Origin of the sequence: Streptomyces sp. NPDC101151, assembly GCF_044768335.1 — a bacterium.
In the GTDB taxonomy this organism is placed as follows: domain Bacteria; phylum Actinomycetota; class Actinomycetes; order Streptomycetales; family Streptomycetaceae; genus Streptomyces.
In genome coordinates, this window is record NZ_JBIWPP010000004.1 from 1 (window position 1) to 115,343 (window position 115,343).

Annotated in this window: 99 protein-coding genes, 4 pseudogenes and 1 riboswitch; of the genes and pseudogenes, 66 read left to right on the plus strand and 37 right to left on the minus strand. The window is 70.5% G+C overall.

All coding sequences use genetic code 11. From position 1 onward, the window contains the following. Positions 1–186 precede the first annotated feature (186 nt). Positions 187–975, plus strand: a complete 789-nt coding sequence (locus tag ACIRU3_RS08430; RefSeq protein WP_404053228.1) for a DUF2785 domain-containing protein — start codon at positions 187–189, stop codon at positions 973–975. Between the two features lie 3 nt (positions 976–978). Here ACIRU3_RS08430 and ACIRU3_RS08435 read toward each other — a convergent pair whose 3' ends face one another. Then, a complete protein-coding gene (locus ACIRU3_RS08435; RefSeq protein ID WP_404053231.1) occupies positions 979–1,512 on the minus strand; it encodes a TerD family protein in 534 nt (177 codons plus the stop codon). Positions 1,513–1,663: 151 nt separating this feature from the next. On the opposite strand from ACIRU3_RS08435, the gene ACIRU3_RS08440 reads away from it, so the two are divergent. From ACIRU3_RS08440 to ACIRU3_RS08450, 3 genes are all read left to right on the plus strand, one after another. Next, on the plus strand, positions 1,664–2,269 hold the full coding sequence (locus ACIRU3_RS08440) for a YdbC family protein (protein WP_404053234.1): 606 nt from the start codon (positions 1,664–1,666) through the stop codon (positions 2,267–2,269). Between the two features lie 160 nt (positions 2,270–2,429). Next, entirely contained in the window at positions 2,430–3,089 is a 660-nt protein-coding gene (locus tag ACIRU3_RS08445) for a histidine phosphatase family protein (RefSeq protein ID WP_404053237.1), read from the plus strand. A gap of 12 nt (positions 3,090–3,101) precedes the next feature. Continuing rightward, a complete protein-coding gene (locus tag ACIRU3_RS08450; RefSeq protein ID WP_404053240.1) occupies positions 3,102–4,007 on the plus strand; it encodes an ADP-ribosylglycohydrolase family protein in 906 nt (301 codons plus the stop codon). A gap of 527 nt (positions 4,008–4,534) precedes the next feature. On the opposite strand, the gene ACIRU3_RS08455 is transcribed toward ACIRU3_RS08450, so the two are convergent. Further along, positions 4,535–6,082 (minus strand): MFS transporter, encoded by a 1,548-nt coding sequence (locus tag ACIRU3_RS08455; protein WP_404053243.1) that lies wholly within the window; start codon positions 6,080–6,082, stop codon positions 4,535–4,537. 185 nt (positions 6,083–6,267) lie between these two features. On the opposite strand from ACIRU3_RS08455, the gene ACIRU3_RS08460 reads away from it, so the two are divergent. The 3 genes from ACIRU3_RS08460 (at position 6,268) to ACIRU3_RS08470 (ending at position 8,374) form a co-directional block, all read left to right on the plus strand. Then, positions 6,268–6,891 carry a TetR/AcrR family transcriptional regulator gene (locus tag ACIRU3_RS08460; RefSeq protein WP_404053246.1) on the plus strand — a complete coding sequence of 208 codons (624 nt, stop codon included), beginning with the start codon at positions 6,268–6,270 and terminating at the stop codon, positions 6,889–6,891. An 80-nt stretch (positions 6,892–6,971) separates the two neighbouring features. After that, a complete protein-coding gene (locus ACIRU3_RS08465) occupies positions 6,972–7,673 on the plus strand; it encodes a ribonuclease HII (RefSeq protein ID WP_404053248.1) in 702 nt (233 codons plus the stop codon). Between the two features lie 68 nt (positions 7,674–7,741). After that, the gene (locus ACIRU3_RS08470; protein ID WP_404053251.1) at positions 7,742–8,374 is read left to right on the plus strand and encodes a hypothetical protein; all 633 of its coding nucleotides are present in this window, start codon (positions 7,742–7,744) and stop codon (positions 8,372–8,374) included. A gap of 337 nt (positions 8,375–8,711) precedes the next feature. Here ACIRU3_RS08470 and ACIRU3_RS08475 read toward each other — a convergent pair whose 3' ends face one another. Next, positions 8,712–9,332: a hypothetical protein gene (locus ACIRU3_RS08475; RefSeq protein WP_404053254.1), complete on the minus strand. Its 621-nt coding sequence runs from the start codon at positions 9,330–9,332 to the stop codon at positions 8,712–8,714. 282 nt (positions 9,333–9,614) lie between these two features. Continuing rightward, the gene (locus ACIRU3_RS08480; protein ID WP_404053257.1) at positions 9,615–11,780 is read right to left on the minus strand and encodes a RecQ family ATP-dependent DNA helicase; all 2,166 of its coding nucleotides are present in this window, start codon (positions 11,778–11,780) and stop codon (positions 9,615–9,617) included. Positions 11,781–11,955: 175 nt separating this feature from the next. Between ACIRU3_RS08480 and ACIRU3_RS08485 the strand changes: the two genes are divergently transcribed. The 7 genes from ACIRU3_RS08485 (at position 11,956) to ACIRU3_RS08515 (ending at position 23,636) form a co-directional block, all read left to right on the plus strand. Continuing rightward, positions 11,956–13,512: a DUF4192 domain-containing protein gene (locus ACIRU3_RS08485; protein ID WP_404053260.1), complete on the plus strand. Its 1,557-nt coding sequence runs from the start codon at positions 11,956–11,958 to the stop codon at positions 13,510–13,512. A gap of 454 nt (positions 13,513–13,966) precedes the next feature. Next, entirely contained in the window at positions 13,967–16,192 is a 2,226-nt protein-coding gene (locus ACIRU3_RS08490; RefSeq protein WP_404053263.1) for a glycogen debranching N-terminal domain-containing protein, read from the plus strand. A 130-nt stretch (positions 16,193–16,322) separates the two neighbouring features. Next, positions 16,323–17,081 (plus strand): NUDIX domain-containing protein, encoded by a 759-nt coding sequence (locus ACIRU3_RS08495; RefSeq protein ID WP_404053266.1) that lies wholly within the window; start codon positions 16,323–16,325, stop codon positions 17,079–17,081. A gap of 164 nt (positions 17,082–17,245) precedes the next feature. Further along, positions 17,246–19,621: an ATP-binding cassette domain-containing protein gene (locus ACIRU3_RS08500; RefSeq protein WP_404053269.1), complete on the plus strand. Its 2,376-nt coding sequence runs from the start codon at positions 17,246–17,248 to the stop codon at positions 19,619–19,621. A gap of 162 nt (positions 19,622–19,783) precedes the next feature. Next, positions 19,784–20,671 carry a FadR/GntR family transcriptional regulator gene (locus ACIRU3_RS08505; protein WP_404053272.1) on the plus strand — a complete coding sequence of 296 codons (888 nt, stop codon included), beginning with the start codon at positions 19,784–19,786 and terminating at the stop codon, positions 20,669–20,671. Positions 20,672–21,105: 434 nt separating this feature from the next. Beyond that, a complete protein-coding gene (locus ACIRU3_RS08510; RefSeq protein ID WP_404053275.1) occupies positions 21,106–22,653 on the plus strand; it encodes an RNA polymerase sigma factor in 1,548 nt (515 codons plus the stop codon). Between the two features lie 122 nt (positions 22,654–22,775). Then, positions 22,776–23,636, plus strand: a complete 861-nt coding sequence (locus tag ACIRU3_RS08515) for a serine protease (protein WP_404053278.1) — start codon at positions 22,776–22,778, stop codon at positions 23,634–23,636. Between the two features lie 99 nt (positions 23,637–23,735). On the opposite strand, the gene ACIRU3_RS08520 is transcribed toward ACIRU3_RS08515, so the two are convergent. Next, on the minus strand, positions 23,736–23,966 hold the full coding sequence (locus ACIRU3_RS08520; protein WP_404053281.1) for a hypothetical protein: 231 nt from the start codon (positions 23,964–23,966) through the stop codon (positions 23,736–23,738). Positions 23,967–24,407: 441 nt separating this feature from the next. Here ACIRU3_RS08520 and ACIRU3_RS08525 point away from each other — a divergent pair, with 441 nt between their 5' ends. The 6 genes from ACIRU3_RS08525 (at position 24,408) to ACIRU3_RS08550 (ending at position 31,986) form a co-directional block, all read left to right on the plus strand. Then, positions 24,408–26,531 carry a type IIA DNA topoisomerase subunit B gene (locus ACIRU3_RS08525; protein ID WP_404053284.1) on the plus strand — a complete coding sequence of 708 codons (2,124 nt, stop codon included), beginning with the start codon at positions 24,408–24,410 and terminating at the stop codon, positions 26,529–26,531. A gap of 892 nt (positions 26,532–27,423) precedes the next feature. Continuing rightward, complete coding sequence (locus tag ACIRU3_RS08530; protein WP_404053287.1) at positions 27,424–27,945, plus strand: DUF1453 domain-containing protein; 522 nt, start codon at positions 27,424–27,426, stop codon at positions 27,943–27,945. Beyond that, a complete protein-coding gene (locus tag ACIRU3_RS08535; protein WP_404053290.1) occupies positions 27,942–29,093 on the plus strand; it encodes a sensor histidine kinase in 1,152 nt (383 codons plus the stop codon). Before ACIRU3_RS08530 ends, ACIRU3_RS08535 begins: the two co-directional genes overlap by 4 nt. Further along, the gene (locus ACIRU3_RS08540; protein WP_404053292.1) at positions 29,090–29,779 is read left to right on the plus strand and encodes a response regulator; all 690 of its coding nucleotides are present in this window, start codon (positions 29,090–29,092) and stop codon (positions 29,777–29,779) included. Before ACIRU3_RS08535 ends, ACIRU3_RS08540 begins: the two co-directional genes overlap by 4 nt. A gap of 69 nt (positions 29,780–29,848) precedes the next feature. Continuing rightward, positions 29,849–30,397, plus strand: coding sequence for a DUF485 domain-containing protein (locus ACIRU3_RS08545; RefSeq protein ID WP_404053295.1), 549 nt, complete (start codon positions 29,849–29,851; stop codon positions 30,395–30,397). After that, complete coding sequence (locus tag ACIRU3_RS08550; protein WP_404053298.1) at positions 30,394–31,986, plus strand: cation acetate symporter; 1,593 nt, start codon at positions 30,394–30,396, stop codon at positions 31,984–31,986. Before ACIRU3_RS08545 ends, ACIRU3_RS08550 begins: the two co-directional genes overlap by 4 nt. A gap of 63 nt (positions 31,987–32,049) precedes the next feature. On the opposite strand, the gene ACIRU3_RS08555 is transcribed toward ACIRU3_RS08550, so the two are convergent. After that, entirely contained in the window at positions 32,050–32,742 is a 693-nt protein-coding gene (locus ACIRU3_RS08555; RefSeq protein ID WP_404053301.1) for a response regulator, read from the minus strand. Between the two features lie 159 nt (positions 32,743–32,901). Here ACIRU3_RS08555 and ACIRU3_RS08560 point away from each other — a divergent pair, with 159 nt between their 5' ends. Genes ACIRU3_RS08560 through ACIRU3_RS08570 form a run of 3 tightly spaced genes read left to right on the plus strand, consistent with a single transcriptional unit; the run spans position 32,902 to position 35,704 of the window. After that, positions 32,902–33,717: an ABC transporter ATP-binding protein gene (locus tag ACIRU3_RS08560; protein WP_404053304.1), complete on the plus strand. Its 816-nt coding sequence runs from the start codon at positions 32,902–32,904 to the stop codon at positions 33,715–33,717. After that, positions 33,707–34,585 (plus strand): ABC transporter permease, encoded by an 879-nt coding sequence (locus tag ACIRU3_RS08565; protein WP_404053307.1) that lies wholly within the window; start codon positions 33,707–33,709, stop codon positions 34,583–34,585. The genes ACIRU3_RS08560 and ACIRU3_RS08565 overlap by 11 nt, the downstream gene beginning before the upstream one ends. Positions 34,586–34,642: 57 nt before the next feature. After that, positions 34,643–35,704: an ABC transporter substrate-binding protein gene (locus ACIRU3_RS08570; RefSeq protein WP_404053311.1), complete on the plus strand. Its 1,062-nt coding sequence runs from the start codon at positions 34,643–34,645 to the stop codon at positions 35,702–35,704. Between the two features lie 18 nt (positions 35,705–35,722). On the opposite strand, the gene ACIRU3_RS08575 is transcribed toward ACIRU3_RS08570, so the two are convergent. The 4 genes from ACIRU3_RS08575 to ACIRU3_RS08590 form a co-directional block, all read right to left on the minus strand. After that, entirely contained in the window at positions 35,723–36,403 is a 681-nt protein-coding gene (locus ACIRU3_RS08575; RefSeq protein ID WP_404053314.1) for a response regulator, read from the minus strand. Continuing rightward, entirely contained in the window at positions 36,400–38,112 is a 1,713-nt protein-coding gene (locus ACIRU3_RS08580; RefSeq protein ID WP_404053317.1) for an ATP-binding protein, read from the minus strand. The genes ACIRU3_RS08575 and ACIRU3_RS08580 overlap by 4 nt, the downstream gene beginning before the upstream one ends. Positions 38,113–38,209: 97 nt before the next feature. Then, entirely contained in the window at positions 38,210–39,151 is a 942-nt protein-coding gene (locus ACIRU3_RS08585; protein ID WP_404053319.1) for a sucrase ferredoxin, read from the minus strand. Between the two features lie 54 nt (positions 39,152–39,205). Then, on the minus strand, positions 39,206–40,462 hold the full coding sequence (locus tag ACIRU3_RS08590) for a citrate/2-methylcitrate synthase (RefSeq protein ID WP_404053322.1): 1,257 nt from the start codon (positions 40,460–40,462) through the stop codon (positions 39,206–39,208). A 113-nt stretch (positions 40,463–40,575) separates the two neighbouring features. Between ACIRU3_RS08590 and ACIRU3_RS08595 the strand changes: the two genes are divergently transcribed. Further along, positions 40,576–41,739 carry a citrate synthase/methylcitrate synthase gene (locus tag ACIRU3_RS08595; protein WP_404053325.1) on the plus strand — a complete coding sequence of 388 codons (1,164 nt, stop codon included), beginning with the start codon at positions 40,576–40,578 and terminating at the stop codon, positions 41,737–41,739. A 291-nt stretch (positions 41,740–42,030) separates the two neighbouring features. Here the strand turns inward: ACIRU3_RS08595 and ACIRU3_RS08600 are convergent, their stop codons facing one another. Both ACIRU3_RS08600 and ACIRU3_RS08605 read right to left on the minus strand, forming a co-directional pair. Then, entirely contained in the window at positions 42,031–42,267 is a 237-nt protein-coding gene (locus ACIRU3_RS08600) for a hypothetical protein (RefSeq protein WP_404053328.1), read from the minus strand. A 231-nt stretch (positions 42,268–42,498) separates the two neighbouring features. Then, positions 42,499–43,080: a DUF6082 family protein gene (locus ACIRU3_RS08605; protein ID WP_404053331.1), complete on the minus strand. Its 582-nt coding sequence runs from the start codon at positions 43,078–43,080 to the stop codon at positions 42,499–42,501. A 317-nt stretch (positions 43,081–43,397) separates the two neighbouring features. On the opposite strand from ACIRU3_RS08605, the gene ACIRU3_RS08610 reads away from it, so the two are divergent. After that, positions 43,398–44,471, plus strand: a complete 1,074-nt coding sequence (locus tag ACIRU3_RS08610) for a CobW family GTP-binding protein (RefSeq protein WP_404053334.1) — start codon at positions 43,398–43,400, stop codon at positions 44,469–44,471. Positions 44,472–44,545: 74 nt separating this feature from the next. Here ACIRU3_RS08610 and ACIRU3_RS08615 read toward each other — a convergent pair whose 3' ends face one another. Further along, positions 44,546–47,005, minus strand: a complete 2,460-nt coding sequence (locus ACIRU3_RS08615; RefSeq protein WP_404053337.1) for a DNA topoisomerase (ATP-hydrolyzing) subunit A — start codon at positions 47,003–47,005, stop codon at positions 44,546–44,548. A gap of 270 nt (positions 47,006–47,275) precedes the next feature. On the opposite strand from ACIRU3_RS08615, the gene ACIRU3_RS08620 reads away from it, so the two are divergent. The 4 genes from ACIRU3_RS08620 to ACIRU3_RS08635 all read left to right on the plus strand — a co-directional run bounded on the left by ACIRU3_RS08620 (position 47,276) and on the right by ACIRU3_RS08635 (position 52,115). Then, positions 47,276–48,679: a M16 family metallopeptidase gene (locus ACIRU3_RS08620; RefSeq protein ID WP_404053340.1), complete on the plus strand. Its 1,404-nt coding sequence runs from the start codon at positions 47,276–47,278 to the stop codon at positions 48,677–48,679. After that, a complete protein-coding gene (locus ACIRU3_RS08625; protein ID WP_404053343.1) occupies positions 48,676–50,064 on the plus strand; it encodes a M16 family metallopeptidase in 1,389 nt (462 codons plus the stop codon). The genes ACIRU3_RS08620 and ACIRU3_RS08625 overlap by 4 nt, the downstream gene beginning before the upstream one ends. A 225-nt stretch (positions 50,065–50,289) precedes the next feature. After that, a riboswitch (cyclic di-AMP (ydaO/yuaA leader) is annotated at positions 50,290–50,453 on the plus strand. A 12-nt stretch (positions 50,454–50,465) separates the two neighbouring features. Beyond that, positions 50,466–51,221, plus strand: a complete 756-nt coding sequence (locus ACIRU3_RS08630; protein WP_404053346.1) for a M23 family metallopeptidase — start codon at positions 50,466–50,468, stop codon at positions 51,219–51,221. 198 nt (positions 51,222–51,419) lie between these two features. Then, positions 51,420–52,115, plus strand: coding sequence for a GntR family transcriptional regulator (locus ACIRU3_RS08635; RefSeq protein WP_404053349.1), 696 nt, complete (start codon positions 51,420–51,422; stop codon positions 52,113–52,115). A gap of 186 nt (positions 52,116–52,301) precedes the next feature. Here the strand turns inward: ACIRU3_RS08635 and ACIRU3_RS08640 are convergent, their stop codons facing one another. Beyond that, positions 52,302–52,583: an HPr family phosphocarrier protein gene (locus ACIRU3_RS08640; protein ID WP_365334783.1), complete on the minus strand. Its 282-nt coding sequence runs from the start codon at positions 52,581–52,583 to the stop codon at positions 52,302–52,304. 179 nt (positions 52,584–52,762) lie between these two features. Between ACIRU3_RS08640 and ACIRU3_RS08645 the strand changes: the two genes are divergently transcribed. Genes ACIRU3_RS08645 through ACIRU3_RS08665 form a run of 5 tightly spaced genes read left to right on the plus strand, consistent with a single transcriptional unit; the run spans position 52,763 to position 58,565 of the window. Continuing rightward, complete coding sequence (locus ACIRU3_RS08645; RefSeq protein WP_404053352.1) at positions 52,763–55,645, plus strand: GNAT family N-acetyltransferase; 2,883 nt, start codon at positions 52,763–52,765, stop codon at positions 55,643–55,645. Between the two features lie 18 nt (positions 55,646–55,663). Then, positions 55,664–56,077 (plus strand): hypothetical protein, encoded by a 414-nt coding sequence (locus tag ACIRU3_RS08650; protein WP_404053355.1) that lies wholly within the window; start codon positions 55,664–55,666, stop codon positions 56,075–56,077. Position 56,078: 1 nt separating this feature from the next. After that, positions 56,079–56,675: a DUF5998 family protein gene (locus tag ACIRU3_RS08655; protein ID WP_404053358.1), complete on the plus strand. Its 597-nt coding sequence runs from the start codon at positions 56,079–56,081 to the stop codon at positions 56,673–56,675. Then, positions 56,675–57,871, plus strand: a complete 1,197-nt coding sequence (locus ACIRU3_RS08660; RefSeq protein WP_404053361.1) for an alkaline phosphatase family protein — start codon at positions 56,675–56,677, stop codon at positions 57,869–57,871. Before ACIRU3_RS08655 ends, ACIRU3_RS08660 begins: the two co-directional genes overlap by 1 nt. Positions 57,872–57,914: 43 nt before the next feature. After that, the gene (locus ACIRU3_RS08665; RefSeq protein WP_404053364.1) at positions 57,915–58,565 is read left to right on the plus strand and encodes a thymidine kinase; all 651 of its coding nucleotides are present in this window, start codon (positions 57,915–57,917) and stop codon (positions 58,563–58,565) included. Between the two features lie 119 nt (positions 58,566–58,684). On the opposite strand, the gene ACIRU3_RS08670 is transcribed toward ACIRU3_RS08665, so the two are convergent. After that, entirely contained in the window at positions 58,685–59,476 is a 792-nt protein-coding gene (locus tag ACIRU3_RS08670; RefSeq protein ID WP_404053367.1) for a VOC family protein, read from the minus strand. Positions 59,477–59,796: 320 nt separating this feature from the next. Here ACIRU3_RS08670 and ACIRU3_RS08675 point away from each other — a divergent pair, with 320 nt between their 5' ends. Then, entirely contained in the window at positions 59,797–60,648 is an 852-nt protein-coding gene (locus tag ACIRU3_RS08675) for a sulfurtransferase (protein WP_404053370.1), read from the plus strand. 77 nt (positions 60,649–60,725) lie between these two features. On the opposite strand, the gene sepH is transcribed toward ACIRU3_RS08675, so the two are convergent. Next, positions 60,726–61,766 carry a septation protein SepH gene (gene sepH / locus ACIRU3_RS08680; protein WP_404053373.1) on the minus strand — a complete coding sequence of 347 codons (1,041 nt, stop codon included), beginning with the start codon at positions 61,764–61,766 and terminating at the stop codon, positions 60,726–60,728. A 480-nt stretch (positions 61,767–62,246) separates the two neighbouring features. Here sepH and ACIRU3_RS08685 point away from each other — a divergent pair, with 480 nt between their 5' ends. After that, a complete protein-coding gene (locus ACIRU3_RS08685; protein ID WP_404053376.1) occupies positions 62,247–62,993 on the plus strand; it encodes a hypothetical protein in 747 nt (248 codons plus the stop codon). Here the strand turns inward: ACIRU3_RS08685 and ACIRU3_RS08690 are convergent. Both ACIRU3_RS08690 and ACIRU3_RS08695 read right to left on the minus strand, forming a co-directional pair. Beyond that, the gene (locus tag ACIRU3_RS08690) at positions 62,917–64,236 is read right to left on the minus strand and encodes a D-arabinono-1,4-lactone oxidase (protein WP_404053379.1); all 1,320 of its coding nucleotides are present in this window, start codon (positions 64,234–64,236) and stop codon (positions 62,917–62,919) included. The two genes, ACIRU3_RS08685 and ACIRU3_RS08690, sit on opposite strands and share 77 nt — an antisense overlap. Next, positions 64,196–65,434, minus strand: a complete 1,239-nt coding sequence (locus ACIRU3_RS08695) for an MFS transporter (RefSeq protein WP_404053382.1) — start codon at positions 65,432–65,434, stop codon at positions 64,196–64,198. The genes ACIRU3_RS08690 and ACIRU3_RS08695 overlap by 41 nt, the downstream gene beginning before the upstream one ends. Before the next feature lie 173 nt (positions 65,435–65,607). On the opposite strand from ACIRU3_RS08695, the gene ACIRU3_RS08700 reads away from it, so the two are divergent. Beyond that, a complete protein-coding gene (locus tag ACIRU3_RS08700; RefSeq protein ID WP_404053385.1) occupies positions 65,608–66,735 on the plus strand; it encodes a ferrochelatase in 1,128 nt (375 codons plus the stop codon). Between the two features lie 8 nt (positions 66,736–66,743). Then, on the plus strand, positions 66,744–67,559 hold the full coding sequence (locus ACIRU3_RS08705) for an inositol monophosphatase family protein (protein ID WP_404053388.1): 816 nt from the start codon (positions 66,744–66,746) through the stop codon (positions 67,557–67,559). Between the two features lie 124 nt (positions 67,560–67,683). Here the strand turns inward: ACIRU3_RS08705 and ACIRU3_RS08710 are convergent, their stop codons facing one another. Continuing rightward, on the minus strand, positions 67,684–67,857 hold the full coding sequence (locus ACIRU3_RS08710; RefSeq protein ID WP_023546087.1) for a hypothetical protein: 174 nt from the start codon (positions 67,855–67,857) through the stop codon (positions 67,684–67,686). Positions 67,858–68,269: 412 nt separating this feature from the next. On the opposite strand from ACIRU3_RS08710, the gene ACIRU3_RS08715 reads away from it, so the two are divergent. From ACIRU3_RS08715 to ACIRU3_RS08730, 4 genes are all read left to right on the plus strand, one after another. Next, positions 68,270–68,923, plus strand: coding sequence for a response regulator transcription factor (locus ACIRU3_RS08715; protein WP_003993508.1), 654 nt, complete (start codon positions 68,270–68,272; stop codon positions 68,921–68,923). A 6-nt stretch (positions 68,924–68,929) separates the two neighbouring features. Next, the gene (locus ACIRU3_RS08720) at positions 68,930–70,252 is read left to right on the plus strand and encodes a sensor histidine kinase (RefSeq protein WP_404053391.1); all 1,323 of its coding nucleotides are present in this window, start codon (positions 68,930–68,932) and stop codon (positions 70,250–70,252) included. A 393-nt stretch (positions 70,253–70,645) separates the two neighbouring features. Then, positions 70,646–70,942 (plus strand): DUF4193 domain-containing protein, encoded by a 297-nt coding sequence (locus ACIRU3_RS08725; RefSeq protein WP_005481602.1) that lies wholly within the window; start codon positions 70,646–70,648, stop codon positions 70,940–70,942. A gap of 13 nt (positions 70,943–70,955) precedes the next feature. Beyond that, on the plus strand, positions 70,956–71,876 hold the full coding sequence (locus ACIRU3_RS08730; RefSeq protein ID WP_404053393.1) for a hypothetical protein: 921 nt from the start codon (positions 70,956–70,958) through the stop codon (positions 71,874–71,876). 5 nt (positions 71,877–71,881) lie between these two features. Here ACIRU3_RS08730 and ACIRU3_RS08735 read toward each other — a convergent pair whose 3' ends face one another. After that, positions 71,882–72,346: a DUF3093 domain-containing protein gene (locus ACIRU3_RS08735; RefSeq protein WP_404053396.1), complete on the minus strand. Its 465-nt coding sequence runs from the start codon at positions 72,344–72,346 to the stop codon at positions 71,882–71,884. A gap of 113 nt (positions 72,347–72,459) precedes the next feature. Between ACIRU3_RS08735 and ACIRU3_RS08740 the strand changes: the two genes are divergently transcribed. From ACIRU3_RS08740 to ACIRU3_RS08780, 9 genes are all read left to right on the plus strand, one after another. Further along, positions 72,460–73,044, plus strand: coding sequence for a PaaI family thioesterase (locus tag ACIRU3_RS08740; RefSeq protein WP_404053399.1), 585 nt, complete (start codon positions 72,460–72,462; stop codon positions 73,042–73,044). Between the two features lie 23 nt (positions 73,045–73,067). Further along, on the plus strand, positions 73,068–73,619 hold the full coding sequence (dut, locus tag ACIRU3_RS08745) for a dUTP diphosphatase (protein WP_404054410.1): 552 nt from the start codon (positions 73,068–73,070) through the stop codon (positions 73,617–73,619). 1 nt (position 73,620) lies between these two features. Beyond that, entirely contained in the window at positions 73,621–74,382 is a 762-nt protein-coding gene (locus ACIRU3_RS08750) for a DUF3710 domain-containing protein (protein ID WP_404053402.1), read from the plus strand. Positions 74,383–74,546: 164 nt separating this feature from the next. Then, positions 74,547–75,716 (plus strand): alginate lyase family protein, encoded by a 1,170-nt coding sequence (locus tag ACIRU3_RS08755; RefSeq protein WP_404053405.1) that lies wholly within the window; start codon positions 74,547–74,549, stop codon positions 75,714–75,716. Positions 75,717–75,791: 75 nt separating this feature from the next. Next, positions 75,792–76,484, plus strand: coding sequence for an ABC transporter ATP-binding protein (locus tag ACIRU3_RS08760; protein WP_404053408.1), 693 nt, complete (start codon positions 75,792–75,794; stop codon positions 76,482–76,484). A gap of 126 nt (positions 76,485–76,610) precedes the next feature. Further along, positions 76,611–79,166 carry an ATP-binding protein gene (locus tag ACIRU3_RS08765; RefSeq protein ID WP_404053410.1) on the plus strand — a complete coding sequence of 852 codons (2,556 nt, stop codon included), beginning with the start codon at positions 76,611–76,613 and terminating at the stop codon, positions 79,164–79,166. Continuing rightward, positions 79,163–79,849, plus strand: a complete 687-nt coding sequence (locus tag ACIRU3_RS08770) for a response regulator (protein ID WP_404053413.1) — start codon at positions 79,163–79,165, stop codon at positions 79,847–79,849. Before ACIRU3_RS08765 ends, ACIRU3_RS08770 begins: the two co-directional genes overlap by 4 nt. Positions 79,850–79,977: 128 nt before the next feature. After that, positions 79,978–80,376 carry an OB-fold nucleic acid binding domain-containing protein gene (locus ACIRU3_RS08775; protein ID WP_190017864.1) on the plus strand — a complete coding sequence of 133 codons (399 nt, stop codon included), beginning with the start codon at positions 79,978–79,980 and terminating at the stop codon, positions 80,374–80,376. Between the two features lie 3 nt (positions 80,377–80,379). Further along, complete coding sequence (locus tag ACIRU3_RS08780) at positions 80,380–81,165, plus strand: DUF3159 domain-containing protein (protein WP_404053416.1); 786 nt, start codon at positions 80,380–80,382, stop codon at positions 81,163–81,165. A gap of 76 nt (positions 81,166–81,241) precedes the next feature. Here the strand turns inward: ACIRU3_RS08780 and ACIRU3_RS08785 are convergent, their stop codons facing one another. The 3 genes from ACIRU3_RS08785 to ACIRU3_RS08795 form a co-directional block, all read right to left on the minus strand. Beyond that, complete coding sequence (locus ACIRU3_RS08785; protein WP_404053419.1) at positions 81,242–81,910, minus strand: potassium channel family protein; 669 nt, start codon at positions 81,908–81,910, stop codon at positions 81,242–81,244. Continuing rightward, positions 81,910–82,581, minus strand: coding sequence for an NAD-binding protein (locus tag ACIRU3_RS08790; RefSeq protein ID WP_404053422.1), 672 nt, complete (start codon positions 82,579–82,581; stop codon positions 81,910–81,912). Before ACIRU3_RS08790 ends, ACIRU3_RS08785 begins: the two co-directional genes overlap by 1 nt. Before the next feature lie 114 nt (positions 82,582–82,695). Beyond that, positions 82,696–82,842: a hypothetical protein gene (locus ACIRU3_RS08795; protein ID WP_404053424.1), complete on the minus strand. Its 147-nt coding sequence runs from the start codon at positions 82,840–82,842 to the stop codon at positions 82,696–82,698. 161 nt (positions 82,843–83,003) lie between these two features. Here ACIRU3_RS08795 and ACIRU3_RS08800 point away from each other — a divergent pair, with 161 nt between their 5' ends. The 3 genes and pseudogenes from ACIRU3_RS08800 to ACIRU3_RS08810 form a co-directional block, all read left to right on the plus strand. Continuing rightward, the gene (locus ACIRU3_RS08800; protein WP_404053427.1) at positions 83,004–85,052 is read left to right on the plus strand and encodes an APC family permease; all 2,049 of its coding nucleotides are present in this window, start codon (positions 83,004–83,006) and stop codon (positions 85,050–85,052) included. Between the two features lie 174 nt (positions 85,053–85,226). Continuing rightward, a complete protein-coding gene (locus tag ACIRU3_RS08805) occupies positions 85,227–86,555 on the plus strand; it encodes a class I SAM-dependent RNA methyltransferase (RefSeq protein ID WP_404053430.1) in 1,329 nt (442 codons plus the stop codon). Positions 86,556–86,980: 425 nt separating this feature from the next. Continuing rightward, positions 86,981–87,163, plus strand: a pseudogene (locus ACIRU3_RS08810) (nitroreductase family protein); the annotation flags it as partial. A gap of 941 nt (positions 87,164–88,104) precedes the next feature. On the opposite strand, the gene ACIRU3_RS08815 reads toward ACIRU3_RS08810, so the two are convergent. From ACIRU3_RS08815 to ACIRU3_RS08830, 4 genes are all read right to left on the minus strand, one after another. After that, entirely contained in the window at positions 88,105–89,064 is a 960-nt protein-coding gene (locus ACIRU3_RS08815) for a hypothetical protein (RefSeq protein ID WP_404053433.1), read from the minus strand. 125 nt (positions 89,065–89,189) lie between these two features. Further along, positions 89,190–91,484: a hypothetical protein gene (locus tag ACIRU3_RS08820; protein WP_404053436.1), complete on the minus strand. Its 2,295-nt coding sequence runs from the start codon at positions 91,482–91,484 to the stop codon at positions 89,190–89,192. Between the two features lie 55 nt (positions 91,485–91,539). Further along, positions 91,540–91,968, minus strand: coding sequence for a hypothetical protein (locus ACIRU3_RS08825; RefSeq protein ID WP_404053439.1), 429 nt, complete (start codon positions 91,966–91,968; stop codon positions 91,540–91,542). Positions 91,969–92,354: 386 nt separating this feature from the next. Further along, positions 92,355–92,654, minus strand: a complete 300-nt coding sequence (locus ACIRU3_RS08830; protein ID WP_404053442.1) for a hypothetical protein — start codon at positions 92,652–92,654, stop codon at positions 92,355–92,357. A 42-nt stretch (positions 92,655–92,696) separates the two neighbouring features. Here ACIRU3_RS08830 and ACIRU3_RS08835 point away from each other — a divergent pair, with 42 nt between their 5' ends. Continuing rightward, complete coding sequence (locus ACIRU3_RS08835) at positions 92,697–93,122, plus strand: DUF2399 domain-containing protein (protein ID WP_404053445.1); 426 nt, start codon at positions 92,697–92,699, stop codon at positions 93,120–93,122. A gap of 408 nt (positions 93,123–93,530) precedes the next feature. Here the strand turns inward: ACIRU3_RS08835 and ACIRU3_RS08840 are convergent, their stop codons facing one another. Next, positions 93,531–93,851, minus strand: a complete 321-nt coding sequence (locus ACIRU3_RS08840; protein ID WP_404053448.1) for a hypothetical protein — start codon at positions 93,849–93,851, stop codon at positions 93,531–93,533. 1,003 nt (positions 93,852–94,854) lie between these two features. Between ACIRU3_RS08840 and ACIRU3_RS08845 the strand changes: the two genes are divergently transcribed. The 4 genes and pseudogenes from ACIRU3_RS08845 (at position 94,855) to ACIRU3_RS08860 (ending at position 99,248) form a co-directional block, all read left to right on the plus strand. Beyond that, positions 94,855–95,130, plus strand: a complete 276-nt coding sequence (locus ACIRU3_RS08845) for a hypothetical protein (protein WP_404053450.1) — start codon at positions 94,855–94,857, stop codon at positions 95,128–95,130. Between the two features lie 1,431 nt (positions 95,131–96,561). Beyond that, positions 96,562–98,034 carry a sialidase family protein gene (locus ACIRU3_RS08850; RefSeq protein ID WP_404053453.1) on the plus strand — a complete coding sequence of 491 codons (1,473 nt, stop codon included), beginning with the start codon at positions 96,562–96,564 and terminating at the stop codon, positions 98,032–98,034. A 366-nt stretch (positions 98,035–98,400) separates the two neighbouring features. Further along, positions 98,401–98,823: pseudogene (locus ACIRU3_RS08855) on the plus strand (FAD-dependent oxidoreductase); the annotation flags it as partial. Between the two features lie 26 nt (positions 98,824–98,849). Then, positions 98,850–99,248: an NUDIX hydrolase gene (locus ACIRU3_RS08860; protein ID WP_404053455.1), complete on the plus strand. Its 399-nt coding sequence runs from the start codon at positions 98,850–98,852 to the stop codon at positions 99,246–99,248. Positions 99,249–99,374: 126 nt separating this feature from the next. Here ACIRU3_RS08860 and ACIRU3_RS08865 read toward each other — a convergent pair. From ACIRU3_RS08865 to ACIRU3_RS08885, 5 genes and pseudogenes are all read right to left on the minus strand, one after another. After that, positions 99,375–99,655: pseudogene (locus ACIRU3_RS08865) on the minus strand (nucleotidyltransferase domain-containing protein); the annotation flags it as partial. Positions 99,656–100,049: 394 nt separating this feature from the next. Then, entirely contained in the window at positions 100,050–100,646 is a 597-nt protein-coding gene (gene leuD / locus ACIRU3_RS08870) for a 3-isopropylmalate dehydratase small subunit (protein WP_404053458.1), read from the minus strand. Between the two features lie 11 nt (positions 100,647–100,657). Further along, on the minus strand, positions 100,658–102,049 hold the full coding sequence (gene leuC / locus ACIRU3_RS08875) for a 3-isopropylmalate dehydratase large subunit (RefSeq protein ID WP_404053461.1): 1,392 nt from the start codon (positions 102,047–102,049) through the stop codon (positions 100,658–100,660). Positions 102,050–102,088: 39 nt separating this feature from the next. Then, positions 102,089–103,564 carry a class I adenylate-forming enzyme family protein gene (locus ACIRU3_RS08880; protein WP_404053464.1) on the minus strand — a complete coding sequence of 492 codons (1,476 nt, stop codon included), beginning with the start codon at positions 103,562–103,564 and terminating at the stop codon, positions 102,089–102,091. Next, positions 103,564–104,250: a class I SAM-dependent methyltransferase gene (locus ACIRU3_RS08885; protein ID WP_404053467.1), complete on the minus strand. Its 687-nt coding sequence runs from the start codon at positions 104,248–104,250 to the stop codon at positions 103,564–103,566. Before ACIRU3_RS08885 ends, ACIRU3_RS08880 begins: the two co-directional genes overlap by 1 nt. Positions 104,251–104,446: 196 nt before the next feature. Here ACIRU3_RS08885 and ACIRU3_RS08890 point away from each other — a divergent pair, with 196 nt between their 5' ends. The 6 genes from ACIRU3_RS08890 (at position 104,447) to ACIRU3_RS08915 (ending at position 111,890) form a co-directional block, all read left to right on the plus strand. After that, on the plus strand, positions 104,447–106,138 hold the full coding sequence (locus ACIRU3_RS08890) for a 2-isopropylmalate synthase (protein WP_404053469.1): 1,692 nt from the start codon (positions 104,447–104,449) through the stop codon (positions 106,136–106,138). 276 nt (positions 106,139–106,414) lie between these two features. Further along, positions 106,415–107,467: an iron-containing redox enzyme family protein gene (locus ACIRU3_RS08895; RefSeq protein ID WP_404053472.1), complete on the plus strand. Its 1,053-nt coding sequence runs from the start codon at positions 106,415–106,417 to the stop codon at positions 107,465–107,467. A gap of 36 nt (positions 107,468–107,503) precedes the next feature. Then, positions 107,504–108,193 carry a 2OG-Fe dioxygenase family protein gene (locus ACIRU3_RS08900; RefSeq protein WP_404053475.1) on the plus strand — a complete coding sequence of 230 codons (690 nt, stop codon included), beginning with the start codon at positions 107,504–107,506 and terminating at the stop codon, positions 108,191–108,193. Beyond that, positions 108,190–109,068, plus strand: coding sequence for a diaminopimelate epimerase (gene dapF, locus ACIRU3_RS08905; protein WP_404053478.1), 879 nt, complete (start codon positions 108,190–108,192; stop codon positions 109,066–109,068). Before ACIRU3_RS08900 ends, dapF begins: the two co-directional genes overlap by 4 nt. Further along, positions 109,065–111,191, plus strand: coding sequence for a molybdopterin-dependent oxidoreductase (locus tag ACIRU3_RS08910; RefSeq protein WP_404053481.1), 2,127 nt, complete (start codon positions 109,065–109,067; stop codon positions 111,189–111,191). Before dapF ends, ACIRU3_RS08910 begins: the two co-directional genes overlap by 4 nt. A gap of 3 nt (positions 111,192–111,194) precedes the next feature. Beyond that, positions 111,195–111,890 carry a M24 family metallopeptidase gene (locus ACIRU3_RS08915; RefSeq protein WP_404053484.1) on the plus strand — a complete coding sequence of 232 codons (696 nt, stop codon included), beginning with the start codon at positions 111,195–111,197 and terminating at the stop codon, positions 111,888–111,890. A 119-nt stretch (positions 111,891–112,009) separates the two neighbouring features. On the opposite strand, the gene ACIRU3_RS08920 is transcribed toward ACIRU3_RS08915, so the two are convergent. The 3 genes and pseudogenes from ACIRU3_RS08920 to ACIRU3_RS08930 form a co-directional block, all read right to left on the minus strand. Then, a complete protein-coding gene (locus ACIRU3_RS08920) occupies positions 112,010–112,651 on the minus strand; it encodes a LysR substrate-binding domain-containing protein (protein WP_404054412.1) in 642 nt (213 codons plus the stop codon). A 60-nt stretch (positions 112,652–112,711) separates the two neighbouring features. Then, positions 112,712–112,918, minus strand: a pseudogene (locus ACIRU3_RS08925) (LysR family transcriptional regulator); the annotation flags it as partial. A 118-nt stretch (positions 112,919–113,036) separates the two neighbouring features. Further along, a complete protein-coding gene (locus tag ACIRU3_RS08930; protein WP_404053486.1) occupies positions 113,037–113,267 on the minus strand; it encodes a LuxR C-terminal-related transcriptional regulator in 231 nt (76 codons plus the stop codon). Positions 113,268–113,392: 125 nt separating this feature from the next. Between ACIRU3_RS08930 and ACIRU3_RS08935 the strand changes: the two genes are divergently transcribed. Continuing rightward, positions 113,393–113,845, plus strand: coding sequence for a hypothetical protein (locus ACIRU3_RS08935; protein WP_404053489.1), 453 nt, complete (start codon positions 113,393–113,395; stop codon positions 113,843–113,845). An 8-nt stretch (positions 113,846–113,853) separates the two neighbouring features. On the opposite strand, the gene ACIRU3_RS08940 is transcribed toward ACIRU3_RS08935, so the two are convergent. After that, complete coding sequence (locus ACIRU3_RS08940; RefSeq protein ID WP_404053492.1) at positions 113,854–114,729, minus strand: helix-turn-helix transcriptional regulator; 876 nt, start codon at positions 114,727–114,729, stop codon at positions 113,854–113,856. Positions 114,730–115,343 lie beyond the last annotated feature (614 nt).

The following is a 115,343-nucleotide window of genomic DNA, read 5'->3' on the forward strand; positions in this document are numbered from 1 at the left end:
GCGGGGCCCGGACAACTGGGGGGGGGGGGGGGGCCCCCCCCGGGGGGCCCGGTGTTCCCCGGGGGTGCGGGGGGGGGGGGCCCCCCCCCGGGGCGGCCCCCCCTCACCTTTCTGCCGGGCGGCCGCTTCCCGCAGGCATCCGCGGAATCGGCTCCTCGGGTCGCGTCGGCACCGTAACCTCCGCTCATGACCGGGACGCAGAGCTACGACGCCGACATCCGCGACCTTCCGGAGGCGGACCGGGCCGTGGCCCTCGACACCCTGGTCGAGGACCTTCGTTCACCCGATTCCGCGGTGCGCGACGACGGCGCCTACCGCGCGGCCGTCCGCTGGATCCCGGTGCTCGGCCCCGGCGAGCGTGTCCGGCTCGGTGACCGCATCACCGTTCATCTGAAGGCCCCGGCCGTGCAGGCGCGCAGTTTCGCGCCGCTGATCCTCGCCCGGATCGCGGAGGCCGGCGACTGGCAGCCGCGGTGGTGGCGCGCCTTCGCCGACTGGTACCCCGCGGAGACGGATCTGCGCGGCCATGACCCGGAGCTGGGCTGGGTACACGCCGCAGCCCACGGAGCGGACCTCCTGGCGGTGCTCGCCCGGCAGCCCGGCCGGCAGGCCCTGCCGCTCGCCGAGTTGGCCGTGGCCCGGTTGCTGGCGCCCACGGATCACCTCTTCGACGCGCAGGAGGACGACCGCATCGCCCACGCGCTCGCGCAGATCCTCGGCCATCCCGGCCTCACCGAGGCCGACTCGGTGCGCTGGCTGGCCCCGATCGCGGATGCCTTCCGGGCCGGCGAGCCCGGCCCGGTGCCCGCCTGGGCCTCCAACACCATGCGCACCCTGCGGATGCTCTATGTCCTGGCCGACCGGGGGCTGAGCGGGCGGAGCACGGACGAACCGCGGCGCTCGCCCACCCACCGTGGGGCCCTCCTGGAGGAGTTGGCCCGGACGCTCGCGATCGTGGCCCCCTACACGGCCTGATCGTCAGGGCTGTTCCGCCCGGCCCATGACCCTGGTGAACGTCGCCGGATCCTCGTCGAAGCCGTGGACACCGGCGTGGAAGGTCCACCCGCCGGACGCGTCCCGTACGAACTCGGCGATCGTGGCCGCCGTCGCCCCGGGGACGGAGCCGAAGTCGTCCTCGGCGAGCACGGTGTATCCCTCGCGAATCCGCATGGCCGGACTGAGCACGTCGACGAACGCCCTGTGCCCGGTCTGCTGCTGGATGACGACACCGACCACCACGCGCGTGTACCCGCTGTTGAGGCGGTCGAGTTCGAGCGTCATGACCTCGTCCCAGCCGAAGCCCTTGCCATCCGTGCTGTCCCGGTTGAGGAAGATCGTGCCGTCCGGCGAGCGGCTGTCGAAGTGCACCAGATAGGCCGGGGCCCCGTACGGGTCGCCGGACTCGAAGGCCGCGGCCACGATGTCGAGATCGGTGGGCGGCAGACCCGCTGGACTGGGGTCCCATTTGAGAGCCACCTCGACCTTGCGGATTGCTTTGCTGAAGCCGGACACCGGGCTTCCCCTTCCCCCTGAAGATCCTCTTTCCCAACTCCCCCGGAGTTGGCGGTCCTTGTTCATCGTGCCACGTGCGCGGGAGCGCATGCGCGGGTGATCTCCGCCGTACAGTGACCGACGCCACGCCCGGTGGCCTTACGATGGCGCGGTGCTGGTCAAGTGGATTCGCTGCACCGTGGTGGACCGCCGCGGCTTCGAACGGGGGCAGCGAAAATGGGCGGGGCTTCTGGGAGAGCCGGGTTTTCGGGGGCAGGGCGGAGGCTGGAGCCGACAGCGGCCCGGTGTGGCGAACATCTTCGCCTTCTGGGAGAGCCGCGCCTTCTACGACTCCTTCATGGCCCGGTCCCATGACCGCCTGGCGACCGCCCAGTCCGGCACGTTCAAGGACATCCAGGTCAAGCTGTTCGAGTACCGCTTCGACGTGAAGACCGGCTTCGAGCCCCGGTTCACCGACACGGACCTGATCCGCGTGGCCCTCTGCCGGGTGCACGAGGAACGGGTCGAGCACTTCACGCTCATGCAGGAGAAGGTCTGGAACCCCGCCATGGCCGGCTCCCCGGGCATGATCCGGGGCATGTTCGCCGAGACACCCGAGCACGAGTTCCTTGTTCTGTCCATGTGGCGGTCGGCCGCCGAGCACGGCAAGTACCGCACCGAGCGGGTGGAACGCCTCGCCCTGCGCGCCCAGACGGAGACGGACATCGCGGCCCTCTCCGGTGACATCGTGGAGCTGGAGCCGTCCTGGACGGTCTGACCCGGTCGCTCGGTGCGGACCGACTGCCGGTGACAGTTGGAAATTCCAACGCTCGATTTTCCGGTCCGAAAGCGCTTCAACGTGCGGGATCCGTGTGACCTACGCCGTATGGTGCCCGTACGAGTGCTCGACCGCCGCCCGATCCATCTAGGGTTTTGGCATGGCACGACCACGGCGCATCGTCCTTGTCCGGCACGGCGAGTCAACGGGCAATGTTGATGACTCCGTGTACGAGCGTGAGCCCGACCATGCTCTCGCCCTGACCGAACGCGGCTGGAGGCAGGCCGAGGAGACCGGCAAGACGATCCGGGACGTCTTCGGGCGGGAACGCGTGAGCGTGTACGTCTCCCCGTACCGCCGTACGCACGAGACGCTGCGCGCCTTCCATCTCGACACCGACCTCATACGGGTGCGTGAGGAACCCAGACTGCGCGAGCAGGACTGGGGCAATTGGCAGGACCGCGACGACGTGCGCCTGCAGAAGGCGTACCGGGACGCGTACGGCCACTTCTTCTTCCGCTTCCCGCAGGGGGAGTCCGGAGCAGATGTGTACGACCGGGTCGGCGGCTTCCTGGAGAGCCTCTTCCGCAGCTTCGAGGACCCCGACCATCCGCCCAACGTGCTCCTGGTGACGCACGGACTCGCCATGCGGCTGTTCTGCATGCGCTGGTTCCACTGGACGGTCGCGGAATTCGAGTCGCTGTCGAACCCCGGGAACGCCGAGATGCGGATGCTCGTTCTCGGGCAGGACGGCAGGTACACCCTCGACCGGCCCTTCGAGCGCTGGCGGGACCCGCTGCCGTACTGGGTCACCGGATAGAGTGGCAGGGCGATGACCGCTGATTCCTCTTCCCTCGGGCGCCTGGACCGCGCCCTGGCCAGCCTGCGCGGACTGGCGGTGGGCGACGCGCTGGGCTCCCAGTTCTTCGTTCCGGTGAACTACCCCTTGCTCAAGGACCGCGAGCTGCCAGGGGGGACCTGGCAGTGGACGGACGACACGGAGATGGCCTGCTCGGTGGTGGCCGTCATGGCCGCCCACCAGCGCCTCGACCAGGACGCCCTGGCCCGCTCCTTCGCCGAGCACCACGACTTCGACCGCGGCTACGGCCCCGCCGTCAACCGGCTGCTCCGCCTCGTCCGGGAGGGTGAGGACTGGCGCGAGCTGGCAGCCGGTCTCTTCAACGGACGGGGTTCCTGGGGCAACGGCGCGGCGATGCGCATCGCGCCGCTCGGCGCCTGGTACGCGGACGATCCGGAGCAGGCGACCCACCAGGCGGAGATCTCGGCCTACCCCACGCACCAGCACCGTGAGGCCGTGGTGGGTGCGATGGCCGTCGCCGCGGCCGCCGCACTGGCCGCGTCCCCGGACGGTCCCCCCAGCCCCGAGGCTTTGCTGGACGGTGTCGTCGCGCTCGTCCCGAAGAGCGCGGTCGGCGCCGGCCTGCGCCGTGCCAGGGACATGCTCGACTACGGCGACGCGGGGACGGTCGCGGCCGTCCTGGGGTGCGGACGCCGTACGAGCGCCCATGACACCGTCCCCTTCGCCCTCTGGTCCGCCGCACGCTCACTGGGCGACTTCGAGACGGCCTTCTGGACGACCGCCCAGGTGGGCGGCGACGTCGACACGACCTGCGCGATCGTGGGTGGTGTGCTCGCGTCGAGCAAGGCGGGTGCGCCGCCCGCACAGTGGGCGGAGCGGACCGAGGAACTGCCGGACTGGGTGCCCACCGGGCCCTGAGACCGTTTGGGCGCGAGCGGACCGTATGGCTCAGGTGCCGCGGTGATGCCGGCGCTGCCGCGGCCTGGCGGGTGCAGTCCTGGGCTCTGGTGCGCGCCGGCATCGGGACTGTGTATCACTCGGCCCCGCGGACTCTCCGTGTCTGCCGGGAACTCTGCGTAACTGTTGCCCGTTTTCCCGGTGTCCGTCGCCGGTGTCCGTCGCCGGTGTCCGTCGCCGGTGTCCGTCGCCGGTGTCCGTCGCCGGTGTCCGTCGCCGGTGTCCGCCGTCGGTGTCCGCCGTCGGTGTCGAGTCGAGCGTGGGCTCGGCTCGGGCGGTCGGGCGGGCGGCCGGGCGACACGGGTGCAGGGAGGGGGCGGACGATGCCGGTCGTTGTCGTGGTGCTGGTTCTACTGGTTCTGCTGGTCCTGTCGTCGGTCCCCACGGTCTCGGCTGGAGAGGTGGTGCGGCCGGCCGCACCACCGCGTGTGCCGTCTTTCCCCCGACAGCGGTCCGGCCGGCCGCGGCTCTACGCCGCCTCGGGCCGGTCAGCCCATTCCCGGACCCGCTGTGCCGGCGAGGGCGGCGAGGTCGCTCTTGCTGACCTTGATCACCAGCCACGCGGTGACGAGCGCGAGTACGGCCATCGCCACGGCCGGGAGGAAGGCGATCGAGATGCCGTGGGCGAGTACGTCGTGCCCCCAGGGGGCGGGCAGCTGGTGCGTCTTGGCGAACTGCGCCTTCTGCTCCGGTGTGCCGTCGGCGAGGAACTTCGGCAGCTGCTTCTTCGCCTCGTCCGTGCTCGCGGAGCCGAAGACGGTGGTCAGGATGGACAGGCCCAGCGAGCCGCCGACCTGCTGGGTGGCGTTGAGCAGCCCGGAAGCCGCACCCGCCTCGTGCGGAGCGACACCGGAGACAGCCGTGACGGTGGCCGTCACGAAGTTCAGGCCCATGCCGAAGCCGAACACCAGCATCGGGCCCAGTACCCCACTGAGGTAGGAGCTGTCGGGGCTGATGAAGGTCTGCCAGAACAGCCCGACGGCCACGAGGGCCGAGCCGGCCACCATGAACGGCTTGGGGCCGAGCGTGGGCAGGAACCGTTGCGACAGACCCGCGCCGACGGCAATCGCGACCGTCACCGGCAGGAAGGCCAGACCGGCCTCGATCGCGCTGTAGCCGAGCACGTTCTGGACGAACAGCACGATGTAGAAGAACATCCCGAACATGGCCGCTGCCAGGCTCAGCATGATCACGTACGTGCCCGAGCGGTTGCGGTCGCGGAACATCTTGAGCGGAGTGATCGGTTCCTTCGCCCGCAGTTCCGTGAAGACGAAGGCCAACAGGAGCACCACCGCCGCGCCGAACGAGCCGAGGGTGAGTCCGTCCCGCCAGCCGTCCTCAGAGGCGCGGATGAACCCGTAGACCAGCGAGGCCATGCCCGCGGTCGACGTCAGCGCACCCGCGATGTCGAACCGCCCCGGGTGCCGCTGCGACTCGCTGATGTACAACGGCGTCAGTGCGGCGATCAGGAGACCGATGGGCACGTTGACGAAGAGCACCCACCGCCAGTCGAGCCAGTCGGTCAGCATGCCGCCCGCGAGCAGACCGATGGCACCGCCACCCGCCGACACGGCCGCGAACACACCGAACGCCCGGTTGCGCTCGGGGCCCTCGGGGAACGTGGTGGTGATCAACGCGAGCGATGTGGGCGACGCGATCGCGCCTCCCACGCCCTGCAGAGCGCGTGCGGCCAGCAGCTGCCAGGGTTCCTGGGCGAGACCGCCCAGCAGCGAGGCGAAGGTGAACAGGAGGATGCCGGTCATGAACACCCGGCGCCGACCGAGGATGTCACCGGCCCGCGCGCCGAGGAGCAGCAGACCGCCGAAGGTGAGTGTGTAGGCGCTGACCACCCAAGTGAGGTCGGTGGTGCTGAACTTGAGCGCGTCTTGAATGTGCGGGAGCGCGATGTTCACAATCGTCGCGTCGAGCACCACCATGAGTTGGCATGCCGCGATGACCGTGAGCGCGATGCCGGGATGCCCCTCCCGGCGGGCCGCACCCGGTTTGTGTTCCTGAAGGAGTTGAGAGGTTGTCACTATGGGTCCCCCACAGAGGTGTTAGTGAACGCTCGCGTTCACTGTCGCGTCAACGGTAGTGAGTCCCCAAGAGTGAACGCAAGCGTTCACTTAATTCTGTGTCGCGCGGCGCGTCCCCCCATTGCCGCCGCGCGACGCAGCCCCGCCCCGGAATCCCCGCCCCCTTTGCCTGCTGGAGAACACAGATGGTTACCTCGCGCTGGACGGCCGCCCCTGCTCAGGCGGCTTCCCCTCGTCGGCGCGGTGCGGTGCTCGAGCGCGCCATCCTGGACGCGGCTCTGGAGCAGCTCAGCACGGTCGGCTGGAACGGTCTGACGATGGAGGGTGTCGCCGCCGGCGCCCAGACCGGCAAGGCCGCGGTCTACCGTCGCTGGCCCTCCAAGGAGGACCTGGTCGCCGACGCGCTGCAGGCCGGGCTGCCCCGCTTCGAGGGTGTGCCCGACCTCGGCAGTGTGCGCGCCGACCTGTTGGTCCTGTGTCGTCGCGCACGGGACGCCATGTACTCGCGCCCCGGTTACGCCCTGCGTGCCGTGATTCACGAATGCGATCCAGCCCAGGCCGAGCGCTTCCATGGGTTGATCTTCGACGGTGTGGTGGAGCCGACCATCAAACTGCTGGGAGAGGTCATCACCCGTGGAATAGGGCGAGGAGAGGTGCGGTCCGACGCTGCCAACGGCTATGTCTTCGACGCTATCCCGGCCATGATGATGTATCGCTCGAAGATGTGCGCCAGCGAATGGAGTGATCGCGATCTCGAGGAGATGATCGACCAGCTGATGCTTCCGCTGCTGCGGCCGCACGGCGCCTGAACCCGGCCTTCGGCGACACCGGTGCCGACGGGGTACCTGGGTGTCGCAGGACGATCCCGGCGGCGTACCCTGAGGGCGCCATGCCGTACGAACCACCGACTCACACTGTCGAGCGCTCCCTGCGCGCCACGACCGGAGCGAAGGTCATTGCCGGTGTCGACGAGGTGGGGCGGGGGGCCTGGGCCGGACCCGTCACCGTCTGCGCGGCGATCACCGGGCTCCGCCGACCGCCCGAGGGCCTGACCGACTCCAAGCTGCTGACCGTCAAGCGGCGTACGGAATTGGCCGAGATACTGCGGTCGTGGGTGACGGCCTATGCCCTGGGGCATGCTTCCCCCGAGGAGATCGACGAGCTGGGGATGACCGCCGCGCTGCGGCTCGCAGCCGTCCGTGCCCTGGACATCCTGCCGGTCCGCCCCGACGCCGTGATCCTCGACGGGAAGCACGACTATCTCGGTGCCCCGTGGAAGGTGCGCACGGTCATCAAGGGTGACCGGTCGTGCGTGGCCGTTGCGGCGGCTTCGGTGATCGCCAAGGTTCAGCGCGACAAAATGATGGCCGAACTGGGTATCGACCATGCAGACTTCGGATTTGCGGACAACGCCGGGTATCCGTCACCCGTGCACAAGGCCGCACTGGAGGAGCGGGGACCCACCCCGTACCACCGCTTGTCGTGGGCGTATCTTGATGCGCTGCCCCAGTGGCGGCACCTCAAGAAGGTCCGCAGCTGGGCGGACGGAAGCGTTCCGGAAATCGCGGGTCAGCTCGGCTTCGATTTCTGACCGTTCCGCTCGCACTGATGTGCCACCCGGTCATCCGTGCCGCACCAACGTTTGATAAATATCAGCTCATGCCTCTCATTCCCGAGGAGCCTCAGATTCACGAGAGTGCCCAGGGTCCCCGCGCCACGCCGGCCAACGGCCGTACCGCGCCGACCCCCCGCCCCGTACCCGGCCCCCGTCCCGCGGCTCCGTCCCGCCCCGGTCGTCCCGGCCCCCAGCGGCCCACGCCGCCGGTGCAGCGGACTCAGCGTGACGTGGCTCCGGCCAAGCCAGGCCCGTCGGGCCCGGCCGCTCCCGCCGCCACGGCGGCGACCCCGCAGATCCAGCTCGTTCCGGCCTCGGCCGAGGGTGCCCTCGACGCCGCCGAGGAGGCGCTGGACCTGCTCCTGGACTCGGGCCGTGCCCCCGGAGAGGTGCTGGTGATCACCACCGGTGCCCAGCACCCGTGGGCCGAGCACGAGCTGTCCTTCGGTGAAGCCTCCTACTGGGCGCAGCACGACACCGGTGACGACGTCTTCTATACGGACGCCGCCGTCGCCTCCCGTGCGGCGTCCCGCCCCGTGGTCGTCGTGGCCGTCAACGGCGGTCCCGCCGCCGCTGCCGCCACCGCCCTCCCGCTGGCCCACTCCCGGGCCGGTACCCTGCTGATCGTCTGCGGCGACCCGCAGCAGATCAACTCGGTGCTGGGCGCGGGCGTCTGAGTCACCTCGGCCCCTCCGGGCGCCGAGGTGACGAAGGGCTCCGAGGGCATCCGCGCGGTGCGCCCTTCGGCATGCCCGGATGACTGGCAGTGGCCGTCCCTCGTCGTGGGACGGCCGCCTGGCAGGCGCCGGAAGCGGAGCGGAGGGCGTCGAGCCGCGCGGGGCATGGGCCGTCGCAGGACCTGTGTCTGTGACCGGCCTGTGAGCCGCAAGCGCCGCATCGCCGGTCGTGCCGACGACTCTGTGTCTCGGTGTCGCGGAGGCCGTTCCGCACCGGGCACGAGCCGCGGTGCCGCTCGACCCGTGCGCGGCGGGGCCCCGAGCCCTGAGCCGATCTTCAGCGAGCAGCCGCGCGGCGCAGGACCTCGGAGACCGGGCCGCCGGTGCGGGGTGCCAGGGGCGGGGCCTCCGACATGGAGAAGGGCTCCGGCTCCGAGTTGGCGCTCGGTCGGCGTCCGCCGCGCCCTTCGCCGAGCACCTGCCAGCCGTCCGCGGTCAGCGTGATGTACGCCCCGCAGCGCAGTCCGTGCAGAGTGCAGGCGTCGCGCAGCCCCCACATCCAGGCGCCGTCCTCCTCGGTCCACCGCGCGTCGCCCTCGCGGCAGTAGAGCAGCACGGCGGTGCGCACCGGGGTGCGGCGGCGCAGGTCGTGCGGAATCACCCGGCGCAGCTGGGCGAGCAGCGCGTTGCGGAACATCCAGCCGTCGGCCGGCGCCGGACGGCGTATGAACGAGGCGCTGGCGCACAGCCGTTCGTCGATGTCCAGGACCGCCACTATCGCCATGGACGGCCTGGGGCGGTGGCGGGCGTGCAGCCCACTGACGATCTCACGAGGGTTGCGCAGGAGGGGGATTCCGGCGGCTGCCCACTCCGCGGGCTCGAGCAGGCGACTGGCGGAAGCGGCGGACGCGGACGTCGAGAACGACGCCGCCGAGGACGAGGCGAATCCGAAGGTCACGTTCCTCCCTTCGGCTACGCGCCCACACTGCGGGCGAGGTCGGATTCGGGGGAGCGCGCACCGCAGCAAAGCCCAACCGGATCACGGACGAACCGTGCGGGGAGCGGACTTCGATTCTTCCTGTCGAACTTGGATGCGGCAACGAGCAAATGGGGCCACCGACTGTTATCTGGTGGTGCGTGGCTTATATCCCTACCCACAGAGACCCTCGATGACCCCTCGGCCCTTCGACAACGGCACGTTTGCGGGCCGTGGCCGCCGACGCACCACCTGGGCGTCCGGTCAGCCCTGAACGGCCAGTACCAGGGGCAACACCCCGTCGGCCCCAGACCTTCTGAGCAGGCGCGCTGCGACCGCGAGGGTCCAGCCGGTCTCCGTGAAGTCGTCCACCAGCAGGACCGGACCGCCGGCGGCGGCCAGCGCGGAGGCGAGGTCGGGCGGCACCGTCAGCGAGCCGTCCAGAGCCTTCAGACGCTGGGCGCTGTTGCTGCGCGGCAGCCGTGGCGCCTCACCGGCGTACTCCACGGAGCCGAGCAGGGGCAATCGGCCGATCTCGGCGATGCGGGTGCCCAGGGAATGGATCAGTGTCGGCCGGGTGCGTGAGGCGATGGTGACCACACCCACCGGCCGGTGCTGCGCGCCGTCCGCACCGGGGGCCCAGCCGCCGGGGCCCTTCGCCCAGTCGGCCAGCACTTCCACCACGGCGCGCGCCACGTCGTCCGGGACGGGCGCGTCGGCGGCCTGGGGCGAGAACAGGGGCCGCAGCCGGTTTCCCCAGCCGATGTCCGACAACCGACCCAGAGCCCGCCCGGACGAGGCCTGTTCACCGACCGGAATACGTCCCTTGAGGTCGATGCCGATTGCCGGGAGGCCGGTCGGCCACATGCGGCGGGGCTCCACTTCGACCCCGGCACGGCCCAGGTCGACACGCGCGGCGTCCAGGGCCGCCGTGGACGTGTCGGCGGTGAAGCGCGGCCCCGCGCAGTTGTCGCAGCGGCCGCAGGGCTTGGCGCCCTCGTCGTCCAGCTGGCGCTGGAGGAACTCCATCCGGCAGTCCGTGGCCGAGGCGTACTCGCGCATCGCCTGTTGCTCGGCCTTACGCTGCCTGGCCACCCAGGCGTACCGCTCGGAGTCGTACGACCACGGCTGTCCGGTCGCGGTCCAGCCGCCCTTGACGCGTCGCACCGCCCCGTCCACATCGAGGACCTTCAGCATGGTCTCCAGCCGGGAGCGGCGCAGTTCCACCAGCGGTTCCAGCGCCGGCAGCGACACGGGGCCGTCCGCCCGGGCGAGCACGTCCAGGGTGCGGCGCACGAGGTCCTCGGAGGGGAAGGCGAGCGAAGCGAAGTACTCCCAGATCGCCTCGTCCTCCCTGCCGGGCAGCAGCAGCACCTCGGCGTGCTCGACGCCACGGCCCGCGCGGCCGACCTGCTGGTAGTAGGCGATGGGGGAGGACGGCGAGCCGAGGTGCACGACGAACCCGAGATCCGGCTTGTCGAAGCCCATGCCGAGCGCGGAGGTGGCGATCAGGGCCTTGACCCGGTTGGCGAGCAGATCGTCCTCGGCCTGCTGGCGGTCGGCGTTCTCCGTCCTGCCCGTGTACGAGGCGACGGCGTGTCCGCGCTGCCGCAGGAAGGCGGTGACCTCCTCGGCGGCGGCCACGGTGAGGGTGTAGACGATGCCCGAGCCCGGCAGGTCGTCGAGGTGGTCCGCGAGCCAGGCCATCCGGTGCGCGGCGTCGGGCAGCCGCACCACGCCGAGGCTCAGGCTCGCCCGGTCCAGCGGCCCGCGGAGCACCAGGGCGTCCGAGGTGCCGCCGGTGCCGAGCTGTTCAGCGACGTCGGCGGTCACGCGCGCGTTGGCCGTGGCGGTGGTGGCCAGTACCGGGACACCGGGTGGGAGGTCGCTGAGCATGGTGCGCAGCCGGCGGTAGTCCGGGCGGAAGTCGTGGCCCCAGTCGGAGATGCAATGGGCCTCGTCCACGACGAGCAGCCCGGTCGCCGCGGAGAGCTTGGGCAGGACCTGGTCGCGGAAGTCGGGGTTGTTCAGGCGCTCCGGGCTGACGAGCAGCACATCGACCTCGCCGGCCTCGATCTCGGTCTGGACGGAATCCCACTCCTCGGTGTTGGAGGAGTTGATGGTCCGGGCGTGGATACCGGCACGGGCCGCCGCCTCGACCTGGTTGCGCATGAGCGCGAGCAGCGGGGAGACGATCACGGTCGGGCCGCTGCCTCTGGCCCGCAGGAGCGAGGTCGCCACGAAGTACACCGCGGACTTGCCCCACCCCGTTCGCTGCACGACCAGGGCCCGGCGCCGGTCGGCGACCAGGGCCTCGATCGCCCGCCACTGGTCCTCGCGCAGCCGGGCCGCGCCCGTGGCGTCCCCGACGAGCCGGGCGAGGACGGTGTCGGCCTGCGCCCGGAGGTCCGCGTTGCTCGTGTGCTCCATGCGTCCCATACAACAGGACGCGACTGACAATCGGGCGGGCGGCGGCCGGAAGCGGGCGATCACGGCGGCCCCGCTGTGGACGAAGCACCGACGACGTCTGCGGCCTTGTCGTGTTCCTGATTCGAGTTATCCACAGGCAAAACCGGAATCTCGAGATCCGCGAGATCGTCTGCGCATGACGAATCACAGCGAAACGACCGGACCCTTCGAAAACGGCGACATCGCGGGACGAGAGCCGCTGAACGAGGGGTCCGCGCACGACACGCAAGTCACTCTGCGCACGCCGTCCGAGCTGGCCGACGCCCTGCCCTACCTGCTCGGCTACCGTCCCGAGGACAGCATCGTGCTGGTCGCCCTGCACGACAGGGGAGGCCGGGGCAGGTTCGGCGGCCGCGCCCGGCTGGGCATCCCCGTCGGCAACGAGGACTGGGAGGCGGCCGCACGGCAGCTGGCCCGGGGGCTCGTGACCGGCAGCGAGCGACGCGGCACCCGGCCCGAGCAGGTGGTCGCCTACGTCTGCCAGGAGCCGGGCCAGGGCGAGGGGGGCCGGGACGTCATGCTCCGCCTCGGGCCGCTCGTGGAGTTGTTGCGCAGCGAGTGCAGCGATCTCGACGTGCCGGTGATCGAGGCACTGTGCATCTCGGACGGCCGTTTCTGGTCGTACAGCTGCCCGATCGAGGGATGCTGCCCCGACGACGGGACGCCGATGGGCCTGCCCGGCACCTCGGTGCTGGCCGCCGCGGCCACGTACGCGGGAATCCAGGTGCGCGGCACGCTCCGCGAGTTGCGGGCCAGGCTGCTGCCCTGGGAGACCAGTGCGGCCCTGGATCAGGAGAGCGCCCTGGACGCGGCCGGGATGGCCCTGGTGCCCCGCATCCTCGACGACGCAGCACGCGTGAGTGTGGCGGAGGAGACCCTCGATCTGGCGGAGCGGATCATTGGCAGGTTCGCCGCGGCATCTCCGGTGTCCGGCACACACCCGGCGGACCTCCGCGACGACGAACTGCTCGCCCACGACGAGGCGGCGACGCTGATCCTCGGGCTGCAGGACCGCACGACCCGCGACCGTGCGGCCGCGTGGATGGAGGGCGACGCGGCCGGTCCGGCCCTGCGGCTCTGGCGCGCACTGGCCCGCCGTTGCGTCGGGCCCTACAGCGAGCACGCCGCCGCCCCGCTGACCCTGGCGGGCTGGGTCGCCTGGTCGACCGGCGACGAGCTGGAGGCCCGGGAGGCCCTGGCGATGGCGTTGGGCGCGGATCCCGACTACCTCTTCGCCCGCCTCCTGCACCAGGCCTGCAACGAGGGGCTCGACCCCGAGTCGATCCGCCGCTGTCTGCGCGCGGAACGGGCGGTGCGTACTCAGACGGAGGACACGGAGCAAGCAGGCTCGGCAGTGCAAGCAGCCCCGGACACGCCTTCTGAAGACGGCGCCGAAGGCCTTGTGGCAGGTGGCGGCACGGACGGTCGCAGTGCCGAGCGCGCCTCGCGGACGGGTGGTTCGCGGCGCCGTCGCCGAACGCGGGCCGCGGAGGGCGGCGACGGCACCCTTCGCCCGCCGCGAGGGAAGGACGCACGGCGGCGGACGGCCGGCTCCCACCCCCAAGCACCGGCCGCCGCACCTTCCCGTCCGGGTGGCGCGAAGCCGGGCGGCAGGCGCACGCGTGCCGGCGACGGCACCGGCCGTGGCACCGCGGCGGCGGGCGGTCAGCGGGAGACCGAGGGGGAGGGGTGAGCGCCGAGTCGGGCAGCGGAGCCCGGCGCCAGGACGGGCGGGCGGCTGTCCAGCATGCGGGAGAGCACGTCCCGAGCGGACGCGATAGGACGTGGGCATGGGTGTCGCGTCGCTGGATGACGAGCCGCTTCCGGTGCACGTGGCGCCGCAGCGCAGGGGTCTTTCCAGGCTGCCTGCGCCGCTTCGGCGACTTCGGCCGCATGCGCCGTCCGAAGTCGCCGTCCGACCGGCCCGGCCCCGCCGGAACACCCCCTCGGCCCGGTCCGTCCTCCCGTCACGCCGCCATTCGGTCGGCTTTCCCCCTGCGGGGCGTGACCCCGACGAGTCCCCGTCCGTTCACCTGAGTGGCGGAACGCCTGGACGGGCCGTGCCGCCGAACGCCCCTTGCCCCTCCGGGCGCCCCTCCTTGCGTCCAGCACGTTCGAGGCGCACCGAGCGCAGAAGAAGCCACCCCATGCATCAGCAGCCGACTCAGCCCTCAACCGCCGCCGACGACCACCGCCCGCCCCGTGCCGAAAGGATGCCCTTCCCGCGGGCCGGTGCCAATATCACCGCAACGGACGTCATCGGTGTCCCCGAGCGCCCGCCGCCCGCGCCTACGACTCCGAATCCCCCGGCACCCGCCGGCCGGCCCCGAGCCTCGGCACGACCCACGAGCCGGCCGTACTCCTCCACCACTTCGCAGCCTCCCGGCGTCTCTTCGCGTACGTCGTACCCGACGCCCCGGCCCGCGCTCGACCTGCCACCCACGCACACCGCCCTCATCTGCGTCGCCCTGCCGGGCCTCGCCGTCTCCGGTGAGCACGGGCAACTGTCCGGCCGGGGGCTGGAGGGGGTCTACCGGGGCGGCCGGCGCCTGTTGTCGCGTTGTCAGGTCCGTATCGCCGGGCGCGAACCGCTCGCGGTGCAGGCCAGGTTGACCGGGGCCGACCGGGTCCGGTTCGTCGGAACGCTGCGCGCCTCCCCGGGGGCGGGTCCGGACCCCGACGTCGTCGTCGAGCGAACCCGTAGCGCAGACGGAACGGAGCGCATCACCCTCCACAACACCACCCCGCGGCCGCTCCGCCTCCCGGTCGAGGTCGCCCTCGGCACGGACCTGGCCGACCTCGGCGCCATCGCATCCGGCAGGGCCGGCCCCGAACTCCCGGCCAGCGTCCACGACTCGGGCCTGCGCTGGTCCTCGGCGGGCGGCGGCGCCTGTGTCACCGCGCACCCGCCACCCGCCGACGCGCTGGCCTCCGCCGGACTGCTGCGCTGGGAGATGGAAGTGCCCCCGGGCGGGACGGCAGGTGTGGAGCTGCGGGTACGCCCGGACGGGGCAGGACCGCTGCGCGCCGTGGGCCAGGCCGCGACCAGCCCCCTGGCGCCGGCCCGGGCCGAGGGCGACGACCCGCGGGTCGCCCCCCTGCTGCAGGCTGCCGTCGACGACCTCCAAGCCCTGCTCTTGCGCGATCCCGCACACCCCTCGGACATCTACCTCGCGGCGGGAGTGCCCTGGCGCTGCGGAATGGCACCGGCCGAGGCGCTTGCCGCCGCCCGGATGGCGCTGCCCCTCGGTACCCGGCTCGCCGCCGGCACGCTGCGCGCCCTCGCCCGTACCCAGCTTCCCGGCCCGGGCCCGCAGACCGGCCTCATCCCCGGTCCTCGACGCGACGCCGGCGCGCTTCTGCCAGCGGCGTGCACGGGCACGGAGGCGACGCTTCTCTTCCCCGCCCTGCTCGCCGAGGCCCGCCGCTGGGGGCTCCCCGAACAGGAGACACAGGAACTCCTGCCCGCTGCCGAGCGCTGTCTCATCTGGCTGCGGACCACCGTCGGCGACGGCACCTACCTCCCCGACCCGCAGCCGGGAGGCCCGGTTCGCTGCGAGACGCAGGCCCACGCCCACCGCGCTGCCGTCCTCGGCGCCGATCTCCTCGATACCTACGGCCGGCCGGGGGCCACGGAGCTGAGGCACTGGGCCCAGGCTGCGGCGGACGCGTTCCGAGCGGACTTCTGGGTCGAGGACCGCGGTGGCGGACGCCCGGCCGCGGCCCTGGCGCCGGACGGCCGCCCTTTCCCGCACCTCGGCTCCACCGCCGTGCATCTGCTCGACACCGGTCTGCTCGGCGCCGGCCTGTTCGCCCCCGGCCTGCTCGACAAGGTGCAGACCGAACAACTCGCCCGGCTGCTCGGCGGCCCGGCGATGGATGCGGGCTGGGGGCTGCGCAGCCTCGGCGCCAAGGAGCCGGGACACAATCCGTTCGGCCACCGCACCGGAGCCGTGCGGGTGCAGGAGACCGCGCTCGCCGTCGCCGGCCTGGCCGTCGCCGGTTACGAGAAGGAGGCGTGCGGTCTGCTCAGAGGGCTGCTGCAAGCGGCGGAGCACTTCGGCCACCGGCTCCCGGAGATGTTCGCGGGGGAGCAGCGCTCTGCCGGGAGCGCTCCCCTGCCGCACCCGGCGGCTTGCCGCCCGGCAGCCACCGCCGCGGCCTCCGCGGTCCTGATTCTCACCGCGCTCGCGGGCATCCGCCCCGACGCCCCCGCTCGCACCGTCACCCTGCGTCCGGTGCGGAGCGCTCCCCTCGGAGAGATCGGCCTGAGCGGGCTGCACGTCGCGGGCGCTCCCTTCGCCGTGCGGGTCAGCCGACTGGGACTCGCCATGGTCGAGGAGGCGGCGGACGGCCTGCAATTGGGAGTGTGACCTCGCACGACGCGTCCGGCACGACGAACCGGAGCCGACCCTGTTCCCCATACCGGAGCGAAGCGGATCCGCCGCCGGTGCGGCTGACGAAGGGAGTGTTTATCGTCAGGCAGACGACTATGATCGCCGCATGCCCTACGACCCGTCAGCCTTTCCGCCCTTCGCCGTCACCGTGGACCTGGTCGTGCTGACCGTACGCCGCCATGCCCTGTGTGCGTTGGCGGTGCGCAGGGGCGAGTCGCCGTTCCAGGGGCGATGGGCGCTGCCGGGCGGCTTTGTACGGGCCGACGAGGACCTGTCCCAGGCGGCAGCGCGTGAGCTGGCCGAGGAGACCGGGCTGCGCGCCCACGATCCCTCGGTTCCGGCCCAGGACAACGGCGCCCACCTGGAACAGCTCGCCACCTACGGCGACCCGAAGCGGGATCCCCGGATGCGGGTCGTCAGCGTCGCGCACCTCGCCCTCGCCCCTGACCTGCCCGCGCCCCGGGCCGGCGGCGACGCGAGCAATGCGCGCTGGGCGCCGGTCGAGGAGCTGCTCCAGCAGGGCGGATACGGCCGTGACGGCGAACCGGTGGCGCCGCTCGCCTTCGACCATGCCCAGATCCTGGCCGACGGGGTCGAGCGGGCCCGCTCCAAGATCGAGTACTCGTCGCTGGCCACCGCATTCTGCACACCCGAATTCACCGTTGGAGAGCTGCGCCGGGTCTACGAGGCGGTGTGGGGCGTGGCTCTCGACCCGCGCAACTTCCACCGCAAGGTCACCGGAACGCCGGGATTCCTGGTGCCGACGGGCGGTACGACCACGCGTCAGGGCGGGCGGCCGGCACAGCTCTTCCGGGCGGGCGGTGCCACCTTGCTCAACCCTCCGATGCTCCGTCCGGAGGTCTGACCCCCGCGGCGCCCGGTTGTCGGAGCGACAGGTCCTGTATGGGGGGGTACGCCCAGGTCCGATCCGTCAAATGGCGGACAAAAGCCCCCTTCGAGTTGCGCGCCACTGAAGAACAGATCAGGCGATACCAGAAAAACCGGACATCGCGCGCTATCTTACTGCAGGTGATCCAGGCCTTCGGACTGACCAGCAATCCCCGCAAGGCGCACCCGCCCGCCGTCGACGACGTCTCCTTCGAGGCGCCCGCCGGCCATGTCACCGTGCTCCTCGGGGCCGCGGGCGCGGGCAAGACGACGGCTCTCAAGCTGATGCTCGAACTCCAACAGGGCCGTGGAATGACCTACTTCAAGGGCCGGCCCCTGCATAAGATCCCCCACCCTTCGCGGGAAGTCGGCGTACTCCTCGGAGACGTACCGGGACATCCGGCCCGCTCGATCCGCGGGCATCTGCGCATGCTGTGCGCGGCGGCCGGAGTTCCCGCCCGGCGTGCGGACGAGGTCCTCGAAGTGGTCGGCCTCGTCGGCCTCCGCGAGGAACGCCTCGGCACCCTCTCGCGCGGCATGGATCGCCGACTCGGACTGTCCTGCGCCCTCCTGGCCGACCCGCACACGCTCGTGCTGGACAACCCGACCGAGGGACTCTCCGCCCGCGAGGCGCGCTGGCTGCACGGCATGCTGCGGGCCCATGCGGCCCAGGGCGGCACGGTGCTGTTCACGACATCCGACTCCAAGGAGGCCGCCCGCGAGGCCGACCGGGTCGTCACCCTCGACGGCGGCAGACTCGTCGCCGACCAGGAGGCCAGGGAGTTCGCGCGCACGCGGCTGCGCCCGCGCGTGGCCGTCCGCAGCCCCTACGCCGCCCGCCTCGCGTCCCTGCTCACCAAGGAGGCCCGTACCGCCCGGCGCTCCGTCGAGGTCGTACGGGAGGACGGCAACCGCCTGTCCGTGTACGGCAGTACCACCGCCGATGTCGGCGAGACCGCGTTCCGGCACGGCATCCTCGTCCACCAACTCGCTGACGAGGTGGGGGACATGGGGCCGAGTGCGGAAGCGGGAGCCGTGGACGAGGTGGGCGCCGTCGATGCGGTGACGGCCGAGCGGGAACAGGCCGCGCAGGACCACGCTGCGCGGGGACGGCCGCACGACGCGTCCGGCTCATCGCCGGAGGCGCGGGCCGCTCCCCGCGTGCGGACAGCGTCCGCTCTTCCCTCCGAGGAGCGGCAGGCGACCGCGGCCGGCCTGTCGGCGCCGGAGGCGGAGCCGGGGGAGGGTGTCGGCGACGAGTTGCCACCGGTCGGGCGGATGCATGGCCACGGCTCCCCGACGGGCCACACGAGCGCCGCCGGCGGTGCTCCCCCCGCGGGGGCAGCGCAGATCGACACCTCTGCCGGAACCGGCCGCTCGGCCCGGGGCGCTGCCTCCGGAGGCGACCGTACGACCTCTGGTGCCGCCTCCGGCGCCGCGGACGGAGCGGGCAGCGGTGCACAGGCCGCTCCGTCCGGCGCGCGCTCTGTCGGGACCGCAGCGGAGGCCGACCTCTCGGAGGCCTCCACAGACCCGCAAGCGGGAGCCGACGCCAGGAACACCGCCGCCGTCAGCACGCTGGCCCCCGGCGCGACCGTCCCCGGCGCACGGCATGCCGGCGCGCGAAAGCCCGGCAGCCGTCAACTTCGCGCCGGGCAGACCGACCACCCGTCACGCTCACGCGCCGACGCGGCTCGGGACGTCGACGCTCTGTCCACCCTCCCGCCCCCCATCTGCGTCCTCCCTGCTCGCAGCCCCCTCCGTCCCCTGCGCTACGAACTGCGGCGCGCCACCGGAATCGGCACCGGCTTCCTCACCTGCGGGGGCGTCCTGCTGGTGTCCGCGCTCACCGCGGTACTCCTGGCGCGAGGGGGGCACACCCCGCAGGCGCGGCTGTTCGCGGCATGGCCGAAAGGGCTGCCGCTGCCGCCCACGGCGCTCGCCGCCGGGCTGCTCGGCGCGCTGGCCTTCGGAGACGAGTTCCGCCACCCCGCACTGGCGGCCGACCGCGGCACCGTGCCCCGCCGGCTGGGGCTGCTCACCGCGAAACTCCTTGTCTCCGGCGCCACCGCCCTGATGCTGGCCTTTCTCACCGTGGGCTGCGACGCCGAGATGCTCTATCTCGTCTACGGACGGGAGCTCACACAAGTTCCCGCGGACTGGCTGTCGCTGAGCGCGAGTTGGTTCGGGCTGGTGATCGGCTGCGCATGGGCCGGCGTCCTGGCGGCCGGCGTCTTCAGATCCACCACGGCGGGCCTCGCCGCCGTCCTGGCCGTACCCGTCCTCGTCGTCCCTCTCGTGCACAAGGTGCTGCAGGGTCCCGCCGTGCCGCTGGCGGCCGGTCTCCCGGCGCGGATGCGGGAGGTCCTCCTGCTGCAGTGGCCCTTCGGAGGGGAGCGATACCTGCTCGCCACGGTCCGGGTCATCGCCCAACCCGTCGGCGGTGCACTGACGTTGTCGCTCACCGCGCTGCTCTGCGCGTATCTCGTCACCACACTCCGCGCCAGGGCCGGATGATGACTGTCCGTGTGCTTCCGGTCCTGCTGTGCGCACAACTTCCCGGAGAAAGCCCGTTTCTTTCCGATAAGGCGTCAATTGCGACGCCGTGAGCGATCACCCTTTCGTGTGCTTTTCACCAAAGACCTCAAGGGAGTTGGAGGCGACGCCGACAAAGGATCCGTGAGTACCCTTGCGCACACCATGATGACCGCCGCCCGCTCCTCAGACTCTGGTCTGACCGGTCCGGGCGAACTCGACCACTACCCCTACGCCGAGGCCCCGGTGCCCGACCGCGTCGGAGTGCCCGCCTGGGACGGGGCGGAGCCCGAGCTGGGCCGCGTGGGCCGGCGAGCCGCGGGCAGCCGCGGACGCGGGCTGCACGGCCAACTCGTCCAGCAGCTTGGTCAGATGATCGTCTCCGGCGACCTGGGGGCGGACCGCCCGCTGGTGCCCGAGGAGATCGGCCAGCGCTTCGAGGTCTCCCGTACCGTCGTCCGCGAGTCCCTCCGTGTCCTGGAGGCCAAGGGCCTCGTCAGCGCCCGCCCGAACGTCGGCACGCGCGTGCGTCCCGTCAGCGACTGGAACCTCCTGGATCCGGACATCATCGAATGGCGGGCCTTCGGGCCGCAGCGCGACGACCAGCGCCGTGAGCTGAGCGAGCTACGCTGGACGATCGAGCCTCTCGCCGCCCGCCTCGCAGCCGGACACGGACGCGAGGAGGTGCAGCAGCGCCTGTCCGACATGGTCGAGATCATGAGTCACGCCATGGCTCAGGGCGACGCGCTGACGTTCTCGCGCGCCGACACGGAGTTCCACGGGCTGCTCATCCAGATCGCGGGCAACCGCATGCTGGAGCACCTCTCCGGAATCGTCTCGGCAGCCCTCCAGGTCTCCGGCGGACCGGTCACGGGCTGTGACCGGCCGAACGAGGCCTCCCTCGCGCTGCACGCGCGGATCGTCGACGCGCTCGGCGCCGGCGACGGCACGGCGGCGGAGTCGGCCATGCGTCAACTGCTCACCGTCCACCCTGAGGTGGAGCGCGTGGTTCCCGCGCCGCGCGAGCACTGACCCGCATCGAAGGCGGTGCGGTCGCCAGTGTGCCGCGTTCTCGTGGTTCTCGGGGCGGCGCCGGGCTTGGGAACCGGCCGTCGCCGGACCTCGTCGGATCTTTGGGAATCCGGCGGGGCCCGGCGGCGCTGCGGGCCGCCGCGGCCGACAGAACGGTCAGGGTCGACACATTGGCGATCTCATCTGCCTGTGTCTGACCGTTTTTGTCCGCTTACGGGGTGTGACTCGGGCCACGCAGATTGGGCGTAACGCTCGCGGGAGCAGCGCGATGACCTAAGAGGTGACAGCCGCGGAGGGAATACGGGCGCCATGACAGGCGCTGTGTATCTTCCCGGCCCCGCCCGCTCCGTCGGCCCATCCCCAGGCCGGTGGTCGGCTCCTGTCCGCTGTGGACGGGGCCGGAAGCCGTTTTCCAACGTTCCGAGAGGTTGTTCGTGTCGGCCAGCACATCCCGTACGCTCCCGCCGGAGATCGCCGAGTCCGTCTCTGTCATGGCGCTCATTGAGCGGGGAAAGGCTGAGGGGCAGATCGCCGGCGACGATGTGCGTCGGGCCTTCGAAGCTGACCAGATTCCGGCCACTCAGTGGAAGAACGTACTGCGCAGCCTCAACCAGATCCTTGAGGAAGAGGGTGTGACGCTGATGGTCAGTGCAGCAGAGCCCAAGCGCACCCGAAAGAGCGTCGCAGCGAAGAGCCCGGCGAAGCGCACCGCGACCAAGACGGTCGCGGCGAAGACGGTGACCACCCGGAAGGCCACCGCCACCACGGCCGCCCCGGCTGTGCCCGCCGCCCCGGCCGCGGACGATCCCGCCGAGGAAGCCACGCCCGCCAAGAAGGCAGCAGCAGCCAAGAAGACGACCGCCAAGAAGGCGGCCGCGAAGAAGACCGTCGCCAAGAAGACGGCCGCCAAGAAGACCACGGGCAAGAAGGACGACGCCGAGCTGGTCGAGGAAGAGGTCCTCGAGGAGGCCAAGGCAGGCGCCGAGGAGCCCGAGGGCACGGAGAGCGCGGGCTTCGTCCTGTCCGACGAGGACGAGGACGACGCGCCCGCCCAGCAGGTCGCCGCGGCCGGCGCCACCGCCGACCCGGTGAAGGACTACCTCAAGCAGATCGGCAAGGTCCCCCTGCTCAACGCCGAGCAGGAGGTCGAGCTCGCCAAGCGCATCGAGGCCGGCCTGTTCGCCGAGGACAAGCTGGCCAACGCCGACAAGCTCGCCCCCAAGCTGAAGCGCGAGCTGGAGATCATCGCCGAGGACGGCCGCCGCGCCAAGAATCACCTCCTGGAGGCCAACCTCCGTCTGGTGGTCTCCCTGGCCAAGCGCTACACCGGCCGAGGCATGCTCTTCCTGGACCTCATCCAGGAGGGCAACCTCGGTCTGATCCGCGCGGTGGAGAAGTTCGACTACACCAAGGGCTACAAGTTCTCCACGTACGCCACCTGGTGGATCCGTCAGGCGATCACCCGCGCCATGGCCGACCAGGCCCGCACCATCCGTATCCCGGTGCACATGGTCGAGGTCATCAACAAGCTCGCGCGCGTGCAGCGCCAGATGCTCCAGGACCTGGGCCGCGAGCCCACCCCGGAGGAGCTGGCCAAGGAACTCGACATGACCCCGGAGAAGGTCATCGAGGTCCAGAAGTACGGCCGCGAGCCCATCTCGCTCCACACCCCGCTGGGTGAGGACGGCGACAGCGAGTTCGGTGACCTCATCGAGGACTCCGAGGCCGTCGTCCCCGCCGACGCCGTCAGCTTCACGCTTCTGCAGGAGCAGCTGCACTCCGTTCTGGACACCCTGTCCGAGCGCGAGGCCGGCGTCGTCTCCATGCGCTTCGGCCTCACCGACGGTCAGCCGAAGACGCTCGACGAGATCGGCAAGGTGTACGGCGTGACGCGTGAGCGCATCCGTCAGATCGAGTCCAAGACCATGTCGAAGCTGCGCCACCCGTCGCGTTCGCAGGTGCTGCGCGACTACCTCGACTAAGTCCCGATCGTACGACGGCGAAGGCCCGGTCCCCCTCGTGGGAGCCGGGCCTTCGTGCTGCGCACACCTGTGCCGTGGATGACTCTGGGTGTCCCAGCACCACCCCAGAGTGAGGAGCATGCATGCGCCGTTCCATTGCCCGGGCACTGATCCGGCCGCTGATCCTGGCGGCCACCATGTCCGTCATACCCCTGACAGGAGCGGCTCCGGTGGCCGCCGACAGTGTGGTCGTCGGGGGCTTTCCGATCGATGTCTCCCAGGCCCCGTGGACCGTGGCGCTGTCCAGCCGTGACCGGTTCGGGGGTACGCGCGCGGGGCAGTTCTGCGGCGGGGTGGCGGTCACGCGCACCACCGTGCTCACCGCGGCCCACTGCATGGCCGAGGACGTCCTGGGGGCGCCTCCGGACCGAGTGGGCGACCTCAAGGTCATCGCAAGTCGTACGGATCTGCTCTCGAACGAGGGCGAGGAGATCGCGGTAAAGGACATACGGGTCAATCCGCGCTACGACTCCGTGACCAACTCCGGCGACTTCGCCGTGCTCACCCTCGCCGCGTCGCTGCCGCAGGGCGCCGTCGTACCCATGGCACCGGCCGGTGACTCCGCGTACGCGGAAGGGACGGAGGCCCTGGTCTCCGGATGGGGTGACACGACCGGCGGCGGCGCCTATGCGCGTCGGCTGCACGCCGCACGCGTACGCGTGCTGGGCGACGATCTCTGCGTCCGGGCCTATCCGGGGGACGCTGACGGCGCGTATCGGGCCGACTCCATGCTCTGTGCCGGCGAGGCCGCGGGCGGCCCGGACGCCTGTCAGGGCGACAGTGGGGGCCCGCTGGTGGCCTCAGGACGGCTGATCGGGCTCGTGTCCTGGGGGAACGGCTGTGGGCGGCCTGGCAGCCCCGGTGTCTACACGCGCGTCTCCGACGTCCTGCGGGCGCTCCCGAAGGCCGCTGCGGGCCCGCAGAAGCCCGACAGGGGCTCCTGAGGGGCTGCATGGGGGCATGAGCGCGGGCGGCCGCTCCTGGCGAGGAGCGGCCGCCCGTTCACTGGCCTGTGCCAGGGCTGGCTCGTCGTGGTGCGAGATTCAGCGCTCTTCTTCGGAAGTGGTGTTCGGAACGGACGTCAGCCGCTCCGTCTCGTCCTGTATCTCAGCGGCGATCTTCTTGAGTTCCGGCTCGAACTTGCGACCGTGGTGGGCGCAGAAGAGCAGTTCTCCGCCGCTCAGCAGGACGACGCGCAGGTATGCCTGGGCGCCGCAGCGGTCGCAGCGATCGGCGGCCGTCAGTGGGCTCGCGGGGGTCAGAACAGTAGTCACGTCGCCTCTTCTCTAGCTCGACGAGCTGTCGTACCAGGGTCAACATCCAACCAGCCCGAAAACGTTCCCGCTCGTGGCTCTTCCTCGAAAAAATCTTTTCGGGGCGGCTGTTTGCTGCCGGGTTGGCGGCGAATGTGCCGTAGTGCGTGTCTTATGTGCTTACGGTTTCGCGCGGTCTTGGGTTCACGTCCTCCCGGCTGGGTTGCCGGTTGTTCATGAGGACGTGCCCGGAGCCTAAATGGTTCATGCCTCCAAGGGAACGTGATATGTACTTCACTCCATCGAGGGATCGAACACGCATACGAGCCTCGACTAAGCTGACTTCCTGACGAGGGTGGCGTTACAACGGCTCTACCAGGCCTCGGTACCCTCTGAGCGGCAACCGAAGCCACCCCCTTACCCAGAAGGGGGTCACCTGAAATTCAGCGAGGAGCGAACCGCGTGACCGCCGATACGTCCGTGCCGTCCACAGCGCTGCTGGCAGGAGCAGACCGGGACGGTTCCAACTACACCGCGCGGCACCTGCTCGTCCTCGAGGGTCTCGAGGCCGTGCGCAAGCGCCCGGGCATGTACATCGGCTCGACCGACAGCCGCGGTCTGATGCACTGCCTGTGGGAGATCATCGACAACTCCGTGGACGAGGCCCTCGGGGGCTACTGCGACCACATCGAGGTGATCCTCCACGACGACGGCTCCGTGGAGGTGCGGGACAACGGCCGCGGCATCCCCGTGGACGTGGAGCCCAAGACCGGCCTGTCCGGCGTCGAGGTCGTCATGACCAAGCTCCACGCCGGCGGCAAGTTCGGCGGCGGTTCCTACGCCGCCTCCGGTGGTCTGCACGGCGTCGGAGCCTCCGTGGTCAACGCGCTCTCGGCCCGCCTCGACGTCGAGGTGGACCGAGGTGGCCATGCTCACGCCATCAGCTTCCGGCGTGGCGCCCCGGGCGCCTTCGCGGGGTACGGCCCGGACGCCAAGTTCGAGGCCAAGAGCGGTATGCGCAAGATCAAGAAGGTCCCCAAGACCCGCAGTGGCACGCGCGTGCGCTACTGGGCGGACCGGCAGATCTTCCTCAAGGACGCCAAGCTCTCCCTGGAGACGCTGCACCAGCGTGCCCGCCAGACCGCGTTCCTGGTGCCGGGGCTGACGATCGTCGTCCGGGACGAGGTGGGTCTCGGCGACGGCGGCAGCAAGGGTGAGGAGTCCTTCCGTTTCGACGGCGGCATCAGCGAGTTCTGCGAGTACCTGGCGAGCGACAAGCCGGTCTGCGACGTGCTCCGTTTCTCCGGTCAGGGCACCTTCAAGGAGACGGTCCCGGTCCTGGACGAGCACGGCCAGATGACGCCCAGGGAGGTCACTCGTGAGCTGGGCGTCGACATCGCGCTGCGCTGGGGGACCGGCTACGACACGACCCTGAGGTCATTCGTCAACATCATCGCCACCCCCAAGGGCGGCACCCATGCGGCCGGTTTCGAGCAGGCCATCACTCAGACCCTGAACGACGTGCTGCGTGTCAAGAAGCTGCTGCGCGTCGCCGAGGACAACATCGTCAAGGACGACGCACTGGAGGGCCTCACGGCCGTCGTCACCGTGCGTCTGGCCGAGCCGCAGTTCGAGGGGCAGACCAAGGAGGTCCTCGGCACCTCGGCAGCCCGGCGGATCGTGAACACCGTCGTCACCAAGGAGCTGAAGGCGTTCCTGACCTCCAGCAAGCGGGACGCAGCCGCCCAGGCCCGTGTCGTCATGGAGAAGGTGGTCGCCGCCGCCCGCACGCGCGTGGCTGCCCGCCAGCACAAGGATGCCCAGCGCCGCAAGACCGCCCTGGAGTCCTCGTCCCTGCCGGCCAAGCTCGCCGACTGCCGCAGCGACGACGTCGACCGCAGCGAGCTGTTCATCGTCGAGGGCGACTCCGCGCTCGGTACGGCGAAGCTCGCCCGGAACTCCGAGTTCCAGGCGCTGCTGCCGATCCGGGGCAAGATCCTCAACGTGCAGCGGTCGTCGGTGACCGACATGCTCAAGAACGCCGAGTGTGGCGCGATCATCCAGGTCATAGGAGCCGGGTCGGGCCGTACCTTCGACATCGACGCGGCCCGCTACGGCAAGATCATCATGATGACCGACGCCGATGTGGACGGCTCCCACATCCGTTGCTTGCTGCTCACGCTGTTCCAGCGCTACATGCGGCCCATGGTCGAGGCCGGCCGGGTGTTCGCGGCGGTGCCGCCGCTGCACCGGCTCGAGATCATCCAGCCGAAGAAGGGCCAGGACAAGTACGTCTACACGTACTCGGACCGTGAGCTGCGCGACAAGCTCATGGAGTTCCAGAGCAAGGGCATCCGGTACAAGGACTCCATCCAGCGGTACAAGGGTCTGGGTGAGATGGACGCTGACCAGCTGGCCGAAACCACGATGGACCCGCGCCACCGCACCCTGCGCCGGATCAACCTCTCCGACCTGGAGGCCGCGGAACAGGTCTTCGACCTGCTCATGGGCAATGACGTGGCGCCGCGCAAGGAGTTCATCTCCAGCTCGGCGGCGACACTGGACCGGTCGCGGATCGACGCGTAGCCGCTGCGCCGGGCTTCGGCCGATCGGACTGTTCGGCGGGAGCGGACCGGTCGGCCGAGGTGCTGGTCCGTCTCCGTCCAGTGGTGCGTCCGGACCGCTGGTCCGCCGGTCGGCTGGTCGGGAAGGGCCGGCTGGTTCGGATCTACCGGGTTCGGGCTGACCGGGTTCCGTGCCGGCCGTGCCCGGGGTCGGATCGGCTGACCGGGCTGCGGCCCGCAGCCCTGCCACGAGCAGGCGCTTTGGTTTGGATGTGCCGGGCTGTGGACGCCAGGTCGGTCGGGAGGAGCCCGCGCCGAGGTGCCGAGCCGGGGGGTCCTCCGACGCCGGGCAGGGGATGCCCGGGGATGCCAGGAGGCGGACCGGCGGGGCCTGCTCCTCCGAGGGGCGGACTGTATGGTCGGTACCGGCGCGCCGTGCCTTCGCTCCGCCCCCGTGGCGTGGCCGTTCCGGTCCGCTCGACGGGAGAGTCCCCCGTCGTGCCGCTCGGCGGACTGACTCACAGGCCTGAGCGTCGGCTCGCCCTCCCTGCCTGGCGACTGCCGGCCCGCGCCTCCGCCCTCCCATGCCGTACCTGTCCTTGCTGCGCCTTCCTCGTGGTGCCTGTCGCGGCGCCTGTCCACCCCTTCTCCGGTCTGCCCGTTCCCCCTCCGCGCCGTCCCATGGATCTCCGCTCCTGCCCCGGCCTCTGCCGACACCACGGCCGGGCACCGACGTCGGCGCCGCCCACCTGCCCCACCGCAGATCTCTCCACCCGTGGGTGGATGCGGGCCGGGCACAGGATTCCACCCGCGATCCACCCCTGATCCGATCTCCTGACCTGCGAATTTCCGTAACTTTGAAGGCGTCGGAAGCGCTCGCTTCCGACACCACCTTCTTGCTCACGGAGGCTGTGATGTCCGGGCTCGTCAACGCGTTGGTGATCGTGGCCGTGATCGCCATAGTGATCGGGCGGCAGTTCCGCGCCCGTGCGATCGACACCGACCGGCGCTGGTGGCTACTGCCCGCGATCCTCGCGGTCGTGGCGCTGCGCGAGCCCGGCATACTCGACGCCCACCACCGCACCGAATCCGCCGTACTGCTCGCGGTGGAGGTCCTCATCGGCCTGGCCACGGGCGCCGGCTGGGCCTGGACCACCCGAATCTGGACGGCTCCGGACGGCGTCGTGTGGACCAAGAGCACCAAGGCCAGCGTCTTCGTATGGCTCGGCGGCATAGCCCTGCGGGTCGGCATCTTCGCCGTCGGCGCCGTGTCCGGTGTGCATCAGGACAGCTCGGCACTGATGCTCGGCCTCGCCGGCACCCTCCTGGTCCGTGCCGGGATCCTGACCTGGCGGGCACAGGCCATCGGCTCCGCGAGCCACCCGGCCCCGGCGTACGGTGACGGCATGGGGTCGGCGTGGAAGGAGCGCGTGTGACGGAGAACGCCTGGACGCGCTGGCCGTCGCGGGAGGCGCTCGGCCGCGCGGGAATCACCCGGCCCCGGCGCATGCTCGCCTGGTCCGTCAGGCTGCTCGTGATCGCCCTGCTCCTGTGGGGGGCGTTCAGTCAGAAGCACGTCGGGGTCTGGGGCGCCCTCGCGGCCGCGGCGGGAGTGGTCCTCGCCGCCTTTGTCTCCTGGGCCTTCTTCCACACCACCTACGCGCACCGGCTGATGCCCTCCCTGGCACTCATGAGCGTGATCCTGGGCATCGCGGTCGCGGCCGAGGCCACGGGGTTCAGAGGACCGGCCCTGTTGATCTGGTGCGGTGCCGGGATCGCCGCCCTGGAACGGCTGCCACTCGGGGCCGCCCTGCCGGTGACGTCGGTGGCACTGGCCTCGTACTCCGCGTTCAACAACGACGTGTGGCTGACCACGGCAGCCACGGTGGCGGGCATGGCCCTCGCCGGTTACGTCCTGCGGCTGGACGCGGAGGCCCGGGGCAACGCGCAGCGGCTGCTCGCCCAGGAGCGGGCCGCGAGGGCCGCCGAGGCGGAATCGGCGGCACTGGTCGAGCGGGCGAGAATCGCCCGGGAGATTCACGACGTGCTGGCCCACAGCCTCTCCGCACAACTGGTGCACCTTGAGGCAGCCCGGCTGCTGATCGAGCGCGGCGCCGGCCGGGAGCAGATCCTGGAGCGGGTGGTGGCCGCCCGGGGCATGGCCCGTGACGGCCTCGCCGAGACCCGTCAGGCACTGTCCGCGCTGCGTGGCGAGCTGACCCCGCTGGAGGAGTTCCTGACCGCACTCGTCAGCGCGTCCGACGGGGCCGACGTCACCGTCACGGGTGAGCACAGAGCCCTGCCGGCCGAGGCGTCCCAGGCCGTGCGCCGGGTGGCGCAGGAGGCACTGACGAACGTCCGCAAACACGCTCACGGCGCCAAGGTGCACCTGCGTCTCGACTACGGGCAGCACGAAGTGACGCTGGACGTACGGGACTCGGGCGGCCGCCCGGGCGAACTCACCGGGGCGGGCGGCGGGTACGGTCTGCTCGGGATGCGGGAGCGCGCCGAACTGCTGGGCGGCTCGCTCGACGCGGGGCCGGACGAGGAGGGGTTCGTGGTGACGCTGAAGGTGCCCGTATGACGGAGACGGAGGGGGAGAGGAAGCCCGCACGAGTGGTGGTCGCCGACGACCAGACCGTGGTCCGGGAAGGCATCGTGATGCTGCTCGGGCTGCTGCCCGGTGTGGAGGTCGTGGGTTCCGCGGGGGACGGCGAGGAGGCGGTGCGGCTGGTCGGGGAACTCGCCCCGGACGTGGTCCTGATGGATCTGCGGATGCCCCGCTGCGACGGTGTGGAGGCCACGCGGCGGATCCGGGCGGAGTACCCGGGGACCCAGGTCGTGGTGCTCACCACGTACGCGGACGACGAGTCCCTGTTCCCTGCGCTGCACGCGGGAGCCCGGGGGTATCTCACCAAGGACGCCGGCGGCGACGAGATCGTCCGTGCCGTGGAGAGCGTGCTGTCGGGGGACGCGGGACTGTCGCCGAGCGTCCAGCGCCGGCTGCTGGAGCGGCTGTCGGAGCCCGGCCCCGAACCCGGACCGGTCGCGGCCGAGGCACCCGACGGGCTCACCGCACGGGAGAGCGAGGTCCTGGTGCTGATCGCCGAGGGTCTGACCAACCAGGAGATCGCCCGCAAACTGCATGTCTCCACCGCGACCGTGAAGACGCACATCAACAACCTCTTCGCCAAGACGGGCCTCAAGGACCGGGCACAGGCGGTGCGGTACGCGTACGGGAAGGGGCTGGTGCGGCCACGCACGGAGTGAGTCACCTGATGGGGTGAAGCGCCGAGGGAAGAAGAGTCAGGGATCTTCCCGATCTGTCCATCCTTGGGCATGCAGTCAAGTGATGGTCGTTCCCCTGGATCCGGGGACGGTCCCGTGAACCCGGCCGAGGGCCAGGAAGACCCCGGCGCGGCGTCCCGCCACGTGAGGTACGAAGACCCTTGGTACGACGCGCTGGCCCCCGGCTGGGGCGAGTTGGACGGCGTCGGCATGCCGGCTCGAGCCGTACCGTCTGCGCGCGGGGAGCAGGACGGGGCGGATCTTCGCGCTCGTGACGTGTACGTCGAAGTGCAGCGCAGCGAGGCATTCCAAGAAGTCCGCAGCCGGTACCGGAGATTCGTGGTGCCGGGGGTCGCCGCGTTCCTCGCGTGGTACGTGGGGTACGTGGTCGCCGCGACGACCGCGCCAGGCCTCATGGCCCGTCCCGTGGCAGGGGCGGTGAACGTGGCGATGCTGGCGGGGCTCGGGCAGTTCCTCACCACGTTTCTGCTCACCTGGGCCTATGCCCGACATGCGCGGCTGCGGCGGGACCGGGCTGCGCTGGAGTTGCGCTGGGACACGCAGGAACTGACGCGCGGAGTCCAGGGAGGCGCCTCGTGACCGGCGATCACCAGATGCTGGCGCTGCTGCTGTTCAGTGGGTTCGTGGCCGTCACCCTGGGGATCACGACGTGGGTGAGCCGCAGACGGCAGGGTTCGGCGGAGGAGTTCTACGCCGGCGGGCGGCTCTTCTCCCCGATGGAGAATGGTTTTGCCATCGCGGGTGACTACATGTCGGCCGCCTCCTTTCTCGGCGTCACCGGGCTCATCGCGTTGTTCGGCTACGACGGGATGCTCTATGTGGTGGGCTTCCTCGTGGCCTGGCTGGTCGTGCTCTTCCTGGTGGCGGAACTGGTGCGCAACTGCGGGCGGTTCACCCTGGCCGACGTGGTGGCCGCGCGGATGAGGGAGCGGCCGGTGCGGATCGCCGTGGGAACGTCCTCGGTCACTGTGTCCGTGCTGTATTTGGTGGCGCAGATGGTGGGTGCGGGCAGCCTGGTGGCGCTGCTGCTGGGACGCACGAGCGGGACGGCCCAGGCCTGGACGGTCATCGGCGTGGGCGCGCTGATGGTGATCTATGTGTCCTTGGGAGGCATGCGGGCCACCACCTGGATCCAGATCGTGAAGGCGGTTCTGCTGCTCGGCGGGACAGCCGTTCTGACCGTGCTGGTGCTGGTCCGGTTCCACGGCGACTTCGACCGGCTGCTGGTCGCCGCCGCGGAGCGCAGCGGCCACGGGACCGCGTTCCTGGCGCCGGGACTGAAGTACGGCGGGAGCTGGACCGCCCGCTTCGACTTCGTCAGCCTGGGGCTCGCGCTGGTGCTGGGCACGGCCGGGCTGCCGCACATCCTCTCCCGCTTCTACACCGTGCCGACCGCGCGGGCGGCCCGCCGTTCGGCAGTGTGGTCCATCGGGCTGATCGGCGGCTTCTATCTGATGACGATCGTCCTCGGCTTCGGGGCCGCTGCCGTGGTGGGGCCGGACGCCGTGCGCCACTCGAACGCGGCCGGGAACACGGCGGTACCCCTGCTCGCCCTCGATCTGGGCGGGGGCTCCGGTTCCACTGGTGGAACGGTTCTGTTCGCGGTGGTCGCCGCCGTCGCCTTCGCCACGATCCTCGCGGTGGTCGCCGGCATCACACTGGCCTCCTCGGCGTCCGTGGCACATGACCTGTACGCGTCGCTGCGGCGGCGGCAGTCCAGGGCACGCAGTGAGGTGGCGGTGGCGCGCATCGCGGCTGTCGGCATCGGTGTCGTCGCGATCGCACTGGGTCTGCTGGCCCGCGACCTGAACGTCGCCTTCCTGGTCGGCCTCGCCTTCGCCGTGGCCGCGTCGGCGAACCTCCCGGCACTGCTGTACTCGTTGTTCTGGCGCGCCTTCACCACACGCGGCGCGGTGTGGGCCGTGTACGGCGGCCTCGTTCCCGCGCTCGGTCTGGTGCTGCTGTCGCCGGTGGTGTCCGGCAGTCCGGACTCACTCTTCCCGGACGTCGACTTCCAGTACTTCCCCCTGCAGAACCCGGGCATCGTCTCCATCCCGCTCGGCTTCCTGGCCGGCTGGCTGGGCACGGTCACCTCGGAGGAGACCGCGGACGAGGCCAAGTACGCGGAGACCGAGGTGAGGTCACTGACCGGGGCGGGAGCCGCCTAGCCGGCCCTTCCCACGGCCGTATCCCGCCCAGTCGCCAGACGGCCGGATGGGCAGATGGCCGTGCTACGGCGCCACCCATGCGTACCGGTGTTCCGGGCGGCCGGTGTCGCCGTACTTCAGGGAGAGGCGGAGACGGCCCGCCTGTTCCAGGTGGCGGAGGTAGCGCTGGGCCGTGGAGCGGCTCAGGCCGGTTCTGGCGGCGACCTCGTGGGCCGACAGCGGATGGTCGGCGCGGTGCAGGACGCCGCAGATGAGGTCCGTCGTGGGTTCCGACTGGCCGCTGGGCAGGCCCGGTGCGGACGGTGCCGGAGACGTGCGCAGGGCGCCGAAGATCCGGTCGACCTGTTCCTGGCCCGTCAGACCGTGGCCGCCCACCCGGTCGACGGTGCGGCGCAGAGCCGCGTAGGAGTCCAGGCGGGTGCGCAGCGCGGCGAAGGTGAAGGGTTTGACCAGGTAGTGCAGTGCGCCCAGGCGCATTGCCTGCTGCACGGTCGTCACATCGCCGGCCGCCGTGATCATGATGACGTCGGTCCCGTGGCCCTGCTCCCGCATGCGGTGGACGAGGTCGAGACCGGTCTCGTCCGGCAGGTAGTGGTCGAGCAGGACCAGATCGATGGTGCCGCGCTCGACCGCGGCCAGGGCCTGGGCGGCGCTGTGCGCGCGAGCGGCCACCCGGAAGCCGGGAACCTTCCCCACGTACTTGGCGTTTATCTCTGCGACGCGGAAGTCGTCGTCCACGACCAGGACGTCAATCATCGGGCCTCTCCTCACAAGGCCGGCGAGCGTTGAGCCCGTGTTTCGGCTCCGCAGTTGTAGCGCGAGCAAAATGAGCACAACAGGCCCTTGCGAGCAAAAGAACGGCTTGTGCCCACAAGGCTGCTGCTGTGGCCGGGGCCACACCTACCGTCCCGGCCCATGAGCGCAGACACCAGCCCCGCCATCGAGCTACGGGGCGCGAGCAAGACCTTCAGGACCCCGTCGGGGGGTCTGCACACGGCCGTGCGCGGCCTGGACCTCACCGTGGAGCGCGGCGAGTTCGTGGCCGTGGTCGGGCCGACCGGCTGCGGGAAGTCCACCACGCTGACCCTGGTCAGCGGGCTGGAGGAGCCCAGCGAGGGCGATGTGCTGGTGGCCGGGCAGCCGGTCGGCGGCGTCGGCGACAAGGTCGGATTCGTCTTCCAGCAGGACGCCACCTTCCCCTGGCGGACGGTCCTGTCCAACGTGATGGCGGGCCCCCGGTTCCGCGGCGTGCCCAAGGCGGAGGCCAAGCAGAAGGCGCGCGAGTGGCTGGCCCGGGTCGGGCTCGCGGCCTTCGAGGACCGCTATCCGCACCAGCTGTCCGGCGGGCAGCGCAAGCGCGTCGCCCTTGCTGCCACTTTCGTCAACGACCCCGAGATCCTGCTCATGGACGAGCCGTTCTCGGCGCTCGACGTGCAGACCCGGGCGCTGATGTCGGACGAGCTGCTGGAGCTGTGGGAGGGCACGGGCGCCTCGGTCGTCTTCGTCACCCACGACCTGGAGGAGTCCATCGCGCTGGCCGACAGGGTCGTCGTCATGACCGCCGGTCCCGCGACCGTGAAGCAGGTCTTCGACATCGACCTGCCCCGGCCGCGCAAGGTCGAGTCGGTGCGCCTGGAGCCGCGGTTCATCGAGATCTACCGCGAGATCTGGGAGTCCCTCGGCGAAGAGGTTCGCATCACCCGCGAGAGAGGTGCCGCCCATGCCGCCTGACGTCATGCCCGAGGACCGGGTCGCACCGGCCATGACCGAGCCCGCCGACAAGACGAGCCGCACGCACTCACGCGCGCGTGCCGCCCGTAGACGGAAGATCGTCGTCACGGCCGCCCGGGTACTGCTCCTGGTCGCCGTCCTCGGCCTGTGGGAGGTGCTCTCCCGGGCCGAGGTCATCGATCCGTTCAACTTCTCGATGCCCTCGAAGATCTGGGACCAGATCTGGACCTGGGTCACGCACGGCACCGCGCTCGGCTCGCTCGGTGAGCAGATCTGGTACACGCTCTACGAGGCGCTGCTCGGCTGGGCGCTCGGTGTGGTCGCCGGTGTCGTGTGCGGTATCGCCCTCGGGCGGATCACCTTCCTCGCCGACATCCTTGGTCCATACATCAAGGTGCTCAACTCGATACCCCGGATCGTCCTCGCCCCGATCTTCGTGATCTGGTTCGGACTCGGCCCCGCCTCCAAGGTCGCGTCGGCCGTCGTGCTGGTGTTCTTCCCGGTGTTCTTCAACGCCTTCCAGGGCGCCCGCGAAGTCGACCGCAACCTGGTCTCCAACGCCCGGATCCTCGGCGCGAGCGACCGCAGGGTGACGCTCCAGGTCGTCATTCCGTCCGCCACTTCGTGGATCTTCACCAGTCTCCACGTCAGCTTCGGCTTCGCCCTCATCGGCGCCATCGTCGGCGAGTACATCGGCGCGACCAAGGGCATCGGCCTGCTCGTCGCGCAGTCGCAGGGCACCTTCAACGCGGCCGGTGTGTACGCCGCGATGGTCATCCTCGCCGTCGTCGCGCTCGTCGCCGAAGGGCTGCTCACGTTCGCCGAGCGCCGCATCTTCCGCTGGAAGCCGTCGGGCTCCGACAGCTGAACGCCCCCGAGCCACCCCCCTCTCCCGCACCGCCCTCTCACAAGGACGTGAACCGCCATGCGCAAGTCCGCCAGATACACCACCCTGGCCGCTGCCGGCCTGCTCGCCCTCTCCTTCCTCACCGCCTGCGCCAATGACGCCGCGAGCACCGCCTCGGCCGGCTCCGGCAGCAAGGGCGACGGCAAGGGTACGAAGGTCAAGATCATGGTCGGCGGCCTGGACAAGGTCATCTACCTGCCCGCGATGCTCACCCAGCGGCTCGGCTACTTCGACGCCGAGGGCCTCGACGTGGAGCTGCTGAGCGAGCCCGCCGGTGTCCAGGCAGAGACCGCGCTCGTCTCCGGGCAGGTCCAGGGGGCCGTCGGCTTCTACGACCACACCCTCGACCTGCAGACCAAGGGCAAGTCCGTCGAGTCCGTGGTGCAGTTCTCGCATGCGCCCGGCGAGGTGGAGATCGTTTCCGGCAAGGCGGCGGGCGACATCGCTTCGCCCAGGGACTTCAAGGGGAAGAAGCTCGGCGTCACCGGTCTCGGTTCCTCGACCGACTTCCTCACCAAGTACCTTGCCGTCAAGAACGGTGTGCAGGTCAACGAGTTCACACCGGTCGCCGTCGGCGCCGGACCGACCTTCATCTCGGCGCTCCAGAAGGGCGCGATCGACGGGGGCATGACCACCGACCCGACCGTCGCCACCATCCTGGACAAGAAGGCCGGCAAGGTCCTCCTCGACATGCGCACCCCCGAGGGCTCGCAGGCGGCGCTGGGCGGGCCGTACCCGTCGTCCAGTCTGTACATGCAGACGGACTGGGTGAACGGACACAAGGACACCGTCCAGAAGTTGGCCAATGCATTCGTCAAGACGCTCAAGTGGATGTCCACCCACAGCGCGGACGAGATCGCGGCCAAGATGCCCGCCGACTACTCCCAGGGCGACAAGACGCTCTACGCCGAGGCGATCAAGAGCACGCTGCCGATGTTCACCAAGGACGGCGTGATGCCCGCCAACGGCCCCGAGACCGTCGAGAAGGTCCTCAAGGCGTTCAATCCCAACATCAAGAACGCCAAGGTGGACCTGAGCAAGACGTACACGACCGAGTTCGTCGAGAAGGCCGCCGGGTGACCGCTCGCTGAAGCCTGCTCAGGCGCGGGTCGCCCACACGTAACGGTGTTCCGGGCGGCCCGCGTCGCCGTACTTGAGGGTCAGCCGGGCCCGTCCGGTGCGCTCCAGGAACTTGAGATAGCGCTGGGCGGTCTGGCGGCTCACTCCGGTCCGCTCGGCGATCTCCTGGGCGGACAGCGGCCCCTCGGCGCTCATCAGGGACTGGCGCACCAGCCCGGCGGTGGTGGGGGAGTGCCCCTTGGGCAGCTCCGGCTCCGACGGCGCCGAGAGGGCGCCGAAGATGCGGTCCACCTCGACCTGTTCGGCCTCGCCGCCGCCGTCCAGCGTGCGGCGCAGCTGTGCGTACGCCTCCAGCTTGGCCCGCAGCCCGGCGAAGGCGAACGGCTTCACCAGGTACTGCAGGGCGCCGTGCCGCATGGCCGCCTGGACGGTGGTCACGTCCCGGGCGGCCGTCACCATGATCACGTCGGTCTGGTGGCCGCGCCTGCGCATCTCCTGGACGACGGCGAGCCCGGTGTCGTCGGGCAGGTAGTGGTCCATGAGGACCAGGTCGAGCCGCGGCAGGGCCTCCAACCGGCGCAGCGCCTCGGCCGCGTTGTGCGCCTCGCCGGCCACATGGAAGCCGGGCACCTTCTCGACATAGGCGGCGTTGACCCGAGCGACGCGGACGTCGTCGTCCACGACCAGGACCTCGATCATCGAGCCTCCTCCTCGGCTCCGGTCGGAATGTGCGCAGGGGCCGTGGCGCCGGAGTCCACGGAGGCCTCCACGGACCCGGTGAGCGCGGGCTCCGGTTCCGGCTCGGTCAGCGCCTCGGGCAGCACGACGGTGAACTCCGCGCCCCCGCCGTCCGCCGCGCCCACCGTCGCGCTCCCGCCCTGCCGTTCGGCGAGCCGGCGCACCAGCGAGAGCCCCAGGCCGCGCTTTCCGTGCGCGGGCGGCTGCTTGGTGGACCATCCCTCAGTGAAGATCAACTCCCGCTGGTCCTGCGGGATTCCGGGCCCGGTGTCGCGCACCCGGAGGAGGACCGTCCGTCCTTCCGTGCGCAACTCGACCTCCACGCGCGCGTGCGGGGTGCCGGCGACCGCGTCGAGTGCGTTGTCCACGAGGTTGCCCACGACCGTGACCAGCCCCCGGGGGTCGATCAGCCGGTCCGGCAGCCGGGTGTGTTCCGAGACCCACAGGGCGACCCCGCGTTCGGCCGCCACGGTCGCCTTGCCGACCAGCAGCGCGGCGAGCAGCGGATCCTGGATCTTTTCGGTCACCTGCTCGGCGGTGGCCCGGTGGTCCCCGACGACCTCGCCGACGAAATCCACGGCGTCGTCGTACATGTCCAGTTCCAGCAGGCCGAGCAGAGTGTGCATGCGGTTGGCGTGCTCGTGGTCCTGGGCGCGCAGGGCGTCGATCAGCCCGTGTGTGGAGTCGAGTTCGCGCCCCAGCTGTTCCAGCTCGGTGCGGTCGCGCAGGGTGGCCACGGCGCCGCCGTCGTCCGTGGGCATCCGGTTGGCGACCAGGACGCGCTGGCCCCGCACGGTCAGCAGGTCGGTGCCGGTCACCCGGCCGGCCAGGATGTCCGCCGTGCGACCCTCGCCCAGCGCCTCGTCCAGGGACCTGCCCACGGCCTCGTCGCCGATGCCCAGCAGGCGTCGCGCCTCGTCGTTGAGCAGACGGATGCGGGCGTCGCGGTCGAGGGCAACCACGCCCTCCCGGATGCCGTGCAGCATGGCCTCGCGCTCGGCGAGCAGCGCCGAGATGTCGGAGAAGGCCAGGTCCCGGGTCTGCCGCTGCACCCGGCGGGAGATCAGCCAGGCGGCCAGGGCGCCCACCGCGAGCGCACCGCCGGCGTAGGCGAACAGCCCCGGGATCGCGCTGATCAGCCTTGCGCGCACGCTGTCGTAGGCGATACCGACCGAGACCGCCCCGATGATCCGGTGGTCGGCGTCGTACAGGGGCACCTTGCCGCGGGCCGAGCGGCCCAGGGTGCCCCTGTCGATCTCCATCACGTCCTTGCCGTCCAGGGCGTCTTGGGGGTCGGTGGAGACGCGGTGGCCGATCTCCCCGGGGGTGGGGTGCGACCAGCGCACCCAGTGCGGGTCCAGCACCACGATGTACTCGGCGTTGGTGGCGTGCCGGATCCGCTCGGCCTCCTGCTGGACCGGGCCGTTCCTGGTCGGCGGGGTGTTCTGGACGCCCTCGGCGATCTGCGGGTCCTGCGCCGTGGTCTGGGCGATGGCCAGGGCCCGGCGCATCGCCTCCTGGTCCAGCTGTTGGCTCAGCGGCGCAAGAAAGAGCCCGGTCGCGAGCACCGCGACGCCCGCGGCGATCGTCACCTGCATCAGCAGCACCTGCGAGAACACCCGCCGCGGCAGACCGAGACGCAGACGGCGTGCGGGGGGAGTCGGGCTCATGCCCACGACGGTACGTGGGCGGACGGCGGTCGCCGAAGGGGATGTGGCATGGATCTCTTGACCGATTCTTGAAGAAGTGGGTGCGGGAGGGGCCGGCTCAGCTCGCCAGCGCCGTCGTGCGCAACTCGCGCACCGCCACCACGTCCATCCGCGCCGGTGCCCCGAGCACCGCGGCACCGCAGCTCTCCGGGCGCGGTGGCAGGGACGGGCTCTGCGCCACCGTGACGCGCCAGCGGCGGCCGTCGGCGTGGGCGACGGTGACCTCCCAGTGCGGACCCCTGCGCTCGGTCCGGACGACGCTCAGCACGCCCGCCGCGTACTCGCCCGCCGCCGAGCGCACGGCCAGCTCGGCCGCCTGGCCCGGCCGTTCCCAGGCGGAGCATCCCCGGCACTCCTCGACCACCACACGCCCCTGCTGGACCCCGTGCAGCGCCTTCCTGATGGTGTCCGCCTCCGCGCGGCCGTACGCGTAGCCGTACGGCAGGACGAGCACGGTGGGCGAAAAGCGATGACCACCCAGATGGGTGACCTCCCAGACGCCCCCCACACCGGACGCGGCCAGCTCGGCGGCGAGGGGCCGGCCCAGGAGGGCACAGCAGCGGTCGCGCTTGCCGTTGGTGCACACGAGCGCGAGCGGGTCGCCCGTGTGCGGCCGGCCGCCGAGGGCCGCGCCGAAGGAACGGTGGTCGCCCGCGCCGAGAGCGGCGAGGTCGAGGCCGAGCAGGCGGCGCGGATCGCGGGTGGTGGCGCTGTGCAGCCAGACGTTGCCGGGGACGGTGTGGGCCACGTACACGTGCCGCAGCTCCGGCGTGCCGGGATCCGCGTGGCGGCCGGGGCGCCGGATGAGCGCGACGCGGACACCGGTTCCCTCGGCGGCGGCCTCCAGGGCACGGCCAAGGGCGGGGTCGAGATGGCTCGAAGTGAGCGCCTTGGCACCCCAAGGGCCGGACTGTTCCAGCAGTAGCCAGGTCGTCGCCGTGGCAGCCGTACCGGAAAGGGGCTCGTCGAGGCCCCGGGAGGCGGTCGCACACCTACTCACAGAGGTGAGCCTAACCTGACTTTCCCCGGGGTGACTTCCGGCCGTGCCGCTGTCCTACTCCGGGAGGGGTTGCGGAGGGCGCGGACCGACGTAGTGGCCGACGGGGCGCATACGCAGCGGGCGCTCGCCGTACTCCTCCAGGGCGTGGGCGATCCAGCCCGCCGTCCGGGCGACGGCGAAGACGGTCTCGCCGGCCGTGGCGGGCATGCCGCAGGAGACGGTGAACACGGCCAGAGCCAGGTCGACGTTGGCGTGCAGCGGGGTGTGGCGGGCGGTCGTGGCGACGATGTCGCGGGCCGCGAGCAGGGCGGATTCCGCGCGCGGGACCTGCTCCAGGAGGTCGAACAGCACCCGCGCGCGCGGGTCTTCGCCGGGGTAGAGACGGTGGCCGAGTCCGGGGATGCGGCGCCCCGCACGCAGTTCGTCCGCGATCACCGGGACCGCGGTGCCCTGTTCGAGCACGTCGAGCAGCATCCGGTGGGCCAGGCCGCTGGCGGCGCCGTGCAGCGGGCCCTCCAGGACGCCGAGCCCGGCCGAGACGGCCGCGTACGCGTGAGCGCGGGCCGAGGCGGCGACCCGGACGGCGAGCGTGGAGGCGGCCAGGTCGTGGTCGACGAGCAGGGCGAGGGCGGTGTCCAGGACGCGCAGCGAAACCTCGTCGGCGGGGCGGCCGGTCAGCCGGCCCCACAGCCGGTGGGCCAGCGGGCCGTCGTCCTTCGGGGCGTGCAGGACCGGTGGCAGCGCGGCGACGAGTGTGGGGATGAGGATGCGTGCCGTGCTCAGCACGGCTTCTTCGGACAGGTCGAAGCGCAGCGGGTCCTCGGCCGCCGCGGCGATCGCCGCCACCCGCAGCCGGTCGGCGGGGGAGGTGTGCTCGGGCAGGGCGTGCACGGCGTGGCGGGCGACCTCGACGGTCGCCTCGGGCGCGGTGAAGGTCAGTCCCGGGGTCAGCCGGCCGGTCCACAGCCAGTCCGCGATCTCCTCGTAGGAGTGCCGGGCGGCCAGCTCGGTGGCATCGACCCCACGGAAGTAGTACCGGTCCGTGTCGATCAGCGTGATCCGGGTCCGGACCGACAGATCTCCGCCGGTGCCGGGACTCCCCGCTGCCTCCCGCCGGTTGCGCCGGGCGAGGGTCTCGACCTCGCCCGCGTCGAAGGTGCTGGCGCGGCCGCCGGGTTCGCGTCTGCTGCTGAGCAGGCCGCGGCTCACGTAGGCGTACACCGTCTCCGGCTTCACGCCGAGCACTTCGGCGGTCTCCCTGGTGGTCAGCCTTCGCCCGGGACGGCCGGGAGCGGGTTCGTGATCGCGCATGGAGGTCACCGTAGCGGTCTCTGGATACCTTGATAGTTATATCTTGATTCACTCAACATTGACAGATTCTCCGTCAAGCATGGACAGTCGAATCAAGTCCAGGGAGGAACATCATGTCCATCAACAGGACCGCACCCCGCGTCGACGTACCGCGCGGTCTTGCGGGGGTCGTCGTCACGGACACCGAGGTCGGAGACGTAAGGGGGCTCGAGGGCTTCTACCACTACCGGCAGTACTCGGCCGTCGAACTCGCGCGGACCCGCGGCTTCGAAGACGTCTGGCACCTCCTCGTCCACGGCGCACTCCCGGACGCGGAGCGCCGCGCCGCCTTCGTCGCCGCGACCGCGGAACTGCGCCGTCTGCCGGAGGACGTCCGTGCGGCCCTTCCCGCCATCGCGGCGGCGAGCCGCACCTCCGGTCCGCTGGCCGGGCTGCGCACGGCACTGTCGCTGCTGGGCGCGGCGAAGGGATTCCGGCCCGTGTACGACATCGATGCCGGCCGGCGCCGCACGGACACCGTCGCCGTCTGCGCGGCCGTGCCGACCCTCCTCACGGCGCTGTACCGGCTGGGGCAGGGCCTCGATGCGGTGGAGCCGCGCGCTGACCTGTCGTACGCGGCCAACTACCTGTACATGCTCACCGGTGAGGAACCGGACCCGCGGCGGGCCCGTGCGGTCGAGCAATACCTGATCTCAACCATTGATCATGGATTCAACGCATCAACCTTCACCGCGCGGGTCATCGCGTCCACCGGCGCCGACGTGGCCGCCTGCCTGGTCGGAGCCGTGGGCGCACTGTCCGGGCCGCTGCACGGCGGAGCGCCCAGCCGCGCGCTCGACACGCTGGACGCGATCGGAACGCCGGACCGTATCGACTCCTGGATCCGGGGCCGGGTGCTCGCCGGCGATCGCATCATGGGCTTCGGGCACGCCATCTACCGCACGGAGGACCCTCGTTCGCGGATGCTGCGTGAGATCGCCCAGGACTTCGGGGGCTCGCGCGTCGACTTCGCCGTCGAGGTCGAGCGTCAGGTCGAGACGATCCTCGCCGAGCTGAAGCCCGGCCGCGAACTGCACACGAACGTCGAGTTCTACGCGGGCGTGGTCATGGAACTGTGCGGCCTGCCCCGGGAGATGTTCACCCCCACCTTCGCGGCGGCCCGGGTGGTGGGCTGGAGCGCCAACATCCTGGAACAGGCCGACGACTCGAAGATCATCAGACCGGTCGCCAGGTATGTGGGTCCGGAGCCGCCGGTGGCCGTGCCTGCGGTGGCCTGAGCAAGGGGCCGGCCCGGTGCCGGGCGGGGGACGGCACCGGGCGCGACGGCGGAGGCCGTCGCCGATTCGGGGTGATCTTCATGCGGGCCGCTGCGTCCGCGAGGAAGACCTTGGTACCGGGAGTCGCCACGACAGACAGGCGATCCGAATGTGCTTGCCCCCTGGCGATCGGACGAACTCCTCGAACCGGGTGTTCTGAATTCGGCCCGACCACGGGGGAGCTCTCTCCCGGCACCCGTTGCTCACCGATGCGGCCGGGGGCCGAGGGCATGAGGGCTCCCCGCCGGCGTCCTACGCGTCCGGAATGTCAGCCTTCGCGCGAAGGAGTGTCTCGCGGCTGATCACCACGATCCGTTCGTGGTCGGCACGCCCGGCGTCGGGCGGCAGCTCGGGGTCGAGGGCCTCCGTGCGATCGGTACCGATCACCGCGAAGTTTCCGTCCTGCAGTTCGAAAATGTCCGGGCAGGTCTGCCCGTTCACGCTCCCTCTCTCGCGAGGTGAGGCCCCGAGGCGGCGCACGATCTTCAAGTGGATCCCGGTCCTTGCTTGGGTCGCGGTCAGTGGCTGTCCTCGGACCGACCGTCGGGAGCGGGGTGTGCCCGGGGCGGCGAGGACGTGAAGGGCCTGCCGGGACGGCGGGCGGGATGGGCGCCGGGGCAGGCGGGGACAACCTAGCCTGCCCGGATCACGCTCGGGGGTCGGATGTCCCTCGCTGAGCGAGTGAAATTTGCCCGGTGGCGGAGTTCCCGTGACGCCTGGTCAGTCGTCGGCGGCGTCGCCCACGACCCACCACTCGTCCGTGTCGGCCTCGTCCAGCTCCTCCAGCAGTTCGTCGGTCATCCGGCCGATCTCCGCCTCCTCGGACCCCTCCCGCAGGCTGGCCCGGTGATGGCGCGTGGCCTCCCAGTAGGCCCGCGCGGTCGGGCTCTGGAAGAGGACACGGACGTAACCGTGCAGCTCGCCCCGGCTGAGCAGCCCGATCCGGTATCCGTGCAGGGCGTGGACATAGAGGGCGTTGGCGTACAGGTACTGCTTCTGCGCCTCCGGCGGCAGTTCGCCCTCGTAGGTGTCCAGGACCGGGAGCAGGTCCGGGTCCCGCATGGCCGCGAGCAGGAGATGCCGGTGATCGCGCTGGTACTCGACGCGGTCGGTGCGCCGGGAGGCCTGCCGGCGCTGCTCCTCGAAGACGTCCAGACGGCGCAGCACCTCGGCGTTGGCACGCGACAGCGCGTCCGCTCCACGGCGAAGGGCGAGTAACGAGGTCACGGCGCCGGCCATCGAGAGCGCGAGGGCGGCCGCCAGGCAGGCCGGCCCCCCGATACCAGATTTCTGTGTGGCCATGTCAACCCCCGGTCGGGCGGCCGGCCGCCGGTCGTCGGGGTGCGGGTCGGCTGGAGGAGACCGGCGAGCAGTGGGCGGCGCCTACCGTCTCCCGGGGTGCCGAGCGGCTCTGATCGGCGGGAGGCGGAAGGAGACGCTCGGAGGCAAGCGAAAACCGCACACCTCGGCGCCATGTCCAACGTCTGCCCCGCAAGGAGTGCTAACAATCGTTCACTTCGCCGTGTTTCTTCCCGCTCGTATCCTGGTCGCGCAGTGAATCCTCGTCCGTGCGCCGGGCCGCGAGCCGGAGTGCGCGTCAGCGTGAGAAAGGTCGCCCGTTGGGGAACAGCCCGGCGAACAGCCGCAGTCCGCAGCAGATCCCGGTCGTCGTGCTCGCCGGATTCCTCGGCTCAGGGAAGACCACGCTCCTCAACCATCTGCTGCACCGCAGCGGAGGCAACCGTATCGGAGCGATCGTCAACGACTTCGGCGCCATCGAGATCGACGCGATGGCCGTCGCCGGTGCCCTCGGCGACTCCACCGTCTCGCTCGGCAACGGCTGTCTGTGCTGTGCCGTCGACACGAGCGAACTCGACCTCTACCTGGAACGGCTCGCCGCGCCGGCCGCCGGCATCGACGTCATCGTCATCGAGGCCAGCGGACTGGCCGAGCCGCAGGAACTCGTGCGGATGGTGCTCGCCAGTGAGCACCCGGGCATCGTCTACGGCGGCCTCGTCGAGGTCGTCGACGCGGCCGAGTTCGACGGCACCCGTGCCCGGCACCCCGAGATCGACCGGCACCTCGCCCTCGCCGACCTCGTCGTGGTCAACAAGCTCGACCGGGCGCCGGACCCCGACCGCGTCCTCGGCCTCGTCCGCTCGCTCACCGACCGTGCCGCCGTGGTCCCCGCCACCTACGGCCGCATCGACCCGGAGTTCCTCTTCGACTGCAGGCCGAGCGAGGAGCGCCTCGGGCAGTTGTCCTTCGACGACCTGCACGAGCACACCCACGACGACCACCACGGCCATCTGCACACCGGTTACGACAGCCTGTCCGTCACCGCCGACGTGCCGATGGAGCCTCGTCGGCTGATGCAGTTCCTGGACAGCCGTCCGGAAGGGCTGTACCGGATCAAGGGATATGTCGACTTCGGGCCGTACGACACCGTCAACCGCTACGCCGTCCATGCCGTCGGCCGGTTCCTGCGCTTCTACCCCGAGCCCTGGCCGTCCGCCGACGCCCGCCTCACCCAGCTCGTGCTGATCGGCTCCGGCATCGACGCGGGCGCCCTCGAAAAGGAACTGGAGGGGTGCAAGAACGACGCCCCACACGCCGACGAACACGGCATGTGGGGCGTCCTGCGCTACGTACCGGGACCGGGCGACGCGGACCTGGAAGAGCCGCCCGCCTAGGGCCGGCCGCCTGTCTGGGCCGGCCGCCCGTCTGGGCCGGCCGCCCGTCCAGGGCCTGATGCGCCGGACAGGCCCTAGAACACCGGCCCCGCGATCACCGCCACCGTCTTCGGCAGCGACGTGCCCGAGCCGTCCCGGCGCGGATCCAGGTCCGGCAGCTCCACCGGGGTGCCGTTCTTCTGAGCCGCCCGTCCCGGGACGGGGCCCGCCCAGGCCAGGGACAGGCAGTCCTCGCCCTTCAGGAACCGCTGGCAGCGCACACCGCCGGTGGCCCGGCCCTTGCGCGGGTACTGGTCGAACGGGGTCAGCTTCGCCGTCGTCTGCACGGAGTCGTCCAGCGTGCCGCGCGAGCCCGCCACCGTGAAGACCACCGCGTCGGCTGCCGGGTCGACCGCCGTGAACGAGATGACCTTGGCGCCATCGGTGAGCTTGACGCCCGCCATACCGCCCGCCGGGCGGCCCTGCGGACGGACGATGGACGCCTGGAAGCGCAGCAACTGCGCGTCGTCCGTGATGAAGACCAGGTCCTCCTCGCCGGTGCGCAGCTCCACCGCGCCGACGATCCGGTCGCCCTCCTTGAGGGTGATGACCTCCAGCTCGTCCTTGTTGGACGGGTAGTCGGGCACCACACGCTTGACGACGCCCTGCTCGGTGCCCAGCGCCAGCCCCGGGGACGACTCGTCCAGCGTGATCAGGCAGACCACCGTCTCGTCGTCCTCCAGGGACACGAACTCCGTGAGGGGCGCCCCTCCCGCGAGGTTCGGCGGGGTCGCCGTCGGGGGCAGCTGCGGCAGGTCGACCACGTTGACCCGCAGCAGACGGCCCGCCGAGGTGACCGCACCGACCTCGCCGCGCGCGGTCGCCGGGACCGCCGAGACGATCACGTCGTGCTTGGCACGCGCGGCGCCGTCGTCCTCCGGGAACGGCTCGTTGCCCGCCGTACGGGCCAGCAGGCCCGTGGAGGACAGCAGCACCCGGCACGGGTCGTCGGCGACCTGGAGGGGTACGGCGGCCACCGGGGTGCCGGCCGACTCCAGCAGGACCGTGCGCCGGTCGGTGCCGAACTGCTTGACCACGGCGGCCAGTTCGGCCGAGACCAGCTTGCGCAGCTCAGCGTCCGACTCCAGGATCCGGGTCAGCTCCTCGATCTCCGCGGTGAGCCGGTCCTTCTCCGCCTCCAGCTCGATGCGGTCGTACTTGGTGAGTCGGCGCAGCGGTGTGTCGAGGATGTACTGCGTCTGGACCTCGCTCAGCGAGAAGCGCTCCATCAGGCGCTGCTTGGCCTGCGCGGAGTTCTCGCTGGACCGGATCAGCCGGATGACCTCGTCGATGTCGACCAGCGCGGTGAGCAGGCCCTCGACGAGATGCAGCCGGTCACGGCGCTTGCTGCGGCGGAACTCGCTGCGGCGCCGCACGACGTCGAAGCGGTGGTCGAGGTAGACCTCCAGCAGCTCCTTGAGACCCAGGGTGAGCGGCTGGCCGTCCACCAGGGCCACGTTGTTGATACCGAAGGACTCCTCCATCGGGGTCAGCTTGTACAGCTGCTCCAGGACCGCCTCCGGCACGAAGCCGTTCTTGATCTCGATGACCAGGCGCAGACCGTGCTCGCGGTCGGTCAGGTCCTTGACGTCGGCGATGCCCTGGATCTTCTTCGCGTTGACCAGGTCCTTGATCTTGGCGATCACCTTCTCCGGACCGACCGTGAACGGCAGTTCGGTGACGACCAGACCCTTGCGCCGGGCGGTCACGGTCTCGACCGAGACCGACGCGCGCATCTTGAAGGTGCCGCGGCCCGTCGCGTACGCGTCCCTGATGCCGTCGAGGCCGACGACCCGGCCGCCGGTGGGCAGGTCGGGGCCCGGGACGAACTTCATCAGCGCGTCCAGGTCCGCGTTCGGGTGCCTGATCAGGTGGCGGGCGGCGGCGATGACCTCGCGCAGGTTGTGCGGCGGCATGTTCGTCGCCATGCCGACCGCGATGCCCGAGGAGCCGTTCACCAGGAGGTTCGGGAAGGCGGCGGGCAGTGCCACCGGCTCCTGCTCCTGGCCGTCGTAGTTGGGCGTGAAGTCGACCGTGTCCTCGTCGATCGACTCGGTCATCAGGCTCGTCGCCGCGGCCATCCGGCACTCGGTGTACCGCATGGCGGCCGGCGGGTCGTCGTTGCCCAGCGAGCCGAAGTTGCCGTGGCCGTCGACCAGCGGGACGCGCATCGAGAACGGCTGGGCCATGCGCACCAGGGCGTCGTAGATCGACGCGTCGCCGTGCGGGTGCAGCTTGCCCATGACCTCGCCGACGACACGCGCGCACTTCACATAGGCGCGGTCGGGGCGCACGCCCATCTCGTTCATCTGGTACACGATCCGGCGGTGCACCGGCTTGAGGCCGTCGCGGGCGTCCGGCAGGGCGCGCGAGTAGATGACCGAGTACGCGTACTCAAGGTAGGAGCCACGCATCTCGTCGACGACGTCGATGTCGAGGATCTTCTCCTCGTACGCATCGTCGGGCGGCGGGGTCTTCGTGCTGCGGCGGGCCATCGCTGCCTGGCTCCTTGCTGAAGCGTTTGACGGATCTGACGCGGACCATTGTGGACCGCGGCACTGACAACCCGTGCCACGACCCGGTTCGTACGGCTCGGCCCGGTGCCGGCGAGCCGTCCGACGGCACGTCCGACGCAGGCTACGCGATCCGCTGTGGGCGTACGTCCGGCGGGAACTTCGCCGAGGCTTCGCCCGCTTGCATACAGTGGCAGGACCGGCAGGAAATCCGCGGTTTCGACGACCGCCTCCGCTCGCGAAGGGACGTACATGCCCATGGGTCACACGACCACAGCCGAGGCAGGCTCCGGGGGCCTGACAGCGACCGAGCACCGCTTGGCCAACGGTCTGCGCGTGGTGCTCTCCGAGGATCACCTGACCCCGGTGGCGGCGGTTTGCCTCTGGTACGACGTCGGCTCCCGCCACGAAGTCAAGGGACGTACCGGCCTGGCTCACCTTTTCGAGCACTTGATGTTCCAGGGGTCGGCACAGGTCACGGGCAACGGCCACTTCGAGCTGGTGCAGGGCGCCGGCGGCTCGCTGAACGGCACCACCAGCTTCGAGCGCACCAACTACTTCGAGACCATGCCCGCCCACCAGCTGGAGCTCGCCCTCTGGCTCGAGGCCGACCGCATGGGCTCCCTGCTCTCCGCCCTGGACGACGAGTCCATGGAGAACCAGCGGGACGTGGTCAAGAACGAGCGCCGCCAGCGCTACGACAACGTGCCCTACGGCACCGCCTTCGAGAAGCTGACCGCCCTCGCCTACCCGGAGGGCCACCCCTACCACCACACGCCGATCGGCTCGATGGCGGACCTGGACGCGGCCACCCTGGAGGACGCGCGCCAGTTCTTCCGCACCTACTACGCGCCCAACAACGCGGTGCTCTCCGTGGTCGGCGACATCGACCCCGTACAGACCCTCGCCTGGGTCGAGAAGTACTTCGGGTCCGTCCAGGGCCACGACGGCAAGCCCGAGCCCCGCGACGGCTCCCTGCCGGTCATCATCGGCGAGCAGCTGCGCGAGGTCGTCGTGGAGGAGGTCCCGGCGCGTGCCCTGATGGCCGCCTACCGGCTCCCGCACGACGGCTCCCGCGAGGCCGACGCGGCCGACCTGGCCCTCACCGTCCTCGGCGGCGGCGAGTCCTCCCGCCTGTACAACCGGCTCGTGCGCCGCGACCGCACGGCCGTCGCGGCCGGCTTCGGCCTGCTGCGCCTGTCCGGCGCCCCCTCGCTCGGCTGGCTGGACGTCAAGACCTCCGGTGATGTCGAGGTGCCGGTGATCGAGACCGCGATCGACGAGGAGCTGGCCCGGTTCGCCGAGGAGGGCCCCACGGCCGAGGAAATGGAGCGCGCCCAGGCCCAGTTGGAGCGCGAGTGGCTGGACCGGCTCGGCACGGTGGCCGGCCGCGCCGACGAACTGTGCCGGTACGCGGTCCTGTTCGGCGACCCGCAGCTCGCCCTCACCGCCGTTCAGCGCGTCCTGGCGGTGACTCCCGAGGAAGTCCAGGAGGTCGCCAAGGCCCGCCTGCGCCCCGACAACCGTGCGGTCCTCGTCTACGAGCCGAAGTCCCCGGAAACCGTCGAGGACGCCGACGTTCCGGAGGACCCGGAGCAGGAAGCGACCGTAGAGGCGGGCGCCGACCAGAGCGAGAACGAGGAGACGGCCAAGTGAGCGAGCTCGCCACGATGGACTTCCACCCGCAGCCGCAGCCGGGCGACGCCAAGCCCTGGGCCTTCCCGGCCCCCGAGCGCGGCACGCTGGACAACGGTCTGACCGTTCTGCGCTGCCACCGCCCCGGCCAGCAGGTCGTTGCCGTCGAGGTGCTGCTGGACGCGCCCCTGGATGCCGAGCCGGCCGGCCTGGACGGGGTCGGCACGATCATGGCCCGCGCCTTCTCGGAGGGCACCGACAAGCACTCCGCCGAGGAGTTCGCCGCCGAGCTGGAGCGCGCGGGCGCCACGCTCGACGCGCACGCCGACCACCCCGGCGTCCGCCTCAGCCTGGAGGTCCCGGCCTCCCGCCTGGCCAAGGGCCTCGGTCTGCTCGCCGACGCCCTGCGCGCGCCCGCCTTCGCCGAGAGCGAGGTCGAGCGGCTCGTCCGCAACCGCCTGGACGAGATCCCGCACGAGCTGGCCAACCCGGCCCGCCGGGCCGCCAAGGAACTCTCCAAGGAGCTGTTCCCGGCGACCTCGCGCATGTCGCGCCCGCGGCAGGGCACCGAGGACACCGTCGAGAAGATCGACGCCGCGGCCGTACGCGCCTTCTACGACCGCCATGTGCGGCCCGGCACGGCCACCGCGGTCGTCGTCGGCGACCTCACCGGCACCGACCTGGACGCGCTGCTCGCCGACACCCTGGGCGCCTGGACCGGCACCGCGGGCCGGCCGCGGCCGGTGCCTCCGGTGAGCGCCGACGACACCGGCCGCGTCGTCATCGTCGACCGGCCGGGCGCCGTCCAGACGCAGCTGCTGATCGGCCGGATCGGACCCGACCGGCACGACCGCGTGTGGCCCGCCCAGGTGCTCGGCACCTACTGCCTCGGCGGCACCCTGACCTCCCGCCTCGACCGCGTCCTGCGCGAGGAGAAGGGCTACACCTACGGCGTGCGCGCCTTCGGGCAGGTCCTCCGTTCCGCTCCGGAGGGCACGGGCGCCGCGATGCTCGCCATCAGCGGCTCCGTGGACACCCCGAACACAGGTCCCGCGCTGCAGGACCTGTGGACGGTGCTGCGCACGCTCGCGGCGGAGGGCCTGACCGACGCGGAGCGCGATGTCGCCGTGCAGAACCTGGTCGGCGTGGCGCCGCTGAAGTACGAGACAGCGGCGGCCGTCGCGAGCACGCTGGCGGACCAGGTCGAGCAGCACCTGCCCGACGACTTCCAGGCGACGCTGTATCAGCAGCTCGCCGCCACCGGCACGGTGGAGGCCACCGCGGCGGTCATCAACGCCTTCCCGGTGGACCGTCTGGTGACGGTCCTCGTCGGAGACGCGGCCGAGATCGAGGCGCCGGTCGAGGCGCTCGGTATCGGCGAAGTCACCGTCGTGGCCGCCGAGTAGCGGCCGAGGCGGCAGCACGCGCGCGTAGAGGGGCTCTGGTGGCCGACGGGTCATCAGAGCCCCTTGCCGTGTACGCCCCTTCCTCAGATGTCCGAATTGGGCAGAGGTTGCCTGTCTGACCTGTGGGATGCGCTACAAAAACCCGGATCCGTTTGGGGATCGAAAGTCGGCCCCTTTAGCGTCGTCCGGGTTGTCCGTCAGGCAGTGCGCCGCAGCCGCGGCACCGGACAGTCATCGCCGAGTCCCCGTACGGCGCAAGCCAGGGGAGCCGGGGACCCATCGCAGTCCCTGGGGTGAATCGGACGCCCGCGCGCGAGCGAGGGGGTCCGTAGGAGACCTTCCTGCTCCGAACCCGTCAGCTAACCCGGTAGGCGAGAGGGAAGGAAAGGACCAGCCACTTCATGGCGTTCATGTGCGCCACCGGGAAGCATCGCAAGCCCGGCCGGGTCAAGCGCACCACCGCTCAGGCGGCCGGTATCGCAGCCCTCACCACCACCGGTGTCATCGGCACCCTCGCGGCCACCCCGGCGCTCGCCGCGGACAACTCCGTCGAGGACACCGGCCTCACTCCGGTCATCACCGTGAGCGACTCGGTCGCCGAGCAGATCGACGCGCAGGCCGAGGCCCAGCAGGTGGCCGCCGAGCAGAAGGCGGCCGAGGCGGCCGCGGTCAAGGCGGCCGCCGAACGGGCGAAGGAGATACGCGAGGCCAAGGCGCGCGCCGCCCGGGCGGCCGAGCGAAAGCGACTGAACGCCTTCGTCGCGCCGATCGTGAACTCGTACGTCTCCACGGGCTACAAGACCGGCGGCTCCCTGTGGTCCTCCGGTTCCCACACCGGCATCGACTTCCACGCGGCCAGCGGGACTTCCGTCCACGCGGTCGGCTCCGGCACGGTGGTCTCCACCGGGTGGGGCGGGGCGTACGGCAACCAGATAGTGATCCGGATGGCCGACGGCATGTACACCCAGTACGGCCACCTGTCGTCCATCGGCGTCACCGTGGGCCAGCAGGTCACCCCGGGCCAGCAGATCGGCGTCTCCGGCGCGACCGGCAACGTCACCGGACCGCACCTGCACTTCGAGGCCCGTACGACTCCCGAGTACGGCTCGGACGTCGACCCGATCGCCTACCTCCGCAAGCACGGCGTGAACGTCTGACGCTGCACCGCACGGCATCCCGAAGCCCCGGCTCGCACGCCGGGGCTTTTGCCGTTTTCTGCGGTGCCTGCCGCATCCGCTGTCCAAAAAATATCCTTGGATTCCGGCCCGCCGTCGGAAATTCCGGCTCATTGCAATAGAGTCACGGAACACACGTCCATCGTCGACGTTTCACGGGGATTAAGGCGGAGGTCGGTCATGCGTATTCCGGCGCAATCGGTGTGCACGGCGATCCGGGACGACATCGTCGCCGGTGTCCACGAGCGCGGCGGCCGCCTCACCGAGGAAGTCCTGGCCCGTCGTTACGGCGTCTCGCGCGTCCCCGTCCGCGAGGCGCTGCGCACGCTGGAGGCGGAGGGTTTCGTGGTGACCCGGCGGCACGCGGGCGCGTGCGTGGCCGAGCCGACCGAGCAGGAGGCCGCCGACCTGCTGGAGATGCGCACGCTCCTGGAGCCGCTCGGTGCCTCGCGGGCCGCCCAGCGGCGCACCGAGGCCCATTTGAAGGTGCTGCGCGGTCTGGTCCGGCTGGGCCAGGAGCGGGCCAGGCGGGGCAACAGCGAGGACCTGCGTTCGCTGGGCGGCTGGTTCCACGAGACGCTGGCGCAGGCCTGCGGCAGCCCGTCGCTGACCTCGATGCTGACCCAGCTGCGGCACAAGATCGCCTGGATGTACACGGTGGAGGCCCCGGCGGATCCCGTGGAGTCCTGGGCGGAGCACGGCGCGATCGTGGACGCGGTGGCGCGGGGCGACGGCGACCGCGCGCGGGCGATCACGGCGCATCACACCGAGCGAGCCACGGCCGCGCACCGGCTGCGCCTCGCCTCGGGCGGCGACCGGATCGAGCGTGTGAGGAACTCGCAACATGCCGTAAACATCTCGAGCGTGCGGCATTAACACTGGCGCCGTATACAAAGAGGGGATATTCGGTGGGCGTTTATTTCCGCTGCCCTTTCCCCCGGCGCGCGCCGCGAATTCACCGTCGCGCACTTTTCGTGCGTCTGCGGTAAATCCCCACGGCCCGTTGCCGAAAACGCGGAAGCCGCGTCACCCTTTCCGGACGACGCGGCTTCGCGGTACGTCTCAGACGGTCTCGGGCAGCTCCTCGAGGCCCTCGGCGACCAGCTTGGCCAGACGGTCCAGGGCGACGTCCGCGCCCTCGGCGTCGGAGGCGAGGACGATCTCCTCGCCACCCTGGGCGCCGAGGCTGAGGACGGCCAGCATGGAGGCCGCGTTGACGGGGTTGCCGTCAGCCTTGGCGATCGTCACCGGGACGCCTGCGGCCGTGGCGGCTCGGACGAAGATGGAGGCGGGGCGGGCATGGAGGCCCTCGGCCCAGCCGACGTTGACGCGGCGCTCAGCCATGTGTTGCTGCCCTTCAGTTTCTCAGGGTTGTCTAGACCAGTTTCCCATATCGCGAAGCGTGCCCGGAGCAGTGCTTCATCCGGCTCCGGTGTGCCCGTCGGACCGCGGCCTCGGTCCGACTTCCGTCCTCCACAGACTGCCTCGCGCCGTTGTCGGACGCGAGCCGTACTCTGGGCCCCATGCAGAGCCCGGCGGACCGGCAGGACCGGCACGAGTACCCCGCCCACTGGGAGGCGGACGTGGTGCTGCGCGACGGGGGTGCCGCGCGCATCCGGCCCATCACCGTTGACGACGCCGACCGTCTGGTCAGCTTCTACGAGCAGGTCTCGGACGAGTCGAAGTACTACCGCTTCTTCGCGCCCTACCCGCGCCTGTCCGCCAAGGACGTCCACCGCTTCACACATCACGACTTCGTGGACCGGGTGGGACTCGCGGCCACCATCGGCGGCGAGTTCATCGCCACCGTACGCTACGACCGCATCGGCGCCGACGGCCTGCCCGCCTCCGCGCCGGCCGACGAGGCCGAGGTCGCCTTCCTGGTGCAGGACGCCCACCAGGGCCGCGGAGTCGCCTCCGCCCTCCTGGAGCACATCGCGGCCGTCGCCCGCGAGCGCGGCATCCGCCGCTTCGCCGCCGAGGTGCTGCCCGCCAACACCAAGATGATCAAGGTGTTCACGGATGCCGGGTACACCCAGAAGCGCAGCTTCGAGGACGGCGTCGTCCGCCTGGAGTTCGACCTCGAGCCCACCGACCGCTCCGTCGCCGTGCAGCGCGCGCGGGAGCAGCGCGCCGAGGGCCGCTCGGTGCGGCGGCTGCTGGCACCCGGCTCGGTCGCGGTCGTCGGCGTCGGCCGCGCGCCCGGCGGAGTCGGCCGCAGCGTCCTCGGCAATGTCCGGGACACCGGCTTCCCCGGCCGGCTGTACGCGGTGAACAAGGCCTTTCCCGACGACCTCAAGGAGGTCGACGGAGTCCCCGCGTACCGCTCGGTGGGGGACATCGACGGCCCGGTGGACCTCGCCGTCGTCGCCGTACCGGCCGAGCACGTGCCCGCCGTGGTCTCCGAGTGCGGCGAGCACGGGGTGCAGGGGCTGGTGGTGCTGTCCGCCGGGTACGCCGAGAGCGGGCCGGAGGGGCGCGAGCGGCAGCGGGCCCTGGTCCAGCTCGCCCGCGCGTACGGCATGCGGATCATCGGCCCGAACGCCTTCGGCGTCATCAACACCGCACCCGACGTCCGGCTGAACGCCTCGCTAGCCCCCGAGATGCCCCGCCCGGGCCGGATCGGCCTGTTCGCGCAGTCCGGGGCCATCGGTATCGCGCTGCTGTCCCGGCTGCACCGCCGCGGCGGAGGCGTCACCGGAGTCACCGGGGTGTCGACCTTCGTCTCCGCCGGGAACCGGGCCGACGTCTCCGGCAACGACGTCCTCCAGTACTGGTACGACGATCCGGAGACCGATGTCGTCCTGATGTACCTGGAGTCCATCGGCAACCCGCGCAAGTTCACCCGCCTCGCCCGGCGCACGGCGGCGGCGAAGCCGCTGGTCGTGGTGCAGGGGGTCGGCTCCGCGCCGCAGGGACACGCGGTACGGGCGACCCGGCTGCCGCACGCGACCGTCTCCGTGCTGCTGCGGCAGGCCGGGGTGATCCGGGTGGACACGATCACCGAGCTGGTCGACTCGGGTCTGCTGCTCGCCCGGCAGCCGCTGCCCGCGGGGCCCCGCGTGGCGATCCTCGGGAACTCCGAGTCGCTGGGGGCGCTGACGTACGACCGCTGTCTGGCGGAGGGGCTGCGGCCCTCGGCTCCGCTGGACCTGACGACCGGGGCGACGGCGGAGGCCTTCCACCGGGCGTTGGCGCGGGCGCTGGCGGACGACACGTGTGACGCCGTTGTCGTCACGGCGATTCCGGCGATCGGGGAGGGGTCCCCGGGAGACGCGGAACTGGCGGAGGCCCTCCGGTCGGCTGCGGCGAGGGTGCCCGGCAAGCCGGTGCTGGTGGTCCACGTCGAGCTCGGAGGGCTTGCGGAGGCGTTGTCGGCTGCGGCCAGTACGTCACCACAGGCCCTCGCGAAGACCCCCGGCGCCGACGACGGTGCCCACCTTCCCCCGCTCCCGGCCCCGCTCGGACGGGAGGACCCGCATTGCCCTGCGCAACGACCGCCCACCGCGTTGGCCACTTCGCAGAGCTCTTCCCCTGATGGAACTCGCCTCATCCCCGCCTACCCCGCCGCCGAGCGCGCCGTGCGGGCCCTTGCCGAGGCCGTGAAGTACGGGCAGTGGCGGCGGGAGGCCACGGATCCGGGCAAGGTGCCGGAGTACGAGGACATCGACGAGAAGGGCGCCGCCGAGCTGATCCAGGGGCTGCTCGAACGCGGACAGGGGCTCACCGTCGGACAGACGGAGACCTGTGAGCTGCTCGACAAGTACGGCATCCACGTCCGCCGGGCGCTCCCCGCACCCACCCCGGACGATGCCGTCGCGGCCGCCCGCACCCTCGGCTACCCCGTGGCCCTCAAGGCGACCGCCCCGCATCTGCGGCACCGGGCCGACCTGGGCGGCGTACGGCTCGACCTGGCGGACGAGGAGCAACTGCGCAGGTCCTACGCCGAGTTGACCGAGCTGTTCGGGCAACCCGAAGAGCTGTGGCCGGTGGTGCAGGGGATGGCACCCCGAGGAGTCGACACGGTCGTACGGGCGGTGATCGATCCGGCGGCCGGGGCCGTGCTGTCCTTCGGCCTGGCCGGAGCCGCCTCGCAGCTGCTCGGGGACATGGCGCACCGGCTGATCCCGGTCACCGACCGCGAGGCGACCTCGCTGCTGCGCTCCATCCGGACGGCACCCCTGCTGTTCGGCTGGCGCGGCTCCACACCGGTGGACACGCCCGCGCTGGAGGAGCTGCTGCTGCGGGTGTCCCGACTGGTGGACGACCATCCCGAGGTCGTCGCCGTCACCCTGGAACCGGTCGTCGTCGCCCAGTACGGTGTGAGCGTCCTCGGCGCCACGCTGCGGCTCACGCCCCCGCCCGCCCGTGACGACCTCGGCCCGCGCACGCTGCCGGCCTACTGAGCGAAAAAGGGGGCAGGCATGGAGATCGCCGGACGGGAGCTGCCCGAGGGCAGCTGGTGGGACTGGGAAGTGATCGTCTGGGACGGCGGGCAGCTGCGGCTGGCCGCCGGACACGACCTCGCCTACCACCACGGCCTGGAGCTGGTCTTCGTCGCGCCCGTGTTCGTGTCCTGTCCGCCCGGCTTCCAGGACCCCGTCTTCCGCGCACCCACGGCCGGGGAGACGGCACGTCTCGTGCGAGAACTGGGCGAAACACCGCCCCTCGTGGTCGCGTTCGAAGCGGACGCCGGCGGCCGCGAGCCCGCCACCTGCCTGGTCGCCGCCGAGCGGCTGGACATCGTGCCGGGCTTCGTCCGCAGACAGCCGCGCGCGGGTGCGGAGGCCGCCCCCGATGCTCGCGACTGGCCCGGACCCCCCTTGCCCACGGATTAAGATGGACGCCATGGCCAAGACCAGTACGACGACCCAGGGGCTGCGCTCGGCGATCGAGCGCAGCGGCTACTACCCGGCCCTCGTGGCCGAGGCGGTGGAGGCCGCTGTGGGCGGCGAGCCCATCCGGTCGTACCTGGTCCACCAGGAGACCACGTTCGACCAGAACGAGGTGCGCCGGCATGTGACCGTCCTGGTCCTCACCGGCAACCGCTTCATCGTCAGCCACACCGACGAGCAGGCCGCCGACGGCACCTCCCCGACGCCGTACGCCACGACGTCCACGGAGTCCGTGAAGATCGGCCGGATCTCGTCCGTGGTGGTCAGCCGGGTGGTCGCGAACCCGGAGCAGTACAAGCCGGGCACGCTGCCCCGCGAGATCGTGCTCACCATCGGCTGGGGCGCGGTCAGCCGCATCGACCTGGAGCCCGCCGCCTGCGGCGACCCCAACTGCGAGGCCGACCACGGCTACACGGGCAGCTCCACGGCGGACGACCTGAGCCTGCGCGTCAGCGAGGCCGGGGACGGCCCGGAGACGGTGCGCCAGGCGCTCACCTTCGCTCAGGCCATCTCCGAGGCGACCGCGGACGTCACGCGCTGATGGCTCAGCCCTCCCCCTGGGACCACCCGGAACCGCTCGCCCTCGACACCGCGCCGCTGCCCGAGTACGGCACCGGCTCGCTCGCCGACCTGCTGCCCACGCTGGCAGCCGGCCTCGACGTCCCCGGCATGACCGCCACGATCACGGAACTGACCCCGGCCGACCGGGTCTGTGTCTTCCTGATCGACGGGCTCGGCTGGGAGCAGCTCAGGGCGCACCCCGACGAGGCCCCCTTCCTCACCTCGCTGCTCGGCAGCTCCCGCGGCGGCACCGGGCGCCCGCTCACCGCCGGCTACCCGGCGACCACCGCGACCTCCCTGGCCTCCGTGGGCACCGGCCTGCCGCCGGGCGCCCACGGTCTGCCCGGCTACACGGTCCGCAACCCGGCCACCGGCGAACTGATGAACCAGCTCCGCTGGCAGCCGTGGACCCCACCGCACCCCTGGCAGCCGTACCCCACGGTCTTCCAGCTGGCCCACAAGGCCGGAGTGCACTCCGCCCAGGTGTCCTCGCCCGCCTTCGCGAGCACCCCGCTGACCAAGGTCGCGCTCAGCGGCGGCACCTTCCACGGGCGGCTGACCGGCGAGGACCGCATGGACCTCGCCGCCGAGCAACTGGCTGCCGGTGACCGCTCCTTGGTGTACACGTACTACGCCGAGCTGGACGGCGCCGGACACCGCTACGGAGTCGCCTCCGACACCTGGCGCGGACAGCTCATGTGCGTCGACCGGCTCGCCCAGCGCCTCGCCGAGCAGCTGCCACCGCGCAGCGCGCTCTACGTCACCGCCGACCACGGCATGGTCGACGTCCCGTTCGACGAGCAGCACCGCATCGACTTCGACGAGGACTGGGAGCTGCGCGCCGGGGTCGCCCTGCTCGGCGGCGAGGGCCGGGCGCGGCACGTGTACGCGGTACCGGGCGCCGAGAACGACGTACTGACCGTCTGGCGCGAGGTGCTGGGCGAGCAGTTCTGGGTGGCCTCGCGGGACGAGGCGATCGCGGCCGGCTGGTTCGGGCGGCCCGGCGAGTGCGACGAGCGTGTGTATGCGCGCATCGGGGACGTGGTCGCGGCGGCGCACGACGACGTCCTGATCATCGCCTCCGAGCGGGAGCCCAAGGAGTCGGCGCTGGTCGGCAACCACGGCTCGATGACCCCGGCCGAGCAGCTGGTCCCGCTGCTCGAAGTACGCTCCTGAGACCCCCTGCCCCCACCCCTCGCCGAAAGGTGCTCAACTCGTCATGTCCGAGCTGGTGTTCTTCTCCGGAACGATGGACTGCGGGAAGTCGACGCTGGCTCTGCAGATCGAGCACAATCGCTCCGCGCGCGGCCTCGTCGGCATGATCTTCACCCGGGACGACCGGGCCGGCGAGGGCAAGCTGTCCTCCCGGCTGGGCCTTGTCACCGACGCGGTGGAGGTCGAGGACGGCCAGGACGTGTACGCCTACATCGTCGACCACCTCTCGCAGGGCAGACGCGCGGACTATGTGATCGCGGACGAGGCGCAGTTCCTCGCTCCCGGGCAGATCGACCAGCTCGCGCGCGTGGTGGACGACCTCGGCATGGACGTCTTCGCCTTCGGGATCACCACCGACTTCCGCTCCAAGCTCTTCCCGGGCTCTCAGCGGCTGGTGGAGCTGGCCGACCGCATCGAGGTGCTGCAGGTCGAGGCGCTGTGCTGGTGCGGCGCGCGGGCCACGCACAACGCCCGCACGATAGGCGGCGAGATGGTGGTGGAGGGCGCCCAGGTGGTCGTCGGCGACGTCAACCAGTCCGCGGGCGAGATCGGCTACGAGGTGCTGTGCCGCCGCCACCACCGGCGCCGGATGACCGCCGCGTCCGCCCGCGCGGCGGCCCTGTCCCCGGACGTCCTGCCGGTGTCCCCGGCCTGAGGCCGAGGCGGTCCTGCCGCTGTTCCCGGCTTGAGACCGTCCTGCCGGTGCCGCCGCTGTTCCCGGCCTGGAGACCGTCCTGCCGGTGCCCGCCGCGGCCCGGGGTGACCGGAAACGGCTCAGCGCGGGTCCTGGAGGACCGAGAAGACCGCTCCCTCGGGATCCGCGAGCGTGGCGACCCTTCCGTGCTCGCTGTCATGGGCCGGCTCTAGCACCCGGCCACCCAGATCGACGGCCTGGCGCAGCGTTTCGTCGGCGTCCGCGACCTCGAAGTACGTCAGCCAGTGGGGCCCCCGGTCCCGGGGCAGCGCATGGCCCACGCCGTGCAGGCCGGCCACCGGGCGGCCCCCGACGCGCAGGGTCACGTAGTCGAAGTCGGCGGACACCACCGGCTCCTCCTCGTATCCGAACACGGTTTCGTAGAACTTGGTGACGCCCGCGGTCTCGAAGGTGAGCAGCTCGTTCCAGGCAGGGGTGCCGGGCACGCCGCTGAGTGCCGTGCCGAGGTGGGCCGCCCCCTGCCAGATCCCGAACACCGCCCCGGAGGGGTCGGAGGCGATGGCGATCCGCCCGGCCTCGGCCGCGTCCAGCGGTCCGACGGCCACCGTGCCGCCGCACAGCCGCACCTGGTCGGCCGTCTGGTCCACGTCGTCCGAGGCGAGGTAGGGCGTCCAGGCGACCGGCAGTCTGCGGTCCGGCGGCAGCTGGCCGATGCCCGCCACCTCGTGCCCGTCCAGCAGCGCCCGCACATAGGGGCCGAGCTGCTGCGGGCCCGGCCGGAACTCCCAGCCGAACAGTGCCCCGTAGAACTCCTCGGTCGTGGCCACCCCGTGCACCATCAGGCTCACCCAACAGGGTGTGCCGGGCGCGTGTCGCGCGTGCGGGCCGGCCGACTCCCGTGCCTCGGTCATCGATCACTCTCTCCCCGGCCCCTCGCGGTGGCCGTGTCGCTTCCGCTGCCCGGAAGGGGTGTGCCGCCTGCGCGCGCACGCCTGTTCCGGTACCCGCATCCCCGAAGATGCCGCAGGCCGGGCCGCGCCGACCGCCCCGCGTCACCTCCGGAAGGATGCCTGATCCGCCGACTCTCGCCGCTTCCTGACGATGGCCGACGGGTGTCCGCCAGCTGTACAGCGTGTGCCCGATCCCGTACGCCTCGTGATCGGTCCTGTCCGGCGGAGCAGATTAGCCGGACCTGGACGCCGCGGCCACCCCTGGCGTAAGGATGGACGTCATGACAGCCATCATCACCGCATCCGAACTCGCCCACGAACTGACCGGGGAGGACCCGCCCGTCCTGCTGGACGTCCGCTGGCAGCTGAGCGTGGCGAAGGCGGCGGGCGCCCCGGCCTTCGACGGCCGGGCCGAGTACGCGGCCGGTCACCTCCCCGGCGCGGTCTTCGTCGACCTGGACCGGGAACTGGCCTCGGCCCCCGGGGAACACGGCCGCCATCCTCTGCCCGACCTCACGGAGTTCGGTGCCGCCATGCGCCGCGCGGGCGTGTCGGCCTCTTGTCCGGTCGTCGTCTACGACGGCGGACAGGGCTGGGCGGCGGCCCGGGCGTGGTGGCTGCTGCGCTGGACGGGTCACCCGGACGTGCGGGTCCTGGACGGCGGGTTGCCGGCCTGGCAGGGCCCGCTGTCGGCGGACGTGTCCGCCCCGGCCGAGGGCGACTTCGAACCGGCACCGGACGCGGCCGGGTTGCTCGACGCGGACGGGTCCGCCGCCCTGGCCCGCGCCGGTGTGCTGCTCGACGCGCGCGCGGGGGAGCGGTACCGCGGTGAGGTGGAGCCGATCGACCGGGTCGGCGGGCACATCCCGGGCGCGGTGTCGGCGCCGACGACCGAGAACGTCGGACCGGACGGCCGTTTCCTGCCCGTGGCGGACCTGCGGGACCGCTTCAAGGCCCTGGGTGTGTCCGAGGAGGCACCGGTGGGTGTCTACTGCGGCTCGGGCGTCTCGGGCGCACACGAGGTGCTGGCCCTCGCGGTCGCGGGCGTCCCGGCGGCGCTGTACGTCGGCTCCTGGTCGGAGTGGTCCTCGGACCCGTCGCGTCCCGTCGCGGTGGGGCCGGACCCGCAGTAGGCAGAAAGACACGGCAGGCAGGAAAACAAGTGGGGGCACGCACGCGTGCCCCCACTTCATACGGCCGTACGGCCGGTTTACTCCTGCTTCTTGCGCCGCGTCCCGAACACGATCTCGTCCCAGCTCGGGACCGCGGCACGGCGGCCGGGGCGGACACCGTCGGCCTCGGCCTGACGGTCCGTGGCGCCGATGAGCCGGTCCCGGTGGCTGCCCACCGAGCGGGGCATGAGGACGTCCGCGTAGGCGGAGCCGGCCGAGGCGGCGGGCGCCGGGGGCTCCTCCGTCGCGGGCTCCTCGGGAGGCTCCTCCGGGGATTCCGAGGGCCGTTCCGGCACCACCAGGTCGCCCCGGAAACTCGGCACCGCCTCCAGCAGGCTGGTCAGCGAGTCGCGTTCGGCCGTGCTCTCCTCGGGAGGCTCGGACGACTGCGCGGGCAGGCTCGGCCGCTCCCGGTCGCCCCGGTCGAGGGCGCGGTCCATCGACCGGTCGCGCGGCAGCCGGGCGATGCGCGGGACGAACGGGAAACTCGGCTCCGGTACGGCGAGGTCGTCGGACTCGCCGATCAGCGAGCGCGCCTCGTCGTCGACGGCCTGGACGAGCCGCCGGGGCGGGTCGTAGGTCCAGCTCGCCGAGTGCGGTTCGCCCGCGACCAGGTAGACGAGGAGGACCTCCCAGGTGCCGTCGTCGCGGCGCCAGGAGTCCCACTGCACGGTGTCCTTCTCGGCGCCGCGCAGCAACAGCCGTTCCTGGACGGCCTCGCCGAGCAGCGGGCCGGAGTTCTCGCCGGGGCGGCGGACCGGGGTCTTACGGGCCCGCTCGGCCATGAAGGCGCGCTCGGCCAGCACCGGACCCTCGAAGCGCCGCACCCGGTCGACGGGGATGCCGGCGAGCTGGGCGACCTCTTCCGCGGTGGCACCGGCACGTATACGGGCCTGGATGTCGCGGGGGCGGAGATGGCTCTCCACCTCGATCTCGATCTGGCCGAGGCGCGGCCGGTCGCCCCGTACGGCGGCGCGCAGCCGTTCGTCGATCGGAAGCGTGTACTCCGTAGAGTCGGCAGCCTTCAGCACCAGCCGTGTGCCGTCATTCGAGACGGCCACGACACGCAGTTCGGGCATGGGGACCTCCCGGGTGGTGCCTGCCGACGTCACGTGCGTCGCTGCTTCCGCTAGTCGAGTGTGGCCTGCCCGGGTGCAGCCTGCCACAACCTTGCCGAGTTGCCCGGCGTGTCGGGCACGGGCCCTGGGTCGCCGTTATGGCACGGTTACCTATTCGCAACGCTAAGTGACGAACTCTGTCACCCTGTGCAACTAGCCCCCTCCCGGCGGTCCTGCGAGGCCGCGGACACCCTGGTGGGGGACCGGACCCAGGGCTCGCAACAGTACTCCATTTGGACCACGTGCGTGGATTGGCGCGCCGCCCAACTTCTGGCAAGGGGTCCGACTTGGCCGTGCGCAACAGGGTTCTGGCGATCATGAACGTGGCGAACTTCACGTAATCCCCAGAAACGGAACTAATGGTTTCGTCCGTACGTCCTTTTCTCGTGCAGTTGGTCGATCAAGTCGTTCAAGTACGGGAAAGGCAGGCAAGTTCCGGGTATGCGTGAAACGCCCGACGCGGGTCGGAAGCGGATCGACCTGAGCGTCCCCCAGGTCGCGGGCAGCGCCCTGGCGGCGGTCGTGGCGGCCAAACTGGCTTCGTACTTCGGGGTGTACGGCACGATCCTCGGCGCCGGGGTCGTCAGCGTCGTCGCCACCTGCGGCGGCACCCTCTTCCAGCACTTCTTCCGGCGGACCGGGGAGCAGATCCGGGAGGTCACGGTCACCCCCGCGCCGGGCGAAGGGGCTCCGGGCGGCCAAGTGCCACCGGATCCCGGCGAGTTCACCGAGGGAACCGTCTACCGCGCACGCGTGAAGAGCTGGAAGCGACCGGTCCTCGCGGCCGCCATCGTCTTCGGTGTCACCATGGCCGGCATCACGACGTACGAGCTGGCCACCGGCAACACCTTCAGCGGCGGTACGGGCACGACGGTCAGCGACGCCGTCGGCGGCCGGGGCCCGTCCTCCCCGAAGTCCGGTGAGAACATGGCCCCTTCGTCTGCCTCGCCGGATTCGGACGTACCGTCGAAGGGTGCGGACGGTGGCGGTACGACCCGGCGCGCCACACCCGCACCCACGCCGAGCGACTCGGTGAGCGGCTCGGCGAGCGGGGAGCCGAGCGGTGCCCCGGCCACGCCGACTCCCACACCCGGCGAGTCCACGGCGCCGCCTACGCCCCCAGAACCCTCCGCAAGTAGTCGTTCTGGAACAGCCGTTCCGGGTCGAGACGGTCCCGCAGCGCCGTGAACTCGCCGAAACGCGGATACACCTCGGCGAGGTACTCGGCGTCCCGCGTGTGCACCTTGCCCCAGTGCGGCCGGCCCTCGTGCGCCGTGAAGATGCGCTCGGCGGCGGTGAAGTAGGTCTGGTACGGCGTGCCCCGGAACATGTGGACGGCGATGTACGCGCTGTCCCGGCCGCCGGCGGTGGACAGGACGATGTCGTCGGCAGGGGCGGTGCGCACCTCGACCGGGAAGCTGATGCGCAGACCGGAGCGGTCGACCATGGCCTTCAGTTCGCGCAGCGTCTCGGCCAGGGCCGCGCGCGGGACGGCGTACTCCATCTCCACGAAGCGCACCCGGCGCGGCGAGGTGAAGACCTTGTAAGGGATGTCCGTGTAGGTCCGCGCCGACAGGGCCTTGCTGGAGACCCGGGCGATCGCCGGAACGGCCGCGGGCGCGGCCCGCCCGGCCCACTGGGCCACCTGGAAGACCCCGTTGGAGAGGAACTCGTCCTCGAACCACCCCGCCAGCTGCCCCACCGGCTGCTCGGGGCCCGCGCTGCGGTTGTTGCGCTTGGTGTTGGTGCTGCGGGTGTGCGGAAACCAGTAGAACTCGAAGTGCTCGTTCTCGGCCCACAGTTGGTCGAACTCGGCCAGCACCCGGTCGAGGGACATCGGCTCCTCGCGCGCGGAGAGCAGGAAGAGCGGCTCCACGGCGAAGGTGATCGCGGTGACGATGCCGAGCGCGCCGAGGCCGATCCGGGCGGCCGCGAACACCTCCGGGTTCTCCTTCTCGGAGCAGCGGAGCACCGAGCCGTCCGCCGTCACGAGTTCGAGTGCCTTGATCTGGGCGGCGATGGAGCCGGACTCCCGGCCGGTGCCGTGCGTGCCCGTGCTGGTGGCTCCGGAGACGGTCTGCTCCATGATGTCGCCCATGTTGGTGAGCGACAGTCCCTCGCGCGCCAGGGCCGCATTGAGCCTCTTGAGCGGTGTGCCCGCCTCGACCGTGACGGTCATGTCGTCCCGGTCGATGGTGCGGATACCGGTCAGCAGGTGAGGGCGGATCAGCACACCGTCGGTGGCGGCTATGGACGTGAACGAGTGCCCGGTGCCGACCGGCTTCACCTTCAGGCCGTCCTCGGCGGCCCCGCGCACCACCGCGACCAGTTCCTCGACCGAGGCCGGCGCCGCCTGCCGGGCGGGGCGGGCGGACACATTGCCGCCCCAGTTACGCCAGGTGCCGTTCTTCGCGCTCGCTGTGGTGCTCAACGGTGCCTCCCCGACCCGCGGCCGGCCTGCTGAGCCGGCGGTACCCGAGAAACCCGACCGCGACCGCGACGGTCCCGGACACGACCGGAACCCCGTACCCGGCATGCGCTCCGGCTGCGTCGATCACCCAGCCGGCCGCGGACGAGCCGAGCGCGACGCCGACCGCGAGGCCGGTGCTCACCCAGGTCATTCCCTCGGTGAGCTGCGCGCGAGGTACGTGCTCTTCGATGAGGGACATCGTCGTGATCATCGTCGGTGCGATGGACAGGCCCGCAACGAACAGCGCCACGGCCAGAAGCGGCAAGTTTCCGACCAGTAGGAGGGGGATCATACTCACGGCCATCGCGCATATGCCCAGCAGCCACCGGCGTTCCGGCCCTCCCGAGAAGCGCAGCAGCCCGAAGACCGCTCCGGCCACGCAGGAACCCGCCGCGTACAGCGCCAGCACCACGCTCGCGGCGCCCTTGTGACCGCGCTCGTCGGCGAAGGCCACGGTGACCACGTCGACCGCCCCGAAGATCGCGCCCGTGGCCACGAAGGTCGCCACCAGCACCTGGAGCCCGGCCGAGCGCAGCGCACTGCCGCTGCCGTGCCGCTCCTGCGGGTGCGGCTCCGGTTCGGTGGCGCGCTGGGCCGTCAGCCAGAAGACGCCGGCGGCCAGGAAGCAGGCGGCCAGCAGCGGGCCGGCCTCCGGGAACCAGGCCGTGGACAGGCCGATGGAGATGATCGGCCCGAAGATGAAGCACACCTCGTCCACCACCGACTCGAACGAGTAGGCGGTGTGCAGCTTCGGCGTGCCCCGGTACAGGGCCGCCCAGCGGGCCCGGATCATCGCGCCCAGGCTCGGCACCGAGCCGATGCCGGCCGAGCACACGAACAGCACCCAGTCCGGCCACCCGAGATGCGCGGCGAGCAGCAGCCCGGCGGCTGCCGTGAGTGCCACCAGGGTCGCGGGGCGCAGCACCCGGCGCTGGCCGTGCCGGTCCACCAGCCGGGAGATCCGCGGCCCGATCGCGGCGGCGGACATCGCCATGGTGGCCGACAGCGCGCCTGCGAGGCCGTAGCGCCCGGTGATCTGGGAGATCATCGTGACCACGCCGATGCCCATCATCGACAGCGGCATCCGGCCGAGGAATCCCGCGGCGGAGAAGCCCTTGGTGCCGGGCTCGGCGAACAGGGCGCGATAGGGGCTGGGCACGTGGTCTCCGGAGACGGGTCGGTAAGGCGCGAATGCGGCGGATACAGATTACGAGTTAGGTGACCCTAATTGCACCTGGAATCACAGCCGGAAATACCGGACTAAACCGTCTGGAACTCGACTCTTCACCGCACGGTTGCCCGGCCGTCAGCACCGGGTGGCAGGATCGAGACATGCCAGACGCGCTCGATGCCACCCCCTACGACGCCCTGCTCCTGCTCTCGTTCGGCGGCCCCGAAGGCCCCGACGACGTGGTCCCGTTCCTGGAGAACGTCACGCGCGGGCGTGGCATCCCCAAGGAACGTCTCAAGGAAGTCGGGCAGCACTACTTCCTGTTCGGCGGGGTCAGTCCGATCAACGACCAGAACCGTGCCCTGATGGACGCCCTGCGCAAGGACTTCGCGGAGCACGGCCTGGACCTGCCGGTCTACTGGGGCAACCGCAACTGGGCGCCGTACCTGACGGACACCCTGCGCGAGATGGTCGCCGACGGCCGCCGCCGCGTCCTGGTGCTCGCCACCAGCGCCTACGCCTCGTACTCCGGCTGCCGCCAGTACCGCGAGAACCTGGCCGACGCGCTGGCCGCCCTGGAGGCGGAGGGCCTCGAGCTGCCGAAGATCGACAAGCTGCGGCACTACTTCAACCACCCCGGTTTCGTCGAGCCCATGATCGACGGGGTGCTGCGCTCCCTCGCCGACCTCCCCGAGGACGTCCGCGGCAGCGCCCACATCGCCTTCACCACCCACTCCATCCCGACCGCCGCCGCCGACACCTCCGGCCCGGTCGAGGTCCACGGCGAGGGCGGAGCGTACGTCGAGCAGCACCTGGACGTGGCCCAGCTGATCGCCGACGCCGTCCGCGAGCGCACCGGCGTCGACCACCCCTGGCGGCTCGTCTACCAGTCCCGCTCCGGCGCCCCCCACATCCCCTGGCTCGAGCCGGACATCTGCGACCACCTGGAGGAGCGGCACGCCGCCGGTGCCCCGGCCGTCGTCATGGCGCCCATCGGCTTCGTCTCGGACCACATGGAGGTCCTCTACGACCTCGACACCGAGGCCACGGCCAAGGCCGCGGAGCTGGGCCTGCCGGTGCGCCGCTCGGCCACCGTGGGCGCCGACCCGCGGTTCGCCGCGGCGATCCGCGAGCTGATCCTGGAGCGGGCCGGCAGCGAGCGCGGCCAGGAGGTCGCTCCGTGCGCCCTGGGCGCACTCGGCGCGAGCCACAACCTCTGCCCGGTCGGCTGCTGCCCCGCCCGCGCCCCCCGTCCGGCCGCCGCCGGCGCAGACACCCCCTACGCGTGAGGAGCCCCGTGACCGACGCCCTGCACAGGGAACTGCTCGACCTGGCCCAGGAGGCCGCCGGCCGCGCCGGCGAGCTGCTGCGCGACGGCCGTCCGGCCGACCTGGCGGTGGCCAGGACCAAGTCGAGCCCGATCGACGTCGTCACCGAGATGGACATCGCGGCGGAGAAGCTGATCACCGATCTGATCTCCGGCCGGCGCCCGGGCGACGGCTTCCTCGGCGAGGAGGGCGCCGACACCGAGGGCACGAGCGGCATCCGCTGGGTGATCGACCCGCTCGACGGCACCGTCAACTACCTGTACGGGCTGCCCACCTGGGCCGTGTCCATCGCGGCGGAGCGGGAGGGCGAGACCGTTGTCGGGATCGTCGCGGCCCCGATGCGCGGCGAGACGTACCACGCGGTACGCGGCGGTGGTGCCTGGGCCACGGGCGCGTGGGAGGGCGAGCGCGCGCTGTCCTGCCGGCCGGCGCCCCCGCTGGAGCAGGCGCTGGTCTCCACCGGCTTCAACTACGTCGCCGAGGTCCGCGCCCACCAGGCCGAGGTGGCCGGCCGGCTCATCCCGCTGCTGCGGGACATCCGGCGCAGCGGATCCGCCGCGGTCGACCTGTGCGACGTGGCCTGCGGCCGGCTGGACGGGTACTACGAGCGCGGGCTCAACGCATGGGACGTGGCCGCCGGGGACCTGATCGCCCGTGAGGCGGGCGCGCTGACCGGCGGACGGCCCGCAGAGCGCCCCTCGCGTGATCTGACGGTCGCGGGCACGCCGGGAGTCTTCGAGCCGCTCCAGCGGCTGCTCGAGGACTTCGGGGCCTGGCACGACTAGGGCCTGTACCGCACGGCCAGGCCCTGTACCGACGGACAGGCCCTGGGCCGCCCACCGGGCAGGAAACGGTCGGAACCCCCGGCGCTGGATTCGCCGGGGGTTCCGCTGTCGCGCTTCGGGCCGATCAGACGCGTGACGCGCCGACCTCCACACCGTGTTCGGCGGCGAGGCGGCGCAGGTCGTCGAGCTCTGCCTGCTCCACCTCGACGAGGAAGTCGTCGCCCTCGTCGCGGGCCCGCGAAAGGTCGGACTCGGTCGCCCTTATGCGCTGCAGAAGTCCTGCGGTGAATGCGTCCATGCTGCGCCCCCTCGTCCTGGGTCGTGGGTCGGTGGCACGGGGGTGTGCCGTTGGGAAGGAACGATCACGTCTCTCGCGGGTGCCCAGCGCTGCCCTGCCGGGCGGCGACGGTGCCGGACGCCCACGCCCGCTCTGCGGAAGCGGATCGCGAAGTACCGCATGGTGTTGCGGCACGTGCAGAGCGTGATCGCGGGGTGTAAAGCCGTCCTCCCCCCGCTCCCTTCCACGGAAACCTAACCACTCGAGAAAATCTCGCATTCCCGCTCCAGGAACGGGATCCCTGCGGTCGGGACCCCGCCTTACAGCCGACTTATGGCCGAAAAGGGCAGGATGGAGGTCACATCCCACGGACACCCCTGCCCGCGCGCGCTCACGGCGCGCTACGCGGGTGGACACAGGAAGGACAAGCGACGTGCGCGTACTCGTCGTCGAGGACGAGCAACTGCTCGCCGATGCGGTGGCCACCGGACTGCGCCGGGAGGCCATGGCCGTCGACGTCGTGTACGACGGTGCGGCCGCCCTGGAGCGCATCGGCGTCAACGACTACGACGTGGTCGTGCTCGACCGCGACCTCCCGCTCGTGCACGGCGACGACGTCTGCCGCAAGATCGTGGAGCTCGGCATGCCCACGCGCGTGCTGATGCTCACCGCCTCCGGTGACGTCAGTGACCGTGTGGAGGGCCTGGAGATCGGCGCCGACGACTACCTTCCCAAGCCGTTCGCGTTCAGTGAACTGATCGCGCGGGTGCGCGCCCTCGGACGCCGTACGAGCGTGCCCCTGCCGCCGGTTCTGGAGCGCGCCGGCATCAAGCTCGACCCCAACCGCCGCGAGGTCTTCCGCGACGGCAAGGAGGTCCAGCTCGCGCCCAAGGAGTTCGCGGTCCTGGAGGTGCTGATGCGCAGCGAGGGCGCCGTCGTCTCGGCCGAGCAGCTGCTGGAGAAGGCCTGGGACGAGAACACCGACCCGTTCACCAACGTGGTCCGCGTGACGGTCATGACGCTGCGCCGCAAGCTCGGCGAGCCGCCCGTGATCGTCACCGTGCCCGGCTCCGGCTACCGGATCTGATCCGCCGTGGCCGCGACACCCGCGCCGCCCCAGGCGCCTCCGAAACCCACCTGGGACCCCCGACGGCCGCAGCCCCCCTTCCCGTGGCTGCGCCCGACCATCCGGATACGCCTCACCCTGCTCTACGGCGGCATGTTCCTGATCGCAGGCATCCTGCTGCTGTCGATCATCTATCTGCTGGCCGCGCAGGCGATCAGCACCGGCAACCAGCCGCTGTTCAAGATCGTCAGCTTTTCGCAGGGCTCCCAGCTGAAGATCTCCAGCGACAACTGCCCCGCGATCAACATGGCCAGCAGCACGACCCGACTGTCGCTGCAGGACTTCAACGACGCGATCAGCCGATGTGTCGACGGACAGCGCCAGTCGGCCCTGGACGATCTGCTCAGCCGCTCGCTGCTGGCCCTGCTGGGACTCGCCGTGATCGCCTTCGCGTTCGGTTACGCGATGGCGGGCCGGGTACTGTCCCCGCTCGGACGGATCACCCGCACCGCCCGTCAGGTGGCCGGTTCCGACCTGTCCCGCCGGATCGAGCTGGACGGTCCGGACGACGAGCTGAAGGAGCTGGCGGACACCTTCGACGACATGCTGGAGCGCCTCCAGCGGGCCTTCACCGCCCAGCAGCGCTTCGTCGGCAACGCCTCCCACGAACTGCGCACACCGCTCGCGATCAACCGCACGCTCCTGGAAGTGCACCTGTCCGATCCGAACGCACCGATGGAGCTGCAGCAGCTGGGCAAGACACTGCTGGCGACCAACGAGCGCAGCGAGCAGCTGGTCGAGGGCCTGCTGCTGCTCGCGCGCAGCGACAACCAGATCGTCGAGCGCAAACCGGTCGACCTGGCCGAGGTGGCCGGCCAGGCCATCGACCAGGTGCACGGCGAGGCGGAGGCCAAGGGCGTCAAGATCCGCGGTGAGCGCAAGCCCGCCGTGGTGCAGGGCAACGGTGTGCTGCTGGAGCGGATCGCGCTCAACCTCCTGCAGAACGCGGTGCGCTACAACGTGCCCAGTGAGGACGTGCAGCGCGAAGCGCTTCCCCAGAAGGGCGGTGGCGGACGACGGGAGGGCGGCTGGGTCGAGGTGACCACGGAGGCCGGTCACGGGCAGGCGGTGCTGACCGTGTCGAACACCGGGCCGGTCGTGCCGGCGTACGAGATCGACAACCTCTTCGAGCCCTTCAGACGGCTCCGTACGGAGCGCACGGGGAGCGACAAGGGTGTGGGCCTCGGCCTGTCCATCGTCCGGTCCGTGGCCCGCGCACACGGCGGCCACATCGTGGCGCGGCCCCGGGAGGGGGGCGGCCTGGAGATGCGAGTCACGCTGCCGATGTGACACAGATCCGACACACGCGGAAGATGTTCGCTTCGCGCGGAATTTTCTGGGGGTCCATCCCGGTTGACCCTGTGTGATCGATCACATGGGCGGATTTCCAGCCATCTACGCTCCGTGATCATTACAGGACCCGTAAAGCCGGGAAAATCCTGGTTTTCAGGGCTCTTGATCACGGGAAGTACACGATGAGGCGCCTTTGAGGTGCGACATTCGAACCGTGTACGGTCCTCACCGCCATCCAAGCCGATCACTCTTGAGGGATCGGATTGGGTGTCGATTGAGTAACAGACCTTGATGTGAGGCAAAATCTCCGCCTCAGGTCGGGCACAAGTCCGGCCTCTCACGCGTTACGTGCGCTGGAGACACCGCAGACACCCAGAGGGGGAGAGCGACATGGCAACCGATTACGACACTCCACGCAAGACCGATGACGACGTCGACTCGGACAGTCTTGAAGAGCTGAAGGCTCGCCGGAACGACAAGTCCACCTCCGCGGTGGACGTCGACGAGTTCGAGGCGGCTGAAGGCCTCGAACTGCCGGGCGCCGACCTCTCGAACGAGGAGCTGGCCGTCCGAGTGCTGCCCAAGCAGCAGGACGAGTTCACCTGCATGAGCTGCTTCCTGGTGCACCACCGCAGCCAGCTGGCCCGCGAGAAGAACGGCCAGCCGATCTGCCGCGACTGCGACTGAGGACGGGTCGGCCGTGACTGGCTCGACCCCTCCGCGGAAGCGCCGCTTCCCCCTGCCGGGAGCGGACAAGGGGCCGTACAACGGCCCGCACGGCGCGCGTGACGACGAGCGGGGCTCGCCCGGTGCGGGAGCCTCGCTCGCACCGGCGTCCGAGCCGGGCGGCGAGCCGTCCACGGCTCGGTGGCCTGTGCCCGTCGCCCGGCGACGGGCCGCGGTGATCCGGGACAAGGCCCGGCAGTTGGCCCGGGAAGGCGCCCACAAGGGCGGCAGCCGCGCTCGTGCGGGGCTGGCGTACCTCGTGGACCGGATCATCGAGATCGCCCCGCGTATCCCCGTACGCGACCTCGCGACGCTGCGCAGGCAGTTTCCGGGCCTCGGGCCGGAGCAGCTCGCCGACAAGCTCGTGGCGGGCGCGGCGGGCGCGACCTCGACGGTCGGGGCCGGGATCGGTGCTGCCGCGATGCTGCCGGTGCCGCCGGCCATGCCGACCGAGCTGGCCGCGGAGATCACCGGGGTCGCGGCGATCGAGCTGAAGATGATCGCCGAGCTGCACGAGGTGTACGGCGTGCGGCCGCCGGGGACCCTGATGGCCCGCAGTACCGCGTATCTGTCCTCCTGGTCGGGGGAGCGCGGTATCGAAGTCACGAAGCCGTCGACGATCAACACGGCCCTCGGGGGCCAGATGAAACGCGAGCTGCGTCAGCAGATCATGAAGCGGATGGTCCGCGACCTGCCCAACCTCATGCCGTTCATGGTGGGCGCGGCGGTCGGGGCGGTCATGAACCGCCGCGACACCAAGAAGCTCGCGGGGCGCATTCGCGCGGACCTCCGGAAGATCCAGGTGCCGTGGGACGAGCTGCCGGAACTGCCGCCGCTGGAGAAACCCGCGGATCCGCTCAGGATGGGCGAGCTTCCCCGGGAACTCGGGGGCTGACGGCCCTACGCGGCCGTCTCGCGAGCCGCCTCGATCGCCGCCGCCAGCTTCTCCGGCTCCCGCGTCGACAGGTACAGGTACGGCGTCGGGTCCTCGGGGTCGGTGACCTCCACCCGCAGAGCCATGGGGATGTAGGAGCGCAGCAGCAGGAAGGCGCGGGTGTCGGCCTTGTACGTGCGCCAGGCGCGGGCCTCCTCCGGGTCCAGGACCTCCGACCCACCGAGCGCCGACACCGGGATCTGCGCCTCGCCCGCGATCAGGGAGCCGCCCACGACGCGGATGCGCGGGGAGCCGTAGGCGCTGGCCACCACCGCGGCCGCGGCCGTGCCGCCGACCAGGCCGCCGAGCATCGGCAGGATGCCGAAGGGGAGCAGGATCAGGGCGAACGAGACACCCACGAGGAAGCTGATCAGCCACCACGAGCGGGGGGCGGTGAGGCGTTCTTCGTAGGGGGTGGCGGAGAGCTGCATGGGGCCAAGCTTGGCACGCTATCGGGTTACGGCCGGAGTCGGGGCGGCCGGGCGCCGGGCGCTGACGGGTACGGCGATGGTGGGTGACGGGCGGGCGGGTAAGGTCTGCGGCTGTGAGTGGTAGTTCCGCAGCTCTTCAGCCTCCCGCCGACGCGGTGAAACCGGTACGGCACCCCGATGCTCCCGCACCCGGGGAGCTTCTCGGCGCCCACTACGAACACTGTTTCGGTTGTGGTCCCGGGCAGCCGCACGGGCTGCACCTGGAGGCGCGCGCCGGCGAGGGTGTCTCGCTGACCGCCGAGTTCACCGTCCAGCCCGCCCACCAGGGCGCCCCAGGCCTCGCCCACGGCGGAGTCCTGGCCACCGCCCTCGACGAGACCCTCGGCTCGCTGAACTGGTTGCTGCGGACCATCGCCGTCACCGGCCGGCTGGAGACCGACTTCGTGCGGCCGGTGCCGCTGGGCACCACGCTGCACCTGGCGGCGGAGGTCACCGCCGTGGCCGGGCGGAAGATCTACTCCCGCGCCGTCGGGCGGATCGACGGCCCCGAAGGGCCCGTCGCCGTCCGTGCGGACGCCCTCTTCATCGAGGTGAAGGTCGACCACTTCATCGACCACGGCCGTGAGGCGGAGATCCAGGCCGCCATGAGCGACCCGGACCAGATCCGGCGTGCCCGCGCCTTCGAGGTGAACCCGTGAGCGCCGACAGCCCCAGCGGTGCCGTGCGCCGGGATCCCCTGAACGTGCAGATCCGCCGTGTCGATCCGGACGTACCGCTTCCGGCGTACGAACACCCGGGGGACGCCGGAGCGGATCTGCGCACCACCGAGGCCTGCGAGCTGAAGCCGGGCGAACGGGCCGTGCTGCCCACGGGAGTGTCGATAGCCCTCCCGGAGGGGTACGCGGCCTTCGTGCATGCTCGTTCCGGCCTCGCCGCCCGCTGCGGTGTGGCCCTCGTGAATGCCCCGGGGACGGTTGATGCCGGGTACCGTGGGGAGATCAAGGTGATCGTGGTGAATCTCGACCCGCGCGAGTCCGTGCGGTTCGAGCGCTTCGACCGGATTGCCCAACTGGTCGTCCAGCAGGTCGAGAGGGTCCGCTTCCAGGAGGTGGCGGAACTTCCCGGCTCGGCGCGGGCCGAGGGGGGCTTCGGGTCCACCGGCGGTCATGCCGCGGTGGGCGGCGAAAGCGGCACAAGCGGTCCGGCCGCCATGGGCGGTCAGACGGGTGGGAATCGATACGCTTCGGTCGTATCCGACCGGGAAGGACAGTGACGTGTTCGGACGTCGCAACAAGAAGGATGCCGCCGAGGACGCGGCCGGCGAGGCCGAGCAGGTCGTCGACAGCGTCGACGGCGAGGCGGACGAGGAAGAGGCCGGGCGTGAGCGCGTCCGGCTCGAGCCCGAGCCCCGGCCCGACGGGCCGTGGGACAGCACCGAGGTGCACGACCCGAGCGAGGGGCGTGTCGACCTCGGCGGTCTTTTCGTGCCGGGCGTCGACGGTATGGAGCTGCGGGTCGAGGTCGCCGGAGACGCGATCGTCGCGGCGACCGTCGTGCTGCGCGACAGCGCCGTCCAGCTGCAGGCCTTCGCCGCGCCCAAGCGTGAGGGCATCTGGGGCGAGGTCCGCGAGGAGATCGCGGGCGGCATCACCCAGCAGGGCGGCATCGTCGACGAGGTCGAGGGTCCGCTGGGCTGGGAGCTGCGTGCCCAGGTACCGGTGCAGCTGCCCGACGGAACCGGTGGCTTCCAGGTCGTGCGGTTCGTCGGTGTGGACGGCCCGCGCTGGTTCCTGCGGGGTGTGATCTCCGGCCAGGGCGCCGTGCAGCCGCAGGCCGCGGGTCTGCTGGAGCAGATCTTCCGGGACACGGTCGTGGTCCGCGGTGAGGGCCCGATGGCGCCCCGCGACCCGATCGTCCTGAAGCTGCCGAACGACGCCCAGATGGTTCCTGAGGGCGTCCAGCAGGAGGAGGGCTCGCGCTTCTCCGGCGGCATGGGCCAGTTGCAGCGCGGACCGGAGATCACCGAGGTCCGCTAGACACACCGCTCGGCCGAGCGGTTCGAGGGCCGTACCCCATGTCCGGGGTGCGGCCCTTTCGCATGCGCGACCCCTTGACGGGCTATTGGTCTGTACCTATGGTCTCCGGCCAACGCCTGTGTTCATGAAGGCGCTCCAAGTTCACATACGCGAACGGAGTCGCTATGCGTCGTGCCCCACTGCTCGTTGTCGTGGCCTCCCTGCTGCCGGGCGCCTTCACCGCCCCCACGGCCCACTCCGCTCCCACCGCCTTCGTCCACCCCGGAGTCACCGTCTCCCAGGGCCAGTTGGATTTCGCCCGCGGCAAGGTGCTGGCCGGCGCCCAGCCCTGGAAGGGCGCCTACGACCGGATGATGGCGAGCCCCTACGCCGACCTGAACCGCACACCCAAGCCGCGGGCGACCGTGGAATGCGGCTCCTACTCCGATCCCAACCACGGCTGCACCGACGAGCGTGAGGACGCGATCGCCGCCTACACCGACGCCCTCGCCTGGTACGTCACCCGCGACGCGCGCTATGCGCAGAAGGCCATCCAGATCATGGACGCCTGGTCGGCCACCATCACCAGCCACACCAACAGCAACGCGCCCCTGCAGACGGGCTGGGCGGGCTCGTCCTGGCCCAAGGCCGCCGAGATCATCAAGTACACCTACACCGGCAGCTGGCCGAACGCCGGCCGCTTCGCCACCATGCTGCGCACCGTCTATCTGCCGGTCGTCATCAAGGGCTCCAACTCCAACGGCAACTGGGAGCTGTCGATGACGGAGGCCGCCGTCGGCATCTCCGTCTTCCTGGAGGACAAGGCGTCGTACGACACCGCCATGGCCAGATTCCGGACGCGTACGGCCGCCTACGTCTACCTCGCCTCCGACGGCGACCTGCCGAAGACCGTGCCCAGCCAGAACCTGAACACCCGCGACAAGATCGTCTCCTACTGGCAGGGCCAGTCCACCTTCGTCACCGGACTCACCCAGGAGACCTGCCGGGACTTCGTGCACACCGGGTACGGCATCTCCGCGATCTCGCACGTGGCCGAGACCAGCCGCATCCAGGGGCAGGACCTGTACGGCACCGATGTGGGCGAGCGGCTGCGGCAGGCGCTCGGCTTCCAGTCCAAGTACCAGCTCGGCGCGGCCGTCCCCGGCTGGCTGTGCGGCGGCTCCCTCAAGCCCGGGCTCGGCCCGGTCACCGAGGTCGGCTACAACGCCCTGCACAACCGCCTCGGCATCGCCATGACCAACACCCAGACACTGACCATGAACAACCGTCCGGCCGGCAGCAACAACCTCTTCGTCGCCTGGGAGACCCTCACCCACGGCGACAACCCGAACTGAACCGTTGAACGGCCGGGCGTCCCACAGCGATACTGGCGCCCGGTCCACGGGGGACGCAGGGACGGGGGAGGCGGAATGAGTCAGGTGCTCACCGAGACAATGGTGCGCGTCGAGGACGTCCACAAGTCGTACGGGCGCGGCGCCGCCGCCGTCCATGCCCTGCGCGGGGTCTCCTTCGAGGTGCCGCGCGGCGAGCTGGTGGCCCTCAAGGGGCGCTCGGGCTCCGGCAAGACCACCCTGCTGAACATCGTCGGTGGACTCGACGTCCCCGACCGCGGGCGGGTCGAGGTCGGCGGGCAGGACCTGGCCGGGCTCGGTGAGAACGGGCTGCTGGAGCTGCGCCGGGACCGGATCGGGTTCGTCTTCCAGTCCTTCGGGCTCATCCCGATCCTCACCGCCGCCGAGAACGTCGGCGTACCGCTGCGGCTGCGCCGGGCCGAACCCCACGAGCGCGAGGAGCGGGTCGAGCTGCTGCTGTCCCTCGTCGGGCTCGCCGACCACGCGGCGCAGCGGCCGGGTGAACTGTCCGGCGGCCAGCAGCAGCGGGTCGCCATCGCCCGTGCCCTTGCCAACCGGCCCGCCCTGCTCATCGCCGACGAGCCCACCGGCCAGCTGGACGCGGAGACCGGCCACGCGGTCATGGAGCTGCTGCGGGCCGTCGTCCGCAGCGAGCGGGCCACCGCACTCGTCGCCACGCACGACGCGACTCTGCTCGACCTGGCCGACCGGGTGCTGGAGCTGCGGGACGGGGAGATCGTCGAGAACTGAGCGCCTCGGCCCCCATCAGGGTTGTGTCAAAGGCCCCTGCTGACCGGGCCCTCGTCCCATTTGTCCGCATCGTTGGCCGTAAGGTCGACGCTGCGTACGCAGCAGGTACTGGAAGACAATGGGGACATGGCACGCGGCAAGCTTCGAATCTACCTCGGCGCGGCACCGGGTGTGGGCAAGACCTACGCCATGCTGTCCGAGGCGCACCGCCGTATCGAGCGGGGCACCGACTGTGTCGTGGGCTTCGTGGAGCACCACGAGCGGCCGCGCACCGAGGTGATGCTGCACGGCCTGGAGCAGGTGCCGCGCAAACGGCTGGACTACCGGGGCGCCACCTTCGGTGAGATGGACATCGACGCGGTGCTGCGCCGCGCCCCCGCCGTCGCCCTCGTGGACGAACTGGCCCACACCAACATTCCGGGCTCCCGCAACGCCAAGCGCTGGCAGGACGTCGAGGAGCTGCTCGCGGCCGGCATCGACGTCGTCTCGACCGTCAACATCCAGCACCTGGAGTCCCTCGGCGACGTCGTGGAGTCGATCACCGGGGTACGGCAGCGGGAGACCGTGCCCGACGAGGTCGTGCGCCGGGCCGACCAGATCGAGCTGGTCGACATGTCACCGCAGGCCCTGCGCCGCCGTATGGCGCACGGCAACATCTACCAGCCGGACAAGGTCGACGCGGCCCTGTCCAACTACTTCCGGCCCGGCAACCTCACCGCCCTGCGCGAGCTGGCGCTGCTGTGGGTGGCCGACCGGGTCGACGAGTACCTGAACGAGTACCGCAGCGAGCACCGGGTCTCCAAGATCTGGGGCTCGCGCGAGCGGATCGTGGTCGGCCTGACCGGCGGCCCCGAGGGCCGCACCCTGATCCGACGCGCCGCCCGGCTCGCGGAGAAGGGCGCCGGCGGCGAGGTGCTCGCGGTCTACATAGCCCGCGCCGACGGCCTGACCGCGGCCTCCCCGAAGGAGCTGGCCGTCCAGCGCACCCTGGTGGAGGACCTGGGCGGCACCTTCCACCATGTGGTCGGCGACGACATACCGGCCGCGCTGCTGGCCTTCGCGCGCGGTGTGAACGCCACCCAGATCGTCCTCGGCTCCTCGCGCCGCAAGGCCTGGCAGTACGTCTTCGGCCCCGGCGTCGGTGCCACGGTGGCTCGGGAGTCCGGCCCCGACCTCGACGTCCACATCGTCACCCACGACGAGGTCGCCAAGGGCCGCGGCCTGCCCGTCGCCCGCGGCGCACGGCTCGGCCGGGCCCGGATCATCGGGGGCTGGGTGGTGGGTCTGGCCGGCCCGGCGATCCTCGCCGTGCTGCTGAACACCGTCGACCTCGGCCTCGCCAACGACATGCTGCTGTTCCTGGCCGTCACGGTCGCCGCCGCCCTGCTCGGCGGCCTGCTGCCGGCCCTGGCCTCGGCGGCCTTCGGCTCCCTGCTGCTGAACTACTACTACACCCCGCCCCTGCACCGGCTGACCATCGCCGACCCGAAGAACATCGTGGCCATCGCCATCTTCGTCGGGGTGGCCGTGGCCGTGGCCTCGGTGGTCGACCTCGCGGCCCGGCGCACCCATCAGGCAGCCCGGCTGCGCGCGGAGTCGGAGATCCTCTCCTTCCTCGCCGGCAACGTGCTGCGCGGCGAGACCGGTCTGGAGGAGCTGCTGGAGCGGGTGCGGGAGACCTTCGCCATGGAGTCGGCGGCCCTGCTGGAACGGGCCGGCGACGTCGAGCCGTGGACCTGTGCGGGCCGGGCCGGATTCGGGCCCCCGCTGGAGCGGCCCGAGGACGCCGACGTCGATGTGCCGGTCGGCGACCACCTGGCGCTCGCGCTGACCGGCCGGGTGCTGCCCGCCGAGGACCGCCGGGTGCTCGCCGCCTTCGCCGCGCAGGCGGCCGTCGCCCTGGACCGCCGGCGCCTCCAGGAGGAGGCCGACCAGGCTCGGGCGCTCGCCGAGGGCAACCGCATCCGCACCGCCCTGCTGGCCGCCGTCAGCCACGATCTGCGCACCCCGCTCGCCGGCATCAAGGCGTCGGTCACCTCGCTGCGCTCCGCCGACGTGGCCTGGTCCGAGGAGGACCAGGCGGAGCTTCTCAAGGGCATCGAGGAGGGCGCCGACCGGCTCGACCACCTCGTGGGCAACCTGCTCGACATGTCCCGCCTGCAGACCGGCACGGTCACCCCGCTCATCCGGGAGATCGACGTGGACGAGGTGGTCCCGATGGCCCTGGGCGGCGTACCCGAGGACAGCGTCGACCTGGACATCCCCGAGTCGCTGCCCATGGTCGCCGTCGACCCCGGGCTGCTGGAGCGATCGGTGGCCAACCTGGTGGAGAACGCCGTCAAGTACAGCCCGCCCCGATGTCGCGTCCTGGTCTCCGCCAGCGCGATGGGGGAGCGGGTCGAGGTCCGTGTGGTGGACCGCGGACCAGGAGTGCCGGACGAGGCGAAGGACCGTATCTTCGAGCCCTTCCAGCGCTACGGCGACGCCCCGCGCGGGGCCGGGGTCGGCCTCGGCCTCGCGGTCGCCCGCGGCTTCACCGAGGCCATGGGCGGCACCCTGAACGCCGAGGACACGCCGGGCGGCGGGCTCACCATGGTGCTGAGCCTGCACGCGGCAGGATCGCGTCCCGAGTCCCTTCCCGTGGGGGAGGACATCGCAGAACCAGAAAGGCAGGCCCTATGACCCGGGTGCTCGTGGTCGACGACGAGCCGCAGATCGTGCGCGCCCTCGTGATCAACCTGAAGGCTCGCAAGTACGAGGTCGACGCGGCCCCCGACGGCAGGACCGCCCTCGAACTCGCCGCCTCCCGCCACCCCGACGCGGTCGTCCTCGACCTGGGCCTGCCGGACATGGACGGCGTCGAGGTGATCAAGGGGCTGCGCGGCTGGACCCGGGTGCCGATCCTGGTCCTGTCCGCCCGCCACTCCTCGGACGAGAAGGTCGAGGCACTGGACGCGGGCGCCGACGACTACGTCACCAAGCCCTTCGGCATGGACGAGCTGCTGGCCCGGCTGCGGGCCGCCGTACGCCGTGCCGAGCCGGTCGGAGCCGGCGAGGACGACGTGACGACCGTCGAGACCGAGGGTTTCACCGTCGACCTGGCCGCGAAGAAGGTCAACCGCTCCGGCAAGGACGTCCGGCTCACCCCGACCGAGTGGCACCTGCTGGAGGTGCTGGTCCGCAACACGGGCCGCCTGGTCAGCCAGAAGCAGCTCCTGCAGGAGGTGTGGGGGCCGTCGTACGGGACGGAGACCAACTACCTGCGCGTCTACATGGCCCAGCTGCGGCGGAAGCTGGAGGCGGACCCGTCGCACCCTAAGCACTTCATCACCGAGCCCGGGATGGGCTACCGGTTCGAGAGGTGAGCTGCGGGGGGCCGGGGGTCCGGGTGTTGCCCCCGGGAGATGCGGGATCACCGAGCCCGGGATGGGCTACCGGTTCGAGAAGTGAGCTGGAGTACGGCCCTGTCGGCACACCCCGGTACGCTTCAGATATGACTGCTGTTCCTCGCTCCGAAAAGCCGGCCGGCCGGTTCCGGCGCATGCTCGACCGGCTCTCCTCGTCACAGGAGGACCTGGAGTCCGAGGAACTGCGGGAAGACGCCGAGACCGCGGGGTGCACCCGGATCGGTGACTGCCGTGACCGGCAGATCGTCACCGTAACTGGTACCTTGCGCACGGTCACCCTGCGCCCGCGCGCCGGAGTCCCGGCCCTGGAGGCCGAGCTGTTCGACGGCTCCGCCGCGCTGGACGTGGTGTGGCTCGGCAGGCGCTCCATCGTGGGCATAGAACCGGGGCGCAAGCTGATCGCATCGGGCCGGATCTCGATGAGCCGCGGCCGCCGGGTGCTGTTCAACCCGAAATACGAACTGCGACCCCTTGGACGGGAGTAGCCGGTGACGTCCCTCGACAAGCCGACCGAAGACACCGAACAGGCCCAGCCGGACGAGGCCCGCGATGCCCGCGCGGTCACCGAGGCCGCGCTGTTCGAGGCGTTCGGCGGTGTCCGCGGCATGGTCGAGACGGTCCTGCCCGGGCTCCTCTTCGTCGCGATCTTCACGGTCAACAAGGACCTGCACATCTCGGCGATCGCCGCGCTGGCCGTGTCGCTGGTGCTGGTGGTGGTCCGGCTGGTGCGGAAGGACACCGTCAAGCACGCCTTCAGCGGCGTCTTCGGCGTGGCCTTCGGCGTCGTGTTCGCGATGTTCACGGGCAATGCCAAGGACTTCTATCTCCCCGGCATGCTCTACACGCTGGGCCTGGCACTGGCCTACATCGTCACGACCCTCGCCGGTGTCCCTCTGATCGGCCTCATCCTCGGCCCGGTCTTCAAGGAGAACCTCTCCTGGCGCACCCGTAACCCGGGCCGGAAGAAGGCCTACGCGAAGGCCAGTTGGGCCTGGGGCCTGATCCTGCTCGCCAAGTGCGCGATCCTCTTCCCGCTGTACTGGTGGGCGGACACGGCCCAGCTCGGCTGGGTGCTGGTCGCGCTGAAGATCCCGCCGTTCCTGCTGGCGGTCTGGCTCACCTGGGTCTTCCTCGCGAAGGCGCCGGCCCCGATCGACGTCTTCGCCGAGATGGAGGCGGAGGAGCAGGCCGAGAAGGCCGAGAAGGAGCGCAAGGCCGCACTGGCCGCCGAGGGCGGCGAGCCGATGGGCGGACGGCACCGCCGCGACGCGTAGACACCAGCCGTACGACGAGGCAGCCGTACGACGACGAAGGGCGCCCTTGGAATCAAGGGCGCCCTTCCTCGTGGGTTCAGCTTTCGCGCCGCACCGACAGCAGTTCCTCCAGCTGCTCCTCCCGGGCCTGCGCGGCCACGAAGAGGAGTTCGTCGCCCGCCTCCAGGGAGTCCTCCTTGGACGGGGTCAGCACGCGGGTGCCGCGGATGATCGTGACCAGGGAGGTGTCCTCGGGCCACTCCACGTCGCCGACCTGGGTGCCGGCCAGGGCCGACTCCTCGGGCAGGGTCAGCTCGACGAGGTTGGCGTCGCCGTGGCTGAAGCGGAGCAGACGGACCAGGTCGCCGACGCTCACCGCCTCCTCGACCAGGGCGGACATCAGACGCGGCGTGGACACCGCCACGTCGACGCCCCAGGCCTCGTTGAACAGCCACTCGTTCTTCGGGTTGTTCACCCGGGCGACGACGCGCGGAACGCCGTACTCCGTCTTGGCGAGCAGCGAGACGACCAGGTTGACCTTGTCGTCGCCCGTCGCGGCGATCACCACGTTGCAGCGCTGCAGCGCCGCCTCGTCCAGGGACGTGATCTCACAGGCGTCGGCCAGCAGCCACTCCGCCTGCGGCACCCGCTCCACCGAGATGGCGGTCGGGGCCTTGTCGATGAGCAGGACCTCGTGGCCGTTCTCCAGCAGCTCGCCCGCGATCGAGCGGCCGACGGCGCCGGCTCCGGCAATGGCGACCCTCATCAGTGACCGCCCTCTTCTTCCGGGCCCGCGGCGAACGCCGCCTCGACCTTCTCCACGTCGTCCGGCCGCATCATCACATGCACGAGGTCGCCCTCCTGCAGCACCGTCTGCGAGGTGGGCAGGATGGCCTCGCCCAGGCGGGTCAGGAACGCCACGCGGACGCCCGTCTCCTCCTGCAGCTTGCTGATCTTGTGGCCGACCCACTTCGGCGAGGTGTGCACCTCGGCGAGCTGGACGCCGCCGGTGGGATCGCGCCACAGCGGCTCGGCGCCCGAGGGCAGCAGACGGCGCAGCATCTGGTCGGCGGTCCAGCGGACCGTGGCCACGGTGGGGATGCCCAGGCGCTGGTAGACCTCGGCGCGGCGGGGGTCGTAGATGCGGGCGGCCACGTTCTCCACGCCGAACATCTCGCGGGCCACACGCGCGGAGATGATGTTCGAGTTGTCACCGCTGGAGACGGCGGCGAAGGCGCCGGCCTCCTCGATGCCCGCCTCGCGCAGGGTGTCCTGGTCGAAGCCGACGCCGGTGACCCGGCGACCGCCGAATCCCGGGCCCAGCCGGCGGAAGGCGGTGGGGTCCTGGTCGATCACAGCGACCGTGTGTCCCTGTTGCTCCAGGGTCTGGGCAAGAGCGGAACCCACTCTTCCGCAGCCCATGATGACGATGTGCACGACCGTCCTTCCGGTGTCCAAAAGTTACTGCTCAGCATCAGGGTCTCAGACCGACGCCCAAAGCTACACACGAGTGGTTCGGGGCGGGCACCCTTGTGCGCGGGATTCCCGCGATCACCGGCGGTGAGCGTCCTCGGCGACCACCGGAGCGGGGCCGACGGCCGCCGACCGGCGAGTGATGCTGCGCACGCTGCACAGGGTCAGGATTCCGAGGCCGGCGAGGGCGAGGACGGCCCCGATCAGCTCTGCGGTCGCGGGCATGGGACCTCCGAGGTGCGAGGACGGGCGGGGTCTGCCATCTAGACACGCAGGGCGCGCGGACCACGGAATCCGCAGTTCCGCGCGCCCGTGATTTCACTCATGAGGCAGATCCGGGATGCCGGGTGGGCGACAGCCAGTTCGAAGGCCTACGATCCTCTTTCGTGTCCAAACTGACCGACGTGCCCAAACGGATCCTGATCGGGCGCGCACTGCGCAGTGACCGGCTGGGCGAAACGCTCCTGCCGAAGCGCATCGCACTCCCCGTCTTCGCCTCCGACCCGCTGTCCTCCGTCGCCTACGCGCCGGGAGAGGTCCTGCTGGTCCTGTCCATCGCGGGCGTGTCGGCCTACCACTTCAGTCCCTGGATCGCCGTCGCGGTCGTCGTGCTGATGTTCACCGTGGTCGCCTCCTACCGGCAGAACGTGCACGCGTACCCGAGCGGCGGCGGCGACTACGAGGTGGCCACCACCAACCTCGGCCCCAAGGCCGGCCTGACCGTGGCCAGCGCCCTGCTCGTCGACTACGTCCTGACCGTCGCGGTCTCCATCGCCTCCGGCATCGAGAACCTCGGCTCCGCGATCCCCTTCGTGGTGGAGCACAAGGTGCTGTGCGCGGTCGCCGTGATCGTCCTGCTGACGCTGATGAACCTGCGCGGCGTGAAGGAGTCGGGCAAGCTCTTCGCGATCCCGACGTACGTCTTCGTCGGCGGCGTCTTCATCATGATCGCGTGGGGTGCGTTCCGGGGCCTGGCCCTCGGCGACACCATGAAGGCACCGACCGCCGACTACCACATCAAGGCCGAACACCAGGGCCTCGCCGGCTTCGCCCTGGTCTTCCTGCTGCTGCGGGCCTTCTCCTCCGGCTGTGCCGCGCTCACCGGTGTCGAGGCCATCTCCAACGGCGTCCCGGCCTTCCGCAAGCCCAAGTCGAAGAACGCGGCGACCACGCTCGCCATGATGGGCCTGCTGGCCGTCACCATGTTCTGCGGCATCATCGCCCTCGCGATGTCCACCAAGGTCCGCATGGCCGAGAACCCGGCCACCGACCTGATCCACAACGGCACCCCGGTCGGCTCCGGCTACGTCCAGAACCCGGTGATCTCCCAGGTCGCCGAGGCGGTGTTCGGCAAGGGCAGCATCCTGTTCATCGTGCTCGCGGCCGCCACCGCCCTGGTCCTGTTCCTCGCGGCGAACACGGCGTACAACGGCTTCCCGCTGCTCGGCTCGATCCTCGCCCAGGACCGCTATCTGCCGCGCCAGCTGCACACCCGCGGCGACCGCCTCGCCTTCTCCAACGGCATCGTGCTGCTCGCGGGCACCGCGATGCTGCTCGTGGTCATCTACGGCGCCGACTCGACGCGCCTGATCCAGCTCTACATCGTCGGCGTGTTCGTGTCCTTCACGCTCAGCCAGACCGGCATGGTCCGGCACTGGAACCGCCACCTGGCCGTCGAGAAGGACCCCGCCAAGCGCCGCCACATGGTCCGCTCCCGCGCGATCAACGCCTTCGGTGCCTTCTTCACCGGCCTGGTGCTGGTCGTCGTGCTGGTCACCAAGTTCACGCACGGCGCCTGGGTCGCCCTGCTGGGCATGTGCATCTTCTACGCGACGATGACCGCGATCCGGAAGCACTACGACCGCGTCGCCGAGGAGATCGCGGCCCCCGAAGGCCCGAGCGACGACAGTGTCCGCCCCTCCCGCGTCCACTCGGTCGTCCTCATCTCCAAGATCCACCGCCCCACCCTGCGCGCCCTGGCCTACGCCAAGCTGATGCGCTCGGACACCCTGGAGGCGCTCACCGTCAACGTCGACCCGGTGGAGACCAAGGTGCTGCGCGAGGAGTGGGAGCGGCGCGGCATCGACGTACCGCTGAAGGTCCTCGACTCGCCGTACCGCGAGGTCACCCGCCCGGTGATCGAGTACGTCAAGAGTCTGCGCAGGGAGTCCCCGCGCGACGCGGTCTCCGTGATCATCCCCGAGTACGTCGTCGGCCACTGGTACGAGCATCTGCTGCACAACCAGAGCGCCCTGCGCCTGAAGGGCCGCCTGCTCTTCACGCCCGGCGTGATGGTGACCTCCGTCCCCTACCAGCTGGTCTCCTCCGAGGCGGCCCGCGACCGCGCCCGCAAGCGGCAGGAGTGGAACGCGCCCGGTGCGGTCCGGCGCGGTCCGGCGGTGGAGCGGCCGAAGGAGCCGGCCGCCAAGGACTGAGGCGCCGAAGGCCGGGGTGCCCTGGGGCTGAGGCGCTCGGGGGGTTGAGGGCTGAGGTGTCCTGGCGCTGAGGTGCCTGGGACCGGGGCGCGGGGAGAGGCCGTAGACTGGTGGGCTGTTGCCAGGCCCACCGGTTGCGGCCGCTTCCCTCTCCCGATCTGGAGTCACCCCACCATGCAGGCAGAACCGACCGAGTCGCTGGTGGGCGAGGAGTACGAGGTCGAGATCGGCCCCGTCGCCCACGGCGGCCACTGCATCGCCCGTACCTCCGAGGGCCAGGTCCTGTTCGTCCGGCACGCGCTGCCCGGCGAGCGGGTCGTGGCCCGGGTGACGGAGGGCGAGGAAGGCGCCCGCTTCCTGCGCGCGGACGCCGTCGAGATCCTGGAGGCCTCCAAGGACCGCGTCGAGGCCCCGTGTCCCTTCGCCGGCCCCGGCCGCTGCGGCGGCTGCGACTGGCAGCACGCCAAGCCGGGCGCGCAGCGCCGCCTGAAGGGCGAGGTGATCGCCGAGCAGCTCCAGCGGCTCGCGGGCCTCACCCCGGAGGAGGCCGGCTGGGACGGCACCGTGATGCCGGCCGAGGGCGACAAGCTTCCGGCGGGCCAGGTCCCGCAGTGGCGGACGCGCATGCAGTACGCCGTCGACGCCGACGGCAACGCCGGACTGCGCCGCCACCGCTCGCACGAGGTGGAGCCGATCGACCACTGCATGATCGCCGCGCCCGGTGTCACCGAACTCGGCATCGAGGACCGGGACTGGGCCGGCATGGCGTCCGTCGAGGCGATCGCCGCCACCGGGTCCCAGGACCGCATGGTGATCCTGGAGCCCCGCCCCGGCGCCCGTCTGCCGCTCGTCGAACTCGACCGGCCCGTGTCCGTCATGCGTGTCGACGAGAAGGACGGCGGCATCCACCGCGTCCACGGCCGCGCGTTCGTGCGTGAGCGCGCCGACGGCCGTACCCACCGGGTCGGCAGCGGCGGCTTCTGGCAGGTCCACCCGAAGGCCGCGGACACCCTGGTGACGGCGGTCATGCAGGGCCTGCTGCCCCGCAAGGGCGAGATGGCCCTGGACCTCTACTGCGGCGTGGGCCTCTTCGCCGGCGCCCTCGCCGACCGCCTCGGCGAGAAGGGCGCGGTCCTCGGCATCGAGTCCGGCAAGCGGGCGGTGGAGGATGCGCGGCACAACCTGGCCGACTTCCCACGGGTCCGTATCGAACAGGGCAAGGTCGAGTCGGTCCTCCCGCGCACCGGCATCACCGAGGTCGACCTGATCGTCCTCGACCCGCCGCGTGCGGGAGCCGGCAAGAAGACGGTCGAACACCTCGCGTCCCTGGGCGCACGGCGTATCGCCTACGTCGCCTGCGACCCGGCGGCGCTGGCGCGGGATCTGGGGTACTTCCGCGACGGGGGGTACCGGGTGCGGATGCTTCGGGCGTTCGATCTGTTTCCGATGACGCATCATGTGGAATGCGTGGCGATCCTTGAACCTGCGGCTAAGGGCTCTTGACCTGCGGTTTTGTTGACGCGCATTGTGTGCGGTGTGGGTGTTACGGGCGATATCCCGACGCTCGGGGCGCTCATTCGACGCTCGTTCTGATGGAGTGTCAGGCCTGTTGTGTCGCTGCTCAGGCACCCTGATGGCCACTCTGCGGGGCGGGTTTGGCGGCTTGGGTCTGGTCGACAGTGCGCTGCTACGGCGGTGGGCGGGAACGTCCAGGCAACAAACACTCTGCCGCCTCGAGCCGTACGGTGCAGGCGGCGCAGGTGCCCATTGGCTCCTGGATAGACCTCCCTCACAGATAGCCGGCATCGGAACACGATCAGCCCCACCGATCCTGCACGCGTCGTCCCTCTGCCCCGCCGGTGAACTCTCTGGCGCGTGCTCAAGACAATAGAGATGTGGTTCTCGTTGAGTGAGAGGACGAGAACCACGTGAATGTGTATGAAGTCGTGGACCGTCGTCGGGCCGTGTGGGCGTTCAGCGATGAGCCGGTACCCAAAGAGGTACTCGAGCGAGTGCTCGCGGCAGTGATGCGGGCTCCGTCGAGTGGGAACCTCCAGCCGTGGCATGTGTATGTCGTGACCGGCGAGCCCTTGGCCGAACTGAAGTACCGGTACGAGTAGCAGGCCGACCGGCGCTTGCTCAACCACCAGCCCGCCGAACCCCCAGACCAGCACGCCCTGAGATCATTCGCGGGCGGCCCATAATAGGGACGGCCGTGCCCGGCAGCGCGTAGAGGCTGAGATTCCAAACGGTTCACCCGCACGGATGAACCTCGCCCCTGCACACAGCCGGGACACGTGATCAGCGTGAACGGCTGGCGGCTCTGTCGGCCGCGACCACCGGAGTGGCCGGCGCACTGGTAGCGAGGCCGGACCTGTGCGCGCGGCTCGCGGGCTGAGCCCGGCGCGTTCCGGTCTCGTGGGCGAGGGTCTCGGTGAACTGTCCCCGTGGTGCTGGACGCTCGTTGCTTACGCTGCGAGGGCGTGTTCTTGCTCGTGTCGTTGTCGGGTCTCCCGCGGGGTGAGGTACCCCCAGGCCGGATGCTTCCGCAGTCGTCCCGCGGTCGTAGAAAGTCTCGATGAAGGCGAAGATCTCCGCGCGGGCAGTGGTCCGGTCGGGCCAGCGGCGGATGCCGATCTCCTCTTTGAGCAGTGCGAAGAAGCTCTCTGTGGCGGCACTGTCGAAGCACGAGCCGGTTCGCCCCATGCTCTGCCGCAGCCCCAACCTGGCTATTTCCCAGCGGAGTTCGTCAGAGGTGTACTCCTTGGACTCAACCGGTCGTTGCAACACCGGCTTGTTGGAGCAAGAGTAGCTGCTCGTTGAACGCCTCTCACGTCCCAGTCTCCAGGTGTCCCACATCAAGGGGAAGCTTCACTGGGGCGCGGACGGTCCTGAAGAACCGGCCAAGTGCTGCCGCGGGCACCGGCGTTGACGGGGCGATGGCATCGACACGCGTGACGGGATCTTTGTTGTCGGGGGGAAGGCGTGGAGTTTCGGATCGGGCGTCGTCGTGCCCGCCGAAGGGACCTGGTCCCGGTCGACGGGCCGGGAGTCAGCCCTCCCGCGCTTGCTTCTTCAGCACGTCCAACGTGTCCCCGTACCTCTCGGACTGGCTGTTGCGGCAGTCCTTCCGGAGACTCCCCGAAGGCTTGAAGCCGTCTGCGCGGCCCTTGGCCCAGATGTCCAGCAACTGCACGCCCTGTTCGGTGAATTCCTTGGGCGCGACCGCCGTCGTGGCGGGACTCAGTTGAGCCACCCAGGTGCCGCGGATGTAGCCAGCCGGGTCGGAGCTGTAGCTCGCTGCGGGATTCGGTGCCGACCGCTTCAACGCCGCGATGACGTCCTTGTTCCACTCCGTCGCGGCCTGCGAGGAAGTGCCCTGGGCGACATCCTGGGCAACCGCGTCGAGTACGCCGAGTGCCGCGGCGTTTCCTGCGGCGGGCGTCGTGAGGGTCACGCCGTCCGCCGAGCGCGGGATGCCGGCCAGAACGCGAGCCGCGTGCCGTGTCTGCGCATCTCTGACGTACGCATACGCATCCGGGCTGTCGGCCACGGCTCGGGTGACCCGGATGAGGGTGTCGTCCCAGACCGCCATGTGCACGCCGGAGGCGTCGGACCAGGGTTCGTCGTCCGAGGCGTGTTTCACATAGTCGGCATCCAGGGCTTTGAAGATCTCGTACGTGTCGGGCGTGTAGTCCGCGATCAGTTGCGCGAGGGGAAGGCGGAGAGGGGGCTCGATCGACTTCTGCCCGGATGTGGTCAGGGCGTCGTCGGCGGACTGCAGGATGTCTCGCATGGCCTGGGCCTGCGTCTCGGTATGGACCCCGGCCTCGTTTCCGGCGGCGGCCTTCTTCATGGCCCCGCCGAGCTCGGAACAGGACATGTCCTCCCGGAAGGAGGACCCGAGGGCGTCTTCGATCCGGGCATCGGCCAGCAGCGTCGAGCAGCTGACTTGTCCGTCGGCTTCATCGGACTGCGTCCACCACCACGCCCCCGCGCCGACGGCGGCCACGACCAGCGCCCCGACGGCCAGCCAAGGCAGGACGCTTCGGCCTCGCCCCTTGGGGCGTGCCGGCGCAGCCGGCGTCTCAGGAGATGCGGGGGGAACCATGGGATCTGTCTTTTCCATTCGAGTGGTCAGTTGGTCGTGTCGGTGAGATACGCCCGAGCGTCGGTCACCCCGGTGGTGTGCCCCTGGCGCATCTCCTTGGTCAGCCCTTGGACGTGATCCTTTCCTTCCTGGGTGTCCATGTCGTAACGCTCCCTGCCCCAGCCGTCGACCATGATCTGCATACGTGTGTTGGTGTCCAGGTACCGGTCATTGATGCCCTCGTTCGCTGTGGCGTCGGCGTCAGCCTTCATGTCGTTGCCCCAGACCCATGCCACGGTGTCGACACCTCGCTGCAGACCGTCGCCCACGGCGATGGACCCGCCGGCCGTGGGGATCACCATGGGTGTGACCGCTCCGCCGATGATGTGGTAAGCGATCTTCGATTTCCAGTCGGCCTCGCTGTAAGCACCCGTGCGTTCGTCGTTCAGCACGTCTTCCCGGATCGCGTCGTAGGCGCCGAGGGCAGCCCCCGACTTCGCCAGCGGATTGCTCTCGGAATAGCCGGAGGCCCCCGGCGGCAGCTTGTCCAACTCGGCGTTGATGTACCGCGATTCGGCCTTGTCCATCGTCGCGTAGGCGTCAGGGTCCTCGGATACACCGCGCATGACATGCAGCAGCGAGTCGATCGGCGTGGACAGGTGGGCCCTGTCGGAGTGCTTGGAATCCATGAAGTAGCCGTCCTTCATGTGCGTTGCGTAGTCACCGTCGAGCCCGCCCAGAATTTCGTGGGTGTCCGGGGTGTACTCGGCGATGGCCTGCGCGATGGGCACCTGAAGGTTCTTGTGGACCTCGGTCGATGTGCCCTGGTCCAGTGTTTTGAGGATCCCGTCCATCACGCGGGTCTGCTCAGGCGTGTGCGTGTAAGACGGCAACGGCTCCTGCTTGTCGGTGTACGGGACGTGGCCGGTGGCTCCCGCCTGCAGGGCGTCGGCCAACCCCGTGCGGCTCAGCGGATCGTCCATCTCCGTCACCGAAACGCCTGTGATCACGTGCTTGGGCCAGTCCCGGGTGTCGTCTCCGCTGCCGGCGAGGTACTGAAGGTGGTTGTTTCCCACGTGGTCGGACCCTGACCCGTTGCCCGCCGGGTCGAAGAACTCGGTGGCAGCGGCGGGATTCCTGCTCATGACGCCGAGCGTGGTGTCGATGGCGTCGGCCCGGATCCCGTCGTGCCCGGGCCCCCACTCGGTGAAGATTCCCGGATGCTTCTTCTCCGCCGAAATCATGTCGTCGGTAACCTGGTACAGGAATTGGTCGTCGTACTTCTTGTCGCTGTGCTCCATCATGCTGGCCAGTGACTGATACCCGTACAGTGGATTGGTCTTCGAGCCGTAGTTCTTGGCTCCGTACGTGTCGAGCCCGTCGGTCCACTGTTTGTAGAAGCGACCGTCGTCACTGGCGAGCCACTGGTCGAGCGCCTTGGAGCCGGGCGGCATGTTCTTGACCGACGCGGGGACGTCGGTGGCCGTCGCGAGAGTGTCGGCGAGCCCGCCCTGCAACTCCAGGTACTGGGCCTTGTGCTTCTTGTCCGAGTCGTACGCCCGGTCGTTCAGGGAGTTGGTGAGCTTGATGGTCCCGTCGGGGCCGAGGTCCTTCAGCAGGGTCTGACTGAACGCCTTGTCGTCGGAGTTGTCCCGGAAGGAGCGGCGTAGCTCGGCCAGGTCGGCCGCCGAGACCTTGTCACCGTTGTTGAGACGGGTGGCGATGTCCACCGCCTTCGCCGCCTCGTACTTCTCGATGTCACCCTGTGCGTGACCGTTGAAGCCGGTCCCGGCGGTGCCGTCCATGATGTCCGAGTCCTGCACGACCGCCTTGAAGGCGATCTCGATGCCTTCGTCGGCATCCGATATGGCCCTCACCGCGCCGTCGATACGGTTCTGCCAGGAGCTGACCGCCTTGTGTACGCTCGCCTGGTAGTCGGGGTCGTGGTGCAACGCATTGCGTTCGCCCTCCGGAACCTGGGCGTAGTCGTAGGTCACCACTCCCTGGTCCGACACCTTCATCTTGGCTTCGACGGCCTCTGTGCGGGCGGTCTTCAACTTGCCCACCAAGTCGGTCAGGTTGGTGTGCGCGTCGCGGAACAAGCCGGCTATCGCCTTTGCTTCCGTCTGTGCTGACTGGAACTCCTTGAGCGTGATGTCGAACCGTTTGTTTGCGGCGTCGGCGCTCTGTCCGGCCCAAGCGGGCCCAAGGGTGATTCCGTGGACGTCTCTTCTGTAGTCGCCCTCGCGGTCTGAGAACTCCTTTGCCATGCCGTCCCACCGCTCGGCCGCGGTGGTCAGCTTCGACAGATCCGTACTCATGATCTCGTGATACGTGGGCATGGTTCTCTTCCATGTGATCGGTCAGCAACAAGAAAGGGCGCCGGACTTCCAGTGCTCAGAACTTGTCGAGTGACGACGAGGCACGGACTTGCGTACGCACCCCGAAGTCAGTGGTCTGGAACAGGCTGTTGGTGCTGTGCAACGCGGACTTCTCCGACCCGAGCCTGTTCATCAGGGCTTGCACCTGATCGCCCCACGTCTTGTGAGCCTTCTTGATAGCACCGGACGCCACCCAGCCGCCGCCGTCCCGGGCCCCGAACTCCTTCACCACAGCGTCGGTCTGCTCATCCGCCCAGTCACCGGCCTTCTTCGTCTCCGGCTCGATGTGGTCCTCGATGGCCTTGGCTGCGGCCTTCTTCTCCGCGGGCGACGACGCCAAGTCCTTCTGTCCACCGGGCAAGCCGGGAGGATTGGCCGTGCTGCTCGGGTCGGTAGGCACGTGATTGAGCTGCATCTGCGTCGATCCGTGCTCAGTCGCTCCCATGGTGAAATTCATCCTCCACACACGAGGCCGCGAGCTCGGCCTCGGTTCCAGTAATGATCCAACACAGGTTCGAGTGTTGGCGAAGTAGCATAGCCGTTACAGAGGTTCAGGGTGGTGCTGCCCAGAGCCGTCTTCCGCGCCGCCAACGCACGACCACAACGAGGTCGGGCCTCGCCTCTTCAGCACCCGGCACGCATATCACCAACGTCCCAGGACGGCATACTCAAAGGTCCAGCGGAGTGTGCCTGCGGCACACTCCGCACCCTGCTGTCCCACGACACGCTCAAGGTGATGTGGTCGACGTGGCCGATACCCCACCTCACGGTGTCGGCGCCCAAGGCTCCGGGGGATGGACCGCCGGGTTCTTCAGCGCCTTGCCCTGTCGATCAGTATGTCCGCGTTCCAGCCATGCTCCGGCCCTTCGGCCCCGTCTTGCAGATGGCGTCATAGCAGCGCCAGAACCAGGTGCCGTTCATGCGGCGGCGTAGCTCGATACTCGTGCCGCCGCAGCGGGCGCACTTCGGCGGGCTGGTGAGGAGATCGGCGTGCTCGTGCTCCAGCAGCATGCGGGCGAAGTGGCCGCCCCGCATCGTCACCATGACCTCTCGGGTCCACGATTGAGACAGGGTGTTGAGGCTGCCGATCTTCACCGTGCGTTCGTCGATCACCGCGATCTTCTGGTGCATGATGTTGACCTGCCCATGGAACCGGCACCCGTCGTCCACGCCGTGGAGAACCCCAGCATCCTGGCCCTGGCTCTACGCCGCTTCGGCACTGGCTGCCCGCCTCTCGCCTGCAGGTCCGGCTGGCCCAACAGCGCGGCGATCCAGCTCTTGCGCATGCTCGCGGACAACGGCGCTGGTCTCCGCTATCACGGCGACTTCGACGGGGAAGGAATCCGCATTGCCGCGTACGTCCTGGACAAGACACCGGCACGTTCCTGGCGTATGGCGGCGGCGGACTACCGTGCGGCGGTCGCCCGCACCTCACACGGCCCCGAGCCCGGCCGCGTCACCGAAGCACCATGGGATCCGGATTTGGTTCAGGCCATGACCGAGCACGGTACCGCTGCGGTCGAGGAGCTGGTGGCTGATGTGCTGCTGGAAGACCTCGCTGGTTCGGCTCGGCAGGACCGCTGCTGTGGCTGTTCATGACGCTCGTTTGACGCTCTGGGAGGCCGCCGGGCTGTTCAGGGCAGCCGAGAGCCTAGGGTGGCCTGCGGTTATGTTGGCTCCCGCCCCTGGTGACGTGTTTCCCTTGACGCATCACGTGGAGTGCGTGGCGATCCTTGAACCGGTCACTAAGAGCTCCTGACCTGCTGTTTTTGTCGACCGTGGTTGACCGCTCTTGAGGGCGCGCTATGGGCACGGCGCCGCGATGGCCGGCCGACGGCGGCCGGAGAGCCGCCTTCAGGTTCATGATGTCTGACTCGTGGGTCGACTCGGTGGCGTCATCACGACTGCACACATCGCCGCCGTGTCCACTCACGTAGTCCGCCACGCACCCATGCTTGTCCGGCCGCGTGGGTGCCCCTTGACAGTGGTCGACGATCTCCGCACGGTCTAGCCCTGGGGTCTTGTGAAGGCTCTGGCCTCACCCGTTCCGCCAGGCTGAGGGATGTAGATCGGACGTGACACCAGAGCCAGGGGATCGGGGTCGTGGTAGGCGGCGATCCACACCCGCATGCCGTGATGTGGCCGGCGATGATTCTCCAAACCCTGGCCGACTTTGTACGGAACGGTGTTGCCGCCCACCGCGTCCATGAGGACAGCCATCTTGGCGGCCCACAGGGCGAGTCGGCCGTGGGCGTGCTCATCGAGTGATCGCACCTCATCGAGCATCGGGATGAGGATGTCCTTTGCGTCGTTCTCCAGGGCCGACATCCACGTGTTGTTGCAGTGCTGACAGACAGGTGTCGTCGGCCAACGGATTCGCCGCCGTTGCGGATCCGTGCTTCGGACGTTGTGTCGCTTTATCTCGCGCACGAGCCACCTGGGACAGATGTCCTCGTCCGTCGGCTGACCTTGTGGGCCCAAGAGGAAAGGGCAGCGGCCAGGCCGAGCCGGCAACCAGTTCTCGGGTAGATGCTCGTCGATGATGGGTTCGATACTCATCACGGCCAAGTTGTCGGCCAGTTGGGCTCTGCCAGCGCGGAGGAGCCCGACGGCGGTTGCGAGGCAGGATCTGTTCACCGTGCCCAAGATGTACAGCCCCTCGTCGACCGGCGGGGGCAGGGGGTCTGCGAAGGCGCGCCCCACGTCGACGCGGGTCCGCCGTACCCGCGACAGCGCCCGCGCCCACAGTGTCCCGGTCCGGTGTGGCGACATGCCGGAGACCGGCATGGGCCGCGCCGCCCTCACGGCCCTGCCGGGCTTCGCTCTCCCCGGCGACACCTTGGCCTCCCATCGGCGCTCGCCGTGAAGTGCCACCGCAGTGGCGGCCCAGCACCTCGCGGGGAAGCGAAGGCCGGCCGCCTCCCCGGCCGAGCCGGCCCGGCGGTGTGCAGAGGACGGGCCGGGCGGGACGCTGGGCCGTCCGCTCCACCTGGTCGGCCGGGCGGGCCGGCTACCGCGCTTCGCGCAATAGCAGTTACTCAGCGCGGCCGCCCCCGGATGCCCAGGACGGGCGGGGGAGAGGATGCGACGCTGGAGTGAGGGGCCCGCGAGTGGAGGTCCGAGTGTGTCTCATCCGGTCCGGGGCCCTCTCTTTCGGCCTGGCGACCATGTCCCGGTGCGGCTCACTGGATGCGACGCGGAATCGTGCGGTCAGTCTGTGAGCCCGCCGGCCGGGGCACCACTCACCGAGCGTCGCCAGGCGGCCTTGCCGCGTGGATCCGGCCCGCCGGGAGCAGGACCGCGCGACCAACCCGGAAGGCAGGTGCGTCCCATGCGCACGTCGACCCGTATCGCCGGTGCCCTCACCGGCCTGACCCTCACCCTCGGTGGTGCGGTCCTCGCCGCTCCCGCGGTCCGGGCGGACATCCCCGCCTGCACACGGATGGCCGAACTGGCCGGTGCCACCGCTGCCGACTCCGTCACAGCGGCCTGCGGCCGTGGCGTGGTCGGAGACCTGCAGAGTTGTGTGACCGGGCTGACCGGGGCCGGAGTGGCGGGCGGCGCCGCGACCGGTGCCTGCCGGGCGGCGGCCCACGAACCGCGTTAGAGGACCGCGCGGGGCAGCCGCCCGCCGGCACCGGTCGTAGGCAGGTACGGCCCGTCTCCTCCTCAACCCCCGGGCTGCCCGGACACAACGCGGCCCCGGTGGGCAGTCTCGACGCCAAGGACATCGACGTCGTCCCGCTCGTACCGATGCGCACGCGGCGTACCGATGCGGCCGGTCGAGGTCGCTGACGTCATGCCTCTCCGGGGCCGGGCAGTCACCGCCCGGGCGCGGCGCCCAGCCTCGCCTCGCGGGCCTCATGCGGAGCGCCCATGCTGAGTAAGAGGGCGCCGTCGTCTTGAGACTTGTCCTTCCCGAAGGCCGAACGAAGGCGCCTGAGAGGAGGAGGAAGTCATGCGTATGCGAAGAATCCTGGGCCTCGCCCTGGCCGCGGCAACCCTTGCCGGCGTGAGCGCCGTCGGCGCTGCGGGCCGCCCGGCTGGCCCGCCAGTCGGGCCGGGCCCGGCGCCGGGGCCGCCTCGTCTCCGAACATCTCCAGAGACGACTGCACGGCCGCCGGCGGACAGATCGTTTCAAACCCCTACGCCGGCTCCACCTGCACGCTGCCTGACGGGACCAGGCAGGCGATCACTTGACCGGTCGGCGCACGGCTGGGCAACCAGTCCGGCCGGTGCACCCGGCGCGGTGGGTGTGGGGTGACGGCACCCGGTCCACCGTCGGGTGGATCGCCCGCCCCCGTCTCGACACCGCGGCACTCGCGAGGGTGGACGCCGACCGTCTCGAAGCCAAGGCCGTCACCGCTTCGAGACGGTCCGCGCCGTCCTGAACACCGCGCTCGCCGCCGTCCTGAACGGCCTCGGCCATGTCCTCATACAGCGACCGACGAGGTCGTTCGCATTTCCTGGCCGCATTGATTTCGGATTTCCCAGCTGTACTGACCACGAGCGTTGTTGACACTCGGCAGGTCCTGAACAGGCGCAGAAGAACGAGCAGTCCCGCCGGCCTCGAGCCTGGATGTGCCGACGGTGACGGAGCCTTCCTTCTGGCGTGGGCGATGATCGCGCCGTTGCCCGTATTGAGGTGGCCCTTTGCCGATGCCCTGACTCATCCCCACCGTGGAAGAGGTCCAGCAGGTCATCGCGCTCCACCAACCCGTCTGAGCCAAGGCCCACCCCGCAGGCATCGCCGACCGTCACGCGGCCCACGGCCCTCTCCGGGGACCTACGAGACGGCGCCGTAACAGCACGACCAAGGAGCCGACCGGCACGGTGCACCCGCCGGTCGGCTCCGCCGTGCTCGTCGACGACCCCGGGGACGACTCCGTCGTTCGGCCCATCAAGGGCACCGGCTGCAACGCCGAAAAGGACCAAGCGGAGTCGCCCCACCCTCGCGTTCCGGTACCCCTCCGCGCCCCAGGCCGCCCTGATGACGGCGGTCCCGTACCCCGGCCGACAGGCCCGGAGGAGATCCCGCATGCGCGCCTTCCTGCCCCTGACCGCCATCACCACCGCCGCGCTCCTGCTCGTCACGGTCACCGGCACGACTCCGGCCGCAGCAGACCGGAACCCCTACGGCACACCACTGGTCAAGGTGTCCCACGGCGACCCGTACGCGAAGTGCACCATCGGAGCGAGGTCCCCCGACAGCATCGTCTACCCGGGCACCGAGGTCGAGCCGTACCTGTCCGTCGATCCGCGCGACCCCAAGCGCGTGGTCACCGTGTTCCAGCAGGACCGCTGGAACGACGGCGGCGCCCGCGGCCTGGCGGCCGGCTGGACCAGGGACGGCCACACCTTCCATCGGAGCACACTGCCGTTCAGCCTGTGCGCCCCCGGCGGCGCGGACTACGAACGGGCCTCCGACCCCTGGGTGAGCACCGGACCGGACGGTACCGTCTACGCCGGCGGAGAGGGCATCGACTTCACGAGGAGCACACGCAGCGCCCTCCTGGCCGCCACGTCCCGCGACGGCGGCCGCACCTGGCGGAACCTCACCACCACGCACGTCGACGAGCAGCCGTTCTTCAACGACAAGCCCTCCCTCACCGCCGACCCGATCCGCAAGGGCACCGCGTACCAGGTCTGGGACCGTCTCGACAATGACCCTCCCGGCCCCAGCTCCCTCGACGGTCCGGGCTACATCTCCCTCACCCGCGACGGCGGCCGCACCTGGAGCAAGGCCCGGCCGTTCGTCGACACCAGCACCGTGCCCAACACCCACACCATCGGCCATCTGATCGTCGTCGACCGGCGCACCGGCACCCTGTACGACTTCTTCGACACGATCACCTTCTCCGACGACCTGAGCACCGTCGTCGAAGCCCACTACGCGATGGTCACCTCGACCGACGCCGGAGAGACCTGGAGCGCCCCGGTCACCGTGGCCCGGGACACCTCCGTACCGGAGGTCGACCCGAACGACCCCACCAAACTGCTGCGCGCCGGGGCCACCCTGCCGAGCCCCGCCGTCGACCCCAGGACAGGCACGCTGTACATGGCCTACGAGGGCTCGGACTTCTCCGGTGGAAAGTTCGACTCCGTCCAGCTCGTGCGGTCCACCGACGGCGGACGCACCTGGGGGACCCCGGACCTGATCAGCCCCAAGGGCGTTCCGGCCTTCTCACCGTCGATCGCGGTCGCCGAGCGGGGCACGGTCGCGCTCACCTACTACGACCTGCGCTTCCTCAAGCCCGGCAACACCACCACCCTGCCCACCGCCTACCAACTGGCCAAGCTGCGGCACGGAAACCCGAAGCTCCGGACCGAACGACGGATCTCGCGGGTCTTCGACTGGCTGCAGGCGCCGTTCTCCGGGGGCTATTTCCTCGGCGACTACCAAGGCCTGGTGGCAGACGGCAAGGGAGTACGGGCGGTGCTCACCGAGACCCACTCCGGCGCTCCACAGAACCGTACGGACGTGTACACCAGCAGTTTCCGCACCCGCTGACCGACGCGGACGCCGTCGGCCGGCCCGACCGCCGACGGCTGCAGACAGGCCTCGGACCCACTCCGTGACCACATTGGGCGGGGAGGTTTGGCCGCGTCCCGCCCGGCGGGGCGGGTCTGCTGCTCCGGGGTCGCGTGGTTTCCCGGTCTGTCGGGCACGGAAGGGGCACGCTGGGCGCCGATCCGCTCGTGGACCAGGTGCAGCAACAGCTGTTCATGCTGCAACTGCTCGGCGACGAGCACGGAGGGGCGCGTCATCTCCCCTATGGGGGGTGCCCAGTTCCGGGCAATCGGGCTGCTGATTCGCGAAGGCGGCCACTCGCCGGCTGTCGCGAGCCGTCTGAGCCGCGCGCTCGCGGAGATCGGGGGCTACCGATTCACGGTGCCTCTGATCGACATGCCCATTTACCTGGACCACCTCATGCGCCGGCGGCTGCACGATGCCGGGGGAGCGGGCGAGCGGCGACGGCCGGCCTCGCTCGCGGATGCCGGTGCGGCTTCGGTGATCGTCAACTCACAGCGATCGACGGCGAGGGCGACCTGGCCCCCGACGACAAGGCGGCCGCCGGCATCCTCGCCCGCTGTGCCGAGGTCGAACCCCGCCTCGCCGAGGCCCGCGTCCTGGAGCACCGGATCGGCGCTCGGCCGACCCGCGCCACGATCCGTGTGGAGAGCGACTGGTGGGAGGACGGCACCGTGGTCGTACACAACTATGGGCACGGGGGGCGTCGGCGCCACACTGTCATGGGGGTGCGCCGAGGAGACTCGGATGTTGCTCGCCACCAAGTGATCCGAAGCCTTGGAGGAACAGGCGTTGTGGCGGAACAGCCGGGCGTAGCCGCAGCCGTCATCGTTCACAGGGGACGCGTACTGATGGTGCGTCGCCGTGTCAGCGAAGGCTCGCTCTCCTGGCAGTTTCCGGCCGGCAAGGTCGAACCTGGTGAGACTCGAGAAGACGCGGCCGTGCGTGAAACGCAGGAGGAGACCGGCCTGGCTGTAGCGGCTGTGACGTCGCTCGGCGAGCGAGTTCATCCGGAGACGGGCCGGCTGATGTCGTACGTCGCCTGCGATGTAGTGAGTGGCACGGCCCACATCGCCGCCCCCGACGAACTGGCCGAACTTGCCTGGGTGACCCGTGGAGAGATCCCTCAGTATGTGCCCGCCGGGCTGTTCGAGCCCGTGCAGGACTACCTCGACGGAGCCCTGCCCTCCTGAGATCCGGTGCCCGCGACTGGTGGCTTGGGCCACCGAGCTTCTCGCTCACAGTTGCGGGTCAAGTGGTCAAGTGGTCAAGTCGGTGAAGCCGATTGGGCGCTGGCCGCGTCCGCCGTGCACGATCGTTCAAGGAGTGCCGGCACGCCGGTAGCCGACCCACAACCGGCCGCCGGCCTGTTCGAGCACCTCTTCCACAACGGTCACGAGGGGCTCCACCCGCCCGCTCGGCACCTCGTGTAGACCGTGGTGCAGGCGCGTGCTGAGTCCCGGGGCGGTCGTGTCAAGACGGTGTGCCAGCCACTTCCCGCCTCCGCTCCAAGGAACCGCCGATGGCCAGCGCCAGCTCGCCGGTGCGTCGGACCAGCTCGGCGACGGTGACGCTCGCCCTGGTCGTTGCTTCCGACCAGGCCAGTACGGCACCGTGCGGTCTACGCGGAGCAGGTCTCCTACCTTGATCTCCGCAATCATGCCTCCCGCGTCCGCGCGGGCTCGGCCACGGTGAGCGAGCCGGTTCCGACCCCGATTCTGCGCCTCGGCTCCCGTGAGCCAGCCGCCCAGCCAGCAGTCCGCCCGCGCCCGAACAGCTGATTCGGCGGCCGGGTTGGAATGGCTTATGTGGGCCAGCGTCTGCCGCGCAGTGACGGACACCGGGAGCGCTCACGTCATGCAGCTCCAGCTGACGGCGGACTCTCTGCGGAAGAAGAAGGAGAAGGAAGCCATCCGTCCCCGTCCATCCGCGACCGCCGCCCTCCGCGCCGACCAGGACGGCGGTGGTCGCGGCGAGTCAGACCCGCCGCCCCCTCACGCGGAGACGTCCGACCAGGCGGCGCGAGTCCGCTCGTACGCCGTGATCCGGTCGGTGGCGCGCAGCGTCACCTCCAGCTGGGTCAGCCCCGCGACGAGCCTGTCGCGGGCGTCGTCGTCGAGTCGGAACGGCGCCGCCCGGACCCCCGCAGCCTCGCAGGTGACCGTTCGCTCAGCCACGTCGACGCTGATCTCAGCGGCGGCGTCGGCAGTGGTGGCGGTCATCAGGGCGGCGGCTGCCGCCGGCTCGCACCAGACGGGGACCAGCCCGGCGTTGGGCATGTTGTTGCGGAAGATGTCCGCGAAGCCCGGCGCGATCACCGCCCGGAAACCCCACTCGTGCAGCGCCCACGGCGCGTGCTCACGCGACGAACCGCAGCCGAAGTTCGGGCCGCTGACCAAGATCGCCGCTCCGGCACGCTCGGGCCGGTTGAGGATGAAGTCCGGGTCGCGGCGCCACTGTTCGAAGAGGCCCTCGGCGTAACCGGTGCGGGTGGTGTTCTTCAGCCACGCGGCCGGGATGATCTGGTCGGTGTCGACGTTGGGCCGGTCCAGGGGCACCCCACGGCCGGTGACGCGGATGAGCGGTTCCATACGGCTGCTCCCTACAGATCGGCCGGCGTGGCGAAACGTCCGGCAACGGCGGTGGCGGCGGCCGTGGCGGGGGACACGAGATGCGTCCGGGCCCCGGCGCCCTGCCGGCCCTCGAAGTTGCGGTTGGAGGTCGACGCGCAGCGCTGACCCGGCGCGACGGTGTCGCCGTTGATGCCGACGCACATCGAGCAGCCCGGCATGCGCCATTCGAAGCCGGCCGCGGTGAAGACCCGGTCCAGCCCTTCCTGTTCGGCCTGGTGACGCACGAGCATCGAGCCGGGGACGACCAGGCCGCGTACGCCGTCGGCCACGCGCCGCCCGTGCAGCACGTCGGCCGCGGCGCGCAGGTCCTCGATCCGGCTGTTGGTGCAGGAACCGATGAAGACCACATCGATGCCGACGTCGCGCATCGGGGTGCCGGGACGCAGGTCCATGTAGGTGAGGGCGCGCTCGGCGGCGGCCCGCTCTCCGGGATCTGCGCTGGCGGCGGGGTCGGGGACCACGCCGTCGACCGGTACGCTCTGCCCGGGGTTCGTGCCCCAGGTCACCCGCGGCACCGTGGCACCCGCGTCGACGACCAGTTCCCGGCCGAAGACCGCGTCCGTGTCGCTGCGCAACGTCCGCCATGCGGCGACGGCTTCGTCCCACAGATCACCACGCGGGGCACGGGGGCGGCCCTTCAGGTACGCGAACGTGGTCTCGTCGGGAGCGATCAGACCACTGCGCGCGCCCATCTCGACAGCCATGTTGCACAGCGTCATCCGCCCTTCCATGGACAGCGCGCGTACGGCGGGGCCCCGGAACTCGATGAGCGTTCCCGTGCCCGCGTCCGTGCCGCCTGCAGCGAGGATGCCGAGTGCGAGGTCTTTGGCGGTGGCACCGGGCGGGAGTTCGCCGGTGACCGTGACGGCCATGGATTCCGGTCGTCGGGCCCGCAGGGTCTGCGTGGCGAGGACGTGCTCGATCTCGCTGGTGCCGATGCCGAACGCGATGGCGCCGAACGCGCCGTGGGTGGCGGTGTGGCTGTCACCGCAGACGATGGTCGTGCCGGGCCGGGTGAGCCCCATCTGCGGGCCGATCACATGCACGATGCCCTGCCCCGGGCTGCCCACCGGGTGCAGCTCGATGTCGTTGTCGCGGCAGTTGTCGGCGAGCACCTGCAACTGCTTGGCGGCTCCCGCGTCCGACGGCAGCTCGCGTCCGTCGGTCGGGACGTCGTGGTCGGAGGTGGCGACCGCGAGGGCGGGGCGGCGTACCGTGCGACCGGCCTCGCGCAACCCGGCGAACGCCTGCGGCGAACTGACCTCGTGCAGCAGGTGCAGATCGATGTAGATGAGGTCGGACGCCCCGGGCTCCACGACGTGCAGGTCCCAGATCTTGTCCACCAGGGTTTTCCGGGTCATGACTCGCCCTTTCAGAGCATGTCGCCGACGGCGAGTGCGTCAGGAGGAACTCGAGGCCGGGATGTAGCGACGGCGCAGCAGCGCGCGGTCGGCCTTGCCGACGACGGTGCGGGGGATCCGGTCGAACGCCAGGACCGCACCGGTCAGCCCGTGCGAGGCGAGGAGCTTGTCGACAGCGGTGACGGCGTCGTCGTCGGAGGTCCCCGGTGCCGCGCGCAGCACCACGAGCACGCGGTTGCTCAGGGTGTCCGTGTCGGCGGCGAGGCTGACGGACTCGGCAACCGGGCATTGCCCGGCGATGAGTTCGTCGAGGAAGGGAGCGGCCATCGGACCGTCCGTGGCCAGCAGCAGGTCGGTGACGCGCCCGAGCAGGCGGAGGCTGCCGTCGTCCAGGCGCTGGGCGACGTCGCCGGTCCAGAAGTCGGGGCCACGGAAGGTGGCCGCATTGGCCTCGTCGTCGTCCAGGTAGCCGTTGCTGGTGCAGTCGGAGGTGAGCACCAGATGGCCGAGGTCGTCCCGGTCGTACCCGTCGAGCGCCTCCAGACGGGCGCGAACGCCCGCGACCTCGTGCATACCGCCGACGGTCTGCACCTCGTCCGCCATGTTGCCCAGGGCGAGGCCGAACTCGGTCGAGCCGTAGATGTGGCGGATGTGGATGCCGAGGACATCGGCAGCAGTGGCGATGAGGGCCGGGCTCGCGTACGCGCCGCCGCACATCGGGCGGCGCAGCCGGGAGAGATCGGCGCCGGGCTGCTGCGCGGCGGCCGCGATCAGGTCCTCGTAGTGATTGGGCAGCATGCTGGTGTACGTGGCACCGGTCGCGGCCAGCTGCGACAGCAGCGTCGCGGGTTCCGCGCCCGGGTCGGCGAGGATCAGGCGGGCGCCGGCGAGCAGCGCCGCGAAGGCGTGCAGGTCGGTCGCGTGCGCCACGTCAAGGGTGTGTCTGCAGAAGAACGCGTCGCGCTCGGTCGCTTCGATGTGGGCGATCCAGCGCCGGCGCTCGCGAACGAAGGGCTCCTGGCGCCAGGTGACGAGCTTGGGCGCCTTCGTCGAGCCGGAGGTCCACAGCATGCGGAAGGTCCCCGGCGCGAACGCCCGTCCCTCCGGCGCCGCGCCGGCCGGGGCGACGGCGGTCTGCAGCTCGGCGAGCTCCACGCGGGGCAGAGTGACGCCGGCGCGGTGGTGATTCCCGGGGCCGACCCACAGCGCGGGTTCCGTCATCCGCAAGGCACGGGCCACGGCGGTGGCGTCGAAGTCGGCGAGCAGCGGGACATAGGCGGCACCGGCCGCGCAGAGTCCGAGCAGGAAGGCGATGTAGGAGGCGTCGTTGGCCAGGCCCGAGCAGACGACCACACGGCCCTCGGTGACTCCGCGGGCGCGCAGGCCGACCGTGATCCGGTCGGCCTGCGCGAGCAGTTCGGTGTACGAGGTGCGCTCGCCGGCCGTGGTCTCGACCGCGATCGCGTCCGGTCGGCGTCGCGCGATCTCACGAATTGCTTTGTAGAGCGCTGTCATTAAGAGACCCAGCCCGCATAGGTGGCGAAGCGGAAGTCCTTGGCGAGGCAGTCGACGCTGCGGAATCCGGCGTCGCGCAGCCACTGCAATTGGGTTTCCAGGTCGATGCAGACGTCGAATTTCATCCGCTCGCGGCCGGCCGCCCATTCGTGCGCGGGCGCCTGCTCACGGACCACGTGCAGTTCGTGCTGGCTGTCGTAGAGGGATTCCAGGTGCGGCAGCGGGCCCTGCACCTGTTCGACGTTGACAAAGACGCCACCGGGGCGCAGCGCGTCGCGAATGCGCTGGAACAGCCGGCGCTTGTCGGTGTGGCTCAGGTGGTGGATCGCGAGACCGGAGACGACCGCGTCGAACTGTCCTTCCGGCAGCTGGTCGGTCAGGTCGCCGGTCTGCACCGTGACCCCTTCCTGGCTGGCGAAACGGCTGCGGGCCTGCGTAAGCATCAGTTCCGAGCGGTCGACAAGCACCACGTTCGCCTCGGGGAGTTCACGCAGGATCGCCGCGCTCAGCAGGCCGGTGCCGGCGCCGAGGTCGAGTACCCGTGGCGCGGCCGGCACGGTCGCCGCGACGGTGCGCACCGCGGCCTCGTAGATCAGGTCGAACGACGGGATCAGCTGACGACGCAGCGCGTCGAACGTGGTCGGGTCCCAGAGGTCGTTTCCCTTGATCTCAAACGTTTGCGCCACGTCTTCTCTCCGTTCGTCATCATGCCGCAGATGCGGAACGGTGGTGAGTATTGCGGCGCAAAAGAAGTGGTGTCAACGCCGTTGCCATAAAGCGCAATGGCCCCTCCTATTCCCCTACTTCGCTTCTGCGCAGTTTCCTGGATGGCCACTGCATCGATGGCTAGCATGCTTTGCAATTTATGCGCGAGGAGTGTCCATGACGAACGAATTCGCGGCCCGTCCGGTCTGGAACGAGCAGCGCCCGAGCCCCATGCCGGCTCACCGCTACCGCTCGTACGCCGAGGAGGTCGAACCAGTTCTGCTGCCGGACCGGACCTGGCCGGACCGGACGATCACCCGTGCCCCGCTGTGGTGCTCGGTCGATCTGCGCGACGGAAACCAGGCCCTCGCCGTGCCGATGGACCCGGCCCGCAAGCACCGCTTCTTCCACCTGCTCGTGCGGATGGGCTACAAGGAGATCGAGGCCGGCTTCCCCGCGGCCAGCGCGACCGATCTCACGTTCATCCGGGAGATCATCGAGAGCGACGCCGTCCCGGACGACGTCCGCCTCCAGGTCCTCTCGCCGTGCCGGCCCGAGCTCATCGACCGCACGGTCGAGGCCGTGGCCGGGGCGCGCAAGGTGACCTTGCACATCTACAACCCGACCTCCGAGCTGCAGCGCCGGGTGGTCTTCCGTCAGGAGCGGGCGCAGATCCGCGAACTCGCCGTCGCGTCGGCCCGCCGTCTCGCCGCGGCCGCCGAGTCGCTGACCGGTGCCGACGTGCGCCTGCAGTATTCGCCGGAGTCGTTCACCGGCACCGAGCCGGGCTTCGCGGCCGAGGTCTGCAACGCGGTCCTCGACGTCTGGCAGCCCACCCCGCAGCGCCCGGCCACGATATGCCTGCCGGCCACGGTGGAGATGACCACCCCGAACACGTACGCCGACTCGATCGAGTGGATGAGCCGCAATCTGGAGCGGCGCGACTCGGTCATCCTCTCGCTGCACCCGCACAACGACCGCGGCACCGCCGTCGCCGCCGCCGAACTCGGCCTCGCCGCCGGCGCGGACCGCATCGAGGGCTGTCTGTTCGGCAACGGTGAACGCACCGGCAACGTCTGCCTCGTCACGCTGGGCATGAACCTGTTCAGCCGCGGCGTCGACCCCGAGATCGACTTCTCCGACCTGGGCGAGGTCCGCCGGGTCGTGGAGGAATGCACGGCACTGCCGGTGCACGAACGCCACCCCTGGGGCGGCGAGCTCGTCTTCACCGCCTTCTCCGGCGGCCACCAGGACGCCATCAGCAAGGGGATCTCGGCACTCGCCGACGGGGCCGGCTCAAGCGGCTACGACCTGCGCGACGAGCACTGGCAGGTGCCTTACCTGCCGATCGACCCCAGCGATGTCGGCCGCGAGTACGAACCGGTCGTCCGGGTCAACTCGCAGTCCGGCAAGGGCGGTGTGGCGTTCGTGCTCAACGACTCCTACGGACTGCACCTGCCCCAGCAGCTCCGCGCGGACTTCGCCGTCCTGGTCCAGCAGGTCACGGACCGCCAAGGCGGCGAACTGAGCCCCCGACAACTGCGTGAGCTTCTCGACACGGCGTACACACCCGTCCCCGGCCGGCTGCGACTCCTCGACCACACGCCGACCTCCGTGACGGTCAGCCTCGACGGCAACGACAAAGAAATACCCCTGACCGGGACCGCGCCGCTGCCCGCATTCGCCGACGCACTCACCCAGCTCGACCTGAAACTCACCATCACCGCGGCCACAGCGCACAAACTGCCCGACGGCCGGGCAATCGCCTACCTGAACAGTGGTGGGACCTGGGTCATCGGGACCGGCGAAGACACCACCACAGCCGAACTCACCGCCGCCGTCGGCATCATCAATCAGACGCACCACTGACAAGGGCGAAGCGAGCGTCAGCGCCGGCCGGCCACGGGGCAAAGACGGCCCTGCCGGCGTTGGTGCAATCCTTTTGCTAAACGCCCTTGGCCGCGTGTTCGCACGGTGAACAAATCTATTTATGAGCGCGATAAACAACTGAACTTGGACCGCGCGTACCACCTCTGGCTAGGCTGGCATCAATCGAAGCTGAAAACGTATTCGGCGTTTCGCTAAAGGGAATAGCCGGAGCCCTGTCGGCGGACCGAAAAAATGACGACCGAGAGGAACCCCGACATGTCTGATCGGCAGCAGAACGACTTCCCGCTCCTGGCCGATTTCACGGCGGCGCTCACCTCGGCGACCTTCGGGAAATGGCACGAGCTCGTCGACGACTACGTCCACCGCGCCGAACTGGCCGGGGAGTGCCGGCGGCTCGCGGACCTGGCCTTCCGCGGCCGCGACGCCGCGGCGCGCGCACACCTGCACGACGTACTCGCGGTCATCTACGCCTACGAGTTCAGCCAGTCCTCGGCCCGCAACCCCGACCAGGACCCCCAGCCGGTCCTGCGGGACGTCACGAGCATCCTCGAGAACGCCATGCTGGACCATGAGTTCCGGCAGGTGCCCGAGGAGCTGCTGAGCGGCTTTCCCAGCGGCGAGAAGGAGTACGTGCGCTGGCTCAAGGCCCTCATCCAGGACCACCCGGCGAGCGCCCACCCGATGTACTCCGAGCACCTGACGAACTCGGCGACCGTCGAGGACATACGCTTCCTGCTGGCCCAGGAGACCTCCCTGGATCCGCGCTTCGACGACATCCTCGCCGTCATGCAGTTCGGTGCGACCGGCGCCGAGAAGATGGAGATCGCGGCCAACTACTGGGACGAGATGGGCAACGGCGAGTTCGCCGACGTCCATACGACGCTCTTCTCCCAGTGCCTCACCTCGATCGGCGTCGACCAGGACTACGTCGAGTCGAATCTGCTGCCGGTCGCCAGGGAATGCGGCAACATCTCGGCCGGCCTCGCGCTCAGCCGCCGGCACTACCTGCGCGCCATCGGCTACTACGGCGTCACCGAGTTCCTCGCCCCCCGGCGCTTCCGCCAGTTGGTCACCGCATGGGACCGCCTCGGGCTCCCGCCGGAGGGCAAGGTCTACCACGACATCCACATCAACATCGACGCCCACCACGCGGCCGGCTGGTACAAGAACGTCATCGGGCCGGTCGTCGCGCGCGACGCCGCCGCCGGCCGCGAGATAGCCCTCGGCACCTTCGTGCGGCTCAACACCTCGGCGCAGTACCTCGACCAGGTCCTCGAGGCGTGCCTGAAGCAGCCCCTGCCCGCCTGAACCACCGTTGCCCCGCCTCCCCGAAAGGCATCGACCGTGACTCTCAACGCGCAGCACTTTCAGGTCTTCGACCTCCCCGAGACGGGTGAGGACATTCTGAAGAGCTTCGAGGACCTCGCCTTCGACGAGTACATCGGCAACGGCAACCGCTGGCGCCGCTTCTCCCAGTACCGGCTCGAACACCGCGACGGGGCCTGGGACTTCGAGCGGCTCCCGCACCGCCCGTACGTCACCTATTCCAAGTTCAACCCGATCGCGGGCGGCATCCGGCGGCACTACCAGCCGATCCAGGTCGACCTGGTCGAGCACATCCGGGAGGCCTGCGCCCAGATCCCGTTGCCCGAGGACGACGTCTGGCAGATCAACGTCCACCAGTACCGGGTCATCGCCACCAAGGAGCTGCAGGGCGTCGTCGTCCCGGAGGGCGTGCACCAGGACGGCCACGAGTTCGTGGTGATCTCCGTCTACAACCGGGTCGGCATCACCGGCGCCGAACTGACCCTGCGCGGCGCGGACGACAAGGAAAAGCCCGTCTTCACCGCGACCCTGCCGGCGGGGCAGGCCATCGCGTTCGACGACCGTGCGCTGTGGCACTACGTGACCGACATCGTGCCGGTCGAGGAGGAGGGCCACCGCGACATCACGGTGGTGTCGTTCTCGCGCTGGAGCGAGCGCTGGTACGGCGATGCCTTCGAGGAAGAAGCCATCGGTGAGGGCCGCGGATGACCACCCTCCTGAAGTACCACACCCTCGGCAACGACTACCTCGTTGCCGACCCGGAGCTCGGCGCGCCCGCGCCGGGCGCCACGGCCACCCGGGTCCTGTGCGACCGGCGCACGGGCGTCGGAGCGGACGGGGTGCTCTACGGCCCCCTCCCGGCCGCGAATCCGGTGGCCGGCCCGCAGGACACGTTCGATGTACGGGTCTTCAACTCCGACGGTTCCGAGTGCGCGCGCAACGCGAACGGCCTGCGCATCTTCGCCCGATACCTGCGCGAGCACGGCCGCACGCTCAGCGACGACATCACGCTGCGGACACCCGGCGGCGACGTGAGAGTGCGGCTCGGCAGCCCGGTCACCGCCGCGGGCACCATCGACCTGGGCCCGTGGACCCACCACAGTCCCGCACCGGCCGCCGGTGCGGAGATGATCGGCGTACCCCTCGAGATCGAGCAGGGCACCGTGGTGAACGCGACGGCGGTCCACAACGGCGTGCCGCACGTGGTCGCGCTGGTCGACGGTGCGACCGCCGAGCTCGCCGCCCGGATCGGCCCGCGGATCGTCGGGTACGCCGGCTTCGCGGAGCGGCCCAACGCCGAGCTGCTCACCGTCGAGGACCGGCGCACCGTGCGGATCCAGATCTGGGAGCGGGGTGTCGGATACGCTCCGGCTTCCGGCAGCGGTGCCTGCGCCGCCGCCTGCGCCGCCTACCGGCTGGGGCTCACCGATCCCTCGGTGACCGTGGTCATGCCCGGCGGCACCGTGGCCGTGGAGATCACGAAGGACGAGCGGGTGCTGCTCTCCGGACCCAGCTCCTGCGTCGGCCGGGTGACCCTGGCCGACGAGTTCGTGCCGCACCTGCGCGCGGAGCGGCCACAGTGAACCGGGACACCCGAGACCCGGCGAAGGCGGCGCCGCTCGCTCCCGCGCCGGCCGGGCGTGCCCTGAAGATCCTTCCCGGAGGCTGCCCGCTGGACTGCCCGGACGCGTGCTCCTGGCAGGTCGAGGTCGAGGACGGCGTCGCGGTGCGGCTGCGTGGAAACCCGGACCATCCGTACACCCGCGGAACCCTGTGCGTGAAGGTGAACCAGTACCTGGAGCACACGCGGGCCCCCGACCGCCTGATGCATCCCCTGCGCCGGATCGGGCCCAAGGGCGAGGGACGGTTCGAGCGAATCGGCTGGGACGAGGCGCTCGGCGAGATCGCCGACCGCCTCACCGAGGTCGTCGACCGGTACGGCGGGGAGGCCATCTGGCCCTACCAGGGAACCGGGAACCTGGGCTTTCTGCAGGGCTTGCAGGGGCGCGCCGGCGGCCGGCTGTGGAACACCCTGGGCGCCTCCCGCCACGACATGACGATCTGCTCGATCGCGGGCCTGGTGGGCACCGGTTACACGCTGGGCACCAGCCGGGGCATCGACCCGGAGGATCTGCGACACTCGCGGCTGATCCTGCTGTGGGGCTGCAACACGCTCACCACGAGCCATCACCTGTGGAAGGTGCTGTCGCAGGCGCAGCGGTCCGGGGCGTACGTCGTGGCCATCGATCCGGTCCTGACCAAGACGGCTCGGCTCGCCGACGAGCATGTGCCGCTCAACCCCGGCACGGATGCCGCGTTCGCCCTCGGGCTGCTCAACGTGGTGCTGTCGCTCGGGGCCGAGGATCGTGCGTACTTGGCCGAGCACACCGTGGGCTGGCCCGAGTTCCGCGCACGCATCGAGCAGTTCACGCCGGAGCGCACCGCGGAGATCTGCGGGCTGCCGGTGGAGACGGTCGAGCGACTCGGGCGGCGCCTGGCCGTCACCCGGCCCACCGGGATGAAGGCGGCGCAGGGGATCCAGCGGCACGCCGGGGGCGGCATGGCACTGCGCACGCTGGCGGCGCTGCCCGGGGTGACGGGTGACTGGAAGCTCCCCGGCGGCGGTCTGGCCTACTCGACGGACGGCTACTTCGGCGGCGACCGCGAAGCCCTCTTCCGCGACGACCTGCTGCCCGCTCCGGTACGAAGCCTCTCGATGACCCGCCTCGGCGAGGCGCTCACCACGGTCGACGATCCGCCGGTCAAGGCGTTGTTCGTCTACGGGGCCAACCCGGCCACGGCGGTGGGCGGCCAGGGCCAGGTGCGCGCGGGCCTGCTGCGCGAAGACCTGTTCACCGTGGTCATGGAGCATTTCCGCACCGACACCGTGGACTACGCCGACATCGTGCTGCCCGCCACGATGCAGACCGAGCACACCGATCTGCTCGACGGGTACGGGCACATGTACATCACCTGGAACGAGCCCGCGGTCGCCCCGCCCGGCGAGTGCCTGTCGACCACGGAGACGTTCCGCCGGCTCGCGGCGCGGCTCGGCCTGACGGATCCGAGCCTCTTCGGCTCCGACGAGGACCTCGCCCGCGAGCTGCTGTCCAGCGGCCACCCCTCGCTGGACGGCATCGACCTGGACCGGCTACGCCGGGAGGGCTACGCCCGGCTCAACTATCCCAGCCCCTTCGTCCCGTTCGCGGACGGCTTTCCCACGCCGTCGGGGAAGCTGGAGTTCGTGTCCGCGGCGGCGGCCGCCGACGGGTACGACCCGCTGACCGGATACACGCCTCCCAAGGAGGCCGCGGATCCCGAGCTGGCACGCCGGCTGCCGCTGGTGCTCATCTCGTCGGCCTCGCACTTCTTCCTCAACACGACGTTCGCGAACAAGGAATCACTGGTGCGCCGGGCCGGCGCACCCTTCGTGGAGTTGCATCCCGACGACGCGGCGGCCCGGGGGCTGGTCGAGGGACAACAGGTCCAAATCTTCAACGACCGGGGCGCCTTCACCGCGCAGCTGCAGGTGAGCGACTCGGTGCGGCCGGGGGTGGCCCGCACCGCCAAGGGCTGGTGGTCGAAGCTCACAGGGAATCGGGCAGGGGTCAACGCCACGGTGGCCGAGCGGGACTCGGACATGGGCGGCGGTGCGGTCTACCACGACAACCGCGTCGAGGTGTCCGCGACCGAGCAGGGAAGGTGAGGGATGGACGACAACGAGGAAAAGCGCGCGGCGCTCCTCCTGGAGGCACAGGACAAGGCGGAGGAGCTGTTCGAGGAGATCGGGCGCCGGCAGCTGATCGCCGCCGGGAAGAGCGAGCGGGAACTCAGCGATCAGATCCGGGACTTGGCACACGAGATGTTCGGCATCGAACGCTTCTGGCACAAGCGCATCGTGCGCGCTGGCCCGAACACCCTGCACCCGTACCGCGTGAACCCCCCGGACCGGCTGATCGCCGAGGACGACGTGGTGTTCTGCGACTTCGGGCCGCTCCTCGAACAGTGGGAGGCCGACTTCGGCCGCACGTACGTGCTCGGTGACGACCCGGTGAAGCATCGTCTCCGCGACGATCTGTCGGTCGTCTTCGACGCCGGCCGCCGCTACTTTTGCGACCGTCCGGACATCACCGGCGCGCAGCTGTTCGCCGAGATCCAACGGCTGGCGGGCGAGGCGGGCTGGGAGATCGGCGCCACCCACGCCGGACACCTGGTCGGGGAGTTCCCGCACGAGCGCATCAACGGCGACGACATCGAGTACTACATCACCACCGGCAGCGACGATCCGATGCGCCGCCCCGACCGTGCCGGGCGGCTCTGTCACTGGATTCTGGAGATCCACCTCGTCGACCGGTCCCGGGGGTTCGGCGGCTTCTACGAGCAGTTGCTCGATCTCGGCCGATGACGCCCGTCGAACGTGGGCGGGGACAGAGACAACGAAGTGCCCGGTGACCCCGTACGGCCGCCGCGACGTCCGCGGCGGCCGATGATTCGAGCGTTACGGTGAGCTGGTCGGGCTGCGCTTCAGGCGGCCCGTCCGGGCTCGTCGACCAACGGGAACTGGCGGAGCGCCGCTCGGGCGACGGAGAACGCGGCCTCGACCACGTCGGCCGGCGTACCCGGCGCGTGGACGAAGGAGACCGGCACGGGCCCGGGACGAAACGGCAACGTGCCTGCGGGGACGGGCGTCAGGTTCCACTTCTCGCCGCTGTTGGCGAGCAGGCCGATGACGCCGAGCCCTGCCCGGGTGGCCGCTCGCAGCCCGGCCAGGTCGGGGCCTTCGTAGGCCACGTGCCAGGGAACTCCCTGGCCGTCGAGGGCGCTGACGATGTGGGTGCGTGTATTGCACGGCTCGGTGGGCAGCACCATCGGAATGGAACGGCCGGCGGCCAGGCTCGCGGCGTCGTGTGCGTACCAGGCCAGCTGCAGCGAGCCGAGCGGGCGGCTCCGTTCACCTCGGGTACGGCCGATGATGACGGCGATGTCGGTCTCCTGCTCGGCCGTCCGCGCGGCAATGTGCTCACTCGCCCCGATCCGCGCGGTCAGCGTGACCCGAGGCAGGGCGCGGGTGAGGCCGACGAGCAGATCCTGGAGGACGTCTTCCAACTGCTCCGAGACGCCTATGGTGAGCCGAAGGCCTTCTCTCGGTGCAGTCAGCCGGGCCATTGCCTCGTCATTTACGGTGAGGATTTTGCGAGCGTAGAAAAGCAATTCTTCACCGGCATCGCTGAGTTCGAGCCGGCCCCTGGTCCTGACGAAGACCGGGCCGTGCAGGACAGCCTCGAGCCGACGAATGTGGTAACTTACTGCGGGCTGGGTCAGTGCGAGCGCGTCCGCCGCCCGCCGGAAACTCCCCGTTTCCACTATCGTGCTCAGCGTTCGCAGCTGATTCACGTCGAGATTGCGAGACGTGATTGTTCGTTCTGGACTCATAGGTCTTCACTTTCGCATTCGGCAAACCGCCTCGAACATCCCCCGAGATACTCGAACTAATCTTCACGAAGAACGGGTTCGCGCACATCCACGGGCGGGACGCTCATCGAGCGGGCCCTCAGTAACGACCGTGGTCATGTGCGACGTTCGTCATGGCAGGTCGGCGTGGCGCCGGGCAGGCGGCGCAGTTACGGCTGCGGGCGCCGACGGCGATGCCGAGCTGGAAGCGGTTGTTGATGCCCAACTCGTCCATCATGGAACGGAGCATGTAGGTCACGGTGCGACGGCTGACACCGAGCTGCCGGGCCGCGCTGGCATCGGTATGACCGGTGGCCAGCAAGGCGATCAACTTTTCGTGGCGGTTCTCGATCGTCTCACTCGGACTGAACGGAGGTGCGGTGATGGCGCGTTGATGTATTCGGTCACAATTGTCGCACATTACTCGAACCAATCTGAGATTGTCATCCTGGTCGAATGATGAAGAACCCCCGGCCCTACCCATTGGGGCAGGACATCGGGACGATCACGCATGCTTGGGCGGGACTGATGCCGGTCCGTGCGGGTGCCGGCACTGCTGAAGACGCCGTTGGAAACGAAATGCCTCAGCGAGGGAGAAATCCGGGGGTGATGGCCTCGCCCGCCTCCATGACGACCACTTTCTCGATCTCCTCGAAACAGGACAACGATGTCAAGTGGGGTCTTTGCATGCGGCAGAATCTGAACCAGGCTGCTGTAGGCGATCTGTTCGGAGTGAGCCAGCCGGCCCTGTCAGGGTTTATTGTGCTGTCCTTCCAGTTCTCCAACACCAACTGCCTCGGCCGGAACCCTGCACAAGCACGATCGGGAGAACAAATTCCACCGTTCCCCTCCGATCCCGCCGCCCCGTCCAGGTGCCACTCGAAACGCTACGGTCGATCGGCGGACTGAGCCACGCACTATCGATGCGTGGATACGGCATCCCCCAGCACGTATGAAAGCCTGGTCAACCGCAGTTGGGTGGGTGTGCCCGGAACCGCGTGGAGCGAGAACAGACGCTGCCGCGACCGCGAACTCATCATCAGCGCGTAGTCGAAGTCCAGGCGGCCGACCCGGTCGTCCAGCACGCTCACCATCGGAGCGGGGGCCCTGGAGACCTGGTGCTCGTCCCACATCCGCGTGAATTCCGTGCTCGCCATGCGCAGATCGGCCACCAGTGCGGCCGCGGCCGTGTCGTATCCGCGCTCGGCCACGATGACGCGCAGGTACGCGACGTAATTGCGGCCGATGGCCTCCTGGTGCTCCGCCGAGTTCAGCACCGGCCGGCGCCAGCGGCCCGAGCAGAACCAGCACCAGAACATGTTTCCCTCCCAGCCGGGCAGGCCGGCGACGAGGCCGAACAGCGTCGTGTGCAGCTCGTTCTGTGCCGTGACGGTGGCGAGGTCGTCCACGACGAACGCCGGGGACGTCGCCGCCACCGCCCGCATGACCGACAGCAGTTCGGGATCGACGACGCCGTCCGGTTTCGCCACCGTGGGCTCGGTGCGACCGGCCAGCAGGTACAGGTAGGCACGCTCGTCCGGGCCCAGCCGCAACGCGCGGGCCAGCCCGGCGAGTATGGCGGCCGACGGCTGCGGGCCACGGCTCTGCTCCAGCCGTTCGTAGTAGGTCGTCGACATGTTCGCCAGGCGCGCCACCTCGTCCCGGCGCAGCCCCGGTGTCCGGCGCCGTTGACCGGTCTGCAGCCCGACCATCTCCGGTGACAACGCGTCACGTCGCCGGCGCAGGAAATCGGCCAGCGCCTCCCGCGTGGTCGACTCGGTGTTCTCCGGCATCGGCTACACCGTCCCGCACAGGCCACAAGACACCCGCCCTGGTAATGCGTTGGTGATCATCGCCTCGAGGACGACTTCTAAGCCTCGGAAGGCTTCGATGCCAAGGGCTTGGCGGTGGGGCGTGACGGCCACATTCACTCCTTTGCGGTAGGGGAGACCGAGCCTAGAGCCATGCGTGCGGAGATCCGGAGGGGGCTCGCGGGCTGCGCAGCCAGTGGACAGAGCCGACGTTCTCCGTGATCTTGGACGCTCGATCTTTGTGCCGCAAGGGCGTGTTGGTGCCGGCGGCCGGTCCCGACCGGTGTGACGTGACCCCGGACCTTGAGGTTGCGAGCAGGGCCCGGAAACTCCTCCGCCGACGCGGCTCTACTGCGCCGTACTCCCAACTCCCGTGCCTCGTAAAGGAGTTGAGCTGACGCTTATTTGCTGACGCGATCCGTCGTCTTCGGAGCGTCGACGCCCGGGGAAGCGCGGTGGCGGCCGGCCACGGCGCGGCCGGCAGACAGATTACGTAGGAGTGACATCTCCGGCCGGGGCTGCCCGCGGCGGGTGACGCCCTCGCCGCCCTCGCCCACCACCTCACTCGCCCGCTCGGCATCCTCGCCGTCACCACC

Bases quoted from the DNA above. Each gene is read 5' to 3' on its own strand.
- ACIRU3_RS08430 (WP_404053228.1), top strand. From the start codon at position 187: ATGACCGGGACGCAGAGCTACGACGCCGACATCCGCGACCTTCCGGAG.
- ACIRU3_RS08445 (WP_404053237.1), top strand. From the start codon at position 2,430: ATGGCACGACCACGGCGCATCGTCCTTGTCCGGCACGGCGAGTCAACG.
- ACIRU3_RS08450 (WP_404053240.1), top strand. From the start codon at position 3,102: ATGACCGCTGATTCCTCTTCCCTCGGGCGCCTGGACCGCGCCCTGGCC.
- ACIRU3_RS08460 (WP_404053246.1), top strand. From the start codon at position 6,268: ATGGTTACCTCGCGCTGGACGGCCGCCCCTGCTCAGGCGGCTTCCCCT.
- ACIRU3_RS08465 (WP_404053248.1), top strand. From the start codon at position 6,972: ATGCCGTACGAACCACCGACTCACACTGTCGAGCGCTCCCTGCGCGCC.
- ACIRU3_RS08470 (WP_404053251.1), top strand. From the start codon at position 7,742: ATGCCTCTCATTCCCGAGGAGCCTCAGATTCACGAGAGTGCCCAGGGT.
- ACIRU3_RS08480 (WP_404053257.1), bottom strand. From the start codon at position 11,780: ATGGAGCACACGAGCAACGCGGACCTCCGGGCGCAGGCCGACACCGTC.
- ACIRU3_RS08485 (WP_404053260.1), top strand. From the start codon at position 11,956: ATGACGAATCACAGCGAAACGACCGGACCCTTCGAAAACGGCGACATC.
- ACIRU3_RS08490 (WP_404053263.1), top strand. From the start codon at position 13,967: ATGCATCAGCAGCCGACTCAGCCCTCAACCGCCGCCGACGACCACCGC.
- ACIRU3_RS08495 (WP_404053266.1), top strand. From the start codon at position 16,323: ATGCCCTACGACCCGTCAGCCTTTCCGCCCTTCGCCGTCACCGTGGAC.
- ACIRU3_RS08515 (WP_404053278.1), top strand. From the start codon at position 22,776: ATGCGCCGTTCCATTGCCCGGGCACTGATCCGGCCGCTGATCCTGGCG.
- ACIRU3_RS08530 (WP_404053287.1), top strand. From the start codon at position 27,424: ATGTCCGGGCTCGTCAACGCGTTGGTGATCGTGGCCGTGATCGCCATA.
- ACIRU3_RS08540 (WP_404053292.1), top strand. From the start codon at position 29,090: ATGACGGAGACGGAGGGGGAGAGGAAGCCCGCACGAGTGGTGGTCGCC.
- ACIRU3_RS08545 (WP_404053295.1), top strand. From the start codon at position 29,849: ATGCAGTCAAGTGATGGTCGTTCCCCTGGATCCGGGGACGGTCCCGTG.
- ACIRU3_RS08555 (WP_404053301.1), bottom strand. From the start codon at position 32,742: ATGATTGACGTCCTGGTCGTGGACGACGACTTCCGCGTCGCAGAGATA.
- ACIRU3_RS08560 (WP_404053304.1), top strand. From the start codon at position 32,902: ATGAGCGCAGACACCAGCCCCGCCATCGAGCTACGGGGCGCGAGCAAG.
- ACIRU3_RS08565 (WP_404053307.1), top strand. From the start codon at position 33,707: ATGCCGCCTGACGTCATGCCCGAGGACCGGGTCGCACCGGCCATGACC.
- ACIRU3_RS08570 (WP_404053311.1), top strand. From the start codon at position 34,643: ATGCGCAAGTCCGCCAGATACACCACCCTGGCCGCTGCCGGCCTGCTC.
- ACIRU3_RS08575 (WP_404053314.1), bottom strand. From the start codon at position 36,403: ATGATCGAGGTCCTGGTCGTGGACGACGACGTCCGCGTCGCTCGGGTC.
- ACIRU3_RS08580 (WP_404053317.1), bottom strand. From the start codon at position 38,112: ATGAGCCCGACTCCCCCCGCACGCCGTCTGCGTCTCGGTCTGCCGCGG.
- ACIRU3_RS08590 (WP_404053322.1), bottom strand. From the start codon at position 40,462: ATGCGCGATCACGAACCCGCTCCCGGCCGTCCCGGGCGAAGGCTGACC.
- ACIRU3_RS08595 (WP_404053325.1), top strand. From the start codon at position 40,576: ATGTCCATCAACAGGACCGCACCCCGCGTCGACGTACCGCGCGGTCTT.
- ACIRU3_RS08605 (WP_404053331.1), bottom strand. From the start codon at position 43,080: ATGGCCACACAGAAATCTGGTATCGGGGGGCCGGCCTGCCTGGCGGCC.
- ACIRU3_RS08615 (WP_404053337.1), bottom strand. From the start codon at position 47,005: ATGGCCCGCCGCAGCACGAAGACCCCGCCGCCCGACGATGCGTACGAG.
- ACIRU3_RS08620 (WP_404053340.1), top strand. From the start codon at position 47,276: ATGCCCATGGGTCACACGACCACAGCCGAGGCAGGCTCCGGGGGCCTG.
- ACIRU3_RS08630 (WP_404053346.1), top strand. From the start codon at position 50,466: ATGGCGTTCATGTGCGCCACCGGGAAGCATCGCAAGCCCGGCCGGGTC.
- ACIRU3_RS08635 (WP_404053349.1), top strand. From the start codon at position 51,420: ATGCGTATTCCGGCGCAATCGGTGTGCACGGCGATCCGGGACGACATC.
- ACIRU3_RS08640 (WP_365334783.1), bottom strand. From the start codon at position 52,583: ATGGCTGAGCGCCGCGTCAACGTCGGCTGGGCCGAGGGCCTCCATGCC.
- ACIRU3_RS08645 (WP_404053352.1), top strand. From the start codon at position 52,763: ATGCAGAGCCCGGCGGACCGGCAGGACCGGCACGAGTACCCCGCCCAC.
- ACIRU3_RS08650 (WP_404053355.1), top strand. From the start codon at position 55,664: ATGGAGATCGCCGGACGGGAGCTGCCCGAGGGCAGCTGGTGGGACTGG.
- ACIRU3_RS08655 (WP_404053358.1), top strand. From the start codon at position 56,079: ATGGACGCCATGGCCAAGACCAGTACGACGACCCAGGGGCTGCGCTCG.
- ACIRU3_RS08660 (WP_404053361.1), top strand. From the start codon at position 56,675: ATGGCTCAGCCCTCCCCCTGGGACCACCCGGAACCGCTCGCCCTCGAC.
- ACIRU3_RS08665 (WP_404053364.1), top strand. From the start codon at position 57,915: ATGTCCGAGCTGGTGTTCTTCTCCGGAACGATGGACTGCGGGAAGTCG.
- ACIRU3_RS08670 (WP_404053367.1), bottom strand. From the start codon at position 59,476: ATGACCGAGGCACGGGAGTCGGCCGGCCCGCACGCGCGACACGCGCCC.
- ACIRU3_RS08675 (WP_404053370.1), top strand. From the start codon at position 59,797: ATGACAGCCATCATCACCGCATCCGAACTCGCCCACGAACTGACCGGG.
- sepH (WP_404053373.1), bottom strand. From the start codon at position 61,766: ATGCCCGAACTGCGTGTCGTGGCCGTCTCGAATGACGGCACACGGCTG.
- ACIRU3_RS08685 (WP_404053376.1), top strand. From the start codon at position 62,247: ATGCGTGAAACGCCCGACGCGGGTCGGAAGCGGATCGACCTGAGCGTC.
- ACIRU3_RS08700 (WP_404053385.1), top strand. From the start codon at position 65,608: ATGCCAGACGCGCTCGATGCCACCCCCTACGACGCCCTGCTCCTGCTC.
- ACIRU3_RS08710 (WP_023546087.1), bottom strand. From the start codon at position 67,857: ATGGACGCATTCACCGCAGGACTTCTGCAGCGCATAAGGGCGACCGAG.
- ACIRU3_RS08725 (WP_005481602.1), top strand. From the start codon at position 70,646: ATGGCAACCGATTACGACACTCCACGCAAGACCGATGACGACGTCGAC.
- ACIRU3_RS08735 (WP_404053396.1), bottom strand. From the start codon at position 72,346: ATGCAGCTCTCCGCCACCCCCTACGAAGAACGCCTCACCGCCCCCCGC.
- ACIRU3_RS08755 (WP_404053405.1), top strand. From the start codon at position 74,547: ATGCGTCGTGCCCCACTGCTCGTTGTCGTGGCCTCCCTGCTGCCGGGC.
- ACIRU3_RS08760 (WP_404053408.1), top strand. From the start codon at position 75,792: ATGAGTCAGGTGCTCACCGAGACAATGGTGCGCGTCGAGGACGTCCAC.
- ACIRU3_RS08765 (WP_404053410.1), top strand. From the start codon at position 76,611: ATGGCACGCGGCAAGCTTCGAATCTACCTCGGCGCGGCACCGGGTGTG.
- ACIRU3_RS08770 (WP_404053413.1), top strand. From the start codon at position 79,163: ATGACCCGGGTGCTCGTGGTCGACGACGAGCCGCAGATCGTGCGCGCC.
- ACIRU3_RS08775 (WP_190017864.1), top strand. From the start codon at position 79,978: ATGACTGCTGTTCCTCGCTCCGAAAAGCCGGCCGGCCGGTTCCGGCGC.
- ACIRU3_RS08785 (WP_404053419.1), bottom strand. From the start codon at position 81,910: ATGAGGGTCGCCATTGCCGGAGCCGGCGCCGTCGGCCGCTCGATCGCG.
- ACIRU3_RS08795 (WP_404053424.1), bottom strand. From the start codon at position 82,842: ATGCCCGCGACCGCAGAGCTGATCGGGGCCGTCCTCGCCCTCGCCGGC.
- ACIRU3_RS08805 (WP_404053430.1), top strand. From the start codon at position 85,227: ATGCAGGCAGAACCGACCGAGTCGCTGGTGGGCGAGGAGTACGAGGTC.
- ACIRU3_RS08820 (WP_404053436.1), bottom strand. From the start codon at position 91,484: ATGCCCACGTATCACGAGATCATGAGTACGGATCTGTCGAAGCTGACC.
- ACIRU3_RS08825 (WP_404053439.1), bottom strand. From the start codon at position 91,968: ATGGGAGCGACTGAGCACGGATCGACGCAGATGCAGCTCAATCACGTG.
- ACIRU3_RS08830 (WP_404053442.1), bottom strand. From the start codon at position 92,654: ATGCACCAGAAGATCGCGGTGATCGACGAACGCACGGTGAAGATCGGC.
- ACIRU3_RS08840 (WP_404053448.1), bottom strand. From the start codon at position 93,851: ATGTCGGCCCTGGAGAACGACGCAAAGGACATCCTCATCCCGATGCTC.
- ACIRU3_RS08845 (WP_404053450.1), top strand. From the start codon at position 94,855: ATGCGCACGTCGACCCGTATCGCCGGTGCCCTCACCGGCCTGACCCTC.
- ACIRU3_RS08850 (WP_404053453.1), top strand. From the start codon at position 96,562: ATGCGCGCCTTCCTGCCCCTGACCGCCATCACCACCGCCGCGCTCCTG.
- leuD (WP_404053458.1), bottom strand. From the start codon at position 100,646: ATGGAACCGCTCATCCGCGTCACCGGCCGTGGGGTGCCCCTGGACCGG.
- leuC (WP_404053461.1), bottom strand. From the start codon at position 102,049: ATGACCCGGAAAACCCTGGTGGACAAGATCTGGGACCTGCACGTCGTG.
- ACIRU3_RS08880 (WP_404053464.1), bottom strand. From the start codon at position 103,564: ATGACAGCGCTCTACAAAGCAATTCGTGAGATCGCGCGACGCCGACCG.
- ACIRU3_RS08890 (WP_404053469.1), top strand. From the start codon at position 104,447: ATGACGAACGAATTCGCGGCCCGTCCGGTCTGGAACGAGCAGCGCCCG.
- ACIRU3_RS08895 (WP_404053472.1), top strand. From the start codon at position 106,415: ATGTCTGATCGGCAGCAGAACGACTTCCCGCTCCTGGCCGATTTCACG.
- dapF (WP_404053478.1), top strand. From the start codon at position 108,190: ATGACCACCCTCCTGAAGTACCACACCCTCGGCAACGACTACCTCGTT.
- ACIRU3_RS08915 (WP_404053484.1), top strand. From the start codon at position 111,195: ATGGACGACAACGAGGAAAAGCGCGCGGCGCTCCTCCTGGAGGCACAG.
- ACIRU3_RS08920 (WP_404054412.1), bottom strand. From the start codon at position 112,651: ATGGCCCGGCTGACTGCACCGAGAGAAGGCCTTCGGCTCACCATAGGC.
- ACIRU3_RS08935 (WP_404053489.1), top strand. From the start codon at position 113,393: ATGATGAAGAACCCCCGGCCCTACCCATTGGGGCAGGACATCGGGACG.
- ACIRU3_RS08940 (WP_404053492.1), bottom strand. From the start codon at position 114,729: ATGCCGGAGAACACCGAGTCGACCACGCGGGAGGCGCTGGCCGATTTC.